Raw genomic sequence first — 115,343 nt, forward strand, 5'->3', positions numbered from 1 at the left:
ATCTGCCCGTTTCGTCAATTCTCCGAGTTGGCAACCTGAACTGAAGCGATCGCAGAACTATTTGGCTGACCTAAAACTTTGCAACGAAACCGCATCGGCAATGTTAAGCACTGAACGTGTAGAAGCCTCAATTCAGGTGATTGCAAACCCACAATGGCACATTGAGGCCAGTGGGGGCGTCTACACCTTCAAAGGGTAGTGATATTTGGTACCCTGCCCTCTTTACGCTCATAATCAAAAACTTTTGCGCCTTACCCTGAAGACACACTCAAATCGCTATCACATCTGATAAGTATCCCTTATCGGGTTTATTGATTTTGCCGTAAAAACCGCGCAAAATAGCGCCCATGACACCACCAGCGCCCTACCTTCCCGCCGCTCCCCCTGCCCTGTCTCAGGCGGATCAAGAGGCGCTCACCGATCTCTACATCCGCGGCACACCGGCCAATACGTTACGGGCCTATGAGCGCGATCTGCTTTATGTGACAGCGTGGAAGACGGCCCGGTTCAAGCTGGCGCTGCGCTGGCCCGAGAGCGAGGCCACAGCGCTCGCCTTCATTCTCGATCACGCCCGCGATCTGAATGACGCACCAGAAACGGATGTGGCGCGCGAAACCGCAGAAGCATTGATTGCTCAGGGATTGCGCAAGTCCCTCGCCTGCCCTGCCCCTTCGACGCTGGACCGGCGCATCGCCTCCTGGCTGGCCTTCCACCGGATGAAAAATCTGCCCTCCCCGTTCGATGCGCCACAGGTGAAACAGGCCCGGGCCAAGGCCCGCCGCGCCGCCGCCCGGCCCCCCGCCCCAAAGTCGCAGCACCCGATCACCCGCGACATCCTCGAGCAAATGCTGGCCACCTGCCGCGGCAGCCGTCGCGATTGCCGCGACCGGGCGATCCTGATGCTGGGTTGGGCTTCTGGTGGTAGACGGCGTTCAGAGATCACCGGATTGATGTTTGAAGACGTCTCGCTGAAGGAGTTCGGCGAGAAAAGCCTGGTTTGGATTTCACTGCTGGAGACCAAGACGACAACCAAAGGTGAAACGCCGCGGCTGGTGCTGAAGGGCCGCGCAGCCCAAGCGCTGAAACATTGGATCGAGGTGGGCGGGATAGAGGATGGCCCCCTGTTCCGACCTGTCTCCAAGGCGGATCGGGCGCTGAAACGCCGGCTCAGCCCGGATGCGATCTACCAGATCGTCAAACATCGGCTGGCACTGGCTGGGCTGCCCGAGGGATTCGCCTCGCCGCATGGGCTGCGCTCGGGTTTTCTGACACAGGCCGCATTGGATGGCGCCCCAATCCAGGCTGCCATGCGCCTCTCACTGCATCGCTCCATGGCCCAGGCGCAGAAATATTACGACGATGTCGATATCGCGGAAAACCCGGCGGCAGATTTGTTGGGTTGAGGAAATACGTCATCAGCTCCATTGGCCCCCTGCCCTTCCCAATTACTTGTCTTGGTGCTCAAGCCGCTATTTCTTTGCGCCAACTACTCGCTGGGAAAAGCTCAACTCGAGGCGGAGCATTCAGAAGGGTTTTGTGCACGCGCCTACTTTTTTGCACGCAGAACTTCATCGGCAATAGTAGCCCGGGAACCGCTTCAGCAAGGTTTACAGCTGTAAACCAATTTGCTCTGATGCAAAGCGTATGTAGTTTGCAGCTTTGTAGAACCCACAATATAAGCGAAAATCCTTGACTTAGGGCAATGAATCACGGCTGTTTGTCTCAAGTGGCGCAAAAATGACCACATTCGTTAATTTGAGGCAACTACATGATTCCCGTGACACCACTTGCGGCAGAACGACCATCAGCTCTCGCCACGGAAATTTCTGAGAGATTAAACTCGGCTATCCGGGAACATCTTCTTGCGGCATTCGCCCCTGACAACACCAAATCATTACGCAACTTTGCAGCCCCAGAAGCGGCCGAACTCTTAGGTGTCTCAGGTCAATTCATGCGTAAGGTCCACGCAGAAGGAACGATTCCGGAACCAAAAGACGTGCGCAGCGGTCGACGTTACTATACCGCGCATGAGCTTTGGGAGGCTCGCGAAACGCTTGAGAAAACTTCTCGCAAAAAGGGGCGCTATATCCCTCGTCGGACTGAAGGAGAGAAACTCCAAGTCTGGCAGTTGATGAACTTCAAAGGTGGGAGCAGCAAGAGCACCACAACAATTCACTTGGCTCATTATTTTGCGCTTCGAGGTTACCGTGTACTGGCCGTTGACCTGGATCCACAAGGCTCGCTTACATCCATGTGCGGCATCAGCCCTGAAATAGAGTTTGACGGGCTGACGATTTACGATGCCATTCGGTATGAAGATCCGGTAGATATGGCGGACGTTGTGCTTCCGACATACTTCCCCGGTCTGTCTGTAGCACCGTCACGGCTTGTTCTTTCCGAATTTGAGACAGAATCTGCCGTTCACTCCAACCCGGACCATCCGTTCTTTACGAGAATACGGAATGCCTTGGCCCAGGTAGAAGGCGATTTTGACCTTGTTCTGATTGATAGCCCACCTCAACTCGGATTCTTGACAATAGCCGGGATGGCCGCCGCCAGTTCATTGCTTGTGCCACTGACACCTTCGATGCTGGACGTGTCTTCTACGGCTCAATTTCTCGAACTCGCTGGTGCTTACATGGCAGTCATTGAAGATGCCGGCGCGACGCTCGAATACGACAACTTCAAATTCCTGGTAACGCGCGACGAGCCGACAGACGTACCGTCTCAACAACTGGCTTCGTTCATGCGAGCACTGTTTCAGGATCGCGTTATGTCAGCTACGGCCCTCAAGAGCACCGCAATCAGTGACGCCACAATGCTCAAACAATCAATTTACGAGGTCGTGCGGTCGGAAATGACACGCGCAACTTATGATCGAGCAAAGAACTCAATGGATGCGATCGGCTCTGAGGTAGAGCAAATGATCCATCAAGCATGGGGACGCAGCTAATGGCTAGAAAATCGCTTCAGGAGATGTCTGGGATCGCAAACACCATCGCGCGCTCTAGCCCCAAGACCATTGACAAAGCCCCAAAACCCAATGCGCCTGCACTTGGCGCGCTTCAGGGCTCCTTAGCCGCAATCAGGGAAATTGACCCTGCTCTGATCGACGATTGGGGGCCAGCCGATAGGCTTGGTGAGTTTACAGCTGTAAACACTGACGAAGAAGACGATAGCTTTGAAAGCTTGATGTCGAGTATCCAAGACGGTGGCCAACAAGTTCCCATTCTTGTCAGAAAATCGAAATCCGACGGTCGATACGAAGCAATTTATGGGAGGAGGAGGCTCAAAGCCTGTCGTGAACTCGGTATTAGAGTCCGCGCCAATGTTCAGGATATCGACGACGCTTCAGCGCTTCTCGCCAAAGGGCTTGAGAATGCTGCGAGGCGCAATCTTTCCTTCTACGAGAAAGCACGTTTCGCCGAGGCGATCCTGACTTCCGGGCATGACTCTGCAACGGTGCGGCAAGTATTGAACCTTTCGAAATCAGGGCTGTCTCACCTGACAAAAGTTACGCAACATGTTCCTGCAAAGATTGGTGACATGATCGGCGCAGCCCCAAAATCAGGCCGCCCAAAATGGACCATGCTTGCAGAACACTTCGTTGCAGGCAAGCTGGCGGGAGATGAAGCGGCAAACCTGCTTGCAACCATTGAGCCATCAATGTCGTCAGATGATCGGCTGGAAATGCTCCTAAAAGCAGCTGCCAAACGTGGTGCACGACAAAGAGAAGGTGCAGCCGAAGTCAGCCCAATTGAAGGAGTTACAATCAGATCCACCAACGGATCACTAACTGTTTCGGTCAAAAGGACCGGAGCTAACGCTGACTTCGCTAGCTGGTTGGACAAAAACATGGCTGAAATCATCAAGCGCTCACACGCTGAGTTTACAGCTGTAAACGCCAAGAAAAAGAACTGAGGACGAGCAGAAAGGAGGAAGGCAAACAAACAAAACCCCCGAAACCGGAGCTTCGAGGGCTGCTGCGCAAAGCGCAATTCTTAGATTAGACACCTAGAATCTAGCAGCACCCGAATCGCCACACAAGAAAAAACGCTCTTGAGCGAACGGGTAATTTTTGTCTGCCGATAGATAATCATGAAAACAGTAGCAGCATTGGCTCCAAATGGAGCAACCTTGTCGGGGACGGCAGGGCAGGGGAGTAGTACACCCAAAAAATGGATACTTCTTCGCGCCGTTGAAGAGGCCAGAGAACCTCTTGGGTTGAAATCCACAACTCTCAATGTCCTGAGAGCCATGATTTCTTTTGTGGGCGGTGATCAGATTACTGCGGACCAAGATGATCATCACATCTGCTTCGCTTCCAACGCGGCGATCGCCAAACGGACGCATGTCAGCGTGCAGACAGTTGAGCGTCATATCTCGACGCTGGTTGAGCTTGGACTTATCCGCCGCGTAATGAGCGCAAACGGTAAGCGATGGGCGCGCCGGGATCGACAGGGCAGGGTGGTCACCGCAACTGGGCTCTCCTTGATGCCCTTGTCTGAACGGCACCCTGAGTTCATCCAGGAAGCCCAGAGGCACGCTGATCGAGTTCTGGAGTTCACTGTACTCCGTGACAAGGTTTCCGCCGCTCTGGCACGCCTTAGGGAACTCGTAGCAAATGACACCGCGGTCTCCGATTTGATGACCACCGTACGCAATGCTCTGCGTCGCAAACCAGATGCGAATGTACTCTGCGAGCTATTGGCAGAAATCTCTGTGGAAATCTCAGAAATAACACAGACAGATACAGAAAAATTGAGGGACAGTGACAATGAAATTGAGGGGCACAAAGAGGACTCTTTGAATCCGGAAGTTAAGAAAGAAAAACTTTCTCAGATTCAGGTTTCTCCAGACCAAATGGAGCGCAGTTTTCCACGGCTATGCTCAGAGCTACGCTTTGCAAAAGATCAGCACCACTGTGATCGGCTTATGGATGATATCGCCGAGTATCTACGGCTTGGCCAAACCTGGTATGCAATGAAATCAACGTTTGGCCCAGCTATTCGCTTCATCGTTCTCGGGTACATCTTTCAGCGTGCTGAGAACATACAATCTCCAGGGGCTTATCTGATTTCACTACTGGCCAAGATTGAAAAGGGAGAACTATCTCCAAGCGCAATGCTGACGCGGACCTCCAATGGTTCGTAGGTTTTTTGAAACAGGAAGAGATTTTCTGTCGTCAGCTTATCCTTCAATCCAATGTTTGGATTGAACGGTTCGGGAAGAAGTGAGCTATAGGATTGACCTCTATGGATCATAAAGTAATAAATAATGAGTTATAGACTGGATTCTTATACCTCACGATGTGGAACTGGCAGAGCCCTGATTGGCCGACATTTCGTTACGATGCCTCAAGACTCGAACCATACGAGCAACAGTTCCTGTTGTCCTCAGGGGAAGTGCTTGGAGCGGTACATTATGTGAACCGGGCAGATCGTGATCAATTGCGTATCGACCTGCTGAGCGAAGAGGCGATGAAAACCAGCGCGATCGAAGGTGAGATGCTGGATCGGCTCAGCGTGCAATCATCCCTGCGCCGACATCTTGGACTGGCTCCCGACAGCTATCCGTCCAAACCGCGCGAGCAGGGCGTTTCCGAAATGATGGTGGACGTTTATTCCAACTATTCAGAACCACTGTCACACGACACCCTGTTTCAGTGGCATGACATGCTTCTGTCCCATGACAGGCATCTGGAATCGATTGGATCATACCGGAGCCATGAGGATGCGATGCAAATCGTCTCAGGCAGGCTAGACCGTCCAACGGTTCATTTCGAAGCGCCACCTTCACGTCAGGTTCCGGCTGAAATGGACCAGTTCGTAACCTGGTTCAACCGGACCGCACCGGGTGGTCCCGAACCATTGCGTGCACTGATCCGGGCAGGATTGAGTCATCTTTATTTCGAGAGCATTCACCCCTTTGAAGACGGCAATGGCCGGTTGGGTAGGGCGCTGGCTGAAAAGTCCCTGGCACAAAACATTGGTCAGCCGAGTCTGATTGCACTTGCTTTCACGATCGAGCGAGAGCGGAAGGCATATTATGATCAGCTTGAACGCCATCAAAAGACGCTGGACGTCACGCCATGGCTCGTTTGGTTTGCCGAGACAGTCCTTACAGCACAGCAGGTGACGCTTGAGCGGGTCGGCTTCTTTATTACCAAGACGCATTTTTACGATCGGTATCGTGATCAGTTTAACGCCCGCCAAAGCAAGGTAGTCGCCCGTTTGTTCAAGGCTGGACAGGACGGGTTCAAAGGGGGGCTCAGCGCCGAGAACTATATCTCTATCACGGGAACGTCGCGCGCCACGGCGACGCGGGATCTGCAGGACCTGGTAGAAAAGGGGGCGCTGAGCCGAACAGGTGAACTCAGATACACCCGCTATTGGTTAAAGTTGGATTGGGAAGGGTAGGGGGGTGAAGTACGACACGAAGGGCGGGAAGCAGACCTTCGCTGCACCGTTCGTCGAGGTCCGCAGAATGGCGATAAGCAGGCGTTGGTTAGGCTCGGAGACGGCTTATGAGGTGCGCCAAGCGTGATGTCAGTGGTAGAACGGCTGGATCCAAGCATTTCAAAACCAAACTTTTTGCACCCTTGTTAATCAAAAGAGATAGGGTGAGGCTTCAAGTGGTGTAGCTGCATTCGGAGGATCGTATTTTGAGCCTCGTCTACCTGTGGGCATTTCTCGTCACGCTTGCGCAGGTGTCTTTAGCCTTCGGAGTCACTGTGCATGCTGTTCTGAGAAAGCGCGATACATGCGCGGCCATTGGCTGGTCAGCCCTTGCTTGGCTTGCGCCGTTTGTTGGCTCGTTGGCGTACATCATACTGGGTGTCAATCGGATCAACCGGGCTGGCACACGGATGGGCCTGTCAGACACCATGCGCCAAATTCCAGGCTTCTCTCTCTCGGAAAGTGAGAGAGTGTTGTTTGAAGAGGCTAATATCCAACTACCTCACTTGGCCGGATTAGCCCGTGCCGGGGAAGCTCTTAGCGCAAAGCCACTCTTGCCGGGAAACACGGTCGATTGCCTGCGAGATGGTGATGAGGCCTTTCCGGAGATGATCGCGGCCATAGATAGTGCCAAATTATCGGTTGGATTGTTGAGCTATATTTTTGACAGCGACCGAGCAGGAGAAGAATTCTTGAATGCGCTCGTCCGCGCCAAGGATCGCGGCGTGGTAGTGCGCGTTCTTATCGACTGCGTTGGCGCGCGCTACAGCAAAGAAAATATGGTTACTCGTTTGGAAGAGGTGGGCATTGAAGCCGCGAGTTTTCTTCCAACAAGCGGGTTCTCCTCACGCCGCTTTTCAAACCTCAGAAATCACAGAAAAATCCTTGTTGTGGATGGCTGCATTGGCTTCACAGGCGGCACCAATATTCGTGAAGCGCATTGCCTGAACCTCGATCCTGAGGCGCCGACACAATGCCTGCACTTCAAATTCGAGGGGCCAGTGGTAAGCCACTTTAAGCAAGTATTCGTTACGGATTGGGCCTTTACCACCGGTGAGCAGTTGAGCGGCCCGGCATGGTTTCCAGAGCTTACCCGCCATGGCACGGTCTGGTCGCGGGGGATTTCGCACGGACCAGACGAGGATTTCGAGACGCTCAGCAAACTCATTTTCGCAGCGCTGTCGGCCGCGCGGGAACGGGTGCGTATCGTCAGCCCATATTTTCTACCGGATTCTCGGCTGATAGAAGCGCTTTCAGTGGCGGCGCTCCGTGGCATCAAGGTCGAAATCTACCTACCATCCAACAACAACGTTAAGGTTGTCGAGTGGGCAGCTATGGGGCAGATCGGGCAAATTTTGGAACATGGTTGCCGGGTTTTTTTCACCAAGCCACCGTTCGATCACACGAAACTCATGCTCGTGGACGACGTTTGGGCTCTTGTTGGAAGCACAATTTGGGATCCCAGAAGCCTGCGATTGAATTTTGAGTTCAATGTTGAATGCTATCATCGAGAACTGTCGGAAGAACTCCATGCCATACTTGACTCAAAAGCACTTGGCGCTCGAGAAATCAGCCTCGAAGAGATCAATGATCTCCCGCTTTTGGCCAAATTGCGCAACGGTTTCGCCCGGCTACTTTCCCCTTACCTGTAGGCAGCCAAACTTGGCCTTACACCCGAACGTCCAAGCGAGCGGTCTGAGAGGTAGTTCTTTTTTGGTATCCGCAACGCCCTTAAAAACTTGACCCAAAATGGATAATGCAGAGGGTTTGTCCGAAATTGAAAGGGAAGGCTGAACGTCCCTTTGTCTATTTTGCGGTGTTGAAAAGTTGCGCCAACAAGCTCGTGTGGCTATCATCTTGATATGGAATTTATTGTGGGTGGCATAGTTACGGTTGTTCTGGTGATTTGGGGCGCGGCCTCATTTTGGCGAGCGCCCTCAAATGACCAAAAAAAGGAAAAAGACAAAAAGTAGCGGCATCGTCTGCAAGCACTTTGAGCACGCCTCATGGGATGCATCATCATCCAATTCACCAAACAAACGTTTTCGCCGACTTTATGGATAGCGTTGCAGCGACGACAGGGTGGACATTGCCCCCTTCCTCAATAAACATTACCCATCGAATACTTGCGACCAGGTCTCCTGATCCAAAAGCGAAACGAGTTGATCACGTGAGTCGATTACCGCGCTTATCGCTCGATCTCTTTCCCGATCCAGTTCACTAAAAATGGCTCTTGTGGATGATGCCGATGCTGATTTGTCCGTGGAACCGAGAATGGCAATGTCCGCAGCACCTTCGACCGCGGCACGGAACCGATCAACGGCAACCTCCAAGTCGCTCACAATTTTCAGAGCCGCGGTCCGGACATCGCTGTCTGCGGGCGAAATAGCCTTATCCAAGTCGGTTCTCAGCGTATTGGGTTCCAGAAATGATGGTGTCAAATCAGACGATCCATCCAACAAGAAAGTGACCGCGGTTATCGTCGCAATTACTGGCATCTCACAACTCCAAACTGGTTCCCGAGGCGACTATGTCTGCCTTTTCGTACAGAATTTCAGCAACTTCTGGCCAGTACTCTTCCGGGATTGCCGCCTGCAATTGCCCCTGCAATACCAGCAGGTTATCGCGTTGCGAACGGCGTTCGGTGTCATATCTGTCTGAAACAGCTACCAACTTGGAACGTTTTACAGAGCGGTTGGCGGACAACCGGTTGAATTCTTCAATAAAGGCCGCGTGCGCCTGGATCATCTGTGTTGAATTCGCCTCAATCTCCCGGGCGACCTGAACCAGATCTGAGCCATCATCAGAAGGTATCCGTTCCAACGCGGCTGTGAGCTCAGAATTTATGTCGCCGATCGAACTACTGCGGTCGAACGGGGCACAACTTGAGATGCAGCAAAGAGAAGCAGCAGCGGCCAGATTGATAAAGTCTCGCCTCGACAGAGAGGCATTGCAGGTAGCTGCCATCGTGTTTCCCCCTGATCTGTGATCCACCTATTTTTAGATCGCGTCCTTTGTTGCCGTGCTCACTGAAGACGGCCCAATCTTCAGAAAACACTCAGGTATTCAATACGTCCGCGAGCTGTGCTGGATAATGAGCCGTGCAATACTGCCCAAATCTTAATCGTTCCACAATGACATTTAAATGTTAGGATGTGAGGCAATGCTTTTCAGACAACTTTATCAATAGGGGGGAAATACGATGGCACCTAATCGGCGCGACTTCATGAAAACTGTTCCAGCAATTGGGGCCGCGTTTGCAGTAAGTCCTACTTTTTTGTCGGAAGAAGCAGCAGCACAAACTACATCGACAGCCGCGCCATTAGAAGGCCACTTTCACCCTAAAGGAAAAGCACCGTCCGAGCACACGCTCAAAATCCTGGCCGAAGCGAAAGAAACACTGCCTTTCTCTGACACTCAGGACTTTGACGAAGTTGCCAAGGGTTTCATTGCCCAAATGCCGGAACCTCAGATCATGGCAGACGCGGGCAATGTCGCCTGGGACCGGGGCGCATTTGATTTCATAGACGAGCAAGACGAGTACGACAGTATCCACCCGTCATTGATGCGTATCAGCAAGCTGAATCAGAACTATGGTCTGTACGAGGTAATACCCGGCATCTATCAGGTGCGCGGGTTTGATTTGTCCGACATCTCATTCGTACGCGGGAAGACGGGTTGGATCGCCATTGACCCACTGGTTTCGGCCGAAACGGCGCGAGCCGCGTGGGAATTGTTCTCGGAACACAAAGGTGAAGGGTTGCCGATTACAGCCGTGATCTATTCTCATTCCCACGGCGATCACTGGGCAGGCGTTCGCGGCATCGTTTCGCAGGAGGACGTCGATTCCGGCAATGTCGAAATCATTGCTCCGCGCGATTTCATGGAACACACAATTTCCGAGAACGTGTTCGCGGGCAACGCAATGAACCGCCGGCTATTTTACCAGTATGGTCTGTTGTTGCCCGTGGCCCCGCATGGGTTCGTCAATCAGGGTCTCGGCAAGCGCGTTTCAGCAGGTGCCACTGGCCTGATCGCGCCAACCCGGATTGTCGAGGACGACATCGAAGAATTCGAGGTCGATGGCGTGCGGATGATCTTCCAAAACACACCCAACACTGAAGCGCCGTCTGAGATGAATACTTACATCCCAGACATGAAGGCCCTGTGGATGGCGGAAAACGTGACAGCCACGTTGCACAACATCTATACATTGCGTGGCGCGCCAGTGCGCGATGCCCTTCGATGGTCAAAGTACATCTCTCGTGCCCTGTTCCTGTTCGGGCAAGAGGCAGACGTCATGTTCGCTTCGCACCATTGGCCGCGTTGGGGCAACGACCGCGTGCAGCAGGTTCTGAGAGATCAGCGCGACCTTTATGCTCATATGAATAACCAGACCCTGCATCTGGCCAATCAGGGCGTGACGATTAACCAGATACATCACCACTATGAGCCGTCACAGGGTTTGCAGCAGACATGGCATACACGTGGCTATCACGGCTCACCTCAGCACAATTCGCGCGGCGTTGTTCAGCGGTTCCTTGGATTCTGGGATTGTAACCCCGCGACCCTGATACCGTTAGAACCAGAAGCTTCAGCTCCGCTCTACGTCGAGATGATGGGCGGCAAAGATCCAATTATGGCCAAGGGTTTGGAACTACACAATGCAGGGCAATATTTCGAAGCGTCCGAGATTCTGAACAAACTGTTCCTGTCGGATCCATCAGATCAGGAAGTAAAAGACTTGTTGGCCGACGTTTACGAACAACTTGGCTACCAGCAAGAGAACCCGGGCCTGCGGAACAGCTTCCTGTCCGGTGCCTATGAACTTCGTTCTGGCATCCCCACCGGTGAAACGGCCGACACGTCCAGCCCAGAAGTGATACGCGCGATGTCGACTGAGCTGTTCCTTGATTTCCTTGCGATCAAAATGGACAGCCGCAAGGCCGAAGGCATCGAGTTTACGATGAACCTCAGCACGCCCGACAATGGTGAGATGTTTGCGATCGAGCTGGCCAAGGCAACACTCACAAATGTCGAAGGTTTCGCCTTCGATGAGCCAGATCTGACTCTGACCTTGAACCGATCCGATCTGGAACTTGTGATGACCGGAGAGGCTGATTTCGAGGACTTGCTGGCCGACGGTCGCGCAACGGCTGACGGTGACGTCAGCGTTCTGATCAAACTCGCTGGAACCATGGTTGAATTCGATCCTCTGTTCGAAGTTCTGCCCGGGACAAGTACCGGCCCAACCGAGGTGGCAGAGGCCGAGCCGTTACAGGCAGTGACTGGTCAGGTCGTTATCGAATGATGTTTTGCGCGGGTCCCATCGGACCCGCGTTACCAACTTTTGCACTCCAATACGATTTTGACGATGTAATCCAAATCACCCGAGGAGACTTCAATGGCTGATCTTGTTGTTCTTTCATTTGATGGTGTCGACAGTGCAGATGCCGTTTTAACAAAACTACGACAACTCAAAAAACAGGAATTGATCGACCTGCTGGATGCCTGCGTCGTTGTGCGGCCCGAAGAGGGCGACATACACATTAAGCAGTCAGTGAACATGACCCGAATTGGCGCCAGTACCGGCCTGAGCACCGGTGCAATAGTGGGTATGTTGGCTGGTATTCTTGTTCTCAACCCACTCGCGGGCATGGCCGTGGGCGGTTTGGCTGGGGCGGCAATGGGCGCGCTTGGCGGATCCCTTTCCGACTACGGCATCAATGATGATTTCATCAAAGATCTGGGCCAGACCATCCAACCAAATTCATCGGCTCTGTTTCTGCTTGTCGCCAAGGCCACACCGGACAAAGTGATAGCCGAGATCGAACAATACGACCCGAAAATACTTCAGACGTCCCTATCGCAGGAACAAGAAGACAAACTTCGCGAAGCGCTCGCTGCTGCGCATAACCAGTAATTTTTTGATAGAGGTCGATGGCCAATCTAAAGTGTAAACGGCCTTTTTCATTCATAGGGCTTTGGTTGGGAGCACTGCAACATGGCAGAAGAATCCGCTAATTGGGACGAAGAAAACACCGGGCGCGTCGCTGACGCGCTCGTAAAGCTTGGTCAGATCGGTTTCTGGGTCCAACTGATTTTTTTGATCATTGTCGTTGTACTGGGCGGCGTTGTGCTTGGCGTTGTCGGAGGCGGCGCAGGCGTTGGCAACGTGCTGTCCTTCTTAGGTTTGATCCTGCCCGCTTTCACTACATTTTGGTGTTGGCATTACCTGTCGTTGGGGCGAAAGCTGAAGGAGACTGGAGATGACCCCTCAGCCGCCCGGCTTCAAAGTCGCGTGTGGATCGGCGTTTGGGTCGGAACGATCGGCGCTGTTCTGACAATTGTTTCATTATTTGGAGCAGCTTTTGCGCTTCTGGTCACAATGCTGGCCAACCCTCAAGTTGGCTTGCAGATATCCGCAGCTGAAACCGGTGCCAGCCCCTACACGATTTCGGCGGTTGATGCAGTCAGCATCATGACTCTACTTTTGACGCTAACCGCTGAGCTGCTTGTTGTAGCGATTTCTTTGCGTATCGTTTTCTTGATCTCTCGTTCTCTGGGAGGAAATGATGTCTGAGTACGCAGTACACCTGCCTTAACGAAACCTTGCGAAATTAAAGAGCATGGCTAAAAGCAGTGCTATGTGCCACCCAAAAACCGCTTAAAAACAACAGAGGCCGGTAGAGCCATACAAACCCCGATCAGAGCAAAAAGCAGGATAGTAGGGATTGCCGGGTAAGACAATTCTGACTGCTCAGCAATGTAAAGAGACAATCCTATATTCCTCGCAATTGTTGCGATGGCAAGGCCCGCTCTTTTCGATCTGACCGGGCCCCCAAGCGTGTAGCCACTCGCTAACGCGACGGCACAAAGTATGACGACCGAAAACGCAGTGGTCCACCCAATTGCAAGTGATTGCCGTAGGTCTGGCAAAAGCGCCAGCGCAGCCAAAAGAGCGGCAAGGAACAAGAGATAAAGTCCCTTGGACACAATCGCCACCACCTTGTTGTGGCGATTTCGCAATCGCGGCACCGCGCGCGCCGATGCCCATCCAAGCACTGCCGGTAGAAAAGTCACCAGCCCGACCTGAGCGGCCACAGTATCCAACGAAACAGGAGTAACCGCGACCTGGGGCAGATGACTAAATAAGAACAGCACAAACGGCGTATAAACCACTGCCAACAGAGCAAGAAGCAACTGCAATGACGCAACATAGTTGAAATCGGCGGCTGCGGCTTCGGACCGGCGCGTTGTGAGAGGCGCTCCGGGCGCGGCGGCCAAAATGGCCAAACCCAGAGCAACCTCAGGACGCACGGGAAGCAAAAAAATTATGACGAGTGTTGCCAAAGGCATCGCGACGAGAACTGAAATCAGGGAACGAAACAAAAGCGAAGTATCGGACAACAGCGCACGAATGCTTCCAACTTCTTGCCGGGTTCCCAGCCCATACATCTGAGCAAAAACGACAACACCTGTAAAAACCAATACGACTTCGGGCATCTATTTGCGTCCTTCTGATCCCAAAGTGCTGGATGACTGATTGCGTTTCGCATCGATCCAAATACGGGACTGTTCCATGGCATCATTAAGTGCCGCCCCGATTTCAGCTTGCTCCTCAAAGACGTTCTCTTGCGACAATCGCTTCAGCAGCCCGGTTCGTTTCAATTGCCCTTGCAACTTGTTGTTCACACCGGTCAAAACCAGCTTGCTGTCGTGATGTTCAAGCTCTTTAGAGTATCGGCTTAGCAATCGAATGATCGTGCTTCCCAAGTCGTCAACGTCACGAAGCACCAATAATACTACTGAATGGCGTCCCGTATCTGCTTCGGGCAACTGAGCTTCAAGAGCCTGCGCCGACGCAAAGAACAGTTCTCCGCGAATGCGAAGAACCGTGATTTCGCCTTCCTCAAGAGCGGTCGCACCCGGCCGCTCTATTGGGAATCCCCCTTCGACCAAGGAGATCTGCCTAACTTCGATTTGGTTAGCGGAGCGCAGAATTTGAAGAACGAAAGAAATTGCGATGCCTAACAGGATTGCAAACTGCAGCGGCAATAACAGCGTTGCCACCAGCGTCGCAGTAAAACCAGCACGGGCCATCGTTCCGGTCCGCCAAATGACAGCAATAGACTTGGGTTGGACATTCTGCACGCCCACCACGAACAAAAGCCCACCCAGACCGGCCATCGGAACAAGTTTGACCATGTCCACGAACAAAAAGACGATCAATACCACTGTTACGCCCGCAAAGATGTTTGACCAGCGCGAACACGCTCCGGCCTGAACACTGACAGCCGTTCCCGACATTGACCCACCTGAAGGGATCGAACCAAACACGCTTGCTGTGAGATTGGCTGCGCCTTGGCCGACGAAATCACGCGAAGTATCTGGAAACCGCCCATCGGGGTTCGGATAGCTTTGACCAACACCGGCGCCCTGTACCAACCCGATCACTGCGATGGCAATGGCGGGCAAGATCAGTTCTGGAAAGTAGCTTAAGTCCGGCAGCATTGGCGTGGGCAAGCTTCGGGGAATGATCGCGACATCTTTCACCAGCACGATCGAGCCGCCTTGAAACAGCGTGGCCAACCCGGTTGTCGCACCCAGAGCAAGGATCAGCGAGAACTTACTTAATCGCGTTTGCTGGATCAGAAAAATAAGGACAATTGTGGCCACACCGATAGTAACCGAAGCGGTATCGAAACTACGCCAGTTCAATGCGGTATCGGAAAGGCGCAACAAATGATTTGGCTGTACGCTCTCGAACCGAGTGATATCTGGAATAGAGCCAAGAATGATCAGAGCTGCAATCCCGGTAATAAATCCTGTCATCACCGAGTTGGATACATATCGGACCAGCCGCCCCATACGCAGCAGCCCAAAAATCAACTGCACTATCCCAATCATCATAACCAGGCCGATCAATGCGCCGATCTTTCTATCGTCCTCAACCCCATACAATGCCTCACCGACGGCGACCGATAGTGCGCCAGTCGTTGATACATTCATAAAAACGGAACTGGTGAAGATTGCGCCGACGGGCATGGCGACCATTAGCGCATAAAGTCCAGCGACAGGGTTTACGGTCGCAAGAACAGCATTGGCCATTCCTTGCGGAACGTTGACGATTGCGAACGTGGCACCTGCGACAAGATCCGAAACCACGTTCCTGCGATCAATCTTCAACCCGTCAAGCATGCGGCCGCGATCCAGTATATTTTGGGTATTTGGCGCGGGAGCACCACATCACTCAGGCACCACACCCTTCAGTTCTTCCGCGTCATAGGGGTCGTGTTCAATAGCTTCTTCATCACTGGCGCGTGTGCCCGGAAAGACTTCGTATTTTGGGTCGAAATCCACCAGCAGACTGGCCAGTGTTTTCAGAATGGAAGGGTCACCCGTGATCTGCGCGGACCCTTCGGCAATGTGTTGTTCAAAACTCTTCTCTCCGGCCAGAGTTTCTTCCAGCTTTGCGCGGTCAATCGCCAGCGTCAGGTCAGCAGTTTCAGCCTGATACCCCTTTGTGTTCGTTAACGTCGCGTTTTCCAGTTCGACAATAAATTCCTCTCCATTATCCGGAGTTCTCAGATTGATCGTAAACCTCAGCCCCTTAGCTTTTTCGCTATCGAGCCGGATTCCGAGGAAGTTCAGAAACAGCTCAGTCGACATGGCGCGCATAACGTCAGGATTGGTTGTTTTGACGGCCTGCCCGGAAGGGATACCGGATCGCAATTCAAAAGCGCCCGCCAAGAATGAGTTGCGAAGCCCAGGGTTTTCCTGCTGATAACCGATTTGCTCGAAGGCATCCGCGAGAAGATCACGAGCGACTTCGTTTTCGGGTTCGGCAAGCGCAACCTTGTTCAGAATTTCAGCAACCATCAAATAGTCACCAGCGTCGTACATTTCGCGGCAATTGGCGACAATTGCCTCGGCCCCGCCCATCATTCGGACGTAAACCGGCGCTGAGTTTTCCGGTGAAGGCGGAATCAGTGTTGCGGGATTACAGTCCCAAAATCCGAGGTATCGCTGGATTACACCACGGCTGTTATGCTCAGGTGAGCCATGGTAACCGCGAGCGTGCCAGTGTTTCTGAAGACCCTCGGGGACTTTGTAGACGTTATGGATTTGGTTGATTGTGACGCCGTTGTTTGCGTGATGAAGAACCTGATTGTTCATATTCGCGTAGATATCGCGCTGCGCCCGCAGCACCTCTTGAATCCTCGCATTTCCCCATCGCGGCCAGTGGTGCGCGGCGAACATAACTTCGGCCTCTTGACCAAATCGGTACAAGGCCTGCGCTATGTACTTTGACCAAACCAACGCGTCGCGTACTGGAGCGCCGCGAAGGGTATAGATATTGTGCAAGCAGTGGGTGACATTTTCGGCCATCCACAAAGCCTTCATGCCGGGAATGTAGGTGTTCATTTCCGACGGCGCCTCAGTATCCGGCGTGTTTTGGAAGACCATCGGAATGCCATCCACCTCGAATTCCTCATAGTCTTTCGAGACGATCCGCGTAGGGGCAATCAGTGTCACAGCGCCACGTGATGCAGCCTGCCCCAGACCCTGTGTGACATAGCCATGTGGATCAACGGGTAGTAGAATACCGTACTGGTAATAAGCCCTGCGATTCATAGCGTTACCAGCATAAACGTTTTCGGACACCGTATTGTCCATGAAGCCAACGGGAGCGATGATTTCAACTTTGCCGGCCGCCACATCTTCTTCCGATATGATACCCTTTATCCCGCCCCAATGATCCACATGATTGTGCGAGTAGATCACAGCGGTAATGGGAAGCTCTCCGCCAATATGTGATCGAAACAGTTCCAACCCGGCGCGTGCGGTTTCCGCTGACACCATCACGTCGAAAACGATCCAACCAGTTTTCCCGCGAACAAAAGACATCTGGGACAGATCGAAACCGCGGATTTGATAAATACCCTCGACGACCTCATATAGTCCGTAGTCCTGGTTCAGCTTTGCCTGACGAAACAGCGACGGGTGAATGCTTTCGTAGCTATCCGCCTCGTCAATGAAATCGAACTGCCCCATGTCCCACGCAACGTTGCCTGCATCCGCCATGATTTTAGGATGCTCCATTTTTGCGATCAGACCGCGTTCGCATTCGTCGAAGTCGCGGGTATCGTCGAAAGGCAAGGCATCGTGTGCGGCCTCCAGAACGGATTTGGTGTGCTGTGACGGAGGATTGCCTTTGGCATGAAAATGTGGCCGTTCGCTGGGCATGATCAAATTGCTCCTGATTGTAATGAGAGATTCCTGAACAGAACCGATCCGTGAAGGTTGGATAGTTTATTCGCTTTGGGTTGCATCACCGCCGACGGGAGCGATCCGGGTCGGGCCCTCTGAACGAGTGAATAGATAGACCATGAACAGGACAAAAAGGATTGCGACAAAGCCTACGACGCCGGCCATACCAAAAAGCGGTGCCCGATGCCGTTCATTCTTGTCGTTTGGATCGGTGTTGTTTGACGACATGTTGATCTTCCCCCCGAATGATCATTGTTTCCAAATCCCCGATTGCACCGCGTGATAGGTCGCACGGACACAACACGTGCCGATGCAAAGACTGGCACTCGGCAACAAAAAGATAATGTTTTCTATATGTAAGAATATCAATATGCTTAGGTTTTGTCGTGAATTTTGTGACGGGTCAGTTAGTCAACAACGTTCCTGGCTCGCGCCGCAAACTTCGCGAAGTTCTTAGCTGAAGCAGGGCGGACTCAAGCCGTACGATTAGGAAGGATTAGGGAAATGGTTCGGTTGCGCGCTTTTATTGCTGGATTGTCCATTCCTTGTTTTCTGCTTGGTCTGATTTTGTTTACGGCGTCACTGACACCGTCCATGATCCCCCGTGGGCCGATGGCGCAAGGCGTTCTTGGTGGCCTGGTCATGTCGCTTGGATACTTGATAGGGAAAGTGATTGGCTTGATCTGGCTTGCAGCCGACCTGCCTGTAATTCCACGTAAGCTGGCTGTTCTGCGTGATGTGTTGCTTACGGGTACAGTACTGACACTCGCGGTCTGGTCGATCACCCTTAACCTTGAGTGGCAGAACGATTTGCGTAGCAAGATGGGGCTTGCAGAGGCCGAAACCCAATACCTGATGACAATGCTACCCATCGCCTTGCTCACATTTTCCGCCGCCTATCTGATCGGCAAATTGATTGAAGGCATGTTTCGATGGACGCGCGCTAAGTTCTATCGCTTCATGCCGCCAAGGCGGGCCAACATCCTCGGCGCTTTAACAGTGTTCACAGTACTGTTTATCGTAACTCGAGATGGCGTTTTCGATCGGGTAGTCGCTACGCTCGACGAAAGTTACGAGGCGGCTCAGGAGCTTTTTGACACCGCGCCACCAAAGCCTGCCAATCCAAACAAAACCGGGTCGTCTGCCTCGCTCATCGATTGGGCGGCTATGGGCAAGCCGGGCCGCGACTTTGTCGAGACCGGGCCGGATGCGGAAGTTATTTCAAAATTTTCTGGCAGACCCGCTTTGGACCCAATAAGGGTTTATGTGGGTCGGGCAAATGCCGACACACCAATGGAGCGGGCGGAATTGGCCTTGGCGGAGCTGAAACGCCTTGGTGCATTTGAACGAAAGATCCTGATTGTTACAAGCCCCACCGGAACCGGTTGGATGGATCCGGGATCGCATGATCCCGTCGAATACATGCACAACGGTGATATAGCGACCGTAAGCGTCCAGTATTCCTATATGCAATCACCACTTGCTTTGGTTCTTGAAACCCGCACTGGCCTGGATCAGGCGACCGCTCTTATGGAAGTTGTGCATGACTATTGGCGAACTCTCCCGAAAGAAGACCGCCCCAGGCTATATGCGCACGGACTAAGCCTCGGGGCCTGGTCGTCGATGTATGCAACCAACCTGTTTCGTCTGGTTGGTGATCCTATCGACGGAGCGTTCTGGGTGGGGCCGCCATTTCCTTCAGACTTTTGGCAGCGTGTGCAGAATTCCCGACAACCGGGCAGCCCTTGGGTTTTGCCTACAATTGGTGATGGTTCGATTGTTCGCTACGCTTCCCACTTCGCGGACGCGTCTAAGGCTGCGGCTGATTGGGGCCAGATGCGAATTGTCTTCTTGCAGTACTCAAGTGATCCGATTGTCTTCTACGATCCGTTTTCCTTCTGGCGTGCTCCTCCATGGATGAAAGAACCGCCCGCGGAAGATGTTTCAGAACACCTTACATTTATACCGGTTGTGACCAAGTTTCAGTTGGCCCTCGATATGGCATTATCTTTCGGGACACCACCTGGACATGGGCATGCCTACTTTGCCGAGGATTACATAGGTCCGTGGGTACAGGTTACTGCACCCGAGAACTGGACTGAAAAAGACACAGAACGCCTCGTTGCTCACTGCGATGTTGGATTCCAGTATGGGTGTGTAAACAATTGACTTCACTTTGCCCCCGAAGTGTCAACTAAAACAACGGCATAAATTAGGGAGTAAACCGTTAATAAGGGAACAGCATTGGAGCGATGATCACCGCGACAGTGCCGGTCAGAATTGTGAGCGGCACACCGAGCTTTAGGAAGTCAGCAAAACTATACCCCCCGGGTGCAACGACCAATGTGACCACAGGTGTTGAGATCGGAGTCGAAAATGACGCGGATGCAGCGATCAGAACACACAGCGCAACTGGGTATGGCGAAATCCCAAGTGCTTCGGCGGCTGAAATAGCAATCGGCGCAACAAGTACCGCAGAGGCAGTATTGGATAGGACTAAGCCCAATAAGGCCGTTAAAACAAAGATCGCCGCCATGACTGCGCGCGGACTGGCTTCTCCGACAAGGTAAAGCAGTTGGTCGACGATTAGGTCCGATCCGCCCGTAGCCTGCAGCGCGTCAGCAAGTGGCAACATCCCGGCGATAAGAACGAGGCTTGGAAGCTTTACGGCGCGATAGGCGTCTTCGGCGGAAAGCGTGCGAAGCAAGACTGCTGCTACCGCGGCCATCAGTACTGCAGTAGTTATTGAGACGAGTTCTGAGACCGTCAGGGCAACCATCGTGGCCATGATGGCAATCGCAGCCCAAAATCCCGTAGCTGCCGGTGGGACGGATGTCCGCTCATTTGGGAACGACAGAAGCACCAACATATCATGCCTTTCAACCGCACGATCCAAGTCTTCCCATGATCCGGCAAGCATAAGGCGATCGCCTGATTGCAAAACTGCAGTGTTGGGGTGTTCGACGGGCTCGCTGTTTCTCACCAGGCCAACTATCTCAATCCCTTTGGTTTCGAACCCGGGTGCATCATGCATTTGTCGACCAATCACATTAGCCTCGGGGTGGATCAATACATCCGCGAGACCCAACTGATCGATCCAAACAGCGCTTGATTTCTGAAAACCCAAAGTTTTGGCAAACAACGCATTGGTTGATAACTCCGCCAGTGCGTCTTGGGCTCCTCGAATGAAAACTATGTCACCCGGTAGCAGTTCCATACCTTCACGAAACATGGCTGCAAGGTACTTTCCTTTGGCGCCAGGCCTCAGTCGAACGAGTATTGCCGTGCCACTTCCCGTCAGCTTGTCAACGTCCTCTGAGAGTACTTTGCCAGTGACCCTGAAAGTCGCGGAATGTACATCCAATCCAAAGGTTTCCCACATACCTGCAAGCGTCGTTCCGGAAATTGCGAACTCCTGTTCATCAGGGGTCGACTTGGTCTTCAACCGGTAGCGGCCCCAAAACAAGACAAACAGGACTGCAACAACCAGAACCGACGCACCGATCAGAAAGAAGGAGAACAAACCGAAAGGCTGGTATCCCTGCGCGACCAACTCATCACTGACGACAAGGTTCGGAGGCGTGGCGATCAGGGTCAGCATGCCACTTATCAACGCGGCATAGGACATCGGCATCAAAAAACGAGCCTTGTCGTTTGCCGTTTCTTGAGCAATTCGCAGAATGACCGGTATGAAAATTGCGACGACGGCTGTTGAGCTCATAACGCTCCCCAGAAGTGCCGTGCTGATCATGATGAGCACCAGCAATCCAGTTTCACCACGACCACCGTGCCGCATGATGGCGTCCCCTACTGCGCGAGCAACGCCGGTTCTATCCAACATTTCGCCCAGCACAAGAAGGCAGGCGACAAGGATTACAACGCTGTTCCCAAAGCCCGATAGGCTCTCCCCAATTGTCAGCGTGCCGCTGAGGGCAAGCGCAAGAACAACTATCAAGGCAACGAAGTCATAGCGAACACGGTTGCTTGCCATCAGCACACCCGCGACGGCAATCAGAGCGAACACAAATCCGGCTTCATTCGTCATTATACTACCCCCTTCAAACGATAGGGCGTCCATCCATGCGTGCAAATTTCAGGTGGTCGCGTCAGCCATATCCACGCCTGCTTCCCGCAGCAGTTCAAACTTCACAGCTGTTGCACTGACCTGTCGATAAAAGGCAATCAGCTGCCGCGTCGGGCCCTGAAGACGTGTCAAACCTACGGTGGCGGCGACGACTGTGCCGACATCCGTATTGCCTTCCAGGACCTGCCAACCGCCCACGACAAGAACCCCCACCGTCCCGGCTCCGTTAATGGCGCTTAGTACAAATTTCGAAGACAGCTTCCAGACGAATATCCGGGAACGGGTATCGTAGATCTCGTCAAATTTGGGAATGATCTCCGCGGCCGAGCGATCAGGGTCAACAAGCCAGTTGGTGGCTTTGCGCAATGTGTGAACCCTGTCTGACACAAGGGAGTTCACGCGCGTCTGAACGAGAAGAACAATAAACACCTGAGGGATAATCATGCCAATTGCAATCAGCCCCAGAGAGGGTTGATTGGCCGCAATATACCCAACAATCACAACAAGGGTTCCGGCTTGTACGATGGGTTCAGACAGAGCGCTACCAGAGAATTTTCCTACTTGTTCCGCTTCGGCCGACACCATTGTTGCTTTGGCACCATAGGCAACTTTCTCGGAACCCCCTGGGTTTTCGCGAGACAGATTGCAAATACGCTTGCGCAGCTTGCGGATCATGTCCTCGCCAAGGACGCTCGAAAGATACCCCAGCACCCATTTCAGCGCGAGACTCAGGGTTATCACCGCGCCCATAGCGGTACCAAGCCACAGCAAGCCTCCGGGGCTTATGTTCTTTTCGGTCAGACCATTCACGATTTCCTTCTGGTAGTTCAGTGGAAACGCCGCCAGGGCGGCAATGGCCAGCGACAGCAAAATGTTGACCACCTGACGATGTCCCGTTGTTCTCAAGATAGATTTGTAAAATTCGATCACTCGCTCCCCCAAAATCCAAGAGCACCTTTGCTTGAAGGTGCGGGTACATTGTTGTGACTGCACCCTAACACTCAATCCAATCTGAATATAAATCTACCTTTTCTTCGGACTAAACGACTACGCTTGAGACGCTCGAATTCAGGAGCAACGATGTGAGTGAAAACATATAGCGGGGAATTGAGAGCGGCCGCTGATGTCCAATCCTGGAGAAGCGGAACTGCACTAAATAGACGAGAGATCTCAAGCACGATTTGTAGGATTGGCCGAATTTCAGGTTGACCAAAATCTGAGATTAGTACGAACGTCGGCTCTTGATCAGCTGCAACGCAGCATGTGATTGTACATTTTGATGTCCGGTTTGGGCAGAACCTACAACATATTCTGAAGCCGTCGGTTAGCTACAGATCGGACAATGCTGTCATACTGTCTCAAGACGGAATTTGAGGAACTTCTCGCCATCGTACTCGATTTGGCCAACCGGCTTTGCACCCAGTCTGCCGAGCGCTCCCAGGTTTTTGCGGGACGGTGGCAACAGAAAGGTCACAAATGGAATGCGGTCGTCCGCCATCGCGAAATCAATTGCCTTCATTGCAATGTGCCGTCCAAGACCGAACGCGCTAGGTTTCAGGACCAACCCGAAGTCCCACTCCTCGCCTTCCTTCTGAAAACCACCCCATCCGACATATTGGCCGTATGCCATAATAGCCCAGTGGCCAAGCTCGTCACGCGCCCAGCATTGCTCTTTTTTGGCCACAAACCCGGCCGCGACCTTTGTATCCCACGCAGACGTCAAAAGCGGCATATGCTCAGCGACCCGAGGGTCGGACATGTGATCTACAATCTCGGCCAGCTCAACTTCGGTGAGCCTTGCGAATGTGATGTCGTTGGTCACGGTCGCCTCCTTTGGCGTCAATTTGCGGCCTTCCCAGATCATGCACAGCACATTTCCGGTCGGGTTGAGGGTGAAGCCCAGATTACCGGGTCTCACCTACTTGGTAACGGTTGCCGGGCAAGCTTCCGTCAGTGCCTTGACTTCTGAACTCGGTTCCAAAGATTGATCATGCCGATGTCAGCTGTGATGACCGAGATCTCCTCATCGGAGTAGTGCTTTCGCAATTCCCGCCGGAGGTCCGACAGATCCCTGTCCCGATCGAGGTATGTCAGCGCTTCGGTCCAGGCGAGGACCGCTTGTTCGGCCGGCGAGAAATGGTCCACCTCGCGCCAGACAACGAGCGTATCCAGCTTTATTTGTGCAACACCTGCTTTGCGTGCTTGGTTGAGATGCATGGCCACACAGTAGGCGCATTGATTGATTTGAGACGCCCGAAGCTCGATCAGCACCGACAGGGCATGATCTAGGCCACGATTGGCCATCAATGCATGGGTGTGGCCGAGGTGGCCGAATATCTCCGATTGGTTTTTCTCGTGCGTGAGCGGAGGATTCGTGTCAGTCATGGATTTTCCATTCTTGGTTGGGGTTATGCGTGGTGCGCAGCACCGGTGTTCAGTGTCGGCTTCCATTGCCAAGCCATGAAAACGATTGCCGACATCGCGATGAGTTGAAGTGCCAGGTGGTAGGCGTCATCCAAATCAATGGGCGCGGGTGGGATCATGGTGGCCGACGTGATCAGTGCTGCGACGAACGTGAGTGGTCGGGCAAAGCGACGTTTCAAGAGCAGTGACAGCGGCACCATTGAAATTGGCACCGAGACAACGATGCCACCGATCAACATCAATTCCGGCGTGATCTCCATGCCGTTGAATTGGCCTGTCATGATGGTTTCGAGGAACCCGGGCATCACGAACTGGTGGAGATCGCGAAAGATGATGTTGAGCAGAATGAACAGCCAAAGGGCCGAGAGTTGGATGTGAGTGTCGACAGATCGCATAGGTGTAGTCTTTCTTTGGTCTGGAGAAGGGAGGACGGCGGCCAGTGACCGCAGGTTTGAACCATCTGGTTTTGGACGCGGTTTGCTCGATAGAAGCTCTATCTTCGCTATCCGGAGAGAACCTGTTGAATGGCAGCCGTTGGACTCAGTGCTGCCCAGATAAGAAGAAGACCAATCGTCCCAAAAATGGCGGCAAAAGCCCGAGACGATGCGGCCGGAGCAAAGGCGAGAATTCCCGCAGCACCAACATTGGACACGATACCCATCAGGACTGCCGCCCAGGGAAACACCCCATCCGCGCTTTGCCAAAGCCCTGCGCCGTAGCCAACGAGCAAGGCTGTAGCGGCCATTCCGTAAAGCCGGAAAAGGGTCGCGGACGCAGCGGAGACGCCGGTCATGGTCTCAAGCCGGTGCCGCGGCAACAGCAAGAACGGCCCCGACACCAGAACAACTGTCACCACGATCTTCGCAGTAAGAATCAACGATATTGCAGACATAAGCTGAAACCCTATTGTGAACTCAGGATGCAAATATAGGAGCTGAAACCGGATGTCAAACCCAGATAGCATGTATCGTCGACAATCCCCCGTCCCCATAGAAAAATGCGGGGCGGCTCTGGCGACCGACATCATGTCAGATCGATGGACAATTCTGATTATGCGCGAGGCATTTTACGGTGTGATGAGGTATGATGACTTCCGCGCGGATATCGGCATACCGCGATCTGTCCTGACGGACCGCCTCAAGCGTCTGGTCGACGCCAAGATGCTCAAGCGTATTCCCTACCGAGAAGGCAATTCTCGAACCAGATACGGATATGCGCTTACAGACATCGGTGTGAGCTTTGGTCTGCCCCTACTTGCTTTGATGGCTTGGGGGGACGCGCACTTTGCGGAACAGGGAAGCGCGATATCGATCATCGATCGGTCAACTGGAAAGAAATTGAAGGTCGCTTTGGTGCCCGAAGAAACGCCTGAAGTCAGTATAAACGGCGTGAAGATTGTTCCGAACTAGGCCGAACGAAGAGAGTTGATCCGTCACAGGGCGAGCCGCACGTGTGAAGTCGTTTCATGCAAGTACGTCTCATCGCGAGGCGGCTACGGCGCACATTCTCAAAGCGTCATTCCACGTGAGTGTCTGCTTTGTCCTGCGAACTGTAGATTAGCCTGCGCAAGGTTTTGCACCGGCGGCGAAGGTCCGCTCTGACGCGTCACACCGCAGCATCCGACATCCAAAACGGACGGCAGGAATGGGCCGCCCCTTAACTGCGCAAGCCAATGTGGAAGTCCATATGCTGCACTGGCTCCGATGGCCGCGAAGAGCCCATGGCAGACATTGTTCAATGTGTTCGACAACCTCACGTTTTACGAAAGTGACAAGTCACCGCGTTGGTACTAAGTTGAGACATAAATATTCAAATATTTGACTGCCCAGTTTCTCAGCTTCACCCAGCGCGAGTTTCATATGTCCAAGTTCAAATTTCCTACCGCCTTTACCATTCTGTTCATACTGATTGCCGTCGTGGCCGCCCTTACGTGGGTTATTCCGGCCGGTGAGTACGACCGTCAGATGAACGAAGCTCTGGGCAGCGAAGCGCCTGTCCCGGGCACCTACCACGAAGTCGAGCCGAACCCCCAAGGACTTACGGCAGTTATCCTTGCCCCGATTGCAGGTATGTACGATCCTGGTCTTCTGGGAAGTTCATCCAGCGCGGCGATTGATGTCGCTTTGTTTGTTTTAGTCATCGGCGGTTTCCTGATGGTTGTCACCAAGACAGGAGCTATCGACGCCGGCATCGGTTGGTTGCTGCACAGGTTGGCAGGGCGGGAAATCCTGATGATCCCAATCCTGATGATCGCCTTTGCCTTTGGCGGGACAAGCTATGGCATGGCCGAAGAATCCCTCGCGTTCTACGCTCTGATCATTCCGGTTTTTATTCGGGCAGGGTACGACTCCTTGACCGGGGTTGCGGTGATCATGCTGGGCGCAGGCATTGGGACCCTGGGCTCAACCTTCAACGCATTTGCGACAGTTGTTGCCTCGCAAGGTGCGGGTATTCCGTTCACGAACGGGATCGTTCTTAGGTTCATTATCCTTGTCCTTTGTCTTGCTGCGGGCATCGCATTTGTCATGCGATACGCATCACGCGTGAAAGCCGACCCGTCATTGTCCGTAGTGGCCGATCAGGCCGAGGAAAACCGGGCGCATTTCCTAAAGGGTTCGGAAGGCGATGATACGTTCCCCGAGATGACCAAGACGCGTTCGATCATTCTGGTTCTTTTCGGGATTACCTTCGCCATCATGATCTATGGTGTTGTCGCGCTGGGGTGGTGGATGGCCGAGATGTCCGGTCTCTTCCTGGTGATGTCCATCATCGTTTGGTGGGTCGGGAAAACGGATGAAGGGTCCAGAATGGACGAAGGGACCTTTGTGGAAACCTTCGTTGATGGCGCGCGCGATTTGCTGGGCGTTGCCCTGATCATTGGCGTCGCGCGCGGTGTTGTCGTCATTATGGACGCGGGCAAAATCACCGACACAATCCTCGCCGGAGCCGAGGGGTTTGTCTCGGGGCTGAGCGAGTTTGCTTTTATCAACGCGATGTTTGGCATTCAGATCTTGATGTCATTCCTGGTGCCGTCCTCGTCAGGGCTGGCCACGCTTTCGATGCCGATCATGGCACCACTGGCAGACTTTGCGGGCGTCGGTCGTGACCTGGTGGTTACAGCGTATCAGTCAGCAAACGGATGGGTGAACCTGTTCAACCCGACATTTGCCGTCGTCATGGGAGGGCTAGCCATTGGTCGTGTGTCATATGACCGGTGGCTGCGCTTTGTTTTCCCGCTGCTCGTAATTCTAGCCGTGATCATCTGCGCCGCACTTACCGTTGGGGCCATAACTGATCCGGGGATCGACGGGCCGGCAACCGAGACTTCAGACACAACATCGAACTGAGCCGTCGCAATGACCGATCGCTCCGCTCCAGAGACGACTTCGACATCGGGTGCCCTAGGGCTGACGGCCTGTATCGCTTTGGTTGTTGGAAACATGATCGGGTCGGGAGTGTTCCTTCTACCAGCGTCACTTGCACCGTTTGGGCCAATCGCAATTGGTGGGTGGATTCTGACTTCGGCAGGGGCGCTTGTTCTCGCGATCATTTTCGGAAGGCTGTCACGCGTCGTTTCGAAACCCGGTGGCCCCTACGCCTATTCGCAAGAAGCATTCGGAGACTTTGCAGGCTTCATTATTGCCTGGGGGTATTGGATCGCGCTTTGGACCGGGAACGCAGCTGTTGCTGTCGCGTTGGTGGGTTATCTGGGGTTCCTGTTTCCAATTATCATCGAAGTGCCAATGTACGGCCTATCGACCGCGTTGGTCGCGATTTGGACGCTTACTTTGGTAAATATCCGAGGCGTTGAAGGGGCCGGTTTGGTTCAGATCGTGACCACCGTGCTCAAACTCGCGCCTCTGATCCTGATTGGCACGTTGGGTATCTTCTGGATCGAAACAGAGAACTTCATCCCGGTTAACCAAAGCGGTACGACGGCCTTTACGGCGATCTCGGCTGCGGCAGCCCTGACGCTCTGGGCCTATTTGGGCCTCGAGTCTGCGACCGTTCCATCTGGCGACGTTATCGAGCCGGAAAAGACCATACCGCGCGCCACGGTCATCGGCGTGATTATCGCGGCCAGCGTTTATATAGCGGTGACCGCCGTTTCGATGGGCGTCATTCCTGCCGAGTTCCTGGCTATTTCTGCCGCACCGCTGGCAGCGGTCGGCGAAGTCATGTTTGGCACCGTTGGCGGTATACTCGTAGCCGTAGGTGCGGTGATATCTACGTTCGGAACTCTGAACGGCTTCACACTGCTCAGTGGCCAGGTCCCCTATGGCGCTGCTTTGGACCGCGTTTTCCCTGCAGCTCTGGGCCGGAAATCCAAATTCGGAACGCCTGCTAACGCTCTGATATTGTCGAACGCCCTGGCCTCCGTTCTGATCATCATGAACTATGCTCAAGGACTGGTCGCCGCATTCAACTTTGTTATTCTACTTGCTGTTGTCGCAAGCCTGTTGCCCTATGCCATCTGTTCCGTGGCCGAGATCATGATCCGGCTAAAAGGTGGGCAAGTCCTGCATGGCCCAGAATTGGCGAAGGTCGTTGTTCTGGGTGCCCTTGGCTTCATATATTCCGTGTGGGCCTTCGTCGGTTCGGGTGCGGAAACCGTTTTGGTTGGCTCTGTCTTGCTGCTTTTGGGCGTTCCCATCCATGTCTGGGTCCGCTGGAGCCAGGCCAATGACGTTGAAGACATTCAAAAAACAGATAGTTCGAAAGGAGAGTTGCCATGAAGCTCGGCGTTCATTCCGAGATCGGAAAGCTCAACAAGGTGATCGTCTCGCGCCCGTCACTGGCGCATGATCGACTGACACCTCGAAACTGCGAAGAGCTTCTGTTCGATGATGTGATCTGGGTCGAACAGGCCCGCAAGGACCACGCTGAATTCTGCTCGCTTATGCGGGAACGCGGGGTCGAGGTTTACGACATTCAGGATCTGCTGGCCCAAGCTATCGCGGACGACCCAGAGGCGCGGGCCTTCATGCTGGACCGCTTGATCACGCCCAATATGGTCGGTCTTGGCTTTTCAGTTGAAATGCGTGCCTGGCTGGATGAGATGGACGCCAAGACCTTGGCACGCCACATGCTGGGTGGAATCATCTTTGCCGATCTGCCCAAAGGTATGATCGACGAACAATTTGGCGACTTGGTATCGCTGGGCGATTTCATCCTACCCGCTGTCCCGAATGCGCAGTTCCAGCGTGACCCGTCTTGTTGGATGTTCAATGGGGTCACGACGAACCCGATGTTCTGGCCGGCTCGCAAGCCGGAAACCCTGATTATGCGCACCGTGTATCGCTTCCATAAGATGTTCAAGAACGCCGAATTCGAGTTCTGGTGGGGCGACAGCGACGACGATTTTGGCCTCGCCTCGGTCGAGGGTGGCGATGTGCAGCCGGTGGGCAACGGCACAGTGTTTATCGGCATGGGCGAGCGCACGACCCGACAGGCCGTGGCACAGGTTTCAGAAGCGCTGTTCCGCAAGGGCGGCGCCGAACGTGTTGTCGCCTGTGCGATGCCCAAGAGCCGTGCAGCCATGCATCTGGATACTGTCTTCACTTGCCTCGACCATGACAAGGTCACCGCATTCTCAGAAGTTGCGGACCAGATCACCTGCATCTCGATCCGTCCGGGTGACCGGGGAGATTTAGATATCCACGTTGAAAAAGGGCACCTGTTCGACGTCTACAAAGAAGCCCTGGGGCTGAACTCGCTGGAAGTCATTTCTACCGGTGGCAATGAATTCCAGGCCGAGCGCGAACAATGGGATGACGGCAATAACGTCGTCGCCCTCTCGCCAGGTGTTGTTGTCGGCTATGCGCGCAACACCTTCACGAACGGAAAGATGCGCGCAGCCGGTGTCGAGGTGATCGAAATCTCGGGTCAGGAACTGGGGCGTGGTCGCGGTGGCGGCCACTGCATGACCTGCCCGATCGACCGCGACCCCGCCTATTGAATTTACCATGGGCGCAGCCCCTGCGCCCTCTGATTTTTGTTAGGGAGAGATAAAATGGCATTCAATCTCAAAGGCCGTAGCTATCTGAAAATTGCCGATTTCAGCCAGCGTGAAATGCTGTATCTGCTGGATCTGGCCCGCGACCTGAAGCGCGCGAAATACGCCCGCGCCGAACAGCCGTCGCTGACCGGCAAGAACATCTGTCTGATCTTCGAAAAAACTTCGACACGCACCCGCTGCGCCTTTGAAGTGGCAGCATACGATCAGGGCGCGAACATCACCTATCTCGATCCGTCGGGCTCACAGATCGGGCACAAGGAGTCGATGAAAGACACCGCCCGTGTTTTGGGACGTATGTTCGACGGGATTGAATTCCGCGGCGCGGGTCAGGACATGGTCGAGACACTGTCAGACTATGCCGGCGTCCCGGTCTATAACGGCCTGACGGACGATTGGCATCCGACCCAGATGCTGGCCGATATGCAGACCATGATCGAGCATGCAGACAAGCCCCGCAAAGACATCGTCTATGCCTATTCGGGTGATTGCCGATCGAACATGGGCAATTCGCTTCTGATGCTGGGCGCCATCATGGGCTGCGACGTTCGGATGATTTCTCCGAAGGAAACACAGCCCCATGACGATGTACGAGAATTGGCGATGGAGCGGGCCGAAAAGACGGGCGCACGTGTGACCATCACGGACGATACGTCTGCGGTCGAAGGCGCGGACTTCATTCATACCGACGTCTGGGTATCAATGGGTGAGCCGAAAGAGGTCTGGGCCGAGCGCATCAAGCTGCTGAGTCCCTATCAGGTCAACATGGATCTGATGAAGAAAACGGGCAACCCGAGCGTCAAGTTCATGCACTGTCTGCCAGCCTTCCACAATCTGGAGACCAAAGTTGGTCAGGACATTCACGAACAGTTTGGCATCACCGAGATGGAAGTGACCGAGGAGGTTTTCGAAAGCGATATGAACATTGCGTTCGAACAAGCAGAAAACCGGATGCACACCATCAAGGCGATCCTCGTCGCAACACTGGGGAGCTGAACCATGGGACGCGTTGTTGTAGCACTTGGCGGCAACGCGCTTCTCAAACGGGGTGAGGCGATGACAGCGGACAATCAGCGCAAGAACGCGAAGATTGCCGCCGAAGCCCTCGCCCCGCTCTGCGAAGCGCACGAAACCGTCATCACTCATGGCAATGGTCCACAGGTCGGGATGCTGGCCCTGCAAGAGATTATGTATACGGATGTCGAGGAGTACCCGCTGGACGTTTTGGTCGGCGAAACGATGGGCATGATCGGCTACATGATCGAGCAGGAGCTTGGGAACATCCTGCCCTTCGAGCATCACATTGCCACCCTTTTGACCATGATCGAGGTCGACCCGAGCGACCCGGCCTTTGACAACCCGACCAAGTTCATCGGGCAGGTATATTCCGAAGCGGACGCCAAGAAAGAGGCGGCCGACAAGGGTTGGACGGTGAAACCGGATGGCGAGTACTGGCGGCGCGTGGTGCCCTCGCCGCGCCCGAAACGTATCTTTCAGGTCGAACCGATCCGTTGGATCCTGGAAAAGGGCGCGACCGTGATCGCTGCTGGCGGAGGCGGCATCCCGACGATGTACGAGGCAGGCGCTGAAAGGAAACTGGTCGGGGTCGAAGCCGTCATCGACAAGGATTTCGCCTCGTGCCTTCTGGCGCAGAACCTTGGCGCAGATTTCTTTGTCATCGCTACAGATGCAGAAGCCGTGTTCCTGAACTGGGGAACGCCTGAACAAACAGGAATTAGATCGATCACTCCGGATTCATTGGATGAGTACGACTTCCCCGCCGGGTCAATGGGCCCCAAGGTTCAGGCGGCACAAGACTTTGTGCGATCCTCGGGCGGTCGTGCGATCATTTGCGCCCTAGCCGATGTTCCTGCAGCCGTTCGCGGTGAAAAAGGTACGACAGTATCGCTAGAGGCGGGCGAAACACAGTTTCACTAGGCCCGAAGAATAGGCTTTGTTGATTGTAATGCCTTCTATGGGACACCGGGGTCGACACTGCGCGCTGCGCGTCACTAGATCGTGCGTATGGGTTATCAGGCCATAAAATTTAACTTCCTCTGACATCCTTGTGGGCGGAATGCTGGCCAGGCACAATGCAGACCCTCTGCCAAGAAGTTGACAACGAATGGGTGCTTCAGGATGTCCATTCTAGCACCTTCAGTGCCGTTCTAAGCAAAGGTAGCGTCAGAGCCATTTCAGTCCGAACATTTCCTTCAGCGCAGACAACAGAAGCGTGGGCAGTGCGGCGATGAAGAACACTCCGAGCAAATGCGACAGAGGCAGGGAAACTGTTCCAAGCACGAAATGTCCAGCGCCGGTATAAATGGCGAGAAGAGACAGCAATATGGAAATGCTCACCGCTCCAAGCAAGGTGCGGTTGCCGAGCGGCGACTTGCGGTAGAGCGTGGAGGTCGTTCGGGCGTCGAAAATATGCCAGATCTGGGCAAAGATCAGTGTCATGAACGCTGCTGTCTGGGCGTGTTCCAAGGAGGCGCCTCGTTCGAGAAACTCCTGGAAGACATAAAAGGTCAGCAGGCCGAGCAGCGTTCCCCGGATCAGGATCCGCTCCTTCATTCCGCCGCCGAACAGATTATCGTCGCGCGGGCGCGGTGGGCGCTGCATCAGGTCGGGTTCCGCTTTCTCGAAGCCGAGTGTCAGAGCCGGTAGCCCATCCGATACAAGATTCACCCAGAGGATCATCAGCGGTGTGATCGGCAGGAGCGGGTCTGCCCCCATCAGTAGGAAGGCGAACAGGATCGTTGAGACCTCGGCCACGTTGGCGGTGAGCGCCTGCCGAATGAATTTCAAAAGATTGTCGAAGATGCGCCGGCCTTCGCGGACTGCCGTCACGATGGTGGAGAAATTGTCATCGAGCAGCACGAGGGCAGCGCTGTCTTTGGCGACCTGCGTGCCGGTGATGCCCATGGCGACACCAATATCCGCCGCTCGCAGAGCGGGCGCGTCGTTGACGCCATCCCCGGTCATTGCCGCCACCTCGCCATTCTCCTGCATGGCATTGACGATGCGCAGCTTGTGCTCCGGGGTCACCCGGGCAAAGACGGCCGCGTGCTGCACCATCTCTTTCAAATCCTGATCGCTCATCTGGTCGAGCTCGACCCCGGTATGAACCGTCTGCGCGTCGCTGGTGCGAATGCCGATCTGTTCCGCAATCGCTTGGGCGGTCACGGCGTGGTCGCCGGTGATCATCACCGTTCGGATGCCGGCCCCGGTTGCCTCCGAAACGGCGATGGGTACTTCGCTGCGCGGCGGGTCCATGATGCCGTGAATGCCAAGCAGTACGATCCGCTGCTCGGGATCGGCATGGTCCAGATCCTCTTCTGCCACCTCCCGATAAGCCACGGCGAGGGTCCGGAGCGCCTTCTCGCCGAAACTGTCGATCACCGCCTCGATCTCTTCCCGCAAAGCCGGGGAGATCTCAAGCGTTTCCCCGGCCATGCGGACATGGCTCGCCCTTGACAGGATCACATCAGGCGCCCCCTTGGCGCCGAGTACAGTGCGCCCATCCGGCAATCGAGCGAAGACAGACATCATCTTGCGCGTTGAATCGAAGGGGAATTGCCGAAGCGCCTCGACCCGCGCTTCTGTCAACTTCTCGCGGGAAATCCCGACCTTGGCCGCGGCCACGACCAGAGCGCCCTCAGTCGGGTTGCCCTGGATCGCCGGGCGCCCGTCAGCCTCGACCATACGCGCATCGTTGCAATAGGCGGAGACGGCCAGCATCTGCCGAAGATCCGTTTCGGCCTCGATCTCGGCCACGCTGCCGTCTTCGGAACGGAACTCGCCATGCGGATCGAACCCCTCGCCGGTCACTTCCCAGTCCTTGCCACCGGCCCAGCATTGCATCACCTGCATTTGGTTCTGCGTGAGCGTGCCGGTCTTGTCTGAACAGATCACCGAGGTCGCGCCGAGCGTTTCTACAGAGGAAAGCCGTCGCGCCAAGGCGTTGCTGGCAATCATGTTTTGTGATCCCAGCGTCAGAACGATGGTGACTACTGTCGGCAGGCCCTCCGGGATCGCCGCGACCGACAGCGAGATTGCCGTGTTCAGCATCTCAGCCGCATCCATTCCATTGACCACGCCAATGCCGATCACGATGGCGACCACGATCAGGGCCGCCATGATCAGCACCTTGGAAAGGCCCTCGATCTTGAGTTGCAGCGGGGTTTTTGGCTCTTTCGCAGAGGACATGAGGGCAGCGATGTGACCGACCTCGGTCTCCATTCCGGTGCCCACGACAATGCCTTCACCAGCGCCGCCAGTGACCTGCGTGCTCATGAAGCCCATATTCAGACGATCGGCCAAAACGACGTCTTCGTCCTCGATCGGATCGGCATGTTTGTCGACCGGTTCGGATTCTCCCGTCAACGCGGCTTCGTCGACCTGCATCCGGCTGGCGGTGACAAAGCGAATGTCGGCGGCCAGAATGTCACCGGCTTTTACTCGCAGAATATCGCCCGGCACGAGATCCGCCGCCGGTACCTCGACGATCTCGCCGCCGCGGCGCACGAAGGCCTGCGGTGCAGACATCTCCCGCAGGGCTGCCAAGGACTGCTCGGCCTTATATTCCTGCCAGAAGGAGATGAAGGCGTTAAAGACGGCGATCGCGAATATCGCAATCGCATCAACCCAATGCCCCGTATAGGCCGAGACAAGAGCACCTGCTATCAGGATGATCAGCAGCGGGCTTGCGAATTGCCGCAGGAGCATCTTCCATGGCGGAACTGTTGCAGTCTCTTCCAAGCGGTTTGTACCGTGTGTTGAAAGCCGCTTGGCCACCTCGTCCGGATTCAATCCCGTCTCAGGGTTCACGCCGAGGTTTTCGGCGACCGCTCTACCGTCCAACACCCAAGGTGCGTTCGCGTTTCCAAGAACCGATGGGGTTGTCTGTGCGAAAGCTGACATTCTCAACTCCGAATGAGCAATTGCGTGACCGGATAAGTCTTGGGGTGCCAGTGCCCATTCTCAGCCAATGAGCCAACCTGCGCAGTTCATTGACGGTTCTCCAATTTGTGATGCGCACGCCTTTATCCAGATACCAGCAGCGACGGAGCTTTGTCATCTGCAAAATCGAGAAAGGTAAGAAAAGCAGATGTTCGCCATTGAATGGAATACGCCCAGCCTAGAGAGACCGCGGTTAGCCGACATTTAGGCTCTTCCTGTCAAGGGCAGCAATGTCCGCAGACTGTGAGTTCAGCCGTCGCTAGATTCTGCACTCGCAGCGAACGGCCGGTTCAGTGAAGCTGCACTGCGGCGTCGAGGATTGCGACGAATGTCTCTTATGGGCCGTTCCGTACAAGGGAGAGTGGTGCGGAGGACCGAGCTTTCGCCGTGGATCGGGACCTTCAGTTCATGCGCGGAGCGCACTTTCGGGTCGACGGACGGTGATCTAATCTCACGACCCGCTTCACCCCAGTTCTTGGCGGCGTTAATCTCCGGTCCGAGCAACATTGAAAGGAGGCGCCCCATGTCCCTCTTCTCCAAACTCTTCGGTGGCGGCGAAGAGTCTGAACCGGAGCCAGTCTTGTACAAAGGGTTCGAGATTTTCCCTGACCTGATGCCCGAGGGCGGCAAATACCGTTTGCTGGCCCGTATCGAAAAGACCATCGACGGAGATCGTAAGACCCATTCGGTGGTCCGGGCGGATGTGTTTGAAAGCCGGGATCAGGCCGAAAGCTTCAGTATCGCCAAGGCGAAGCAGGTAATTGACGAACAGGGCGAACGCCTCTTCAGCTCCGGAATCCAGTAAGTTGATATCCGTTGGGCGATCGGTGGATGCCATGAGTGGCTTCTTGCGCGCCACCCCTGACTTGGTCCAAGCGTGCAAGTCTGACAAAACGGTTTGGATCCGATCCTGAGGATCGGACAGTTTGCCGATGGCCGCATCGGTAAATCAAATGGGACGCTCGGCCGGCGAGTTTTACGTATCCAATCGAATGTATTTATCGAAATTTTCAGAAGTGAATGTGCGGCGGGTAGGTAAAGTCGACATCAAGGCGCATTCAGGTTCTGAATCCTTTTTGAAGAATTCATCTCTCAAAGTCATTGGACAGAAGCTCTGTAGCAAAGGATAGTGATGGCATGGAGCTGAACGCAGCCATACCTGTCCACCTGATCCACGTGGACCCTGACCTCAACATGGCGCGGTTCTATGGGATTGAACTGCAACCGACGCTGTTTGGGGAAGTGTCTGTCCTTCGGACCTGGGGGCGTATTGGCACAACCGGTCAAGCTATGAGGGTGACGTATGATGACGAAGCCCAGGCTAGTGAAGCGCTCCGAAAACTTGAGACACAAAAGCTCCGTCGAGGGTATGTGCCCGTCGGTGGTTAGTATCACCCACCAGTGATCGTAGATCTTTCCTCTCTCAACCCGGTTGAGCGATCTATTCTTTGGCCACCCGGCCAGACTGGACATGATCACCAAGATTTTCCAGCTCGTCCTGACAGGCTTCAGAAATTCCCTCTGGCAAATTGTAAGCTTCAATATCTGCTTCGATCTTTCTCAAGTCAGATTCCAGTCCCATGGATTGGAAAGCATCGACTTCTCGAAGGCGGTAAATCAAACGTTCAATGAGCAAACGATGGGCCAGCATCCGGCCCAGCAGTTCACGAACTACGGGTTCTTGCATGCATCAGTTCTCCTCAATCCGCACAGTAGGCACGATCGGAATTCCGGGGTCAATTGTGGAGCTTAGCTTGAGGGGAACCTGCGAAGATCGGCGCTTGACGTTCTGTTCGAAGCGAGAAAGTGCGATGCGACTTTACCCCCATGCAAATCCCGAGCCAGCCGGCACGTGATCTGCATGGATGGCGAGGTGGACCCGGCTAGATACCGGGAACACCCCAGACTTCGTACACGTTATGCTCGGTATGCCGTGTAGACTAATCGGTCACCGACAATAAGGAATGGCAGCTCGCGGGAGCCGGTGGCGATTTCGCAAACAAGCGCGGCGCCGGCCAGGAAGGCAGTGCGTCTGTCAGGAAACGGCGTGCGCTCTGGTGTTCCGACGCAGTTGGGCATTCCTGGAGGTACATGCTTGAAGGTGATGTTTGCGACCCAGCCGTTGAGGCGCTCGTCGATGTACAGTCCGAGTAGGTTATTACGTGTGACATATGGCGGATCGCTCGCCTCAGGTTGGGGATCTGTCAAGCGACCGGTGGCGTAGAGCGCCCGAAGAACAAAATTCATCACACCGAAATCGTCTCCGGGTTTTTCTGTGTATGGGATCATATCGAAGCCTTTGTTTTTTGTGTTTGATTGAGGGAATGTCTCCCGGTGTGAGAATGACCTGGGAACAAATTGAAAGCGTCAAAGCGGGTTTGTTGAACTTTTTTGAAAAAGTTCGATCAGCCGATCTTTGACTGTCTCATCCGGAGCAAACCTGTCCCGGAGATATTGCCGTAAGTCATTGACTTTGGTACATTCATTCTGCGGGAGGTCCACAAATGAAGCCTGATGAATTGATTGAGAAACTTACGGAACTCCGTCCCGGGTTGAAGGATCACCTCGACCGGAATGCACCCAAGAGAAACCTGGCGCTTGCATTGCGCGCAGCGCGCAAGACAGCCGGGATGACACGAGAGCAGGTGGCAGAACGCTCTGGTTTGTCACCGGCTGACATTGATGGCTTGGAGGCACCATCAGGGCGCTTTCCGGACAGGTCGACCGTGATGCGCTTTATGGACGTGTGCCGATAGTGGTGATCATGTTCAAAGGTAACAGGGCTGTACCCCATGTCTGATTTGGACGCCGATAAATTCGTGGAGAAGATGGCGAAACCGGGGGCGGAAGAGGAAGCTTTCTTTGCAAGACGCCAGGAACTTGGCCTTGGTGTTGGGGTTGACGCAGAAGGAAAGCCTGCCCGGTCGAAAAGCCTCATCTTCATTGACTTCGAGGCCTCGTCCCTGAGCCCGAAGAGCTGGCCGATCGAAGTGGGTATCGCCCAACTCAAAGATCGCCGCGTGGTGGTCGAGAGCAAACTGGTTCGGCCACACGAAACCTGGTCTCTCGACGAATGGTCGGACAAAAGCGCTGCCGTGCACAACATTCCCTTCTCCGAATTGGAGACTGCGATGCCTGCCGATGAGGTTGCGCATTGGCTGATTGAGAGTGTCGGGGACAACATTCTTGTGAGTGATTGTCCCGAGTTCGATCAGCGTTGGCTCGAGCGACTGTTGAGCACAGTCAACGAGTCCGCGAGGCTGGAGATTCAGGACTTCGATCGGATAGCGTGGATTGCGTTTTCGCGGGAAGAGGGCGTTCTCGCGCCTGGTCAAATTGGCCGGGTGTATAAGACCAAGACCAATCGAGGCACGACCCATCGCGCCGGTGCGGATGCAGCCGATTTAGCGTATGCCTTCCGATCCGGACTGCCGAAGACGGCATCGCCGGATTTTCTGGCCCCGATGTCCGAAAAAGATTTGCACGTTTGGGAAGGTGGCGATGAGGAAAACGGAGTATGAGACGCGGTTCGTAGCTTACCATCTCTTGTCGCGTGGAAAGGGTTTGTTAGTCGCTTTCAAAGCGGACGCACTGCTCATGTGACTTTGCTCGCTCGAATGAATGAGTTGCTGGAACATCGAAAGCTCGGAGAAACTGAAACCGCCCCGAGTGCCTATGGAACTTACGATTTTCACTCACATTCAAAGGCACAACTGCGTCACTGACCTGTGCTTTCTGCACGAACTTAAACGGGTGATATTTGTCCCTCGTCGCTCTCATTTGGTCCGCGTGTCTGCGATGGCACCCGGACGAAATGAGCCAATCGAGGTTCAATGAAATCTGGTTGCCTTCCACAAAAGAAGGAAGCCATCATGCCCAACACTCCCGCTTGCGAACGTTTCTCCACTGGTGATCTTGTCGCGTTCGACTTTCCCTTCAGCGATGGCGGCGCGAAGACTCGCGTCTGTCTGATTGTCGCTGAAGATCCCGGTCTGAACGAGGTTGTTGTCGCCTATGGGACAACGAACCTGCATCTCAATCGTGATCGAAGACACGCGGTGATCCTGAATAGTCAATCGGATTGGTCGGCGGCGGGCCTGCATCGGGCAACCCGGTTCCAGGTGGATCGCCGCATTCGCGTTTCAATGGATGATATGCGGTTCAAGCAGAACCGATCCCTGGGAACCGCTAAAGTCGGTCGGTTGTTACCAGGCCGGATTCAGCCACTAATGACATGCTACAGCCGTTTGAAACCCGTTTCTTGCGCTCAGGAGCGACTGGGTATCCATCCGAAACCACAGGTGCACAATGGCCGCCGTTCGTTTCTCGGCCGCCGGTCCTTACGACACAACGCGGGTTCCGCCGCCGCCTGATTTTAGGCTTCTCGGAACGCGGTGGGCATCAAAAGAGCCAACTCAAGTCCTCACTCGGGTGTTCCGGCTAACGCCTGCACACATTCAACAGGAATAAGAAATGAAGAAAAGCAAAGAGACCGAAACAGACGGGTGCGCGCCCAATAATCGTGCGGATGCTGGCGGAGATGAAAGCTATAAGAAAGGAGTAGAAGATCTGATCGAGCGCGACCGACAAATGACCGAGGCGCGTGCAGAAAAACTTCGGATTCTGCACGATATAGTCAAAGACACGTTCGATGCCGTGGTCCTGTTCGGGCAGCACTATAGTGGAAGGCTCGATACGATTTGCTCATTCTCGGTGTTTCACAAGGACCCGGGCACCCGAGCCACCGTGAAGGCCTTCGTGAAGGACGCGCTGCCCCGAATTGGCGTTGCGATTATTTGGGAGGGCAGGGATGTCATGGATATTCCGCTCCGCAAGGATAGGGCGACAGCGCATGAGAAGGTCAGGATGTGGGAAATCCTGAATCCATGCACGCGCCAATTGAATGGCGGAGATACCCGGTGACTTACCTGTTCAACTGCTCGGCTTCGTGTTTTCGGCGAGCTCAACAAAACTGCTGATGTCCTTCACTGTCGGACGGGGACCGTCAGGAAGAAGGCGTTTGCAATGGGCCTCAGATACCCGGCTGTGCTGCTGCTCAGCTGTGGCCCAGACCGGAACATGATAGGCACCGCCCGGAGCATTCGTTTCTGGGCAGCATTCGGAAACCTTGTCAAACGTCCCTGTCAACAACAGCGTGATTGCGTAGGGCAGGCGGGGTGTCAACTCGGGTGTCGATGTCATGGTTTCGCCTTTGACGTTCATCACGGTCAGGGTTTCGAACGTCAGGTAGGCTTGTCCCATCAAGAGCTGGTGGTGGTATAGCTCAGACATTTTCTGAACGGCATCACCGGTGCTGCACAGCAAAGCCTCTTGGGCGTCGTTTTCAAAACCAGCAAGCTTTTTACGGAAGCCACTTGGCAGGTCGTCTGTCTCGATCCGAAGAAACCGCGTGCCATCCCAGACAACAACGGCGTCAAAAACGAAGCGGCTCAATTCGAAGGGCGCATCTGTGAACACGTAGGAGACGGCGCGGATAGATGTGTTGGTGTCCGGCCAGTCGGCAAAGAGCTGCATCAGCCTGGCACGCCATTGCAATTGCTGTGTCCGAACGGATGACGTTTTCGGGAGGCTGTCGTTCGCGTAGCAAAGCGTGGCGTGCCCGCTTTGCGCTTGCGCGATGAGGGTGGTCAGTTTGGTGTCATTGGAAGGCATTTTGGTCCCATATTCATGCGTAACACGCGCCTTCGCACCCAGGAAAACCGGATCCTGTCAGGCTGCTGTGGAGGCAACATGGGAGCATGTTGGAGTTTTGATAAATCGCTGACCCGAAAAGCATGGCCGGCAGGGCAGGGCGGGATGCATCTGGGAAGCCCAGCGGCCCGACTTCAGTCCGTTTCATGATCTGCGATGCCAATTGCATCCACGCGGGGGTCCTGGGTTGTGCTGCGTTATTGCCTTTGGCTTCTTGAAATTTGGGACTGACCACGGAGACCAGAGTTTGGATTCGTGGGAGAGGTCCGAAAAAAATCTCAAACGGCGTTTCTCAAAATTGGACGTCGAATGAACCTTATGAGCGTCCGCGGCATTCCGTGAGATCGTTCCTGGGCGGTCGGCGGGCAATGTCACCTAAACAACAAGAAAGACAAGACTATGGGCAAGAGATACGTCAGCAAGGTTCTTCTGTTTGACGAGCAGGATCTGATGAGTGAGGAGCCAGAGGACTTTCGCCATTTTACCGATCAGGCTTACAGCACCCTCAATAGCGTAGCCGTTGGAGAGGAAATGCAATTCCCGGCATTGCTCGGTGTCTGCTCAGAGCGATACAACCGGTCTTGGCTGTGGAATATCGACATCGAAAGAGGCTGGGTTTCACAAAACAAAAATTGGTCGCAAACTGTTCGGTCAATTGCCCTTTGGCTGGGGAATGTCAACCGCTGCTATCTGGATGACCTTCTGGTTACCAATGACCTCCTGTGCTTTATGTCTCGTGTTTCTGGCCAGATCGCAAACAAACTCGAGTACGGAAACGATTGCTCTGCCATCCTCATGGCGCGGTCTCTGGAAAACTTACCTGCGTCTGGTCTGCCCTGCTTTCGCCCCAAATCGGAGCTCTGTGCAGGAGGCAATGATTGTGCTCATGATATGCGGGCTGAAAACCTCGGACCCGGGCGGCGCGTTATCGTGGAGGTGGCGTTTGAACTGGATGAGATGTGGTAAACCCGCAGTGGCACGGGAAACCTACCGCCAACCAGCCGGCCTTCAAAAAAAATTCCTCACCCCCCCTTGGCAAAAGCCGGCGCCGACCGAACCTTGTAGTGTACTCGGGCGATCAAAGTGATCGCGCGGGTTTAAAAAACGGGGCAGGACCCCAAAAACAATGAGAAAGAGAACCTTTGAGCATGCACTATGTAAATAAAGCAATCTTGCTGGACGAGGCCGACCTGTTCGAGGTCTGTGGGTGCATTCCACAAGACTTTGATGAGCTGGTTGAACTGGCGGATTGCTGTGTGGGCAGCAGGGTCATAAACGATGATCACCCGACCCTGGAAGTGCTTAGTATATGTTCTGAGCGATACGACGAAGTGTGCGTGTTGAACGAGGATTTCAACTCCGAGTGGTTGACAGAAGGCAATGCATGGCGCCAGACCCTGACCGAGCTGTTTCGAGATCTGGGAAGCATCGACCAAAGCGTGACTGCACGTTTCCTGACGTCGCCAGATATTCCGGCTTTGATCTCCGATGTGGTTGAAAACATCAAAGCTGATGTAGAACAACAAAATTTTTTCAAAGCGAAACAACATCTTTTCTCGCTGGAAAACCTGAAGACTGCAGGGTTGCCGTGCTTTCGGAGCGCTGCAACCCTGACATCAGGGGGTGATGATGACGCGCACGATTGCAGGGACAAAAACTATGGCCCTGGAAAGCGCGTCATCGTTGAGGTGGCTTATGTGTGGGGGTAGTACCTTCAAATTGATCATCTCATTCCAAAGAGTTTAATACCCTGATGCGCCAGATGAACCTGATCCGGCGCAATTCCGTTAGAAACTGAAAAACCGACCCTTAAAGCATATTCGCCGTTTGGCATTGCTGCTCTTTTGAGTGAGAGCGGCAACGCCAAAGGCAACTGCTTCTTCAAATTGAAACAAACAACCCCCAACCGCACGTGAGGAGCGGTTGCACTTGGACCTGTGGCATCCCGCCCCAGGCAATCAAGGGAGAACATTATGTTCTATTCCCCAAAGACCGAAACCGGTCTGCTCCAATTCATCGCCAGCGCAGCGGAGGTCGGTCAATGAGCGTTTTCGACGATCCCCTTCATAAGGCGCTTTATACAGCGCTGAACGCTACAGACACCGCCAGGAATGCTGTGTTTGATGTAACTTCGGGTTCCGATTGTCCGGAAGCGCTGCAACCGGTCGCGGAACGTTTCTTCGAAGCTGACGACAGCGATCTGATCGCTGTAAATTTGATAGAAGATGTCGGATTACTGATGACGATGCTGCATGACGCTGCCGCAGCTGAGACGCAACCGGGGTATGTCGCGGACGAGCATTGCATGTCCGGGGGTGGCTACGAGGTCACGCATCTTTCGGATCTGGGCCAGCAATTCGAAAGCGCGCGAGAGGCAGTCGCGGCACTATATTCCGCACTTTATGAAGTGAACCTTCATTTGCGGGCTGATCGTCTGTCCGCGTCACTGCGCGCTTAAACAAGAGGGGCGGCGGTGCCGCCCCTTCCTTGATCCAATTGTACTGTCGGACGTCAGGCGGTTTTTGCCTGTAAGTCATAACGCTGTCCCGACAGAGCCTCGCTGAACTCCCAAGTTTCCATCGCTAGTCGTCAGAACACCGCGGTCCAATATCGCAATGCGGAGAAAGACCGCATTGAGCTCAGTTCGACCGATGCCGCAATGCGCAGGAATGTCTGGTCACAGATTTTGCAAGGACGATGTTGATTAAGCGTTTTGCATGGTTGGATCTTAGGCAGTCTTGGAATTGTACATTTTCGGGCATTGCAGAGCTAAAAACCATCAATACGCAGCACAGCGATTCCGACGAAACCGGGGGAAACACAATCCCACGCGGTACAAGCGAAAGGCTTCAATCATTGATTTCTCTTACAAAAAAATGCCCCCAGACTTGGAGGCGAGAATAAAAGGAGGAGCGATTATTGGGGACGTGTTATTGTGGAACTACAACCAATGTGCCTGACTTCATGGCGTCGATCAGTTTGTTGACTTCATCCACAACGTCCACCGGGACATCTGGGTGGAAGGACCCGATCCGCATGGCCAGTTCATTGCCCATATCCGCCCGGTAGAGTGCACCTTCCAGTTTTCCAGCAGCTGCCAGTTCCAGGTAGGACCGCATGTTGCCTTGGACATCCAAGATTGCGGACTGTAGGATTTCCGGCCATTCGTTGATCGCATCACGATAGATGCCGATGCCATAGACACCTTTTTCCTGAACGGCCTGCATGGATCCCAGCGTCGCACTGTCCATTGTCGGCCAGACGACATCGGCGCCTTGGGAAATTTGGTTCAAGGCAGCTTCTTTGCCTTTGGCGATGTCATCCCAGTCGCCGGTCCAGGTAACCAGAACTCTGACGTCCGGATTGGCCGCTATGGCGCCCGCTTCGTAGCCAGCAACCGTGTCGGTCGTAAACTTGAACTGCTGCGCTGCGATGATGCCGATGGTGCCTGTGTCTGACATGGAGCCTGCAACGTAGCCCATCAGATAAGCTATTTGGCTGAAATAGAAATCCGCGTTGGCAATGTTGTCTTTGGTGCCCAGTCCGTTGTTCACCATGAACATGGTTTCCGGGAAGCGTGCAGCGACACGTTCCACGGCGTCCTGGAATTCTCCGCCGTGACCGATCACAAGGTCATACCCCCGGCGTGCGTAGTCGCTCAGGACTTCGATTTGTTCGGGCTGATGCACGCTTTCGGAAAAAGCAGCTTCAAAGCCGAGCGCTTCACCTGCCTCGGTGAGGCCTTCGAATCCAGCTTGGTTCCAGCCATTGTCAGAAATCGATCCGGGCATAACGATCGCGGCGCGGTCGATCCCGTCAGCAGCCGCAGGCCCTGCCAACATCAGTGTCGCAAGCCCCGCCAATAGTTTGGACTTCAATTGCATTGTTGTTCTCCCATTTTGGATATGTGTTGTTAGGGTGACGGGAGGATCGCGACGTGAAAAACGATGGTTTCTCACGTCACGGCTGAGATTTATCGATGCTCTCGGTCGTAGGGCAATCCGACGCTTGCAGGTGCGCTGGCCTTGGCGGCGAGGACCACGAGTGCGATGAGCGATGCCAGGTAAGGCAAGATCAAGAAGAGCTGATAGGGAATCTCTGGCGAGGTGAATTGCAGTTTGAACTGCACTGCATCACAGAAGCCGAAGAAAAGCGCCGCGCAGATCGCGCCGATGGGCGACCAACGTCCTAAGATGATTGCCGCAAGCGCAATGAAGCCCTTGCCCGCGCTCATGCCTTCTGCGAACACATAGACTTGCGACAAGACCAGATGCACTCCGGCCAGCGCCGCGAGAGAACCACTGACTGCAATTGCGAGATATTGCATGCGAAAGACAGGAACCCCGGCCAAGTCCGCGGCCTTCGGGTTTTCGCCAACGGCGCGCAGGTCCAGACCCTTGTGGGATTTCATCAGCCAGAACCAGGCTGCTATTGCCAATCCGATCAATAGGTAGAACAGCGGATCTTGGGAAAAAAGGGACGGGCCAACCACCGGCAGATCTGACAGGAAGGGAATATCGATCTGCGAGAACCCGTTTACCCGCGCCCCTCCGGCCTGAGCTCCGAATATCTGACGGGACAGAAAAGCTGTGAGTCCGGCCAGCAGCAGGTTGAGCGCGATACCGCCAACCAATTGGTTGATGCGCAACCGGATCGACATATACCCAAGCAGCAGGCCAGAGATCAGGCCGCAAATGATCCCGCATCCGAGCCCGATCACGGCGGAGCCCGTCTCGAAAGAACCAGCAGCAGCGCCAAGCGCTCCGGCGAGAATCTGACCTTCGAGGCCGATGTTGTATAGCCCGCCACGTTCCGCGATCACCCCGCCAAGGGCAGCAAACGCAATTGGCGTACCCAATCGGGCGGTTCCGGCAAGGACGTCGCCCAGCAAAACAAGATCAATCATAGCTTATGCCCCTTTCTTTTGGCGTTGTGTTTGGCGGCGCAGCCGCAGGTTTTTTGCCAGGAGTTTCAGAATGGATTTTGACCTAGTTCGCGGTGTCACGAGGGCGGCAGCGACAAAAACCACTACGAGCCCCTCGACCACTTCGATGACAGAACTGTCGACCCCGACGGCACGTTGCATCGTTCCCGCCCCGGAAGAGAGCCCGGCAAGGAACAGCGCGGTCAAAGGAGCGACAACTGGATTGAGAGCCGCAAGGAAGGCGACGACAATCCCGTCATAGCCGTAGCCATCGCTGAACAGGTGGAACAGGCGGTACTTCAACCCGATCACCTCGATTGCGCCGGCCATACCGGCAAGGCTGCCGCCAATCAACATGGCGCGAATGATGGTCTTTTTCTGGTCCACACCGGCATAGGCCGCAGCGCGCGCATTGCGCCCCACAAGGTCCAGTTGGAAACCCGATGGCGTGAAGCGCAGCCAGAAATACAAGATGATCGTCATGCCCAGCCCGAATACAAAGCCCGCATGGGTATCAGATTGCGGCATCAGAATAGGCAGGCGATAGGCTTCTGAGACTTCCTCCGAATAGGGATATGGCGCGCCTTCAGCCAATAGCGGCCCAGCCACGGCATAGCTGACGATGTGGATCGCAATGAAGTTCATCAACAGCGTGACGATGACCTCATTCGTGTCCCGATAGGCTTTGAGATACGCAGGAATTGCCGCCCAGAGCGCCCCGCCGGCGGCGGCGGCGATAAATATCAGCGGCACGCCCAATAGACCTGGCAGATCGGGGATCGCCAAAGCAAAGACGGCACCGAACAACCCACCAATATAGATCTGCCCCTCGCCACCGATGTTGAACACACCGGCGCGCATCGGAATGATCACAGCCAGCCCGGCTAGAAGCATCGGCGAGGCTTTGACCAAAGTATTGGAGAAACCCCAGTAATTCAGGAAGGATTCCAGAAACAGAATCTTATAGGCCTCAAACGGGTTGTGCCCGTCGAGCAGGATCAGCACGCCGCCAACGCTCAGCGCTAAAAGTAAAGCAATCGCAATCCGGCGTTGCATGGTGAATCTGTTCATTGTACCTCCTCCGGCGCTGCGGTCATCAAGAGCCCGATGTCTTGAAGAGTTGTGTTTTCTGGATCGACAACACCCGTGATCCGACCAAAAGCCATCACGACGACGCGGTCAGAGATGTCGAGCACATGCTCAAGTTCAGTTGAGATATAGAGAACGCCCACGCCGCTTTGGGCGACAGCACGGATCTGGTTCTGAACAAATTCCGTTGCGCCGACATCAAGCCCTTTTGTCGGCTGTACGACGACCAAGAGATTGCGCGCCCGGGCCACTTCACGGGCCAGAACGATTTTTTGCTGATTGCCGCCGGACAAAGCTGAGGCGTTCAATTTCGGGTCTGGGGGCCTAATGTCAAAGGCCGAGACCACGTCGCACGTGATCTCGTGCATCGCGCGCCGGGAAATCAGACCGCCAGACATGAACCTGTCTTCGCCAATGGATCGAAAGGCTATATTTTCTTCGACACTGAGCGACAGGACCAACCCTTCGGCATGGCGGTCCTCGGGCACAAAGCCTATCCCATCTGCAATGCGCGAAGCGATGGAGGCGCTTGATATCTCCGTGTCATTAAGGTGGATGGCGCCGCTGGTTTGTCTTTTGAGGCCGGTGATCACCTCGCTCAACTCCGTCTGGCCATTGCCGTCGATCCCGGCGATTCCGAGAATTTCGCCAGCCTTCACGGAGAGGGACACATCCTGCAGGATTTCCGCGCCGCCTGGATCGATCAGGCAGACATCAGATACAACCAGAGCGTTCGGTGCTGAGCTGGTGTCGTTGCGCGCCTTTTGGGCCTTGGGTGTCTCGACCGTTTCGTAGGTCGACTTTTCTCCCATCATAAGCGCTGACATCTGGGCCATGGGCGTGGTTGCAACCGGAAGAACTCCCTCGACACGCCCATGGCGCATTATCATGACGCGATCGGCAATTTCGCGGATTTCATCGAGCTTGTGACTGATGAAAAAGACGAGGCAGCCGTTGGCGACCAGCTTGCGCACCCCCTTGAGAAACGGAGCGACTTCAGTCGGGGCAAGTACGCTGGTGGGTTCATCCAGGATCAGGATCGATACATCGCGAAACAGCGCCTTAAGGATTTCCACCCTTTGCTTCATGCCCACAGGCATTTCCGTGACGCAGATGTCGAAATCGACGTTAAAGTCAAAGTCGCTGCAAAGCTGCCGAATGCGCGCCCGCGCTTCGGCACCCCTCTTTGTGCTGGGCAAGCCGATGAGAATGTTCTCTTCGGCAGTCATTGCGCCGACCAGGCTGAAATGCTGGTGGATCATGCCGATCCCATGCTCAATAGCTTTTGCTGGGCTGGTCACCGAAACAGGTGTTCCGCCCAGTTTGATTTCGCCGTTATCGGGCTGATACAGACCGATCAAAACGCTTGCGAACGTGGTTTTCCCCGCTCCGTTCTCGCCCAAAATCGCAATGCACTCGCCCTTCGATGCCAGCAGATTGACGTTGTGCAATGCACGAACGGCGCCAAACGACTTGTCGATGCCGGTGACTTTCAAAAATGGATCCAAGACAACCTCCCAACTTTCACGCAAATTCAAGAGAGAATGCCCTGTCTTCTCAAATTAGATGTTTTCACCTCACAGCTGAGAATTTTGCCCACATATGAACTGGCAATCCGGTTAGAGTGGAGTGACGAAATAGCATCGCATCAGGAGAGCAAAACCGCGCGTCATGGCGAAGATACCGTCGTTGAAAAGCATTCAGGCCTTCGAAGCAGCCTGCCGGCATCTGAGTTTCAAGGATGCCGCCGATGAATTATGCGTCACTCCGACTGCCGTTTCCCATCAGATCAAATCGCTGGAGGATCAACTTGGGGTGCCCCTATTTCACCGGCTGACCCGCGCCTTGAAACTGACGGAGGATGGGGCCAACTACGCGCCCCACATCATTGAGGCCTTCAAGCACATCGAAGCCGCCTCGCTCGCGCTGGAGGAAGACGACCTTGCGGGCACATTGACAATCTCAACCACCGGGTCATTTGCCGCCAACTGGCTTAGCCCGCGACTGCGAGCCTTTTACGAGAAATACCCGGAGATTTCGGTAAGGGTTCTGTCAAGCGATCAGCTGGTGGATTTCAAGTCCAGCGATGTGGATGTGGCCATCCGGTATGGCTTTGGCGATTATCCTGACAGCAATGTGGCATGGGTCTTGAATGACTGGGTGGCACCTGTCTGCAGCGTGGAAAAGGCGAAGTCACTGAGTTCCGCCGAAGATCTTCTGAAGTCTCGTCTGATCGAATACCAATGGAGCGGGTTTTCTGATGCGGATCCGAGTTGGGAGCGCTGGATGGACGAGGCTGGCTTGCAGACTGGTGATGTCGAGCCCTATGTCACCTATTCCGAGGAACATATCTGCTTGCTGACGGCAAGCGATGGTCATGGTGTGGCCCTGGTCAGCCTTTTGGCCGCCGCGCGTTTTCTGGAACGTAATATGCTGGTCGCCCCCTTTGACACGGCATTGAAGAACAAGAGCTATTTTCTCGTCTGCCCGGAGACTTACGCCAATCGTGCACGCGTTCGTGTGTTCCGGGAATGGCTATTGGACCAAGCAGATGAGTTTCGCGACAGCGCCGTCGGTCAAAGGTTTTTTGAAGATTAGCGCATCCGCAACGATCTAATCCGTCGCTTGAATTTTTGTCATTTCTAAATTGCCGAGAAGCATGCGTTTCTGAACCCCTAATCAGGAGTTATTGCGCATGCAAAGTTTTGACCCTTCCCAACCCGATGGTTTCAATCAAACACTGGACAGCACAGTTTCTGCCGACGGCGTCCCGGTCATTGCAGTACGGTATACAGTGCCAGCACGTTGCGGTGTCGCAGTACGTTTGACAGCCGGGCAGACTTTGACCATCACCAATCCGACCGGCTGGCAAGTCTGCGATTTCTGGGCGTTCAATGCGGCGGAGCTGCATGAATATTTGTCTATGCCGCATGTGCATACAGATCTTCTGTCTGTTTTCCCAAAGATCGGTGACAGGTTGGTCAGCAATCTTCGCAATCCTCTTCTGACGCTGACCCAAGACACATCGCCGGGTGTTCATGACACAACAATCGCCGCTTGCGATGCCAACCGGTACAAGCAATTGGGCGTCACTGACTACCACGACAATTGCGCCGACAACTTGAGGCAGGCATTGCTTGCTATCGGGAAAAAAGCACCACGTGTGCCAGCGCCCTTCAATCTATGGATGAACGTACCAGTTCACCCTGATGGCAGCCTCGCCTGGGCTGCGCCATTGTCAAAGCCGGGGGATAGCATAACCTTCAAAGCTGAGATGCCAGTCTACGCCGTGATGTCGGCCTGCCCGCAAGATATCACTCCAGTCAACGGGGACGAAGGCGAGCCGAGCGCGCTGGAATTTGTTGTTCATGACGGATGATGGCGGCGACATATTTTCTGCCCGCTGGATCATCGAAGATGCTTTTCACAGTCACAACGATTTCGCTCTTTATGTTCTGGACGGTAGAATAGGTGGCCTAGCACCTCTGGCCGTATTGAAGTCACGTTATCCCAGCGCAAGGGTGCACTCGGACACAAACACGGCGATCCTGCCCGGGTTTGTGAATGCTCATCACCATTGTTATGGGGTGAACCTGATCAACCAAGGGATACGGGATGACCTGTTAGAGCCTTGGATTTTCGCCTCCGCTGGCGCAGCCGACATTGCGCCGCGCCTCGCCACCGAATACGCGGCAATGCGCTTGCTGAAGAATGGGGTGACGGCTGTTGTGGATGCTGGCACCGCGGGTCAGACTGCGGCCATTGCCGAAGCGAAGATAAGGGACAAAATCGCCGTATATAATGGGCTTGGCCTGTCCTGTGCCATCGCGCCGGGCGAGAGATGGCACAACCAGCTTGTGCATCCATATGGGCAAAGCCAGTCGTTTCTGACCACCTTGCCCGAGGTTCTGCGATGCAAACTGCAACGCCAACACGTTGCGCGTACACGTATTGCACCGCAAAGCTTTGTGCGGCTTCTGTCCCGGATGCATGGCGAATACGCGACATCTGAATGCGCTGATGTGTGGTTTGGCCCCACGGCACCGCATTGGACGGGCCGAGAGATCCTTCGCGACATTGCCACGGAGGTTCGCGAAAGCGGCCAGCGCATTCACACCCATGCCGAGGAGTCTCGGCTGCAACACCTGTCGGCTACAGCCTGGAGTTTTCAGGGTGCCATCGCAGAATTGGGCAAAGCTGGCCTGTTCACTGACGGCTTGTCCTTGGCGCATATGGTTTGGGCGGACGAAAAAGATCTGGCGCGAGTGGCCGAGGTGCGCGCGCATATCGTTTGCAATCCCAGCTCCAATTTGCGGTTGCGTTCCGGCATCGCACCCGCGCCATTGATGAAGCGGATGGGCATCAACCTTGCACTGGGGATGGATGGGACCAGTCTGGCAGGCGATGACGATATGTTCGCCGAAATGCGTCTGGCGCAAAGCCTTTATTGGTCAAGTGATCGGGCAAACCCGAGCCTGACCGCGAAGGATGTTTTCGACATGGCCACTTTGGGTGGCGCGCGTTTGATGGGAATGGATCACAGCATCGGAAGCCTGTCCGTAGGCAAACGCGCTGACTTTTTGATCCTGCGCCTGGACCGTCTTGAAGGTCCCTGGTTGGACCCCGGCATTGATCCGGTTGAGCTGTTGGTCAGCTCGGCAAAATCCACGGACATCCAGAGCGTTTTCACCGGCGGACAACTGGCCGTTTCGCACGGCGAGGCCCAAAAAGGCGACGAAAAGATAATTCTTCAAAACATCACCGACGGCATGCAGCGCGCCGCGGATCAAAGGCTGAGCGCCAGTGACTATGCCGCCGTCAAATCCGCATTGCAGCGCTGGTATGACGATTGGTTAACGAACAACGCCCTGCAATTGTGACAGAGGAGCAAAACCATGCAGAAGAAGATAATCTGGCCAAACGGCGCGCGATGCGCCTGTGCGATCACCTTTGATATAGATGCGGACAGCCTTATCCATATCGCAAAGCCGGTCGACGGGCATGATCGCCTGTATCCGATCTCCATGGGGCGCTACGGGCCGACGGTTGCCATCCCTCGGATTCTAGAAACCTACAAACGTCTCGGGCTGAAACAGTCCTTCTTCGCCCCCGGATGGGTCGTGGAGCAATATCCGGATGCTATGCAAGCCATCCTGAAAGATGGTCATGAAATCGGCCATCATGGCTATTTGCACGAAGACCCGACAAACCACAGCGCGTCTGAACAGGCCTATTGGTTTGAACGCGCGCTGGAGTCGCACAAGCGGGTTCTGGGCAATGTGCCAAAAGGCTATCGCGCACCGGTTTACAATGTGACGCAAGCCGTCATCGACCTGCTGAACAAGCATGAATTCGACTACGACAGTTCGCTGATGGCGGATGATGTGCCATATCTCATGCGATCCGGCGGGCGGACTTTGGTCGAACTTCCATCGCATTGGGGGACCGACGACTGGCCGCAATTCGCCCACTACGAGGAGATTGGTTACATGATGCCCGTCGCTGGGCCACGGGCCGGGCTGACCCCATTTTGGGAGGAATTCGAAGCCCAATACGAAGAAGGTGGCTTCTGGATCGGCATCTGGCATCCCTTCCTGACCGGGCGTTTGGCGCGGTGGCGGCAGGTGGAAGACTGGATGGAAACCATCTTGAACAGGGGTGACGTCTGGTTCGCCACTCTCGGAGAGATCGCGCAGCACGTGCGCGCGCAATATGAAGCAGACCGGCAAAGCGTACGGGTTGAAGAACTGCCCTATTACAAGGCTCCGGTCCTGACGACATGAATATCCTTCAACGCGCGCGCGACTTCCTGGATTCGCTCGACGCGCATCGCGAGGTATTCCTTAGCGTTGCGCCAGATAGACTATTGCAGGATGCCCGAGCTGCCGCCGCGCGGCGGGCAGCAGGGAGGCTGCTTGGCCCGTTGGACGGCCAGTTTCTTGCAGTGAAGGCCAATATCGACGTGCAAGGGCTCCGAAGCCATGCAGGATCTTTGGCCATCGATCCTCAACCAGCAGACAATGACGCCCCAATCCTGGCCGGGCTACGTTCTGCGGGCGCGATCATTATGGGTCATGTGAACATGTCGGAGTTCGCCTTCTCGGGGCTCGGAGTTAATCCGCATTTCGGCACCCCTCTGAATGCGTTGGATAGCACACTGGTGCCCGGAGGGTCCTCGAGCGGATCGGCGTCAGCCGTTGCCTTGGGCTTGGCCGACATCGCATTGGGCACAGATACCTCCGGCTCCGTGCGCATTCCGGCCGCCTGTCAGGGCCTAGTGGGGTTTCGCCCAACTATGGGCCGCTATGAAAGCGCCGGGATTTTACCACTGGCGCCTTCTTTGGATACGCCAGGCTCACTCGCTTTTAACGTCAGTCAGATTTGCGCTGTAGATCGCGTTTTGTCGGATTGCAAAGAAACCGGGCACGCCTGCCGTCATATTCTGTGCCTGAGGGAAGACGCCCTGGTGGGATTTACCCCGGAAATCAGGGCTATGTACGAACAGGCCCAGCAGCATTTGTCCGATCATGGCATCAATTTGGAAAGGGTTGATATCCGTAGTTTCACTCGTGTCACGGAGATCTTCCAGACCTATGGAACGCTGGTGAGCGCCGAAGCCTTTCGTCTTCTGCCAAGTTTGGTCGGAGACCAGCAGGCCAGACTGGACCCAAATGTGCAGGATCGCCTTGCTCAGGCGGCTTCAATCCTTGGCACAGATCTGCAAGCATTGCTGGAAATCCGGCGGGCCCTCATCCTGGACTTTGGCAGGGAACTGGCTGGGAAGATGCTGCTTTATCCGACATTGCCGTCGTACCCGCCGTCTGTTCTGGCTGTGACCCGCGATAAAGGGGTCTTTGCAAGCGAAAACGCCCTTATCCTGTCGGTATCGATGAAAGCCGCTTTCCTCAATGCCCCAACAATTTCCGTTCCATTTGGGGACCGGAGACCGGGGGTCAGCCTATCCTTGAGCGGCGGCGCAAACAGGGACGCGGATGTACTTGCGACGGGGTCTTACCTGGGGAAGATTTTTTCAGCGACTAGAGATGGCTGAGGTCAGTTCATTCTATTCAGAATTCTCTTCATTTGTACCTGCACATCACTGGCTTCACCTTTGAATGGTTCATTGCAAACTGACTAGGTGACAAGATGACCACAATCCTGAGAATTGACGCCAGCGTACGCCGCACCGACAACCCCGTTTCGGCTTATAACTCCATTTCCCGCGCTTTGGCGGACAGTTTCGTAGAAGAATGGAAAACGGTTGATCCGGACGTCGAAATTATTCTGCGTGACGTCGGAATGACACCACCAGATTTCATTTCCAACGATTGGATCGCGTCTGTCTTTACAGCAGAAGAAGAACGCACTCCTGAACAGAGCGCTTTGGTCAGCTTGTCTGACACGCTGATTGACGAACTCGACCGCTCCGACATCCTGCTGATTTCGACGCCCATGTACAACTATGGCATGCCCGCAGCCCTGAAGGCTTGGTTTGATCAGATCATTCGGATCAACAAGACATTTACGTTTGATTTGGCGCGCGGCGACTTCCCTCTGGAACCGATCATGTCCGGAAAAACACTGGTGCTGCTGACATCGGCTGGCGAATTCGGCTTTGAGAACGGTGGGATTCGCAATGACTCGGGTCACCTTTCTGCGCATATCAGCACATTGCGCAAGTACCTGGGCGCAGAACGCATGTTCGAAGCTGCGGCCGAGTATCAGGAATTTGCCGATGAGCGTCACAAAGCTTCGGTTGCCTCAGCTCAGGCCCAGGCACGTCATATTGCGCGTGAGCTTGCCTAACCGTTAGCAGACCGGCGACAGGCGATGTCTATGGCCACTAATACAATTCCCGGGGACGCTTCACCGGAGCGTTGCTTGCTCGACTGATCGAAAAACCTGACGCGCATTACTTTTTGTGCGTACCAGTCAGTTTCATGGGCGACGTGCAGGCTGACCTGGACAGCCAAGGCGTTCCCGCCGAGCAGATCCACACCGAAAATTTCGGTTCCGCCGTGTGATCCTTATAGACGAAGATCTGCAATCGGAAATTAGAACGAGAGGAGTAACAATATGCGCGAGTCATATGATGTGATCATTATTGGTGGGGGCAATGCAGGGTTCGGTGTTTCCTCCGTGGCACATGAAGCCGGAAAATCCATTGCCTTTATCGAAGCGCGCGATTTTGGCGGGACCTGCCCCAATCGCGGCTGCACGCCAAAAAAGGTTCTGGTGGCGGCCGCCCATGCAATGCACCAGATCGAACAAGCCCCCATCCATGGGATCGAAGTCAGCAAGCCAAAGCTCAATTGGACGAAACTGATCGTCCGAGAGAAAGACCTAATTGGTTTCATCCCTGAAGCCATGCAGGGGTTGGCCGAAAAACGCGGTGATGTCTTTCGAGGCATCGCGCGTTTTGTCGGGCGGAACGAGGTTGAGGTCGACGGTCACGTTATACATGGCAAGGACATCGTGATCGCAACAGGATCGAAGCCAAGGCCTCTGCCTATTCCCGGCACCGAGCACATGATCACGTCCGACGAAGTTCTTTCCGATGCGACATTGCCGAAAGAAGTTGTCTTCATTGGCGGCGGCGTCATTGCCATGGAGTTCAGTCATGTCTACGCGCGAGCCGGAGTGCAGGTGACAATTCTTGAGGCGTTGCCACAGTTGCTGCCACGTATGGACAGTGACGCCGTATCGGCTCTGCAAGCGGAAACCGAACGCCTGGGCGTAGCGGTCAAAACCGGAGTATCGGTGACGGCAATCGAGAAGACTGCCGACGGGTTGCGCGTTGAATTCGAACATGACGGCAGAAACCAGAGTCTTTTAGCCGAGCGGGTCGTCAACGGCGCAGGCCGCGTCGCCAATATCGACGGGCTTAACCTCGATGCCGCCAGTGTCGGGCATGACGGACTTCGCATTCTGATCGACGATACGATGCGGTCCACCTCCAACTCTTCAGTCTGGGTTGCGGGCGATGCTATCACCAGCTCTGCTCAACTTTCCCCCATCGCAACGTATGAGGGTCAGATTGTCGGCCACAACATCGTGCATGGACCAACTAAAAGGCCGGATTACAGCGTGATCCCCAGCGCCGTCTACACCGTTCCAGCGCTCAGCACCGTGGGCCTGAGTGAAGCCGAAGCGCGGGAAAAAGGTCTCGATGTCTCAGTTACGGTTTCTGATATGTCCGGTTGGTTTTCCACCAAGACCTATGCGGAAACGGCAGCCTGGTCCAAGGTTTTAGTCGACAAGAGTACCGATCAAGTCTTGGGTGTTCATATCCTGGGCCATCACGGTGACGAACTGATTCATCTCTTTGCGATGGCCATGCGTCACGGCATCTCTGCCAGCGATCTCAAGTCCTCGCTATATGCGTTTCCGACTTTCGCTGCGGATATAAAATCCTTGATTTAGAGCAGCTTGATACAAGCGGATCCTTGCCAAAGGAGAGCCGCCATGAACGAAAAAGTTTGTCTGATTACAGGTGTCAGTGACGGAACCGGAGCATCGGTTGCCCGCTGGTTTGCACGGGACGGATACCGTATTGCCTTGCTGGCCCAGAACGCAGTTAAGTCGATGTCATCAGCCATGAACGCCCGCGCGTCGATTACCTGAAAGCCGAAGGTATTGGTAACTCTCAATTGTGCGCCTTGGACAAGACGAAACGCGCGGCCCGTTAAGGCCTTCAGCATAGTAGCCTCTGCCATCAGAACAGCAAAGCGCCGGTTGTTGGCAGGAGGACCGCATATACGCTTGTGGAGGCGGTAATGAACAGGCGATTGCGTTTCGGCCCGCCAAAGCAAACATTCGAGACCTCTTCTGGGACGAAAATCTTGCCCAGCAGCGTGCCATCCGGGTGGTAACAATGGACGCCGTCCTTTGCGCTCGTCCAGATACGGCCTTGGGTATCGAGCCGAAATCCGTCAAAGACGCCTTCTTCGCATTCAGCAAAGACATCCCCGCCTGAGAGCTTGCCGTCTGCACTAAAGGAGAACGCGCGGATATGATGCTCTCCGCTTGCGTAACGCGTGCCACCACTGTCAGCGATATACAGCGTTTGCTCGTCTAGCGAAAATGCAAGTCCATTCGGACAGGCGAAGTCAGTAGTCACTTGTGTGACATTGCCGGTGGCCGGATCGAGACGATACACATGTTCACCGTCAAGCTCTGGGTCTGCCTGAAACCCTTCATAGTCAGACTCTATCCCATAGGCCGGGTCACTGAACCAGATCGTGTCATCTGATCGCACCACAACATCGTTGGGGCTGTTGAACCGCTTTCCCTCGAAATGACTGGCCAGAGTCGTAACCGAACCATCATGCTCAATCCGGGTGACACTGCGCGTCCCATGCTCGCATGCCACGATCCGCCCTTGCCGGTCGAGCGTTGAGCCATTCGTGTAGCATCCGAGGCCTGAGCGGATGTCTCCGACTGCTCCGGTTAGTTCGTCCCAGCGGAGCCGTCGATCATTAGGAATGTCGCTCCAAATCAGGCATCTGAACGCCGGAGAATACACCGGTCCTTCTGTCCATTTACCGCCTGTCCAGATTTGATCGATCGGCTCATCCAGTTTGATGCTGCGTTTAAACCGATCATCACGGATTTCGTAAGTGTCTGTCTTGATCATTGGCAATACCGGCTGGGGTTGCTACAAATTGCATAGCAATATAGGTTGCTACAGAAAGTATAGCAAGTGACTAAGATACCGATACCAGGTCAGCCTGTTCGTGGTTCAAAAAGCGGCGCGCCCATTATGGCTCTGTTCGACCTGCTTGGACGGCACTGGGCTATGGGAGTCCTTTGGACGTTGAGCGAGGCTGGCCCATGCACATTCCGAAAGCTGCAAGAAGAGTGCGAAACAATCTCACCTGCGGCACTCAACACCCGACTGAAAGAGCTTCAAGCGGCGGGATTTGTTCATCGTATTGCCGAAGGATATGCGTCGACTGATCTGGGACAACACCTCTATGATCATCTCTGTCCACTCGGAGACTTCAGTAAGGAATGGGCGAAACACTTACATGCTCGGGAATAGGAGAGCGGACGTTCAGAATCTTAGATTGAAGGTTCGGTTTGTCCGCGCTCCCTACATGAACCAAATGTTCCCTTTAGACACTCAGGTCATCCTTAGATATACACCGGAAGTGCTTGAGTTCGCCCCAGATGCGTTCGGCAGTCTCCTTTTTTGGGGCACTTTGGGTGAGAAAAACCACGGCCTCAGTTCGTGCGTATCGGGCCGCTCGTTTTATCTCGGCGAAGAAAATGCCTGAGCCGGTTCGCGCGGTTGTAGATGCGAAGTCGGCAAGTTTATAGGTTCGTTTGCCGCGTTTCAGGAAAGTGCGTGCCGCTTCCACACTCGAGAAGACCTTCGTCGCACCATCCGTCAAACCTTGGGGTGACAACCGGATCGCGCCGCGAGTAAGCAAGCCGTCAGTTAATGCGGCATCGAGACGGTTTGGTACTAGCTCCTGCCAGAACACCAGCCGGTCCACCGGGATACTCGGGATCGGGATGTTGCAGCCGATGATCACCTTTTTCGGGTATTCCGCCCCTGCCAGACGCAGCCTTTCGATCAGCTGGCGCGTCGACAGCTCTCGGCTTTGCAATTGCAGGCGACGTACGCGTTGATCAGGATGGCACGGCACCAGGACGGCTTTCGGCAAGCCATCAGTCATCTCGTAAGAAACCGGTTCTTCGGGCATGCGCAATTGGCCCATTGAGTCCGGGGTCAGCAGGTTTAACGGGTTCTTGGGTGTGTCTCCCCAGAGCGCACGAGCTTGATCTTCGAGCGCAGAAACCGGGAGTTCTTCCCGCCCGATCACGATGACGGTTGAGCAATTCTGGTAACGATTGGAGCCGAGGGCCCGGCCACCGAACCACAACCAATGCGCGCCGTGCAGCTTGGTGCTCAGCATGAACTCCGAAATTTCCGTTTCGGACATGCCCTCGAATCCATGACCTGCTTCCTCGAAGAAGGCCCGCACAACCTTCCTCGTGGCGCCAACAAGGACGCCAGTGTTTTTGTCGAGGTGATCCATTAGAACCTCCCGCGCGATGATTCGCCGCCAGCTCTCACGCAACCCGGAATTCCTCAGAAGGCTTCCATTGGTCATTCTGCGATCATGCAGCTGTGTCACAAGGGCGTTTGGGCGCAGCGTGACGTCATGAACCTTGCGGATATCGCATTCAAGCGCGGACAGGATGCCGACGTCAGCATCTGCATCGAGAACCAGCATGGGTTCCTTATGCCTGAGTGGCTTTCGACGCAGCACGCGGATGAAGAAAGCGTTGTCCTCGACAATCAGCCTCAAACGCTCAGTAGCGCATAGGCCCGCTGCCTTTGCATCGGCCAGCACCCCCCAAAGCGCAGCGAAGCTGGAAACATGCCGGTGGTTCTGTTCCGCCTTCCCAAGCAATTTGGCCTGATACGCCTCATTTTGCTCGGGAGACAGGTCGGGGCAGGGTGCTTTCCCCATCCATTCCAAGTCACTCAAGCGCAGATACTCCTCGCTGGAGAAGGGCAAAGACAACGGGGATGCATTACCCATCAAAGCCGCAACAACCTGTTTCGCGGCGTCCAGCAAGCTGGCGTGCTGCCCGGCCATTGCGGCGGGGAAATGCATGCGTGTATTTGTAAACGCGGCCGCTGACACATCCTGGATCGACAGGAACTGCTGCCAGAAGGTTTCATCGACGATCCGCAGGTCGCACCTTTCAGCCGGGTCAGGCAGGGATAGATAGCTTGTTGCAAGGAAACGGTATTTCGTCACGTTGCTGAACTGCTTGAGATAGGCACATTCCTCAAAATGTGGGCAGAGCTTTGCGGTCCCATCACTCTCTTCTCGTCGGCAGAAGCTCTGCTGTGCTGAGAGACCAAGGCGGTTGGCCCGCTCCACCAGCTCAGCTCGCGCGCACATGCGTCCCCGCCTATCCGGGTGCGGGGCCGAACGCCCCCGGGTCGCTTGGGCATCCAAACCTAAAGCGCGGGCGTCTGACGCGGCCTCTTCAGCCAACGCGAGGGTTGGCAAATGAAAGGACACATGCTGGTCCGTGCCGCGTTTTTCCTTTTCAGCCAGGAGCATTCTTGCAAGCCTGCTCTTGCCTGCGCCGGGACTGGCGCGACAGACGACTGTCGGGACGTTTGCGTTGTCTTGACCCGGCAGTGCCAAGACCTCGTCCGCAGCTTCCAGGGCTTCCCGCAGATCCAGATCTGCATCTTCCAAAGAGGTGAAATCTGTCACTGGGGCCGGTGCGTCACTGTCGATAGCGCCTTGCCCGGTGAAACGTCCTGTTACGTCTCTCGAAATGCTTCGTTTGGTATCTGTGATGGTCATCGCCGGTCTCCGTGTCGTCGTCGCTGGCGATGACCTGTGTCTGCACCGGAAATCTGGGAAATTGAGGTTTGGTTTGGAAGATTTGGGGCGGACCGGAAATAAGACATCTATTACCGGCGTGACCCAAAAGGTGTCGAACTGGCGGTGGTTCGACCCCAGGCCGATGGCATCGAAATCAGGGAGATCAAGGGCAAAATCTTTCCTTCGGAATTTCCGCCAGGCACCGATTGAACCCAATTCCTCCTCATAAAACAGGAGGTAAAGAATGCAGGCTCCAAAATACTACTCAGTGAATGAAATCGCCGAAATCTTCAGGCGCGATCCGCATACGATCCGGGACTGGATCAATCATGGCTGCCCGACACCGCACGGACCGATCAAACTGCAAGCGGCAAAACTGGGGAAATCCTGGACCATCAAAGACGAATGGCTCGCGATCTTCGAGCTTCGCGTCCGGCCTGACCAGGGAAGGCCGGATCTCGAACTCGAATGACCGGTCGCCAACAACATGACGGAGCCAGGATCATGACCCCTGCACAGGAACTAAAAGCATATCTCAAAACCAGCGGAGAGTCCCAACGGGCGCTTTCGTTGCGCGCAGGGCTGAACGCAAAAGCTGTCTCTGACATCCTGAACATCCCCGGCCTCACGCCGCGCCATACCACGCTCGTGGCGTTGACCGAAGCAACCGGTCGCGATTTTCTGATCCTTGGGAAGGAGCCGCCGCGAACCTATGCCGATCTTATCGCCAACGCACAGGTCAAAGGCGACGCCAGCCTCGTCTCAAAACTGAAATGGCTCTGCCGGAACGCAGGTTGGACACCAGAGCTGAAAGTGGCCTGCAAGCAGGATGTCATCGACTTTTTCGACCGCAACGGGCCATCGAGCGTCAATCTGACAAAAGGCAGTTTCTCAACTTATCGATCCGCATTGGTGAAAGCCGTCGCAGGTGCTCAATCGCGCCAGCGGCGACGCCGGATTGATGATATCGGAGGGATGTATGGGGAAGCGTATAAAGCCATTCAGGCAAGTGACCTCCCGACGTCGTCCAAGGTCGCATCCGGACCGTTCCTGGTTTTCCTGCACGACGCAAATATCGACCCAAGCTCGATTTCCACTGACACCCTGGCTGAATATTACCGCCACCGGGTTGACGTGTCGTCCAAAGGAGAGGCCGGTTGCAAAAAGCATGTTTGCGAGATCTCAACCTTGCTGTGCAAGCTGTCGGCCCATGCAGATTTTTCGGGCTTTGGTTTCGCCGTCGCAGACCATCCATTTGAGGATGTTCGCGACAAGTTCGGTGTCAACGAGGCGTTGATCGCGCCACTGCTGGCAGAATTTGAAAACCGCGTCGCACCTTGGGTGACAGGGAAAATGTCACGCGATGGCCTGCCCCGCTCGGAGTTCATTGCATCCCTTGATGCGCTGGAGGCTCCGGTTTCCGACAAGAAAGCCCGGCTGCGCAATGCCAAGAAAGATCGCCTAAAGAAACCTGGGAAATCAAATCGCAACACTGTGCCCGCGGTGGCTGCGGACGCCGGGTTTCTGATTGGGAAGGACTGCTGGAGTGCGTCGACGCTGGATCGACGCCGTGGCTATGTCAAATCCATGGCCAAGGCCATCATCGCCGCAACGGAGGTTGTTCCCGAGACATTCGAAGAGCTGACCGATCCCGAGTTTCTGGAAGTTGGTGCTGAAGCGCTCGCGGATAGCAACAAGGGCGACTATCCCAGTGACTATGTGGCCAGTGTTCTTAAATCCATGCGCAAGATCGCTGCCGGATACATCTGTCGGTCCTCGGAAGATCTAAAGGACATCGCTGATCTCATCAAACTGCATGATACTGGCATTTCCGGGATCGCACCACGCAACAAAGCGAAACTCCAGCAGTTCACCGAGACCCGGGTCACCGGGACGACCCGGCTTTCGGGATCGATCATCACAGCGGTAAACGATGAGGTTGATCGCCGCCGGAAGGCGCACAAGGCAAAGTGGGGTACCCTGCCGGCAAAGATCGACGTCATGGATGCGGAGTTGATCCGGGACGCGATGGCCGCGCTGGCACATAACATCCTGATGAGCCGGGCCCCTCGTAGCGACAATGTACTGCGCGCAAGGCTGGACTGGATTTCCTGGCATGGCGATGTGGCCCGTCTGACGGTGCCTGCGGCCGAGTTGAAAATGCGCGGGAAAGGGGATGCAGATCTGCCAATCCTGCTTAGCGAAAGCACGAGCCGATTGCTCCGGAAATATTTGGAGGACCTCCGTCCCCGCATCCTTAAACCAGGCGACAAGCAGAACCCGTATCTGTTCCCAAGCCAAGGGAAAGAGGCAATCGACACGCACTACAGCACGCTTCTCAAGCGGGTTACGCGACTTTTGGCGAAGCACGTTGGTGTTCAGATCCACCCTCATCTCTATCGCCATCTGATCGGGTGGATCTGGCTTAAGGATTGTTCGGATCATTTGCCCAAGGTCCAGCGTCTACTGGGGCACAAGAACCTGCAAACTACGCTCGACTACTATGCCGAGCTGGATGAAGACCTGCTGCTGGACGAATGGCAGGAAAAGCTGAGCGAGAAATCCGCCGCAAACTCATCAAAACGCAATATCAAAGGGAGGTTTGCATGACGCTCAACACTCATCTGCGTCTGCTCGCTAATATCCGTGGATCATCTCCCAGCGATCCAGTTCCCGTTCGCTCGGAGCTCTCGGAGCATCTGTCGCAACGGCGGTCGGAAATAGGCGAAACGGCTCTGGCCGAGTTCGCCTATGTTCAGCAAGTGGCCAAGACCAAGTGGGGACCGGAGCGGACCGCGCATTTTGGTCAGGTCTTGCGCCAACATAGAGTGTCGCAGAAACCGCCGCGCAAGAGCGCATGGGCCGAAGCCGAAGCGTTGCTTCAAAAGCTTCCCGAACACTGGCATTCCCACATCGCCGGGCAGATAGTGCTGTCCAAACAGGGAAAACGCGTTTTGGGCCGAACGCTGTGGAGCGCGGCCCACACTTTGAACGTTATCCGCGCTTTGAAGCGATGGGCTGCATTCTGTTCGGCGCATGGGTGTTCAATGGTGCCGACGGGATTTTCTCTGGACGCATTCGGACACCACCTGTTCGCCAATCGGGAAGATGAACCATCAATAACTTCACGCACAGTTGCCGACTATCAGTCGCGCATTCTGTGCGGAATTGGCCTGGTTCAGCCCGGATTTTCTTCCGCGGCCTGTAGCTTTGTCGTTGCGGATTGGCGTAACCGGGCAGACCAGGAGGGCGCGGTGACAAAGACGGGTGCGCAACTCGTCGGCGCCACGGCAATCTGGGATCTCGGGTTCCAGCATATCGAAAACGCGCGATCCTCCCCGATGCGGGGTTCGGACGCTGCCCGGCAGTTCCGAAACGGAATGATCTTGGCCATCGGAACCGCCTTGCCGCAGCGTGCAAGAGCGCTGTCCTGTCTTTCCTTCGACAGCAGTCTTTACCTTCAAGATGACAATACCGTCGGAATCCGCATTCCGGCGTCTATGCTGAAACTGCCTGAAGATCGGAAGCAAGGCGCGCCGTTTGAGCGCAGCCTCCGCAACCCCCGGCTGGCAACGGCTCTGCAGGAATATCGTCAGTCGTTTCGCCCGATCTTCGATGACGGATATGCGGTGTTTCCATCCATCAAATCCCGAAACACCGGCATAAGTGAAAAACAGATCGGCCGATTGACCGGCAACATGACCGAAAAGGCCTTCGGAACCCGCATATCGATTCATCGACTGCGCGACAACGTCGCAACGCAGGCCAGCGAAACCATGACAGCACCTGGCCGTGCGGCCGCCGCGTTGCTTGGTCATAAGTCCCAGTCAACCGTGGCGCGTCACTACGATTATTCGGAGGGCATTCAGGCGGCTGAGGAGTTTGGAGCTCTGCTGTCATCCTATCAAGGAGCGGGGGTTGATCTTGAGCTATGATACGGCCTTCAAAAACGTCGGCGTCCCGCGGTGACATTTTTTGATCGGGCGTGACAAATGAGTGGGGAGACAGAAGCGGGCGGTTGCAACCAGATTCACCAATCCTGGCGTTCGCTGCGGCTCGAGCGAACTGGAAAAACGCGGACTTTGCCGTCTTTCGATCTGGAGCCTTCGCTAAAGCAGCACTTGCTCGCGGTCGCGGCATACTTATTGTTGCGTCGCGGCAAGTGTCACCAATCAGGTCATTCGCAGCCGTTGTATTTGCGTTAACGGGAACCGTACCTTCGCCGCGGCTCGGTCGGACGAGCAAGACGCGGGATATGGCAAGTATTGAAACATTGGTTTTTGCTTCGTGTTTGAACTGATTAGAAACGAGACGCCAATTTTGTGTCTTCTTGCTGTTAAGCTTTTTTGACGAGCATAATCTTGTTTTTCCGATACGGGACTTTACGCTACTGCCGAACCCGATAGCCGGAAGCAATGATCCGGCTAATGAGAAAGGCGACGGCCTGGTGCATATCCTTTTTATCGTTATTGCCGACCGCTGTTTCGTGGGCAGCAGCTGCGTCACGCAGAACTCCCACAATTTCATGTTCGGGCAGGAGCTCACGATCTTTGATTGCAAGCAAAAGCGCTTCACAAATTGAGAGTGCGGCCATTCCAGAGTGGTCTTGCCGGTCAGCCATGGTAGACGTCCTTTTTTAACAGGCGTCCAAGCAAGGAAGCGCCACAATGAATTGCATCATACTGGCATAGATTGCTGTATACTTAACTGATCGAAAGCAGTCTTGGCGTCGGATAGTTTCGCGGGCTGCTCATCGATGAAGGAAGAACACTTGCGCACTATCAAAAACAGTCCACTTACCCGAAAGCTTTCAAACTTCGTCGCTCTGACTGAGGTTGAACTTGCGGCATTGGCACGCCTGCACAAGCGTCGCAGAACCTTTGAAGCCGGACGTGACCTTGTGCATCAAGGGCAATCAGAGCAGGCTGCCTACATTCTGGCCTCGGGCTGGGTTTGTTCCTACAAAACCCAGACTGACGGGTCGCGTCAGATCGTCGATTTCCAAATACCGGGTGACTTTCTGGGCTTGCGAAGCGTTCTGCTGCTCACCTCGGATCACAGCATAGAACCAATCATGGAAATCCAAGCCATTGAAGTAGTAGTGGATGATCTCCTGGAAGCATTTGCGCAAACGCCCCGGCTGGCGACAGCAATTCTTTGGGCGGTCTCTCGAGATGAAGCGATGGTGGTTGAGCACCTGGTCAACATAGGACGGCGAGATGCGGGTGAGCGCATGGCGCATTTTCTATTGGAACTTGGTGTGAGGCTGTCTCAGGTCGGGATGGCAAGCAAGACGGGATACGCCTGCCCACTGACACAATACCACCTTGCCGATGCACTGGGACTGAGTGCCGTACATGTTAATCGTGTCCTACGGCAACTGCGGGAGAAGGGGCTGGTTACTTTTCAATCCGGGCAAGTGGTATTTGATGATTATGAAGGACTGGTGACGTTGGCCGGTTTTGACCCCTCTTATCTGGATCAGGCCGGGCCACTGTTGAAGCAATAAGTTCACCCCTACAGCGATGCCGGGATTTTGATGATCGTTGCCTGTTAGAGACGGAATTCGCTTCGGCAGATTTGGGATTTCTCTGAAAAAGAAGCGCAAGATAAATACAGTCCGATTGCGGTACTGGATTTCCTGCGCTTCTCAATTACTCGTTAAGAACACGCCAGCAAATATCCCGCCAACACACATCACGTTGCCGGAATCCAAACATCGTTGCACTGACGCAGGTTAGTCAATTTTTGGCAGTGTGCCTGATCCTCGGGCACCAAATGCATTTGAGATTCCAATAAAATCTCAGGTCATTGGCCGCCGACTAACATCGATCAGCGCGCGCCTGACATTTGCACATTATTCTAAATTACAACGCCAGTACTACCGCGGCGCTTACGAGCGTGTACCGCGGCAGACTGCGCGGGGAAGATCCAACAAACTAAATGGAGGACAAAGGTGAGCACAAGATCGTCCAGTTCTTTGGTGACGTTTTCAAATCCGTTCTCTTTGTCCGGCTACCCGGATGTACTTTCTGCAGGCGAGTATGAAGTAGTTGTCGAAGAAGAGCTACTGCAGGGCCTGAGTTTCGAAGCCTATCGCAGAACCGGAACCTACCTGACAGTTCGGGGCAAAGGCAGCAAGCCAGGCCGCACGGAAATGCGCCCAATTGACCCAGAAGATTTTGAACTGGCGCTTAAGCACGACCAGACCTTGGCCACATCTAACAATGACAGCGATGCGGCGCTTTCCCCGCAGGAGGAATAGATTATGAACACGCCCGAATGGCTTAAACCCGGAATCTACGGTGCTCTGATCGGCGGGGTTTTCGTAGGCGTCGTTGGATTTTCATGGGGTGGATGGATGACCGGCGGTAGCGCGGACAAGATGGCCAACGCCATGTCCCGCGACAATGTAATCGCTGCGTTGGTTCCGGTCTGCGTCGACATGGCGAGAACTGACGCCCAACGCGCCGAAAAAATAACGACGATCAAAGAGGCTTCTTCTTTCAAGCAGAAGGATGCCGTCATGGCGGCTGGCTGGGCAACGGTGCCGGGATCCCAAACTCCTAACAAAGACCTGGCGCAGGCCTGTATCGAGGGGCTGAACCTGGATGGATCGTAACTCAATCACTCAACATTCGGACAACGCCGTTTGCATCAGGGCAAATCGAAAAAATCAGTACCGGTTTTGCGCTCACTTAATGGCTGCGTTGTTTGTTGTGGTCTTCAGCAGTTTGGCGGGCTCCTTTATCTCATCAAGTCCCGCATCGGCCGAAACAAATTCGATTCCGGATAACGCGCATCCCAAAAAGTATGGCGACGGTTGGAAATGCGATTTGTCCTATCGGTTGAAAGGCGAAGAATGCGTGGCCATTGTCGTGCCGGGAAATGCCTACCCCACAAACAGAACCTATGGCTCAGGGTGGGCATGTATGCATGGCTTTGTTGAAGTTGGCGGCACCTCATGCACTGAAGTGATTGTGCCTGAGGGTGGATATCTCGATCCATCAGGTGAGAGGTGGCGGTGCCTGCGTGGATACACAAGAGTAGACGATAGCTGCCAGAAAATCGTGGTGCCGGATAATGCTTACCTGACGAATAGCACTTATGGATCTGCATGGCGTTGCAACCGTGGCTACGAAAAAGACGGTGAAGCATGCGTGGCAGTAGCGGTGCCGGAAAACGCTTTTCTGAACGCATCAACCAGCGGGCGTCCCTGGACATGCGAGCGTGGGTACTTTGAGCGCGACGGACGGTGCGATGCCGTCTTTGTGCCTGAAAATGCTTTCTACGATGACGCGATCCATGGAGTTGGATGGAAATGCGAACGTGGCTACGAGGCGTCCGGTGATCGCTGCAATGCAATCGAGCTACCGGCAAATGCCCATATCGACCGATCCGGCAATGGGTGGCAATGCCACAAAAACTATCATCGATCAGAAGGGCTGTGTGTTCTGAACCAGTGAGAATTCAGACAGAAAGCCCACTTTCCCAAACTTCACAATTTTTGCCCGTCCTTACCAAGGACGCGCGTTTCACACTCTAAAAAGGAACAAATATGAAACCCGTACCCATTGCGTCGGATGCCAAGCAGTTCGTTGCCAGCGATGCGCAAAAGCTGGCGCCTGAACAAGCAGTTTTTCCAGAGCTTCACCGCAAGACACTCGTGACAGATACACCGTCTGCAATTGTGTATTGCGAAGGAAACTTCGCAAAGATCGATGGCAAGACGGCTAATGGTCTCGTTCGACATTCACAGGCCTATCGCGTTCTTTCGGTGATCGACAGCACGTATGGCGGTTGTGACAGTGGCAAAGTGCTTGATAATATCGCAAATCAGGTTCCCATCTTCGATGATCTTGATGCCGCCGTCGCTAATGAAGCTACGATCCCCGACACTTTTATTTACGGAATGGCGCCGGCCAGCGGCAGAATGTCCCTTGAGGATCGCGAAGTTGTTGTGGATGCGATAACGCTCGGAATGAACATCGTCAGTGGGCTGCATGAATTTCTTAGCGATGACAAGGAGCTCGCCGGATTGGCCAAAATTCACGATGTCACGATACGCGACATTCGCAAGCCGCGGCCAAATCCCGACCTGCGCCTGTTAGATGGCAGTATTGGAGACGTCCAGGCGATCCGCATCGCGGTGTTCGGCACCGATTGTGCAATTGGAAAGCGTACAACCGCGACAATCCTGACAGGCGCACTTAACGCGCATGGGATCAAAACAGTTTTGGTCGGCACCGGCCAAACTGGCTTGATGCAGGGCGCCAAGTATGGTGTCGCGATGGATTCGGTGCCGCCGCAATTTTGTTGTGGCGAACTTGAGCGCGCTGTCGTTGCGGCATCCGAGGGTGAGCACCCGGATGTAATAGTGATCGAGGGCCAGGGCGCGCTAAGCCATCCGGCTTTTTGCACATCAGCCTTCATTCTGCGAGGCAGTCAGCCACATGCAGTTATTCTTCAACACGCGCCTAAACGAAAACGTCGATGTGATTTCCCCAACATGACTATGCCCGCCCCTTGCGATGAAATCACCCTGATCGAGGCATTTGCGAACACAGAGGTAATTGGCATGACGATCAACCATGAAGGAATGAATGATGTTGAGATTTCAAAGGCCATCACAGACTACAACTGCAAATTGTATCTCCCGGTCACTGACGCATTGAACCGACCTCCAAAAAACTTGGTGAATATGGTTCTATCTGCCTTTCCGCGCTTGCAACCCTTACGTGTTACGACGATTGAATGAGCAAGCTGCGTATCGACGTTGATCTGGACAAAATTCGGTACAACACACGGTTCCTGGTCGACCACCTTAGACCCCGCGGAATATCGGTGACAGGTGTGACAAAAGCCGTTTGCGGTCATCCTGAGATTGCGAATGCTATGCTTGAAGGTGGCGTGACAGGGCTGGCGGACGCGCGGATCAGCAATATCATGCGTATGCGCGATGCTGGAATCTCGTGCTCCATATCCTTGATCCGAACGCCCATGCTGAGCCAGGTCGCGCAAGTCCTTGATAACTGCGATGTCAGCTTCAACACTGAGATGGACATTATCGCCAGCCTGGCCATCGAGGCGCTGGGGAAGAACATTACTCACAATATTATCCTGATGGTGGAAATGGGGGATATGCGGGATGGCATCTTGCCTGAACACCTTGAAAGCACTGTGTCTCAAATTCTTAGAATGAAAGGGATTTCTCTGAAGGGGATTGGCGCAAATTTTGCCTGTCTGGGTCATGTGGCACCCTCTGCAGGAGCAATGGAATTGCTTTCGTCGCTTGCCGCCGACACCGAACTTGCAAGTGGACCCGCTCTGGAAACAGTGTCAGGCGGCGGCTCTGCCAGTTTGCCATGGGCGCTTGGCAAGGGGGCGACCGGAAAGATCAACAACCTGCGTCTGGGTGAGGCCATCCTGCTGGGTACCGATCCCGTTTCGGGATACGCGATCGACGGGCTTTACACAGATGTTTTTACGCTTTGGGCGGAAGTGATCGAAACGAAGACCAAATCAAATCCAAATCCCTTGCAAATGAATTATCCTATACCTTCAATGCAGTGTGTGACTTTAGACAGTCCTTCGAATACTCGGTCGATCCTTGCGATCGGACTCCAGGACACTGATGCGGCGGGTCTAATATTCCCTGCTGGCGTCACGTTCGTCGGAGCCACCAGTGATCATATCGTTGTAGAAAACACCAATTGGCTGCTTCGCCCTGGTGGCGAGGTGAAGCTGAGAATGAAGTATAGCGCGCTCTCGCGCGGCATGGCTGCACCCGATGTGGCAAAAGTCTTCCATGGTGATAGCGCTTTGGTTGACTGCAACGCAGCGAACACTGATCGCCCATACTCGAATCGAAAATAGCGCGCCAAGGTGCCGCCGCCTCGGTTCTGCTTCAGCCATCCGTCTTATTCTACGGCTTTACGTAGTAAATGAGGCACCCAATCCCTATATTGGACGTAGCCGCATTCACTTTTCACACCCTATCTGGGCTCGTGGGTGTTGCGGACAATCAAAGGATCAAAATGATGTCTTTCAAAGACCTGACGACCAGAGCGGCTGCCGCACTGAAGGAAAACGATGCGGACGCGCCGAAAAAAGAAGTTACGTCTGAAGCGCCTGACGTCGTCCCCGAAAAACCAAAGCCTAAACCTCAAAACTGATAATACCCTGCCGGGAGTGGGTGGCTTGTTCTTGTCTGTATCTCCGAGCGAGCGGTATCAGCAAAGGAGAATTACCCAAATGAACCAGATAATCAGCAAGACAATCGCAGTCTTTTCCAGGCCGTTTACTTTCCCTGGCTTCGACGAATTACTCCCGGCAGGCGAGTACGACATAGAAACTGAGCTTTCCGCACCACCAGATTATTCGGACCCAGAAGCCTGGAAGGCCTCGGTGTTAATCTGTCTGCATCCACGGAAATCTTACCCCGGTCTGGCGCGTACCTTGACCGTTTCTCTTACTGATTTGGAGAGAGCCCGCGCAAAGGATAAATTGTCTTCAAAGCAGTTGTCGCAGTTCTTGCTCGACCAACTTTTGGCCGATCCCATGGTGCAATTGATTATGGAAGCGGATGGCGTTTCAGAGACTCAACTTCGGCACCTCTACTCGGAGTCGCTCATCTCTGAGGCAGACGACATATAATCAGATCAACGAGCCCTACCGCGAGGATGCGGAAACGGTTCTCGGTATACTTTCGCTGTCCAAGCTGCAGAGAACGAAGGAATGCCGGTTCGTCCTATTAAAACCCCTCGGATTACAGGCCGTCCCATTGGACAGACTGAAATAGGCAGCTCCTTCAATCTCAAGGCTTAGGGCTCGGAACTTTTTTCCAGTCGCTGTATAAACCAAAACAGAAATCGAGGCTAAGAACTGATGGAAGACTCCGACGACGAAGCAGATACGATCATGGCTCGCGCCCACAATGACGTGCCGCAAGAACGCCCGTGTCTTCGTTGCAGAACTCCATTCTGGAGCGAAGGGTTCGGAGAGCGGATTTGTCGACGCTGCAAGGGGTTGAACGCGTGGCGAAATGGCGTATCGGAAAGCCCTGGGTTTGCTCGGCGTCGCTGATGTACTGACATGTAGTGGTTCCGATGTGATCTGACAGTTGGCCGTTTTTCCTGTGGTGTATGCCAGATTAAGTTTGGTTCCGGATCTTTTCCTTCCTGATCTCTTTGCTCTCGATCATGGTCTGGAAGGGTATTCTTCTGCAACACATTTTGCCCTGATGAGTGTGCTCTTGGTTGTAGTGGTGCAGCCATTCTTCCAGATCGGCTTGCAGCGAAATCTGCGCCGCGAGCGCACGCAAAACAATTATGCTATGTCCGAGTTGGACTCTTCCAACACTTTCGCGGCGCGCTGCGCCAACGACTGCTAAGCCGCGGACATAGATCTCATATGTTTGCTCGAGACCTCTGTCGCGACAACGTTTTAGCGCTTCGCCCGTCGCCGCATATCGCCGGAATTTCCGCGAATTCCGCACTCTGTTGAAAAAGGGGGGACATCACCCGCACGGGGTGATCGGTGCCCCTATTCAACAAAATCCGTTGACCGCCGTAACTTCCTCAACGCGCCAGGCCAAGTCGGGGCAAGGTTCAACACCAAAATTTTTTTACGAAGTAAACGATCGGCGGTTTGAAGACGCAGGACAACTCCTCCTGCGGCGACATTCTAACTATCAAAGGCATTCACGAGATGGCGAACTTTGCTGCGAGTGACACAGGCGAGAATGTATTCGAAGCATTTCCAAACTTGCCTGATGAGATGCTTGGGGCTGAGATCGAGTATCTCCGTAGCGTCGTTGCCGAAGGTGCTGCCAAGGGTGAAGAGGGTGGCTCAAGTGATAAATGCACGAACGCTGCGCAAAGCATTCGAACTACAAAGATCCATTTTTCTGATCTGCGGCAGAAATCTCGGCAACCGGACGTCGATACCGATCCAGTGAGGGTCCATCTTTTTCCAGACGTCGGTGCTCAGCCTCTACACCGGCCCGCGCTTCTGAGACCCATTTTGCTCGATCGTTCATTTATCTAACCCGTGTTTGAACTTTCCGTCGCCGTCCATCCCGACTTCGATCCCGCGATGCCGAAGATCGGCGTAGAAAACTATTGCTTCTGAACTCGGACATGCCATCTTTTCAATGAACTCGCCCGCCCATATTCCGTGTTCCTCCTCGGTGAGGTCATCTGGCGACAGTTTGCCCTTGAGCGCTGCTTTCAAGCACTTGCTGACAACGCTGTTCTCTTTGTGCTCCTATGTCATGCCGCTATAATAAATAGAAATAATTTGGTGACGCCTTACGGGCTTGGTGCAACAAGGGAATTATGCGCACGTGCATTTTTGAAGGATAGAGTCAGATGACGGTATTAGAAATCGCACTGAACATCGCAGGTGCCGGCATTACCATCGCCGGGTTCGTCTATGTGCGTCATCTGCTCGAGACCGCTGGACGGGGTCGCATCAAAGATCCTGATCTCATATCCGAGTTCCGCGAAACAGCACCGTATCATTTGCTGAATGAACTGGTGTCTGGCTAAAGAACCTTTTCATCGTTTTGCACCTTCGAGCTCGAGTCTCTCCGGTCTTGGCCGATTGAAGTCGGTCTGGCTTGGCTTGAGCGGCTGTAGGTTTTTGTAAAGACCTGACTGGCTTGCACGCCTGCGAATTGGGATCCATCTGACAGGGGTTCAAGATCCGAAAAGATCCATGATCTACACGGCTCTACCATGCCTATTGCCTGGTTGGCGTGCCGATGTCGTTAGAGAATGGTTGCTGGACATCGATCAGGAAATTACACGGATTTCTGACGCGCCAGAGTTCGATCAACGTTAGCTTGATCGACTCCTCGGGCGATGGGGCCCACGGATCCATGATTTCGAACACACCTGAACAGAAAAGCGCGACCTGCTTATCTGCTAAGGAAGCATCATCAGATACTCTTGTCTCAAGGAGGTAAGGGGGAGGATTTTTTGAACCTCACCCGCGACGGTTCAAAAAATCCTCCCCCTTACCCCTAATTGATTTCTCTCAGGCGAAAGCACAAGGGATAACTTAATGAAAAGAAATGAAAAAAATTGAATGGCTATCCCATTTACAACAGTCGCCTACCATGCCCCCCAATCACAATTTGCCGGATGATCCGTCTGAGATGACCGATCGACTGGATTACGCGTTGGACGCAATGCTCAAGATTGGCGAGATCTTTTCAGAAAGCGAAATCGCCCAAGTGGATGAAGATGTGGATTGCCCGATCTAAAGCTGCCCGTTGACGCTTTTTTGGGTTGGTCGAATTAGGACAACCCCGCCATTGGTCTGATGTTTCTGCGATCCGGATCAGAGGTTCTGTCTGATGATCGGATGACAGGGATAGAGACGCGAACTGATCATTCACCTGACCCCGTTTTTGTGAGGTCCAGTGATTGGTCAGTTCGTTTTCCTATTCCTGCAATCTTCCAGTTGCGCCATCTGCGCGATGTGGCCGCCAGTAAGACCACGTTCAAAAAAGTTGAATTTTTTCCGAAATCGATTTCCGGAAAATCCAAACACACCAACTTTCTTCCTGCAGCAAAGAGCATGTCTTTGCAATCACCCTTAACCACTTGTATACACGGAGTAAATCGATGGGTAACCCAAACACGCCAAAGTTCGTCTTGTTCGATGAGGCACAACTGAACGTCCAATCGGGCGCAACGCTCGATGAAATTACAAGCGCCCTGTATGATCTAATCTATGATGAGATCGCTCCCTATGACGATTTGGGCGATGAATCGATCGAACTCGAATGGATCGCGTCGGAACGTCTCGATACGTCAAAGTATCTGGGCTGGAGTTCGCATTCTGAATCGTCCGAAGAGAACGATGATTGGACAGCTTCGTTCACCAAAATTCTTGCCGATTGCACCAGTCTGCCAGCACCCCTCATAGACGCTTATGTGAAATCAGGCAAAAAAGCCGAAATCGGATATTGGCTGCGACATAACCTGGAGACTGGCGCAAGTTTCCGCCAGGGCCTCAGCAGACCTCACGAAGACACTTTGATGTCACTTGAGCGCGCCCGTGTCCCGGGGTTTGTTCCCAGCAGTTGATACTATGATAGCAGGTCCGAAGATCCATGTGACGCACGTCCGAAGGACTTCGGTGACGGGCGACGAATCCTCGTCGAAATGAAAGTAGATTGGAGTTGGTGAATCCTGACCTCAATTCATCGCCGTAAGTGCGGTATCAGTGGCGCTCCTGAAACCGCCGGCGAGAATGTACTCGGCTGGTTCTTCCTACGCCTCGATACTTTGGAGCTGGGGTCATTCGATCCCGGTTTTACGAGGCCGCCTGAGATAGAAACTTGCGCCGAAACATTGGGCGGCCTGCATGGTGTATATCTCCTAAATATTTAACATAATTTAGCTTATACGTTTTTTAAAGTAGGGGTGGATTCCCAAACGAAGTACAAACTCCGTATCAAAACAGATGTTTGTATGGAGGATCCTGAATGGATATCATGCGATAGCGGCTCAAAACATGTATGAGCGCCGCCGCACCATCCATCGGAAAATGGTCGAGCATCCGGATTTGAAGGAAGCCATCGGAGATCTGCTCAAAGCTGGTTGGTCTCCTGAACAGATTGCAGACCTGATGCGCCTGGAGCACCATCTGATCAGCGTGAGCCATGAGACGATCTACCGTTTTGCATATTCCAAGGATGGTCGTGGCGAGCAGTTCTATCAGCACCTGCCTGAGCATCGCAAACGCCGCCGCCCGCATGAATACCGGCGGCACCATCGCACGCAGATCGTCGACAGGCAGAGCCTGTCACGCAGGCCAGAACGTATCGCGCAGCGGATTGAGTTTGGACATTGGGAGTGCGATCTGATGATGTTACGCAAGGAGTATGGAAAGATCAACGTGACTTCGCTCGTCGAGCGCGTCAGCTGCTATGCTGTCGTCATGATCGTCAATCGAAGCCGATCATGGAAGCATCGATCGGGGGGCTCGCTCCCCTGCCCGCCGATGCCCATCAGTCGATTACCTTCGACCGCGGAACCGAGTTCTCGGCTTGGCAAAGGTTGAAGGATGGTATGGGAGCTGACAGTTGGTTCTGCGATCCGCAGGCTCCCTGGCAGAAGGGTACGGTCGAAAACACCAACAACAGGCTGCGAAGATACCCCCCAAGATCAACCTAACCGACGGCGCTGACAAATCGATATTTGAGGTCGATTTGCCACCGCCTCAATTCAACGTCGCGCAAATGCCTCGGCTACCGCACTCCTGCCGAGGTCTTCGAAAGCAACTTGATGAAATTCAGAACCGGCTGACGTAAAAGGAAAAATCAGAAATTGCGCTTCAACGTGAGTCCACACTCAAAGTTAAAGTGACCCACATCTTCAAAGTAGAAGTGTCACTCTCGCCTGCAATGAGAACAGGCATAGAGTATGGGATGGGTTTTGATGAGCGAGCGCGAGCTGATCAGGGTCGAGGTTTTGAGCCAGCAGAGCCAAGGCCGGATTACTGCCGCGAATACAGCCAATGTCTCGGGATTGAGGCGCAGGCAGGTTCATCGGCTTCTGAAGAAGTTTCAGACAGATGGAACAGCGGCGATCTGACACAAGGAGCGCAGCCGCGCTTCAAACAATCGGATCGATCCGGCGGCACGGGAGTTTACTGTGACGTTCGTCCGGGAAAACTACATCGGCTTCGGGTCGGCCTTTGCTGCTGAGAAGCTTGAGGAAGATCACGGGCTGAAGGTCTCTCGCGAGACACTGCACAAAAGGATGCAGGCAGGCGGAATCTGGCTATCTCGCAAACAGCGCAAGACGCTCCGCCAGCTGCGCTTGTGCCGGGAATGCCTTGGCGAGTTCATCCAAATCGACGGATCTGACCACCGCTGGTTCGAAGACCGCGACACGCCCTAAACGCTACTTATCTTCATCGACGACGCGACCAGCACATTGATGCAGCTTCGGATCGTGAAGTCGGAAAACACCTTCAACTTTTTCGAAGCGCTTGAAGGCTACCTAGCTGGTCACGGACGCCCTGTTGCCTTCTATTCCGACAAACACACCGTGCTTCGGGCGTCGCAGCAAGGTGCAAAGCCGGGCCATGACATGACCCAGTTTGGCCCGGCTTTGAACGAATTGAACATCAAGATTCTCTGCGCCGACAACAGCTAGGCCAAGGGCCGTGTTTGAGCGTGCCAACCGCACGCTCCAAGATCGGCTGGTGAAGGAGTGGCGGCTCGCTGGCATCTCGGGCACGGAAGCCTCAAACGCTTCCCTGCCGGGGTTCATGAAACGTTACAACGCCAGGTTTGCGGCGCTAAGACAATCTGTACCGGGCCGAGCCTGACCGTCTGCGGGACATCCTGTGCTGGCGCGACGCGCGCTATGTCGACCGGAACCTGGTACTGCGCTACGACCTCAAGCGGATCACGCTTGAAGAGAACCATCTCACCTGCGGCCTCGTTGGTAAATATGTGGACAGCTATGAGTTCCAGGACGGCACGCTGGTTTACCCGCAAGAGCGGCATCACAGTGGTCACAAATCATGAATTGAAAATGATCTGCGACCGCCTCAATGCGACGTACAGAAAGTGCCTTGGGTGAAAAAAGCCGGCAGAGGTGTTCCGTGAAAAGATGCTAGAGGAAACGTGATTAGGCCCTACCCTGACAACCAACAGAAAACGCCGTTCAGGTATCGGGCACAAGCAAAGCTAAAATGTCACCCAAAAGCAATTCAGGTTTACCCCCCTGCCCGTTTACGCACCCAGCCCAAGAAGGCGGCGTCGGGCTTGCGCAGACGGGGCGCGCCCGAGCGGACCCAGACGCCGCGCCATTCCGCCTCGAGCCCGTAGACATCCGCCCCCGGCAGCAGGGCGCGTGCGGCCTCGAGCGTTTCGGTGCGCAGGCTGGGCAGTGGCGCGGACGGCTCGATCAGGGCGGCCCGCGGGGCAAAGCGGATCAGGTCGCCCGGCTCTTCGCGCATCTCGTAATCGGGCAGATGGCCCGCCTCGATCATGTCGCGCAGCATCTTGCGGAACACCCGGCGCGGTGAGGCCGAGCCGGATTTCTTCAGCAGCGTGTCCACCGACACCGTCCAGCCCGGCTGACGGCCGCAATGTTTGCGCGCCAGTTCATAGATGCGGCGTTCCAGCGGTTTGCGCAGGCGAAAGTAATCGCGGCTGAGCGTCAGCACCGATTTCGACAGCACCGCCCGGTACAGCCAATCCGACAGGGTGACGGCGACGCTGACCATGCGCCCGCCGCGTGTCTTGCGCACGATCTCCCATTTCTCGATCAGGCCGAACCCGGTGGTGGTCTCCTCCTCGCCAGTGACGATGTTGGTGGTGATGCGGGTGCCGGCCAGCCGCTCGAACGCCTCGCGCAGGCGGCGGTAGGAATCGCCGCTGGTTTCGCGATTGGTCGCCACCAGCAGATCATGTGCCTTCAGCTGTACGGTACGGCTGACCTGCCGCCCGGCATTGATGGCCGCCATCAGCTGGCTGATGCAAAAGATCAGGATGTCCTTGTCATGGATCGTCGCCAGCCCCCGGACCGAGGGGGTCACCGTGATCTGCGCGCCATTATGTTCATATTCCAGAATCCGCCGGTCGGGACGGGTCGCCAGCGAAAAGAGCGGATGCTCCATACTGGCGATGTCATCCTTGGGGATTGCATCGAAGATATCGCAGACGAAAAAATCGCCCTGCTGCCGACGATCGGGCAAAAGCCCCGCCGGTGCGCCTGTAACTGTCCTGCCCATGGCCCTCTTTCGGTGCCTTGTTATCGGTCGGTATCCGACTCGTTTTATTTCGTGGTTTTAGTGACACCCACCGTAGAGTTATCCACAAGCCCGCACAACGATTTTCAATCGGGGGTTCAGAGTCACCTGATCGGGGGTTCAGAGTCGTTTCATCGGGGTTTCAGAGTCACTTGAACCTGTTTGAAATCTCGCAACGCATTAAAATAAAAGGTTAATCTATCACCACGAAGATCAGCTTAACTATGAATAACACAAATCTAACACTATAAAAAAAAACGCAAAGGATCAGATCCTGCGCTATATTGGCCCTGTCATCCCCTTTATTTTCTAAGAAAAATCGCCTTTTGTGCGGCTTTTACTTTCATGTGATGTATTTTTCGCTATCATGGGGAAAACACATCACATCGAGCGGTTTTATCATGGCGAAGGACAGCACTCCCCTGCCCCCTTACTTCAACATCGATCCCGATGCTGCGCTGGCGGATCTGGACTTACCCACAGGCACAGACGGCTTTGCCACTATTGCCGAAGCCTGCACCCGGGGGCGCAGCGATCTGTCCAGCCGGGGTCTGGACGAGGCTGGTCGCAAGGCGTTGCGTCTGTTTTCGACCTGGGAAATCACCCGCTATCTCATCCCCGTCGCACAGGCCCATTTCCGCCGCGTGCTGAAACAGAACCCGGACCTGCCGCAGGGCCAGTCCGAGACCGAAGGCGGCGCCAAGTGGTTCACCCTGGATGAGGTGCTGCGCCTGCGCGCCTTTTTCGGGGCGCAAGGCTCCAAGGCCAAGGACTACCTGCCCTACCGACCCGCAGGCCTGCCGGCCAAGATGGTGGCCGTGGCCAATTTCAAGGGCGGGGTTGGCAAGACCAGCACCGCTGCGCATCTGGCCATGTCGGCGGCGCTGGACGGCTATCGGGTGCTGGTGATTGATCTGGACAGCCAAGGGTCGATGACCTCGATCTTTGGCGGCCGGGTCGAGGATGAATGGCAGACCGCCTTCCCCCTGTTGGCACGTCATTACGGAGAATATCTGCGCATTGAAAACCAGCGCCGTCTGGACCGGGGCGACCCGCCTCAACCGCTGGACGAGTCGCTGAGTGCGGCGCTGAATGTGACGGCGAAGGATCTGATCCAATCCACCCATTGGCCCAATATCGACCTGATCGGGGCGCAGCTGAACCTCTACTGGGCGGAATTCCAGATCCCCGTCTGGCGGATGCAGGCGCGCGGCTGGAAGCTGTGGGATGCGTTGACCGACCGGCTTGAGGCCGATGGAGTGCTGGACAGCTATGATCTGATCTTCATCGACACCCCCCCTGCCCTTGGCTATCTGACCATCAACGGTCTGGCGGCGGCGGATATCCTGCTGGTGCCCATGGGCGCGTCGTTTCTGGAGTTCGACTCCACCGGGCGTTTCTTTGACATGCTGCATTCCACCTTTCAGTCCATCGAAGAGGGCGAAAATACCGCCGCGCGCGCTCTGGGCCGGCCCGAAATGGCCTTTGAATGGGATGCGGTGCGCGCGGTTATCACCCGCTATGACGGGGCGCAGCAGGGCGAACTGGCGGCGCTGATGCAGGCCTATCTGGGCAAGACCCTGTCCCCGCACCGACAGGATTTCACCGCCCTGATCGGGCAGGCCGGGGAGCAGGTCAGCGGCATCTACGAGGCTGATTACCGCAATTTCAACCGGGAAACCTATGCACGGGGCCGCGAGACCTTCGACGCCACTTATGCCGCCTTCAAGCGTCTGTTGCTGGGCGTGTGGCGGCGCGAGGAACTGGCCGCGCAGCAGGCCGCGGAATAATCCCGCTACGAGGAGAGCAAAGATGGCAAAACGCAAGCGATTGACCCCGGCCCAACCGACCTATCTGGACGGGCCCGCCACCGCCCAACGCGCGCCCGAGACTAAGGCGATGTCTTTCAGCGCGGCCCCGATTGCGCAGGTGGCAGGTGAAGCTTCGGCTACGGCAGCATTGCAGGAGGTGGCACAGGAATTGCACAGCGCCCGGGTTGAGGGACGCATGATCGAATTGCTGCCGCTGGACGCAATCGATGACAGGCACCTGGTCCGCGACCGTCTGGAGCAGAACGAAGACGAAATGACGGCCCTGGTGGACAGTCTGCGCGCCCGGGGCCAGCAGATGCCGATCGAAGTGGTTGCCCTGACTGTCCCTGCCGGCGGGCGATCCTACGGTCTGATTTCCGGCTGGCGGCGCCTGACCGCGCTGCGGCGGTTGTTCCGGGAAACGGGAGACCCGAAATTCTCCACCGTTCGCGCCATGATGATCACGCCGGATACGGCCCAGGATGCCTATGTGGCGATGGTCGAGGAAAACGAGATCCGGGTGAACCTGTCGCATTACGAACGTGCCCGGATCGCTGTACGGGCGATGAAAGAAGGGGTGTATTCCACGCAGAAAGCCGCACTTCAGGGTCTGTTTGGCAATGCAACCCGGTCGAAGCGATCCAAGATCGGCACCTTTACTCAACTGGTCGAGGCATTTGATGCAGTGCTGTATTTTCCCTCGGCAATCAGTGAGAAGCTGGGGCTGGCGATGGTTCGTGAGATGGGGCGTGATGCGGGGTATGCTGATGCTCTGAAAACCCGGTTGCAAAACACACCCCGTGACAGTGCCGAGGCGGAGATGCAGATCCTGTCCGATAGCCTCGCCGAGCGGTCGCGGCCCCCTGCCCCGTCAGCCGATCCATCCATTCCAACTCGCCCTCGGTTGCGTCAGGCTTCGCCGGAAACTGCTACAGGAGAACGGATAGTAACCTGCGTAACCTCTGGCATTGAAATGCGCTTTACCTCCGATCAGGGCCATATAGAGCTTGTTGGAGACGGGGTTTCGGAGCGATTGGCCGAGGCGCTGCAGGACTGGTTGCGCTCGCTGTGATCCTTAACAGAGTGTTTCGCGCGCGAAACATTTGAGCCCGGACCTTCAGAGGAGGTTTATTTATGACCACCGCCCCGCATCAACGCCTTGTGGCCGTGGTCGTGACCCATAATCGCCTGGACAAGCTGAGGCCGACATTGCGGCGCCTGTTGACGTCTAAACCGTCGCATCTGCACGCCATCGTGGTGGTGGACAACGCATCAACCGACGACACGGCAAGCTGGCTGAGTACAGTGCAGGACACTCGGGTGGGAGTGATCACAAACGATCAGAATCTGGGAGGTGCAGGTGGATTTGAGATAGGGATGCGTCATGCCACCGCTCGGTTCGACCCAGATTGGCTGGTGCTCATGGATGACGATGCTCGCCCCCTGCCCGATGCCATGGCCCAATTTCACGCACAGCCCCGTCCGGAGGATACTGCCTATGCCGCTGCGGTGTATTTTCCCGATGGTCGCATTTGCGAGATGAACCGACCTTCGGTCAATCCATGTTGGAACGCCCGCCTGTTTCTGCGTTCCTTGCTCCGGGGGCGTGACGGCTATCACATACCGCGTGCAGCGTATCATGCCGACGCCCCCTACCCTATTGATCTGACCTCATTTGTAGGTCTGTTTTTGTCCCGTAGGATCATCGCCGAAACCGGCTATCCCGACCCCGGACTGTTCCTCTACGGCGATGACGTGATCTATACGCTGACCCTGCGTCGGCGAGGGCTGAAGATCCTGTTCGATCCCGCGCTGCGCTTTGAACATGATTTCAGCACTTTTCAGGATCAAGGGTCCCAGATCATACGACCCATTTGGAAGATCTATTATCTCTGCCGCAACCGACTGCTGATGTATCGCAAGGCGGCACCGGTCCTATTCTGGCCTCTTCTGCCTGTGATGGCGTTGAAATGGGGTGTAGCCTTCAGGCATTACGGGGCGCATAAAGCCCTTTATCTGCGCTTGCTGCGCCGGGCTCTGCGAGATGCAGTCCTACGGAACACGGACCTCAGTTATGAAGACGTTCTGACACTGGCTGGAGGTACCATCACTGGTTCAGGATATCCCGGTGATAGCGACCCAGCAGAATCAGACCCATCAGCAGAGTCGACAGGCTAACAAGCATAACGAAGACCTCGCTGATATATTGCGGGTGATAGGTGGGATATATTCCTTCCCGCATCAGGCCGGTGATATGGATCAGCGGATTGAACCACAACACGTTCTGGACGCTCTGCGGCATATCCTCGTAGATGTAGAAAATGCCGGAGACCAGAAACAGTGGGCGTGTCGCGATTGACCAGATCAGGTCATAGGTCGGGAAGAGACCTCCAATGGCGCAATTCAGAGTGCCGATGCCCAGCCCAAGCAAAGCGGCCAACCCCAGCGCCTCGGCAATAGGTCCGATTTCAAGAACGGCCCGGCTGTCGACAGTGGCCAGAATCCCGGTCAGCAGGATATATGTGACCAGCAGACCGGTCAGAAGATTAAGGATGAACCGGGCCAGGATGGCGTCCACCCATGTCACGACGGGATACATCAGTAGGGGTCTTGAAAAGCTGATCGCCCTGGCCACTGTCAGTGACAGACTCTGATACAGGTTGAAGGCCAGATAGGCCGAGGCATAAAATAGCAGAAAACTGTTGCCCAACGACGGATTGCGCATCAGCAGCGAAAAACCAAAGCTGAGGATGATGATAACACCTAAAGGCTCAACCACAGCCCAGATATAACCACCGGGGTTGCGTCCGTAGCGGGTCGACATCTCTCGCAGGATCAAAGCTGTGATCGTGCGTGGGCCGATCCAGCGGTGGGTTGTACCGCTCCCTGGCTGCATAGCATGAGATCCTGTGTCTAAGGGGGTCGGCATATGCGCATCATCTCGTTTTGGTCTGTGCGTGCCGGTCCGATTATGTAAGAATCAATCATGGAATTCAAATGCCTTCGGGGCGGAACAGGGCGCGCATGACAGAAAAATCAGAGGCGGACAAACCGACGGTCAAGGTTGTGGACGGTGCCCCCAAGAAAGCTGGCGCTCCGAATACACAAAGGGCGCAAAAACAAGCTGCGGCCGCTAGGCAGCCGCAGCTGGCGGCCGTGCCCAACAGAGGGCAGGGCGCAAAATCTGGGCAGGGCAAGCCAGCCAGCCAACAAGGCGGCAAGCAAGGTGGTCCCGGACGCCAGAGCCGGCCCGCCGGACAAGGGGGCGATCAGCGGAAAGGGCAGCGGTCAAAGCAAGGCCAGCAGCAGGGCGGCAAACCGGTACCGCCGCCCGCACCAACCGTCACGGTGCAGCCATTGGCGCAACCTGCCAGCATGAAACGCCGCCACTGGGGGCTGTTGCTGAGCTTTGTGCTGATCGTGATGTTGCCTTTGGGCGGGCTGGCTTATTACCTGTGGACACAGGCCGAGGATCAATATTCCTCGACCGCTGCGTTCACCGTGCGATCAGAGGAGGGCGGATCGGCCTCGGAACTCCTGGGGGGACTGGCGCAGTTCGCTAATTCCGGTACGGGTGTCGACAGTGATATCCTGTACGAATTCATCCAAAGCCAGGAAATTGTAGAGGCTATTGAAGGCAAGCTGGCCCTGCGTGCGCACTACGAAACCCACTGGCCGAAGGACTGGATGTTCTCGATCTGGCCGAACGCTACGCTCGAGGATTTGGTCTGGTTCTGGCAGCGTATCGTGCGGATTTCCTATGATCAGTCGACGGGGCTGATTGAGATCAGGGTGCTGGCCTTTGATCCCGACTATGCACAAGGCGTGGCACAGCAGATTGTGAAGGAAAGTCAGGACCGGATCAATGCGCTGAACATACAGGCGCGTGAAGACGCCATGCGCTATGCACGTGAGGACCTGGAAGAGGCCGTCGCGCAACTCAAGACCGCGCGCGAAGCCCTGACCAGTTTTCGCACCCGGACCCGCATCGTCGATCCCGAGGCCGACATTCAGGGCCGTATGGGAGTGATGAACAACTTGCAGCAGGCTCTGGCCGAAGCGTTGATCGAATTTGACCTTCTCAGTGAAACCGTATCCAGCACAGACCCTCGGCTGACCAATGCACAGCGCCGCATTGACGTGATCCGCGAGCGTATTGCAGCAGAACGTCAGAACTTCGCATCGGACAGCACCGAACTGGGTGCGGTGGGCGAGGATTACCCCTCGTTAATCGCCGAATATGAGAGCCTCAGTGTCGATCGCCAGTTCGCGGAAGAGACCTATCGCGTGGCGCTGACGGCGTTGGACGTGGCGCGGGACAATGCCGCCCGCCAAAGCCGGTATCTGGCCACCTATATCCGACCGACCATGGCGCAAAGCTCGGAGTTTCCGCGACGCTATATTCTGATGGGGTTGGCTATGGTGTTCCTGCTGATGCTGTGGTCGATTCTTGCGCTGATTTATTACAGCATCCGGGATCGGGGCTGAGGGCAGGAGCCTGCAATGATCCGCTTTGAGAACCTGACCAAAAGCTTCCGCGTGCGAGGTGAGCGCCGGGTTGTCATAGACAACCTCACCGCCACTCTGCCCACCGGAAAGTCGCTGGCGCTGCTGGGGCGCAATGGGGCGGGAAAGTCGACCCTGCTGCGGCTGCTGGCAGGCACGATGCGCCCTGATAACGGCCAGATCATCAGCGATGGGCGGATTTCCTGGCCCGTGGGGTTTGGCGGATCGTTTCACGGCGACCTGACCGGCGCACAGAATGTCAGTTTCATCGCGCGTATCTACGGGGTCGATACCGACAGCCTGATGGCCTTCGTCGAGGATTTTGCCGAGCTGGGAAAATACTTTCACATGCCGGTGCGCAGCTATTCCAGCGGTATGCGATCGCGGCTGACCTTTGGGGCCTCGATGGGTATCCGGTTCGATACTTATCTGGTGGATGAGGTAACTGCGGTGGGCGATGCTGCATTTCGCCGCAAAAGCAGAGCGGTCTTTGCCGAACGTATGCGCCATTCCAGTGCCATTCTGGTCAGTCACGAACTGGGCCAGCTGCGCCAGTTCTGTGATGCCGGGATCGTTCTGTCAGAGGGTAGGATTTCCTATTTCGACGATTTGGAAGAGGCCATTGCGCTGCATCTGGAATTGTTGCAATGAAATAGAGTTATCTAAAGTTTTAGTGCCAAAATACGGACCCTAACAAAGTATGGAATCTTCTTCCGAGCCGCAGCGTTTTCTGATTATTGGCCTGCCACGCAGCGGCACTACCTATCTGATGACCTTGCTGAACGCGCATCGCGATATTTTGTGTGCTGGAGAGCAGTTTAATCCTTACGCGATCATAGGTGCAGAGGGTAAATCTGACGAATTTACCGAAATAGTTCAGAGAGATGCCGATCCAAGGGCGCATTCGGATGCGTTTTTTGATGCGCATGCCGAGAGCGGAAACAAATGTGTAGGGTACAAGCTGATGATAGGCCACAATATTCGCATGCTGCGCTATCTGCCTGACCTTGCGGATTACAAGCTGATCTATGTACACCGAGAAAACAAGCTGGCGCAGATGGCTTCTCTAATCAAGGCAAGCCGGTCGAAACGCTGGGCGCAATCTCAGGTGGATGAGCATGTCGAGGAAAAGATCGCTGCGGGACCTCTTCAGATTAGCCATAAGTGGCATGAATTCGCCACGTTTGACTTCCTGTTCACACAGTGGTTTCGCACATTACCACAGGAAAAAATGAAGCTCGAATATCGCCAGATGTTCGAAGATGGGTTTGAAGAACGCCTGTGTGACTTTCTCGGTGTCGAATATGATCCTGAGATGAAAAGCCCGCTGGTCAAGCAAGGTGCAAATTCTATACTGGAGCGGTTTGAAAAGCCGGGACCGATTCAAGCCTATTTCAGGAAATTGAGGCGCGGGAAGTGGTTGAATAAAGAGATCTGATATTCCTTTGTATTTGGATTGATATGCGCATTCTTTTTTACAACTGGGTCGATTACCTGGACGATGAAACGCGCGGGGGTGGCGTCTCGGTCTATTTGCGCAACCTGATGACCGAATTACAGGCGCAGCCGGATGTTACTCCGGTATTTTTGTCCTCGGGGATTTCGTATAATCTGATCTCGCGCACACCCCGATGGGAACAGGTGCGCCACGGGACGGATGAGAACCGTGAGAACCGGTATGAAATTGTCAATTCCGGGGTGTTGTCACCGTCACACCACTCGTTCGGCGCCCCTGAGCAGGTGTCGCACCCACCGACCCGCGATGCGTTTTTCGACTTTGTCGAAGAAACCGGCCCCTATGACGTGATCCATTTCCACAATTTGGAGGGTCTGCCGGCGGATGTGCTTGAGATCAAGGCGCGCTATCCGGATACCAAGGTGATCCTGTCACTGCATAACTACTATCCGGTTTGCCCTCAGGTGAACCTTTGGCATCAGGAAATGCGCGCTTGTACGGATTTTCAGGCCGGGGCCAAATGCATGTATTGTCTGGTGCACAAGCATGACGAGCGGCTGGTGCGTATCGCCAACGCGGTGGCGTATCGGTTGAAATGCGCAGGTGTACGACCGGGCTCGCGCGGGTTTGACCTATTGTTCAGGAACATGTTGCGTATCGTACACCGGACAAGCCGGGCATTCGGGCGGCTGAGGCGCCGTTCCAGATCAGGATCAGCGCAGCCTGTCACCTCTGCTGTTGCCGCAAGTTTCGCAGCGCGACGCCAGTCCTTTGTCTACCAGATCAATGCGGGATGTGATTTGGTGTTGTGCGTGTCTGAACGCGTGCGCGAAATTGCACAAGGCTATGGAATCTCTCCCGGGATATTGCGTACCAGCTATATTGGCACGCAGCAGGCGGTTCTGTTCTCGGAAACCGAGCCGGCAAAGGCTCTGCCAAAGGCAAAAACGGCTCTGACATTGGGTTTTCTGGGCTATATGCGCCGGGACAAGGGGTTCTTTTTCCTGTTGGATGCGCTTGAGGCGCTGCCATTGGAACTGGCCGTGAAGGTTCGGTTGGTGGTTGCCGCGCGTTCGGGCGAGGCTGAGGCGATGCGCCGTTTGGAATTGCTGAAGGTGCGGTTAGGCGGGGTAGCACATCTGGATGGCTACAGCCATGACGGGTTGGATGATCTGCTGCGCGATGTGGATGTGGGGGTGATCCCCGTGTTGTGGGAGGATAACCTTCCGCAGGTCGCGATTGAGATGCATGCCCGCCATATCCCGTTGTTGACCAGTGACATGGGCGGGGCACAGGAGTTGGCAGGTGATACGGATATGGTATTTGCCGCCGGTGACATCGACAGCTTTACCGACCGCATCCGGGCGTTACTGGCAGGCAAGGTTGATATGCAGCGCTATTGGCAGAAAGCACAGGCGCCGCAGACGATGACAGGGCATCTGGATGAACTGAACAGGCTCTATAAGGGCCAAGACGTGGTTGAACCGTTCAGACCCGCCATCACCCCAACCGCGCTTTGACAAAGTCGCTGTCGGTCCATGGTACCGACAGCTCTGCATCATAGATGCGGTCGCGCCCTTCCGAGATCAGTGCCAGATATTTGCGGTATTCCTCAGCATTGTTGAAATGCTGGCGACGGGCCACCTCGGTCTGCGCCTTGCGACGGAAATCGGCATTGTATTTGAAATGTCCAAACAACAGCTCCCGCTCAGCAAGCGTTGTTCCTGCCACATAGTGCAACCCCGCCGACAATCGCATGAAGGGCGAGTATTTCAACAGCGCATTTTTTTGCGCCACAAACAGTTCCCGGCGAGACCCGGGGATCAGGCGGTGGCGCAGCGCCGACGTCCATGTCGGTGCGTTGGAGTAGGGGCCTCGCCCGAACGAGTCGAGCTGGAAAGGATCGCGATCGGTGAAACCGGCCTCGGCAAATGGGTCGCCGCTGGCAAAGCCAGCTTCTTCCAGAGGTCCTTTCGGATACATGTCGAGCATGAATATGCGTACACTATCGGCTGCATCAAATTCCGGACGGCGCAACAGATCGGGCAGGGTTTCCTGCTGTGGCAGTTGCCAGGTCAGCAGCTCATCCGCATCGGCAACCAATGACCAACGCCCAAGGCGGAAATGCCCCATCAGAGCCTGCTGCCAGGCCACACCGTATTGCGATCTGCTGTAATCCGTGTCGACCGAGAACAGCGCCACATCGGGCTGGTCTGCCAGATATTCCAATGTGCCGTCATCCGAGCAGTTGTCGGCGATCAGAAAGCTCTCGACCCCCAGCTTGCGGTAATGGTCCAGGAAATGTGGCAGCATGAACATTTCGTTGCGCATGGCTGCGACCACAGCCACTGGCGCTTCGTGTGCGGCGAACAGACGGCTGCTATCCGTTACCATCTCAAGCGCATTGGTCTGTTCGCCCAGTTTGGCGCGCTGATAGCTGGGCCATATCTTTTTGGGAAACAGACCCGGTGCATCCAGTCGGCTGTTTGCATCGGCTTGTGTGGCTGAATCGTCCAGATGCACCAGCTTGACCGGTGCGGTCTGGCTGGCGTCGAACCCGTTCAGCCAGCGCGACACTGCGATGCCCCCGGGCTGAGCCCGGCGGCGGACCGAAATGTGGTAATCCTCGTTCGCGGGTGAGATGCCGCCCAAGGCCAGCAGGTCGCCCACCAGCTTGTCTTCCATGAAAGACACCTGAATCAGAGCCTGACCTGTTGCGCTTGCGGCAGTGTCCAGCAGTGCACTCATGGCGTGCCGGCTGAGCGCATAGCCCGACCCGCCATCGCAGTAGGTTGAAGGCTCGGGCGATTTGTCGAATTCAAGCCGCCCGCGTTCCGAAGTGGATTTGGCGCAGTGCCAGGCCCGGTCCATCTGACCAGGCACCCGGGTCAAAGTGCGACCGTAATAGTCGAATTTCCGGTAGCTGAGCGAGTGGAAATACTCCTCGGGGTTGAGAAAGCAATCATCGTCGATCTTCAGCATATGGGCGAAGGGTGTGTTGTCATGTACCCAGCGGATCGTGGCCAGCGTTTTTTGCGGCAATCCTTCATAATCGTCGGGGGCATCCAGATGCAGGACATCGCCATCCAGGGTGCCGTCCCCATCGCCAGTGACAATCAAGTAGGGCACCCCAAGTGCGGCGAGACGGCTCAGCCACCCATCGCGGAGGGCCTGGACGCGGCGGCCGAGATTGGCGCGGCAGGAGGTGACCATGACAACCGTGTCGAAAAGCGGATTGACCGGGCCGCGCAGGGGGTTTGGAACCCGCACTGCAGGCGGGGTTTTGGTTTCGAGTGCCTTCAGGTTGGTTGCTGCACCAGTCTTGCCTGCGACAGCGCGGCTGCGAAGGGCCTGCAGAGGCTGTGCCAGAGCGGGTGTCCTGAGCGGATCAGCGGGGTCAGCTTCGGCGCTTTTTGCCCTTTTTAGAGCCTGTTTCAACCATTCGGTCAGGATTGTTTTGGTCGCCGCTGCCCCCCCGATATCGATCAGCCCATTCAGCAACCCCAGAGCGGCACCCAGACCGATCCACTTGTCCACCGCGTCGGTCAACCGGTCGAGATCAGCGAGCAGGGCGCGCCAGTCGTCTTGTGGATCGATCCCATTGCGGGTCGCTTTGAGCAGGTCGTCAGCGCGGTGGCTGACAGAGCATTGCAGTGCGTAATGGGGCGCACGGTCAACCATATCAGGTAGGCTGGCACGTCTTGAGCGAACGAGTTCCTCAAGAGCGGGTTCCGTCGGAGCGCTGTCTGGGGCCGCCATATGGCGCATCGCGGCTTCAGCCGTGTCGAGCCCCGCATGCAGCAGTGCCGATACGGTCGGAGCTTCTGGGCCAGGCAGACCGGCCGGGCCGAACATGTCCCGCCGGATACGTCCGCAATCGGGGCAGCCAAACCGTTCGAACAACGCCAGTGCATCCGCCTTTGCCGCAGGTGTTGTGTCCAGGTCGTACAGAACTGCGAAGGCGTCCTGAGCGATGGCCATGCGTGGTGACAGCGCGACATCGCGCTCAGCAATCCGGTCCCAGAACTGAGGAGACATTCCAAAGGTCTTAAGTAAGGTCGCTTCAATCCATTGATATTGGCGCGGATATAGGCGTGGGCCATCCGCGATCAGTGCAACAGCAGTTTCTGTCAGCTGTGTGCAATAAGTTCGCTGCCAGTAATCTCCGTTGCGCCGTTCGAAGAATTTCAAGAAGGCGGTGATAATCTCGTCCCTCGCAGCATTGTTGACCCTTGGGTCGTTCAATGCAGAGCGGACTGTCCAGGCCAGAGGAGGCGTCATGATCCATCGCCCTGGCCGTTCCACCAATTGCCTCAAGATCACGCAAAGCCGCGAGATGCGAAGATCCCTTAGGAGATAGGGTAGCAAACCGGAATTGAACCAGCTGTTATCCTGGGTTGGTGCGATCGACTTAACACCGTTGGCCTGGGCATGCGCATAAAGCAGATCAAAGGCATCACGCTGACAAAAAAGCTCAGACAGCGCGATATAGAACGAGGGCTGCATTTCACCCAGCGTTGGAGTCAGCTCGTCCAGGATCGCAAGCAAGGATTCTGGCGTTTCATCCTTGTGTAGAGCCTGTGCAACGCGCGCCAGCGCATTTTGAAGGATGGTTCGTTCGGGCTGTGTTGTTTCGGGTGCATCTGGTGCTTCCGGCACGTCGAGGAACTGCTCAAGACCCAACCCGTTGGCCAGTTTCATCAGCTGGCTGCGCAGCGGCGGGTCAAGCTTGGCCGTGATGCCAGAAAACCGGGCGTGCTCGATGATCTGGGTCGCCAGAACCGGGTCGCCAGCAAGGTCGCCACTTGTCAGCGCCGTCTGCGTCTGCTCGACAAGATCGGATCGGTGTAGATTGTGCTGAGCCAGCACCGCGTCCTTGTGCATGATCTGCAGCGATAACGCATCGTTCTCGGTGCGCCCCTGCCAGATCCGACCGGGCAGGACCGATCGCAGAATTGTGGCCGAATCTTTGGTCGACACGATGAGTTTAGGGGCGGGATGGACGCCGTCGATCTCCAGACGCAGATCTTCGGGTTGATAATGCCCGTCCAGACGTCCGCGCAGGTCCAACCGCGGGGAAAGGGTCAGGCCGGTGCCGTCAACGCCTTTGTAATCCATGTGGATGGTACTGGCCTGAATACCGCCCTGATAGTCGATGAAGGCAATGTCCCCCAGATTGGGGAAGCGTTGCCGCCCTATCATGGAACCAAAGCTGAAAACCTTTTTCCCATTGATCCATACGCTGACCCGCGGAGGAGCAAAACGAATCTCGATGTCATTATCTTTGGCATTCAGAGCAATCGGGCGTTGCTGTTCACGCGCCCAGTCCTCGGGGGTCTTCCCACGCCGGTTGCAGACCGCAAGCGCTGCGTCAGCGCGCAAGGACAGGTGAAACAGGATATTACTGCGCTCTGCGTCAAAGAAAGAAATATTTGCAAAGGAGTGCCGGGCAAAGTCGGCGCGATAAGACAGGCTAGAAAAACGCGTTGTGGAAAAAACCAACATTCCGGAGGTGACCTGAAGCAAGGGGGTTGTGGGCTGTTAGCCCGGCTGACGGGATGGATGCAACCAGAATTAGAGCGTTCCGCTGCGTTGACCCACCAACCTAGGTATAGGGGGATTGAAATAAGGGTCCAGCGGACCGATCAATTGATGCCAACCCCGGGTTCGCGCTGCCCGGATTGCCTCGAACCGAAAGCGGCTGCGAGCGGCGGAGGACAGGTCTGAAAAGTTCCAGACCTCCCACAAAGCCCTTGCGTAGAGCCTTCTTGGCCAATCAGCAGGCAGGTTGGCGCGTATCTCGGTGGACCAGGACGCGGCGGCCGCCTCGATCGCCTGGGCCAGGGCTTCGGGTGTGTCGGCGGCGGTCCAGAGTCGCCGGCACTCAGGGGCTTCGGCGCTCTCTGCTCCGGGCCACGCGAAATAGAGCGCCCGGTGCGTGGCCAGCGCGGCACCAATGCCGATTTGCCAGTCGGCCCGGGGGCCCGTGCCAAAAGACAGATTGTGCTCGGTCAGAAAGTCGCGGCGAAAGATTTTTGCCGTTGGATGACAATGCAGCGCAAGCGCCCGATCTGCGTCGAAGCGCAGAAGACTGGTTTCGACAGGCTCCGGTTCCAGCAATGTCATGTCATGAAAGCCTCGGTGCACGGGGCTTGTCTGGGTCAGGCCGATGCGAAACTGAGATACACCAAAATCCGCGTTTTCACGCAGCATAGTATCTGTCCAATGGGCAAGCGCGGCTGGTTTCAACCTGTCACCGGCATCGGCGAACACCACCATTGCACCCCGAGCCTGTTTAAGTCCCGTGTTGCGCGCAGGCCCCGGTCCGGGGTGTTCGCTGGTCAGCGCACGAGCGTCCATAAGCCCCAGGCGTTCTGTACATACCACTGCCTGGCGGGTTGTGGCAGGATTATCGGCGATGATCAGGGTTTCGAAACCTCTCTGGGTTTGCTTGGCAAGTGCGTGCAGTGTCACATGTAGTGCTTCTTCCTGTCCGTCCCATGGGACAACCACGCTGAGCGGGCAGGTACCATCCAGTTCCAGCCGCCAGCTAGGAGGCAGCTCAGGGCCGGGCAGGGGGGGCAGGTCTCTTGCGTGCAGCCAATCCCGCACAGCGGAAATGAATTGAGCCCTGCGCGTGGGATTACGCAGCGCGGTGCTACGTTCATGAAACAGCCGGTGGGCCAATCTGGACAGCGCAGGCTGACGCCCGGGCTTTTCAGAGCCTGCCATGATCTCTGACAGCGTGTCGAGCACTGTCAATTGTTCGAACACCCGTTCGGAATCGGTGGCGGTAATCTGTTCCGGTCGCCCCCGAGTCTGCAGATATAGCGGTTGCGGCAGGTGCAAAATCGCTTGTGTTCGCGCAGCAGCTCGCAGAAAAAACGCGTGATCCTCGAACCAGGTTCCCACGTCAAAGCGCAATCCTTCGATGAGGTCGCGACGATACAGCTTGTTCCAGGCAGACGGAAAATGCCTGATCGCGTCTTCCCAACTGTCCAGGGGCCAGATTTGTGGTTCGGCACCTTTTTCCAATACCGGTTTGTCATGGATGGCCGAGTGGGCGTCGCTGTGGCCATCGGAATGTATGTTACGCAGCCCGCACGCGACCCATTCGGCATTGCTGTTTGTCAGCGCGGCATGCATCTGCCCCAGGAATTGGGGGTCATATCGGTCGTCACCGTCGAGAAACGCGATGAACCTGCCACGCGCAACATCCAGCCCTGTATTACGCGCACCAGACAGCCCAAGATTGTTTTGCCGGATCACGCGGAAGCGCGGGTCGTCACCGATTGCTTCACGCAACCGGGTCGGGCTTTCATCGGTCGAGCTATCATCGACGACAATCGCTTCGAAATCCGTAAAGCGCTGATTGCGCAGACTGGTCAGGCAAGCACCAATATGATCCTGCACATTATGGACTGGTACGATGACGGAGACTTGTGGAGGTGCCATAAGGGGTCAACAGGGCGTCCGAAGCCGGATCAGGTGCTGCACAACAGGTTAGGAATTTCTCCGAGCCGCTGTTCTATCTGATCGATCCCCTTGAACTGGCTATATTTCTCACGCGTTTTCTGATTGCCTCCGGTTTGGATCATTTTGCGAATTTCTGTGATCTGGTCCAGCGTTAGCCGAAGCCCGAGTCCCGAGAAAACCCGCTCTAGGCTAATTTGCGTTGTGGCCCGGTCCGTTGCGTAGAGCTCTTCGAAGGCAATGCTAGTCGGGGTGACACCAGAGTCCTTCAGCGCCGTCCAGGCGCGGTTTAGATATGTATTGGCTTTTGTTTCGTGGCGGATGGCGTCATTGGCGCTTAACGGCGTAACCATGGCCGCGGACATATCCCGACCTTCCGCTGCCCGCGCTTGTTTGGGCCCCCAAATAGCTGTTCTGCGAGCATATTCGCGAGACAGGATACGTTCTAGCAGGTTGTGCCGGTACAAAAATATGTGGTTGTAGCCATGGGCAACGGTACTTTCGACCAGAATGTCGTTGAGTATCCGTGGAACCAGTTCGACACAATGTTTGAAATTGGCTTGGCTGGCGCAAACTTCCCCAATTGCTTGCTGTAGGGCGGCTTCATTTTTTGTACGTTTCCAAGCCTCCTGCAGATGGCCATACACCCGGCCAGGATTAAAGAGTTCGTCCTGCAGCCTTGGGCGGTCCGACATTCTGTTGAGGCATGTATTGAAATTTGTACCGCCGGTTCGTTGCAATGTCCAAATGACAAAAGGAACCTGTAGTCTGGGGAGTGTCATCTTGGTTTATACTCTGACTTATTTCTGCGGCTAGAAGCGTGACAATATTGATGTGGGATTGGCAATGCCCGGGTGGGTTGCTTCATAATTTTCTCTATAGCGTATTCATCCGGGTATGATTCGTCTGCATAACGATCTTTGTTCCGCAGATTGGTGTTCGTGCCCAGACCAGAACCTTCCGGTTCAGATACCGTCCTGTTCGGGCTTTGTACTAACCGGGTCAGCTTTGGTCGGTTTTTTACCGCTCCAACTTTCCTGTGCGTGCTGCAAGGGTTTCGAAAAGATGTTGGCCACCATGTCGGCATCATAGTCATGTCCGAGGAAGCTAAAAAGATCTTCGATCCGTGAATGATCTGAGATGTAGTCGTCGTAGTGCATCAGGATGGTGCGGTCGGACGATGCATCATAGCGGGCAAAACGCCTGTTACAGGCTCTGATCTTGGCTTTGATTGTTTGCGGGTCCTGTTGGGCGAACCAGCCCGATTTGGCCACGTTGTTCACATTACGCGTATTGAAGACAATTTGGGCGCCCGGGAAACTTTCCAGCAGGAAATCCATATAAGATGTGAACTGACCCATATCCATTATGTTCGGCGTGTGCCTAATTTCTTTGAAGCCCAGTCGTTTTGCACCATCCTCCGGGCGCAACACATATGTCACGAAGGCGTCAAGCAGAGCGCGGCGAAACTTGAGCGGCTGCAATTCTCTTGCCCCGTACCAAGGTTCGTCTGGGTTCAGAGCTTTTCTTTTGCGCCCAAGTCTCTTGGTCTCGTTGATGGTGTGAAGGGCCTGATAAAGGTGGTACAGCGCGTTGTAGTTTTCGCCCCGGACCTGAACGCCATCTAAAGAGTTCAGCAGGCTCTGCAGTAGGGTCGACCCGGAGCGGCCGTAGGTTATGATGAAGATATAGCTATAATCTTTGAAGGTCATGCGATCTTGGCGGTCAGGAAACTGAGTGGTTTGGGCTGTAAATTATGGCATCTAAAAGAATTTTTCCAGTATTTGAGATGCCAAGGACGGTTCGAGTGCGCAGGGATCACAGCGGAGGGACTGCAAAAGCCGGTATAGGGGCTCCTTCTGACGCATGGGTCAGGAACATCTGAGCGGTATCCAGCGCCTCGCGGATTGTCACGTCCATGTCCAGATAGCGATAGGTACCCAGTCGCCCTACAAAGGTGACGCCTGGGGTCTGCTCGGCCAGCTCCACGTAATCGGCCAGTAACGCTTTTTCCTCGACCAGTCGGATCGGGTAATAGGGAATGTCGTCGGGGCCGCAGGCGCGCGAAAACTCTCGATAGCAGACGGTGCCGTCGTGGTTTTCCCAAGGGCTGAAATGCTTGTGTTCGGTGATCCGGGTCCAGGAGGTGTCGCGGTCGCCGTAATTCATCACCGCACAGCCCTGATAGTCGCCCTGATCGCTGAACCGTTCGAAATCCAGCGTGCGGTAGCCCAACCGCCCCAGCCGGTAGTCAAAATAGCCATCCAACGGACCGGACCAGAAGACGTGGTCGAATTCGGCCCCATCCCCTGGCGCGAATAGCGTTTCCAGATGCACGGTTATCTTTGGATGATCCAGAATACGTTCGATCATTGGGGTGTAGCCGTCTTCGGGCATCCCTTGGAAGCGGTGAAAAAAGTAGTTGTCGTCGTAATTGAACCGCAGCGGCAGGCGCTTGAGGATCGAGGCGGGTAATTCAGTCGGTGAACACCCCCACTGCTTTTCCGTGTAGCCCCGGAAGAACGCCTCATAGAGGCGGGGCCCGACGAAGCGCAGCGCCTGATCCTCGAAGGTTTGTGGGTCGGTGATCGAGGTGTCGGCCTGCTCTTCAATGAAGGCGCGGGCCTCGTCCGGGCGCAGGGTGCGGCCGTAGAACTGGTTGATTGTATGCAGGTTGACTGGCAGCGAATAGACCGCTTCCTGAGAGGTGGTCATAACCCGGTGTTTATAGGGTCGGAAACGGGTAAAGGTGTTGACATAATCCCAGACCTCTGCGTCGTCGGTATGGAAGATATGCGGACCGTAGACATGGACCAGCACTCCGGTGTCATCATCACGTTCGGTGTGGCAATTGCCGCCGACATGCACGCGCCCGTCAACGATGGTGATTTGGTGTCCCTGCTCGGCCAAGCGGCGCCCGATCACTGCCCCGGAAAGGCCGGCCCCGACGATGAGAATTTTCATGATTATGACCGTTTTTTGCTTAAAAGAACCGGGCCTACCCAAAGTTTTGCAGACCGATCCTGAGATTGCAACACGGGAGTTGAGCCGGTCGCCTTGGCGCATGAACACTGGTCCCACAGGGCGGGGACAGAACCAGCGCTCTTCAGTTACATCCTCCACGCTCGTCAGGGCTACGCTGGTTGCGGTCCGGGCCTAAGGGTGGCCTGGTCTGTCATCATCTGCGTATAGAGGTACTGCAAAAGGGCTGGGGCTGCGGCTGTTCAATATACCTGTGGGGGGGTATGAAACAGACAGTGGAAACGAACGGGGTTGGTTTGAAATGCTGATTGGGTTTGACAAACGTTTTGTGTTTGTTGCCAGCACAAAGACGGCCTCGACGTCATTGGAACAGGTCCTGAGGCCTCATACCGATATTGTTCGGGCCGGAACCGCGCAACGCAAGCATATCGAATTGCGCGATATCTTCCCGACTTACGATTTTCTGTTTTCGCAACCGGGTTACCGGCCAGAGAGCTTTTTCAAGTTTGGCGTGATGCGCGACCCGCTGGACTGGATCCGGTCGTGGTATCGGTATCGGCTGGGCAACAAGGTTGAAAGCCCACTGCCCGAGGGCATGAGTTTTGCCGAGTTCTGGGCCCGGAAGGACTGGAATATCCTGAAGGGCGATGGGAGCAAGAACCTTCAACGTGACGTGTTTGTAGCTCATGACGGCCAGGTTCTGGCAGATGTGATCATCCCCTATGACCGTCTGGATGGCATGTTCAGAGATATCTGCACCGCGTTTGGTATTCCCCGGGAACTGCCGCGTGTGAATGTCAGTCGCATTCAGGAGACGGAACAATTGCCCTCTGGGCTGGAGGCTGAAATCCGGGATTTCTATGCCGAAGATTACAAGCTGTACGCTGAACTGGATACGATCAATGCCGAGGGCATGTCGCGACTGCGTTCGGGGCAGGGCATGTTCCGACCCGTTGATGGGCACACAGGGAGCGTATTTTCAGCGGAGGCAGCGGAACGGCATGTGTTTATCTTCAGCTACTGCTCTGAGGCGGGGGCTGCGGTGCAAAACGCGCTGAATGATCAGCCCGGGTACTGCATTCGGGGTGAAAACAACGACACGGCCTTGCATCTGATGCGCGCGCAGAGGGCTGTTGCGACTGGCCCGCGTTATTGCGCGGAGCAGGTACGCCCCTGGGATTACGGGAGTGCCTTGGCCCAGGTTTTCGCGGAAAAAGTTCTAAACCCGCCTGAAGGAACACGGGTTGCGGGATGCCTGTCCACGCTGACGCCTGATCAAACCGTCATCCTGAATCGCTATGTGACTTTCCTGTCCGAGCATTGCGACAATGCGCAAGTCCTGTTCGTGACGCGCCGACATTCGGATGTCGTGGGGGATAATCAGAAGAATCCTAATAATCTGAAAATAATAGATAAATTTTATCAGAACTATCAGGCCGCGCATCCCAAATGGTGCCACGTAATTGATTATGACCCTAGGGTATTGGATTCAAAGAGCTGGCATGAATTGATGGCCTTTCTTAACAAGAGTTGAGAGGGCGGTTTCGTTTCTCATATGATCCGAGATGATAGCCACGTGACACCTGATCCATATTTGTTGGCAGTGTCCGGCAGGTTTAGGTATCCGGTACTGGATGGTGTTTAGGGAATGAATCAGATTTAGGGACTGGTGTCGATCCCACTATGGGGATGGAAATCCCGTTCTGATGAAACGCTAACAGCAATCTTGTCTTCCACTAAAGCAAATGGCTTACAGATGTAAATTTCGAGATCAGTCCAGATAAAAAATATCTGGACTGATCTCAGAGCGTCGTACTTTAAGATTATTTGAGGAAGCCGGAATCGCAACAATGAGTAACTAGCCTCAAAACCCAGATTCCAGTATACAAGCAATTCGTGTTTTGTGTGTTCTCGTTGAGTACGGCCGAGGGGTGGAGCTCGTGACGCGTGATAAGGTAAACTTTGGGAATCTAGATTCTAATGTCGATTTTTTGCGTAAGACCAAGCTCTTAGAGACGCCTAACCGCATTCTCGAAATCGGTTGCGGGCGCTGCCAGTTAATGCGCAAATTGAAGCAAGACGGGCATGAGGTGATCGCAATTGATGTCGATCAGGAGCATGTAGACGCGGCCCCCGCTGGGTTTGATGTGCGTTTGGCAGACGGCAGTAATTTACCGTTTCCGGACAAAAGCTTTGATCGAGTGCTGAGTTTCGATGTCATTGAGCACATTCCTGACACTGACGCACATCTTAGAGAGGTGCGCCGGGTGTTGAAGTCCGGGGGGTATTACCTTTTGCAAACCCCGAATAAGTGGACCAATATTCCCTTCGAGATGGTACGCTGGTCAACTACATACGGAGTGCGGCGTACGTTTGATTTTCTGAAACCACCGCAACATTGTTCGTTGCACAGCTATCGTCAACTGAAACGCCGTACAACCGCTAATGGTTTTTCGATTGAATTCTATGACGTTCCCGTAGTTAACGACTATTTCAACGAAAAAATTAGGAAATATCTTGGGGGAATAGGCGTCGCGGCGTTGAAGATAGCAAACCCGGATAAGTTACCGATTTCGATGCGTACAAATTTTTATGCGAAGTTGACGCTCATTGCCGAGTGAATGTGTCGCCCGAAATTTGGAAACCTGGTGGGCAGTACATCGGTAGCTCCTATTGCTGTCGGCTCAGAAGATGAAGTCTCCTTCGACGAGTGATCCTTCCGCCACGCCCAGCAAGGTGAGGGTGTTGCCCAGGCCGTCGCTGATCACAGCGTCGGACCCGCCCGACAGGTGGGTGCTTTGCAGATCGGCGAAATCGGTGATGGCTGCCACGCCGCTCAGGTCGATCCGGTCCCCGGCACCGAAGTCGAGCACCTGATCCACACCATTTGAGAAGACAAATGTGTCATTGTCGCTGCCGCCGCGCAGGGTGTCGTTACCCGTGCCGCCATCCAGTCTGTCCGCGCCGGAGCCCGCTGACAGGCTGTCATTGCCAGACCCGCCGCGCAGCACGTCATTGTCCGCACCGCCAAACAGCGTGTCGTTGTTGCCACCGCCCCAAAGCTCGTCATTGCCGTCGCTGCCAAGCAGGTTGTCATTCCCGGTGCCGCCGAACATCGTGTCGTCGCCGGCCTCTCCGAACAACCGGTCGCTACCGCCGCTGCCACCGAGATTGTCGTTGCCCTCGCGGCCATAGACCGTGTCGTCGCCATTGCCCGCAAACAGCCGGTCATTGCCTTCACCCCCATCGACGAAGTCATTGCCCGCACCGCCATAGGCCACGTCATTGCCCACTTCGCCAAGAATGTGGTCATTACCCGCACCGCCACCCAGCGTGTCGGCGCCATTACCGCCTTCCAGCGTGTCAAAACCATCGCTGGCAAAAATCCGGTCCAACCCATCGCCACCTAGTAGAGAGTCTGACCCACCGCCGCCACGCAGCGTGTCGGCCCCGGCGCCGCCTTCCAGCGTGTCGCGGCCCGCGTCGCCCTGCAGAACGTCCCGACCGTTGCCTCCGTCGATGAAATCATCGCCGCTGCGGCCGATGATGCTGTCCAGCCCATCCCCGCCGAGTAGAGTGTCATTGCCGTTCTCTCCGCCTTCGATCGTATCTTTGCCACCCTGTCCTTCGATCCAGTTGTTCTGACCGTTCTTGCCGGTCAGCGTGTCGCCACGATCGCGCGAGCCACGCACCTCTTCGAAATTGCTGATCTCGTGGGTGAAGGCCTCGCCGCGCCAGGTGCCGGTGGCAACGCCGGTTTCCAGGTTCACGTTCACCGCCTCAACGCCGGTCCGGTCATAGCGGATCAGGTCGAACCCGTCGCCGCCATCAGCGGTGTCGTTGCCCGCCATCAGGATGACCCGGTCACGTCCGTCACTGCCGATCACATTGTCGTCGAACATGGTGGTGCGCAGGCTGGTCAGGTTCTCGACCCCATTGATCGTATCCTCACCTCCATAACCGTCCTCGCTGACAATGCCTGTGGAAAGATCCACATTGACGCCATTCAAGACATCAGAGCGCCGGTAATCCAGACGAACATGAGCATCGCCTGGATTGATGTTGAACGTGTCGTTACCGCCTTCGCCTATAACTGCGATGAATGAGTCCGCATTGGAGCCTGAAGTGATGTTGATGACATCGTCGTGGAAGGTGCCGCTGACATCAAGACCCCAGTCATTGAGCGCGTTGGATATGTTGATGATCTGGGTCGTGCCATTGACGCCCTTGTCGACCGAGGCGCTGTTGGTGGCCCCGTTCACCGTGATGGTCACACCTGCATCCAGATCCCAGTGTTCCAGCCCGACGCCGGCACTGGAGCCTAGATCTGAAAGATCAATGGTGTCGTTTCCAGCTCCGGCGACAACGGCATCGTAACCCTCAAAGTTGGTGCCAGGGTTCAGTGAGTCATCGCCGTCACCACCGCGCAACCGGTCTTCTCCATCACCACCCAGTAACGTGTCATTGCCTTCTTCGCCGTAAAGCGTGTCATCGCCACCGCCGCCGCTGATGCTGTCATCGCCACCACGGCCTTCGATATACTCACCCACGGCGTTGTTGCCGATGATCGTGTCGTCGCCATCGCGTGAGCCGCGCACTTCTTCGAAGTTGCTGATCGTGTGGTTGAAAGCCTCGCCGCGCCAAGTGCCGGTGGCTGTCCCGGTCTGCAGGTTGACGTTCACCGCTTCGACCTGGCTCCGGTCATAGCGGATCAGGTCGAACCCGTCGCCGCCATCGGCTGTGTCATTGCCTGCCATCAGGATGACACGATCACGTCCGTCACCGCCGATGACACTGTCATCCAGCATCGTGGTGCGGAGTTCCGACAGGTTTTCGACACCGTTGATTGTGTCTTGATCACCGTATCCGTCATTGCTGACAAGGCCGGTGTTGAGATTGACATTAACACCGCTGGTAACGTCGGATTGGCGATAGTTGAGCCTTACAAAACCGTCACCGGCAAAGAAGTTGAACGTGTCGTCTCCTTCGCGGCCTGTCACCCCCAGAAACGTGTCTTCATCATTGACCGGGGTAATGTTGAAGATGTCGTTGTGGGCGCTGCCAAAGACGGAAAGCCCCCACGTAAAGGTATTTCCCACATTGATAATCTGGGTTGTACCATTGGCACCCTTGTCAACTGAGGCCGTGTTTGTCTGACCATTTATCGTGACTGTCACGCCCGCATCCAGATCCCACTGTCCAAGACCCACAGAAGTAGTGCTGTCTACGTCCGAAAAATCGACAGTGTCCTGACCTGATCCGGGAACGACCTCGTCATAGCCATCGTCATTGGTGCCTGGATTCAGCGAGTCATTGCCATCCCCGCCGCGCAGCGTGTCACTGCCATCCAAACCTAGGATTGTATCGTTTCCAGCCCCTCCATCAAATTCGTTGTCCCCATCGTCACCAATGATCAGATCATTTTCGGTGCTAGAGCCGCTAAGTGAGTTCAGCGCGATATCCTTGTTCGGGCCAAACGGACTGGAGGCGGGGGGGATATCAAAAGCGTCCAAAGCGTTGTTGAGGAAATTATTGAAGTCTGCCAGCGTATTGAAGGTGGGCAGCGCGTCACCGCCCAGCAGAAAGATGTTCTGCGTGTCGACCGTGCCATAAGGCGGCACGTTGGCGTCGAATTCTTCGAGTATCAGTATGGTTGACACCCGTGAGACATTGCCCGCGTCAGTCCAATTGAGTTGAAAGATCGAGGTGTCGGGCTCGTCATTGACTTCCTGAAACAATTGGCCATCAACCCGGACATTGTTGAGTTGTAGGTTGACTTCAACATAGAGATCATCTGGTGCAGAATCGCCAGGGGCCAATGGTAGGACGCTATAACTGAAAGAGGTTTCGCCGTCAGGCACGACCAACTCGAGGGTTGTGCTAGATTTCACCCCTACGTCTGCGTCGACATCGTTGTCGTAATAAACACTAAAACCGTTGAGCGTATAGGTTGTCATTCGGAAGGCCCCTCGAGATATTTTTTGCTATGACCGCCCCCAAAATTAGGGCACTGATTTTAATTCACTTTATGTCTAAAAAATATAGACATATGGTCTACTATTCCCCACGTGGGAAATAAAAGCAGGGGGTCCTTAACAGGTCAATCAAAATGACACCTTATTGAGTCATGATTTGCGAGTGCTGTAACAGATCGCATGCAACACAAAGCCCGGACGCATGGCCCGGGCTTTCTTGTGCTTAGAAATTATCTGCTGTGTGGATCAGAAGATGAAGTCCCCGGCATCCAGCGCACCTTCCCCCACGCCAAGCAGGGTCAGGGTGTTACCCAACCCGTCGCTGATAACCGCTTCAGACTCGCCAGACAGGTGGCTGGATTGCAGGTCGCTGAAACTGGTAATCTCATCTACGTTGCTCAAGTCGATCCGGTCACCCGCGCCAAAATCAATCACCTGATCAATGCCGTCCGAGAAGACAAATATATCGCTGTCGGCCCCGCCGCGCAGGGTGTCGTTGCCGTTGTCGCCGTTCAGCGTATCGTTTCCAGACCCGCCATATAACAAATCGTTGCCGGCGCCCCCCGACATCACGTCCTGTCCCGCGCCGCCCCCGGCAGTGTCATCGCCGCCGCCGCCGTAAATTCGGTCATTGCCGCCCAACCCCCACAGTGCGTCCCGACCGCCACCCCCGCGGATCTCATCGTTACCGTCATCGCCATGCGCTGTGTCATTGCCGGCACCGCCCCAAATTCGGTCATTGCCATCGCCGCCTCGAATACGGTCGTTGTTGCCGCCGCCGCCAATCTGGTCACTATCGCTGCCGCCGAGGATCGTATCGTTTCCGTTCCCACCCCAAATCGTATCTTGTCCGGCATTTCCTGTCAGCGCGTCATTTCCACCCCGTCCAGTCAGAGTGTCATCGCCGCTGTCGCCGGTCAGTGTGTTCGCTCCGCCATCCCCTGTAAGTTCCAGATCCTCTGGGGGGAGGGGAGGTAGAGGGGAGGGCAAGGGAGGTTCGTTACCGGTATCGTCGTTACCGCCGCCGCTGTCGTCATTGTCGATCTGCAGCGGTGCACTGGTGCGGGCAAAGTTCTGGGTGACCATCACCGCTTCATATGTTCTACCGCTGCTGGTAGTATAGTCGTCGATCTCAATGCCGATGCCGATCACTTCGAAATTCGGGTTGAGGATATTGGCGCGGTGGCCGGAACTGTTCATCAGAGATTGGTGCAGGTTGGCCACGTCATCTTCGAACCCGGCTGCGCCGCGCTCGCTTTGCCAGGCGATGTTCTCGCCCCAGGTCCAACTCCCGGAAAAAACAAACCCAGCGTCGCGCATCCGATCGCCGGGGTCCGAGCCGTCCAGCCCGGTATGCGAGAAGAAATCTTCCTCCAGCATATATTCGCTGTAATCCTCTGCCGCATCGTTGAGACGTAGTTCAAGCTGAAGAGGGTTATAGCCGCGGGAGGTGCGTTCTGCGTTGATCAGCTCCAGCATCAAGCGTTCGAGTGAGTTTGCCTGTGACATTCCAATGCTCCTGTGCCTGCCGAGGGGATGGCACGGGTTGCACATTCGGTGCAATCGGCCTGACACAGCTTGGAAGTATCCCGCTCATATTGGGCACAATCTTGGCGGGAATTTGCCGCTGACAAGGCGGTGCGTGCTTTATGGCAAGGGCCAAGCAGCTTTCAAAAGTCGATGTAAAAGGATGCAAAAAGAAACCCCCCTATCAAATAGGGGGGCTTGATTGTAACTGGATTGTTAAACGTCAATCACTTGTAGTCGTGGTGGTCGTTGTGCTGCTGTCTCCATCGCCACCGCCAGCGGCAATGGCGATGCCCGCAACCACTATGACACCTCCGACAATCGCAGCTGTGGAGACGGTCGTTCCTGCTAAGGCACCTGCTGTGCCCGTGCCTTGTGTGACGACACCCGCTTCGGGGACGGTTTGTGCGGTCGCAACATTTGCCATGGCCAATATGGCGATAAGAGAACTTGCTATTACCTTTTTCATAATCACAGAAACCTCTGTCGATGGAACTCCCAAGCAGTTTAGTCGAAGGCACGGCCTTTTTCAACGTAACCGTAAAAGTTTGAGACAAGCAGGGTGTTTTGCTGCCACGCTAAGCCTAGCGTGTAAGCCGTCGTAAGCGCAGGTAGCCGATATGGGGGCCTGCCCATTGCCGGGACTGCCATACCAGACCGGCAGACTCATCCACCCAAAAGTCGTTGACCACCACGCCATCGCCACCCTGGCAGCGCTGTTGTAGATGCCGTGTGTTGTGCCTGTGTTCAACGATTTCGATCACTTGCGGCCCGAGATCGATCAGATCACAGTCCAGCGCCAGTTGCACCTGTCGGTTGTCCAGGGAATGAATCATCTGAACATGAGTGCCACTCGACGCAGGACCGGGCCGGTTGCCCACCACCCGCACCGTGCTGGACAGAAGATCGCCACGCATACCGCGGGTTTCGATCAGAACGCCGTTGCGGGTGGCCAATGTCACATCATCGTCGCTGCGCCAGACAATGATCCGCCCCGGAGACCGGTCTGTCCGTTGGGCATTGACGTAAAGGTAGGCTAGCAGATCGGCGCGCTCGCGCGTGATCTCCATGAAAGACCCGTCAAGTACGTCCAAATCCGCCCGGCGCAAGGGTGGGCGCTCGGTGGGCGGGGCGGCCCTGCTTTCTGCAATGACCTCTCGACCGGCCTCGATGATTTCCAGTTCCAGCGGTTGCTGCTCTGTACCACCGGAGCAGCCGGTCAGGATTAGCAGAGCCAGGGTGAATATTTTGAGCTGTGTCATTGCCAGAACCTCGGCCAGGCATCGCTGAGCGCCTTCTGATGGGCATTGCGGACCTCCCCGTAAAGCCGCCCGGGCACAAAGACCCGCGCCCCGCCGTCACGCTGGATCGGGCGGATGGTCAGGCCGACCTGCCGCTTGTTGGGTTTGCCCAGGAACCAGTTCAGCGGCATGCTGAAGCGGATACCCTTGTCGAATGAACCTTCGCCGAACTCTTCGGATGACACATTGGTCAGGGTGAAGAAGCCGCCGACCGACCAGCCATTGTTGAACACACGGTCAATGGCGAAGGTGGCACCGTAATCTCCCGCCAGATACCGCCCGGCATCAATCTGCCCGTGAAAGCCGTTGTTGAAATCCATATAGGCCGAGGCATGGCCGGTCACGATCCGGTAATCCTGAAATCCGAACAGCTGATCAAAGTCGCGTTTGATCGCATAGTTGACCTCGGCCCCCAGTCCCAACTGGCTGTCGACTGGTTTCCACAGCAATTCGGTCGACAGACCGCCATACCCGTATTCGAAATAGCCGCCTGTGACTCGCGCATAGAGGTTGTCGCCAGGGCGCCAGTATTTCGCCGCGTAGAAATTGTTGATCGTGGTGTCGAACTGCGCGTATTCCAGTTGATCGGTGCGCACCGGGGGCAGTTCCGACGACGATGCGGTGCCGTCCTTGACGTTCCCGGCCAGACGTTGGCGCAACGTGCCCGAGAGCACCCAGCCCGGGGCAGGTCGATACGTCGCGCTCAGATCCAGTCCGACATCGATAAGGATCGGTCTGTCCGGGTCAAAATAGGCCGGTGCGAAATAGGGGGCCAGCGCCCAGCTGAATGAGGGATAGATATCCGTGAACACAGCCGTGTCAGACAGGCTGGGTGCGTCGCTGAACCCGGTCACCGCCAGCATGGCGTCCACCGCGTTGGGGTCAAATTCCAGCGCCTCCAGATCCGACCGGCGGATTGTTGTGGTCGACAGCCCCATTTCGCGTGAAGTGGGGATCAGATGAAATATCTCGACCGAAGGGGGCATCGTGCTCGCCATGGCCCGCGCCGCCCTGCCAATCGCGGCGGCATTGGGTAGGTAACGCGTGTTGCGGAACCGTATCTCGGCCGAATGTGCCGAAACATCCAGAGATTCCAGGATCAAACCGTCCTCGGCCAGCACAGGATTAATCCGGTCGCGCAGGGTCAGGGCCGAAGCCTGGCTTTGGGCCCAGCTGGTATCCCAGGCCTCGGGATTTTGAGCCCGGTTGGGTCGCAGCAGCACCGGCTGCGGGGCGGGTTGGCGCATCAGGGTAACGGGGTATTTCGGGTTCAGCTGAATCTGCGCGTTAATCCCGAAGGAGGATCCGTAAAGATAATAGGCCCCCAGCCGGGTGCGTGGTGTGGCTTGGTATTCGACACCGAAATTGAGCGAGGATTTCCGCTCGAACACATCCGAGGACTCGGTTTCGAGCGCATATGCATCCGAAGAATACTCGGCCTTGAATCCCAGTTTGTCATTGACCTGCCATTCAATGCCACCAAAGGGGGCAAACGGGCCGCGGAACCATTGATCGAACGACAGCTCGCCCCCAAGGCTGTCATTGCCGTCGAAAACCGGGCGCTCGCCGGTTGAGCCGACTGATCCGTATGACCCCAGTCTTCCCCATCCCAGCCCGGCGGTGAGCTTGAGCCGGCCGGGGTTGTGCGATGCCCCAAGGGCGGGAATTTCGAAGCTTTTGGTGGCAACGATGTACTCGCCTGAATAAAGGCCGGTGCCTGCGAGGTCCTGCAGGCCCAAAGTGAGTCCGGGAAAGTTATCACGCTCTTGCAGCAGGCGGAAGCGCACGTCGAAACCGCGATCATAGTAGGTGGAAAAACCGAAAAGGTTTAAATCCTGAATGCCAGAATAGCGAAAGCTAGCGGACATCCAGGGTGTTGGCTGGAATGTCAGCGTGAACCGGGTCTGGCCTGCGAAATTCGAGATGCCGGTAGTGAACTGTCCTTCGGGCAACATTTCAGCGGTGGGCATGTCGACCAGGCCGGGCGAGCCATAAAAATTCAAAGAGGGAGTTGGTGGGGCAACGAATTCAGGTCCCGCAGGTTCGGTCTCCTGCGCCTGCGCGTCGATTGCCAGAAGGGGGGCCACCAGAGCGAAGCCGCACCATATTCTGTGGCTTCGATTCACAAGGAAGCTCAACATACCCAGGTTACACTCATAGGGAAAATCTGCCTGTATTTTTTGTTATTAATATAAGGAATATAGAGCACACGCGCCTGTGAGAATCAATGAATCTTAGATGGCTGGGGGTCGTCTCAGGTTTTTAAAAAAACTTCATGGTTGAGTGGAATTTCAACCACTCAACGAGGTTTTCAGCTTCGGCTTGCATAAAATATGCGATTTTTCTCAACGAGCATAAGGCAGTAGAGATTATAAGTCTCAGATTGGGTGCTCGCTTGCCGGGCTTTTGGGCGTTTGCTATTCTGTTTCGGCATTTTTGAAGAAAATTTATTCAGTAATTGGTTTCGGGGGTAGTCGGGGGACATGTCTGCAGTTGATTGCAATGTGCAGGAATATGATAGCCGGGTGAAGATGGCGATGCGACTGGCGGCGTCGGCAGATGTCAATGCCGCTTGTATCGGAATTATGGACTGGCGACGGCGCAAACTGGTCGGCGGTTGGGTCGGGATGAGGCGCGCGGGCGATGAACTGAGCGCGACAGAGGTGACAAACCTCGTCTCCAAGGCTTTGAGCACTTTTTTGTCGTGCAAGCAGCCTGATCCCGCATTGGGCGGGTCTGATCGGGAGCCGGGCCTAGCAAAAGAGGCGGATACCTGGCTTCAATCCAAACGATATCTGATCGGAATGGGAGAACAGGTTGGCCATCTTGCTCCGGTGGTGGCACTGGTCAATACACCTTCCGTGGCCGTACCAAGCGGATTGCTGAGGCTGGCGCGGATTGGCCTGACCTATGCCGACCAGATCCTTCGCGACTATTCCGGGACCCGGCGTGAGCGTTTGAGGGCCGCGCGCAGCGGTATCCCCGAAACCATATTGCACAGCCTGTCCTTTGGGTTTGTGGTCACTGATGCCAACGGGGTTGTTGGGTATATGACCGAGCAAACCCGGGAGTGGCTTGGAGACAGCAAAGAGCTGTGCCTAGCCGGAGACAGGTTGGCCGCGCGGATGCCGCAGAATCAGAAGATTCTGCAAAACGCATTGGCGGCGGCCACCGGAGATGAGGGCAAGTTGACGGTGGTACAACTTGATGTGTCAGACGGGTTGCCGCAAACCATCAGTGTGCTGCCTCTGGGGGCATCCTCCGGTCTAGCGCTGGTGGTGTTCAGGCATGTGCACAGTGATGGTGCTCTGCGTGACGGGTTGTTGGAAACCATGGGTCTGACCGTGGCTGAACAACGTCTGGCACGGCAGTTGTTGGCGGGAAAATCTCTGGCGGATGCGGCTGCGGAAAACAATCTGACGATTTCAACTGCGCGCAGCTATCTCAAACGGATTTTTGCCAAGACGGGCATCAACCGACAAAGCCAGTTCATTAAACTGTATCACACGCTGATGCCGCCTCTGCTGGTCGGAACCCAGGCTCCCGTGGAAGAACCGCACATCGATCCGGGATTATAATTTGATCCGGGCGCAGAATCTGTCTATGTGACCAAAAGCCAGATCGGGCGCGATCATAAGCACCACCAGATCATCGGGTCGGGCTGTATCCAGCATCCGCGCCACCAGCGCATCCGTGTCGGTGTCGGTTAGGATCTGATCGGCGCTGGCCCCTTGCTCCATCAAGGTTTTACGCGACAGTTGCCGCATCTCTTCTTCGGGGTTGTCGCCGGTGAAATAGGCATATTTGCGCAGGCTTCCGGGGCTGGGTAGCATCGCGATCCGGTCAAAGGCCGACAGCAGATACGGGGCGCAGCTGATCAGCTTTTGCGGCCCGGCATTGCCCATGATTTGTATTGCCGCCAACCGTCGCCCGGTGACGGGCAGATCCTGCACGACCCGGCACAGTTCGGCCACGCCGGTCTCGTTATGGGCATAATCGACCAGCAGGGAAAACGGCAGGCCGTCGATCATGTTGTAGCGGCCCGGGCTCATGCTGCGGCTGTTTTTAAACCCCGACAGGGCACGGCGGATCACATCGCCGGGCAGGTTCTGCGCTTCCGCCAGAGCAATGGCAAACATTGCGTTCTGTGTGTTGAAACGCAGCAGCCCGTTCAGCGTGGCGGGAATGTCCGCAACCGGCATGACCGGGATGCGCTGTGATCCACGCGCCATGATGATCCAGTCTGTATCGTCCTGAGGGGCGATAAAGATACCGTCGCCGCCCTGATCCAGATGTGCGGCCAAGGCCGGAGCCTCGGCATACTGGGCCACTAGGATGCGGCGTGGCGCTTTGACAATCTCCAGCGCCTGCAGGCACAGCGGGTCTTCGGCATTGACTACCACCGCATGATATGCTCGTGCGATCACGCTGGCTTTGAGCCGCGCCATATCTTCAAGCGTCTCGACCCCGTTCTGCCCCAGATGATCCTTCTGCACATTCAGCAAGGCCGCCACATCATAGCGATCACAGGCTTGACCAAAGCGGATCAGCCCAAGGCGCGGCATTTCGAGAACGGCGGCTTCAACTGCGGGATCGCCGAACAGCAACTCGGTACCGGGTAGCCCGCTGAGGTTCTGCGTGTCCACCTTGTCTGGCCCGATCCACGTCCCGGCGGTGGTGCAGACACCGGCGATTTTCCCGGTGCTCTGCCAGATATGGTGCAGCATCATCGCGGTGGTGCTTTTACCATTGGTGCCGGTGATCGCAGCGGTTGGAATCCGGGAAGGGCGGTCGCGGAACAGTGTTTCCAAAATCTCGCCGTTGATGTCCCGGTCAGGCGTGCTCAGCCAATGAGGTCGGAACCCCGGCTGGGCGTTGATCTCGCAGATCGCGCCGCCACCCTCACGGTAGCTGACCGAAATATTGGGGCAGATGAAATCGACCCCCGCTATGTCCAGACCGACCAGCCGCGCGGCGCGCAGCGCAGCATTCCGGTTGTCAGGGTGCACCTTGTTGGTCACGTCAACGGCAGTGCCGCCGGTGCTGATATTCGCGGTCCGGCGCAGGGGCACGAACCGGCCCGCCTCGGGGATGCTGTCCGGCGTCAGCCCCGCATCCGTCAGGCAGGCCAGCGCTTCGTTGTCGCGGGAAATTCTGATCAGCGGGCTGCGCGGGTCGCTGCCGCGCCGGGGATCGGCATTGAGCTGATCCAGCAGTGTGTTCACGGTTTGCCACCCATCCCCTGTGATGCCACCGGGGATGCGCTTTGCGGCCATCATCATCTGTCCATTTACCACCAGCAAGCGGTGATCTTCCCCGGGGATGAGGGCTTCGATCACCACGCCTTGATCCTGCAACCTCGTCGCGACGGCAAAAGCCTTACCCAGTTCCGTGTCCGAGGTGATCCCGACATGCACCCCGCGCCCTTGATCCAGAGCCACTGGTTTCAGCACCACGGGCCAACCGAGATCGGCCGCTGCAGCGCGAGCCTGATCCAGTGTGCGCACGAACCGCTGCTGTGTCACTGGCAGCGCCGCGCGTGCTAGGCGCTGTATGCAGAAATACTTGTCGCGCGACAGCTTTTCGGCCAGTGACCCGGTGTGGTCGGTAAACGCGCCGCGGAGCCTGCGCGCATGGGCGCCCCAACCGACCTGCACAGTCTGCTGGTTCAGGACTGTCACCGGCATGTCTCGTGCCATCGCAGCGCGGGCAAAACGCATCGAATTAGGGGACAGGCCAACGGATTGCTCCCGCTCTAGGAAACCGGACAGGTGCCGCTGCGCTTCGGTGCGAAGGTCTTGCCCGCCCGATGCCAGCGCTGTCAGCGTGGTAATCATTAAATCCGTTGCGTCACGCAAAAGCTGCTGGCGTTGCCAGGGCAAGGCCAGCCGGATGTGATCCGGGGTCTGGTTCAAAACCTGTGCCTGGCACACCGGTGCCCGGGCCCATAGCTGCAATGCCACGATCAACGCCGCCGACAGATCCGCCAGCGCCGCTGTGCTGCGCCCGCCAACCAGCAGTGGGTTCACCCAATCCGGCCCCAAGATGTCTGGGGCAGAACCGGTTGGGGACAATTGGGCCAATCCGTCCAATTGCCCAAGACGCGTCAATACCAGATCGGGAACCGGAGTGACGATATCCAGATCAAGCAGGGCTGTTTTGCTCGCGATGTCATGTTTACAGCCGTGAAAGAAACTCAGCGACCGGATCTGAAAACATGGCTGCATATGTGTGCACTCCACTACCTGTGCTTCAAGCTTTATCAATTTTTGCTGGTTGCCGGGATCGAACCACCTGAAGGATCGCCAACGTGAGTTTCATTGATGGATTTGTGCCACAAATGGTCGGAGCTTCCGGAAACGAAACACGGTATCCTTCGGAATTGTTTCCCTTGGTCAAGGATTTATGTAGCTCTTCGGCCCCAGTGATTTAAATTTTGTCAAAATTTAGGCGAGAATATTGACGAGCGGCGTAGTCTTATTTCTAATCTTCAAGACGCTTGGAACCACGAGCGTTTATGAAGATGAAATACCCGGGGGACGACGCTATTTCCGGCAGGCGAGACGCAGAATTCACCTGCCGGAAATACAAAATTAAACAGATTAAAAGGCTTAACTGTCTTGGGCTGCTGAAATTCATTACAACGCAGTCTCTCTGCGGAGGACCGGCTTTCTGAAAGCTCCCTGAGTTCTGCACCCTGCTTACCGCGGGTTAGGTTTTGTGAGTACGAGTATATAGGTAAGAGGAAACAACTGTGACCTACAGCTATGAGGAATATGAGTGGACGGCTTTTAAAGAAGCCGATCTTCTGGATCAGGGTGACAATGGTTGGACCATTGGATGTGGCGACACATTCATCATGCCTGGAAGCGCAACCGTTTGCCTGTCTACGAAGGACAACGACTCTTTTCTATCCGGCGATACCCGTTGCAATGAAAATGCCAACGACCGTAGCGGCCAAAAAGCATATGTCGATGGCGAAGCGGTCGGCGGGCAAATGTACGCCGAAAGCTACCATGTCTTGCAGGGGTCGGATGGTCAGACCTATTACATGATCGAAATCGAGATCGAGGGTCACAATGCGCCCGGCAGGGGGGATGACTATTTCACTTTCTACGGTGATGTGCCTCCGGAAGGCACTGAACTGACCGTTGTGCAGACCTGCAATGTCTGGGGTAACTGGGTTGACTACAAATGCCTGGGTGCCGGTGACAAAATGGAAACGGGGTCGATCTCAGGCACTGTTTTCTGCGATCAGGAATGCGATGGGATCAACGGTGAGATCAAGGTGATCCCCGGCTGCGATTACACGTTCGAAGCCGAAGACATGTACAGCAACGGGTTCAAGGTGGTCGAGGGTTCTCAAGCCTCGGGCGGAGAGCTGGTAAAGCTGTACTGCGCCGGCGGCTACGGCGCGCTTTGTACCACGTTTGAAGGTAAATCCGGCGTATACGACGTGAAAATCCGGGTTCAGGACGAAGACGACGGGCAAAGCGTCATCAAGCTGAAAGTGGGTGGAGAGTTTGTCGAGGCCATCCGTCTTGATGCCGATAGCGATGGCGCCGGATGGAACCATGCTGGCTTTTCGACCTATGTGATCAAGGATGTCGCAATCCAGAACGGGGAAGATGTGACCATCAAGGCTCGTGGTGACGGCAAGGAGTTTGTCCGCATCGACAATATCGTCCTCGAAGGTCAGGATCAGCGCGAGGTTGTCTCGGAGCCGACGAAAGAAGGCGTCACGATCAAATTGCTGGATATGGATGGAAATGTCGTCGCGACAACCCAGACCGATGCAGATGGCAATTATCGTTTCGATGACGTGCCCGCCGGTGACTACAAGATCATGGGTGTCGCCCCTGATGGAACAGAATTCACCATTCAAGACGCAGGCAGCGACGACAGCATCGACTCGGATGTCGATGCAAACGGTATGTCCGGCGTTGTTACTGTAACTGGCGACAGCGAAACCGATATCGATCTGGGTATCTGCGAAAAGCCCGAGCCCGGGTCGTTGTCGGGTCGCTATTTCTGCGATACGGATGGGGACAGCATCGATAACAACAACGGGGACGAACCAGGCATTGCCGGGGTTCTGGTCACCTTGCTGGATGCGGCTGGCAACCCGACTGGTGCGACTACCGTGACGGATGCAAACGGGAACTACGCGTTCACCGGACTTGAGCCGGGCACATATGGAGTCAGGTTCACTGACCCCGACGATGTTCTGGTTGGTAAGGAGTTGGTCGCGCCTAATGTAGGTAATGACGATACATCGGATAGCGATGCGATCGGCGATTCCACTTCGTCGGTCATTGAAGGTATCGAAGTCGTCTCCAATGCCGACACCGGTGACAATGACGCTGGTGTCCGCAACTCCGACCCGATGACAGCCGAACTGGGCGATACCGTTTGGCTAGACACGTTTGGCGACGGCATCCTCAATGACGAAGCCCTTGATCCGTTCTTCTCAGGTGCCGAGCAAGGCGTACAAGGTGTGACCGTACATCTGCTTGCATCAGATGGTTCCGTACTGGATCAGCAGGTTACTGATGCAGGCGGTAAATACCTGTTCACCGGCCTTGCGGCTGGTGATTACAAGGTTGGATTTGTTCTGCCGGCAGGCTTCGCCTTTACCGCGGCCAACCAGGGTGCCGACGATGCGCGGGATTCCGACGCAGTGACCATGGCGGGTGACCCGGACTATGCAATGACGCAAGTGGTGACATTGGCCGAGGGTGAATCCAACCTGACGCTTGACGCCGGTTTGCTGCGCTGTGGGTTGATCGAGGGTACCAGCCAGTCTGACGAAAACTCGCCCGTTGGCGGCTTCGATCTGCTGGTCGGCTGCGAAGGAAGCGACACGATCATCGGACGCTCGGGTGAGGATACGCTGATCGGCAATGGTGGCGACGATACCCTGAACGGTGACAGCTATGACGACCTTCTGGAAGGTGGTGAGGGCGCAGACGACCTAAATGGAGGGTCGGAAAATGACACCCTCATCGGTGGGGCCGGCGACGACGATATCAACGGCGATGGCGAGGTTGATACCGCAGTCTTCGGTGGAAACTACGCTGACGCAACGATCGAGATCGTGAACCTGTTCACTGGCGAGTTGATGATCAATTCTGTCGATGGTCTGGACCGGGTGCGTAATGTCGAGTTCCTGCAGTTCGATGATATGACTGTAGCGGTTGATGTGATCCTGCCGGGCGGAACGGGCGATGCAGTGGCGGCCCCGCTGCCTGGCGGTTCGGTCAATATCGATGTTTTGGCCAATGACATCGAGTTGTCAGAAGGGACCTTGTCAGTGGCGCAGGTCAATGACGGCGGGTTCGGTTCTGTTGTCGTCGAGGCCGATGGCACTGTGACCTATTCGGCGGGCATGGATTTCAATGGGTTTGATTTTTTCACCTATACGGTGACCAACGGCGCGGGCTTCGTCAAAACTGTTGAGGTCCAGGTAGGGGACGTGCCGACGCTTGATCCTGCCGATCCTAGTGTGAGCGTTCTGGTCGAGGTGCCGGGCGAAAATGGGACCTCTTATGATGGGACCAGTGGTAGTGACAACATATTGGGCACACGCGGCGAGGATGTGATCAATGGCAGAGGCGGCGATGATGTAGTCGAAGGCGGCCGCGGCGATGACAATCTGCGTGGCGCTTCGGGCAACGACATGCTGCTCGGTGGTGAAGGCGATGACACTATAAACGCGGATGGTCAGGGCGATATCGCACTTGGAGGCATTGGCGACGATGTGTTGAACGGTCAGTTCGACGATGACATCCTGTTCGGCGGTGCCGGAAATGATTTCGTCCGCGGCTTGCAAGGATCTGACTTTGTCTCGGGTGGTGCCGGTGATGATCGCTTCCAGAGCCCAAATGATGGCGCCGACACGATCCTTGGTGGTGCAGGTAGAGATGAGTTCGTTTGGTCCGAGGCCACCGATGCTGGCGAACGCGATTTCCTTGACGGTGAAAGCGGTGTCGACACGCTCGAGATTATGTTGAACGGTGCCGATGCAGTTGCGGTTCAGGCCGAAATCGATGCTTACTTGGCAATCGTCAATGCCAATGCACCTGCGCCGGGCAGCATCAATGACGGCAGTGTGCTGACGGATACGTTCAGCTTTACAACCATTGATCTAGATATCCGCAATATCGAGGACATTCAGCTCCTCTGATCTGCCTCAAAGGTTCCGTTCCATTCTAAGATCCG

At 55.3% G+C, this 115,343-nt stretch carries 99 protein-coding genes and 3 pseudogenes; 62 read left to right on the forward strand and 40 right to left on the reverse strand.

Annotated features, from left to right (window positions below; genetic code table 11):
• The 7 genes from ACR0JF_RS18340 to ACR0JF_RS18370 all read left to right on the forward strand — a co-directional run.
• The coding region (locus tag ACR0JF_RS18340) for a hypothetical protein (RefSeq protein ID WP_480669602.1) at positions 1 to 199 on the forward strand (199 nt) is incomplete at its 5' end.
• A 148-nt stretch (positions 200 to 347) separates the two neighbouring features.
• Entirely contained in the window at positions 348 to 1,403 is a 1,056-nt protein-coding gene (locus ACR0JF_RS18345) for a tyrosine-type recombinase/integrase (protein ID WP_170662834.1), read from the forward strand.
• Positions 1,404 to 1,768: 365 nt separating this feature from the next.
• Positions 1,769 to 2,953: a plasmid partitioning protein RepA gene (repA, locus tag ACR0JF_RS18350; protein ID WP_170380597.1), complete on the forward strand. Its 1,185-nt coding sequence runs from the start codon at positions 1,769 to 1,771 to the stop codon at positions 2,951 to 2,953.
• Entirely contained in the window at positions 2,953 to 3,921 is a 969-nt protein-coding gene (gene repB, locus ACR0JF_RS18355; RefSeq protein ID WP_170662836.1) for a plasmid partitioning protein RepB, read from the forward strand. The genes repA and repB overlap by 1 nt, the downstream gene beginning before the upstream one ends.
• Positions 3,922 to 4,098: 177 nt before the next feature.
• A complete protein-coding gene (locus ACR0JF_RS18360; protein ID WP_170380599.1) occupies positions 4,099 to 5,154 on the forward strand; it encodes a helix-turn-helix domain-containing protein in 1,056 nt (351 codons plus the stop codon).
• Between the two features lie 155 nt (positions 5,155 to 5,309).
• Complete coding sequence (locus ACR0JF_RS18365; protein ID WP_170662838.1) at positions 5,310 to 6,419, forward strand: Fic family protein; 1,110 nt, start codon at positions 5,310 to 5,312, stop codon at positions 6,417 to 6,419.
• A 245-nt stretch (positions 6,420 to 6,664) separates the two neighbouring features.
• Positions 6,665 to 8,110: a phospholipase D-like domain-containing protein gene (locus ACR0JF_RS18370; protein ID WP_170662840.1), complete on the forward strand. Its 1,446-nt coding sequence runs from the start codon at positions 6,665 to 6,667 to the stop codon at positions 8,108 to 8,110.
• Positions 8,111 to 8,569: 459 nt separating this feature from the next.
• Here the strand turns inward: ACR0JF_RS18370 and ACR0JF_RS18375 are convergent, their stop codons facing one another.
• Positions 8,570 to 8,956 (reverse strand): hypothetical protein, encoded by a 387-nt coding sequence (locus ACR0JF_RS18375; RefSeq protein ID WP_170662842.1) that lies wholly within the window; start codon positions 8,954 to 8,956, stop codon positions 8,570 to 8,572.
• 1 nt (position 8,957) lies between these two features.
• Entirely contained in the window at positions 8,958 to 9,425 is a 468-nt protein-coding gene (locus ACR0JF_RS18380) for a hypothetical protein (protein WP_170662844.1), read from the reverse strand.
• 259 nt (positions 9,426 to 9,684) lie between these two features.
• Between ACR0JF_RS18380 and ACR0JF_RS18385 the strand changes: the two genes are divergently transcribed.
• The 3 genes from ACR0JF_RS18385 to ACR0JF_RS18395 all read left to right on the forward strand — a co-directional run bounded on the left by ACR0JF_RS18385 (position 9,685) and on the right by ACR0JF_RS18395 (position 13,041).
• On the forward strand, positions 9,685 to 11,769 hold the full coding sequence (locus ACR0JF_RS18385; protein WP_480669603.1) for an alkyl/aryl-sulfatase: 2,085 nt from the start codon (positions 9,685 to 9,687) through the stop codon (positions 11,767 to 11,769).
• Between the two features lie 93 nt (positions 11,770 to 11,862).
• Positions 11,863 to 12,381 (forward strand): DUF1269 domain-containing protein, encoded by a 519-nt coding sequence (locus ACR0JF_RS18390; RefSeq protein WP_170662848.1) that lies wholly within the window; start codon positions 11,863 to 11,865, stop codon positions 12,379 to 12,381.
• 81 nt (positions 12,382 to 12,462) lie between these two features.
• Positions 12,463 to 13,041 (forward strand): DUF3611 family protein, encoded by a 579-nt coding sequence (locus tag ACR0JF_RS18395; RefSeq protein WP_170662850.1) that lies wholly within the window; start codon positions 12,463 to 12,465, stop codon positions 13,039 to 13,041.
• A 62-nt stretch (positions 13,042 to 13,103) separates the two neighbouring features.
• Here ACR0JF_RS18395 and ACR0JF_RS18400 read toward each other — a convergent pair whose 3' ends face one another.
• The 4 genes from ACR0JF_RS18400 to ACR0JF_RS18415 all read right to left on the reverse strand — a co-directional run bounded on the left by ACR0JF_RS18400 (position 13,104) and on the right by ACR0JF_RS18415 (position 17,960).
• Positions 13,104 to 13,964, reverse strand: a complete 861-nt coding sequence (locus tag ACR0JF_RS18400; protein ID WP_170662851.1) for a hypothetical protein — start codon at positions 13,962 to 13,964, stop codon at positions 13,104 to 13,106.
• Positions 13,965 to 15,659 (reverse strand): SulP family inorganic anion transporter, encoded by a 1,695-nt coding sequence (locus ACR0JF_RS18405; protein ID WP_170662852.1) that lies wholly within the window; start codon positions 15,657 to 15,659, stop codon positions 13,965 to 13,967.
• Positions 15,660 to 15,707: 48 nt separating this feature from the next.
• The gene (locus ACR0JF_RS18410) at positions 15,708 to 17,708 is read right to left on the reverse strand and encodes an alkyl/aryl-sulfatase (RefSeq protein WP_480669604.1); all 2,001 of its coding nucleotides are present in this window, start codon (positions 17,706 to 17,708) and stop codon (positions 15,708 to 15,710) included.
• 66 nt (positions 17,709 to 17,774) lie between these two features.
• On the reverse strand, positions 17,775 to 17,960 hold the full coding sequence (locus ACR0JF_RS18415) for a hypothetical protein (protein ID WP_058284053.1): 186 nt from the start codon (positions 17,958 to 17,960) through the stop codon (positions 17,775 to 17,777).
• Between the two features lie 276 nt (positions 17,961 to 18,236).
• Between ACR0JF_RS18415 and ACR0JF_RS18420 the strand changes: the two genes are divergently transcribed.
• On the forward strand, positions 18,237 to 19,901 hold the full coding sequence (locus ACR0JF_RS18420; RefSeq protein ID WP_170662853.1) for an alpha/beta-hydrolase family protein: 1,665 nt from the start codon (positions 18,237 to 18,239) through the stop codon (positions 19,899 to 19,901).
• 58 nt (positions 19,902 to 19,959) lie between these two features.
• Here the strand turns inward: ACR0JF_RS18420 and ACR0JF_RS18425 are convergent, their stop codons facing one another.
• From ACR0JF_RS18425 to ACR0JF_RS18450, 6 genes are all read right to left on the reverse strand, one after another.
• Positions 19,960 to 21,777, reverse strand: coding sequence for an SLC13 family permease (locus ACR0JF_RS18425; RefSeq protein WP_170662854.1), 1,818 nt, complete (start codon positions 21,775 to 21,777; stop codon positions 19,960 to 19,962).
• A gap of 48 nt (positions 21,778 to 21,825) precedes the next feature.
• A complete protein-coding gene (locus ACR0JF_RS18430) occupies positions 21,826 to 22,809 on the reverse strand; it encodes an ABC transporter ATP-binding protein (RefSeq protein ID WP_480669605.1) in 984 nt (327 codons plus the stop codon).
• Positions 22,810 to 23,164: 355 nt separating this feature from the next.
• A complete protein-coding gene (locus ACR0JF_RS18435; RefSeq protein ID WP_480669606.1) occupies positions 23,165 to 23,638 on the reverse strand; it encodes a GNAT family N-acetyltransferase in 474 nt (157 codons plus the stop codon).
• Positions 23,639 to 23,766: 128 nt separating this feature from the next.
• Entirely contained in the window at positions 23,767 to 24,201 is a 435-nt protein-coding gene (locus tag ACR0JF_RS18440; protein WP_170662855.1) for a carboxymuconolactone decarboxylase family protein, read from the reverse strand.
• Positions 24,202 to 24,224: 23 nt separating this feature from the next.
• A complete protein-coding gene (locus tag ACR0JF_RS18445) occupies positions 24,225 to 24,635 on the reverse strand; it encodes a DUF6326 family protein (protein WP_170662856.1) in 411 nt (136 codons plus the stop codon).
• 107 nt (positions 24,636 to 24,742) lie between these two features.
• Positions 24,743 to 25,132: a hypothetical protein gene (locus ACR0JF_RS18450; protein WP_170662858.1), complete on the reverse strand. Its 390-nt coding sequence runs from the start codon at positions 25,130 to 25,132 to the stop codon at positions 24,743 to 24,745.
• Positions 25,133 to 25,265: 133 nt separating this feature from the next.
• Here ACR0JF_RS18450 and ACR0JF_RS18455 point away from each other — a divergent pair, with 133 nt between their 5' ends.
• From ACR0JF_RS18455 to arcC, 6 genes are all read left to right on the forward strand, one after another.
• Positions 25,266 to 25,649, forward strand: coding sequence for a winged helix-turn-helix transcriptional regulator (locus ACR0JF_RS18455; RefSeq protein ID WP_480669607.1), 384 nt, complete (start codon positions 25,266 to 25,268; stop codon positions 25,647 to 25,649).
• 450 nt (positions 25,650 to 26,099) lie between these two features.
• Positions 26,100 to 27,587: a YfcC family protein gene (locus ACR0JF_RS18460; RefSeq protein WP_170423403.1), complete on the forward strand. Its 1,488-nt coding sequence runs from the start codon at positions 26,100 to 26,102 to the stop codon at positions 27,585 to 27,587.
• 9 nt (positions 27,588 to 27,596) lie between these two features.
• Complete coding sequence (locus ACR0JF_RS18465; RefSeq protein ID WP_170662860.1) at positions 27,597 to 28,976, forward strand: amino acid permease; 1,380 nt, start codon at positions 27,597 to 27,599, stop codon at positions 28,974 to 28,976.
• Entirely contained in the window at positions 28,973 to 30,199 is a 1,227-nt protein-coding gene (locus ACR0JF_RS18470) for an arginine deiminase (protein WP_170471693.1), read from the forward strand. Before ACR0JF_RS18465 ends, ACR0JF_RS18470 begins: the two co-directional genes overlap by 4 nt.
• Positions 30,200 to 30,253: 54 nt before the next feature.
• Positions 30,254 to 31,252 carry an ornithine carbamoyltransferase gene (argF, locus tag ACR0JF_RS18475; protein ID WP_170640571.1) on the forward strand — a complete coding sequence of 333 codons (999 nt, stop codon included), beginning with the start codon at positions 30,254 to 30,256 and terminating at the stop codon, positions 31,250 to 31,252.
• Positions 31,253 to 31,255: 3 nt separating this feature from the next.
• Complete coding sequence (gene arcC / locus ACR0JF_RS18480) at positions 31,256 to 32,194, forward strand: carbamate kinase (RefSeq protein ID WP_170555729.1); 939 nt, start codon at positions 31,256 to 31,258, stop codon at positions 32,192 to 32,194.
• 246 nt (positions 32,195 to 32,440) lie between these two features.
• Here arcC and ACR0JF_RS18485 read toward each other — a convergent pair whose 3' ends face one another.
• Positions 32,441 to 35,179, reverse strand: coding sequence for a cation-translocating P-type ATPase (locus tag ACR0JF_RS18485; protein ID WP_170662862.1), 2,739 nt, complete (start codon positions 35,177 to 35,179; stop codon positions 32,441 to 32,443).
• Positions 35,180 to 35,741: 562 nt separating this feature from the next.
• Between ACR0JF_RS18485 and ACR0JF_RS18490 the strand changes: the two genes are divergently transcribed.
• Both ACR0JF_RS18490 and ACR0JF_RS18495 read left to right on the forward strand, forming a co-directional pair.
• Positions 35,742 to 36,023 carry an HlyU family transcriptional regulator gene (locus tag ACR0JF_RS18490; RefSeq protein ID WP_050605642.1) on the forward strand — a complete coding sequence of 94 codons (282 nt, stop codon included), beginning with the start codon at positions 35,742 to 35,744 and terminating at the stop codon, positions 36,021 to 36,023.
• Positions 36,024 to 36,355: 332 nt separating this feature from the next.
• Positions 36,356 to 36,607, forward strand: a complete 252-nt coding sequence (locus ACR0JF_RS18495) for a WGR domain-containing protein (RefSeq protein WP_170662864.1) — start codon at positions 36,356 to 36,358, stop codon at positions 36,605 to 36,607.
• A 52-nt stretch (positions 36,608 to 36,659) separates the two neighbouring features.
• Here the strand turns inward: ACR0JF_RS18495 and ACR0JF_RS18500 are convergent, their stop codons facing one another.
• Positions 36,660 to 36,905 carry a hypothetical protein gene (locus ACR0JF_RS18500; RefSeq protein WP_170662866.1) on the reverse strand — a complete coding sequence of 82 codons (246 nt, stop codon included), beginning with the start codon at positions 36,903 to 36,905 and terminating at the stop codon, positions 36,660 to 36,662.
• A 230-nt stretch (positions 36,906 to 37,135) separates the two neighbouring features.
• On the reverse strand, positions 37,136 to 37,507 hold the full coding sequence (locus ACR0JF_RS18505) for a hypothetical protein (protein WP_170662868.1): 372 nt from the start codon (positions 37,505 to 37,507) through the stop codon (positions 37,136 to 37,138).
• Positions 37,508 to 37,722: 215 nt separating this feature from the next.
• Here ACR0JF_RS18505 and ACR0JF_RS18510 point away from each other — a divergent pair, with 215 nt between their 5' ends.
• The 4 genes from ACR0JF_RS18510 to ACR0JF_RS18525 all read left to right on the forward strand — a co-directional run bounded on the left by ACR0JF_RS18510 (position 37,723) and on the right by ACR0JF_RS18525 (position 40,141).
• Complete coding sequence (locus ACR0JF_RS18510) at positions 37,723 to 37,974, forward strand: helix-turn-helix domain-containing protein (RefSeq protein WP_170662870.1); 252 nt, start codon at positions 37,723 to 37,725, stop codon at positions 37,972 to 37,974.
• A gap of 36 nt (positions 37,975 to 38,010) precedes the next feature.
• The gene (locus ACR0JF_RS18515) at positions 38,011 to 38,739 is read left to right on the forward strand and encodes an exonuclease domain-containing protein (protein ID WP_170662872.1); all 729 of its coding nucleotides are present in this window, start codon (positions 38,011 to 38,013) and stop codon (positions 38,737 to 38,739) included.
• A gap of 351 nt (positions 38,740 to 39,090) precedes the next feature.
• Positions 39,091 to 39,591, forward strand: coding sequence for a hypothetical protein (locus tag ACR0JF_RS18520; RefSeq protein WP_480669608.1), 501 nt, complete (start codon positions 39,091 to 39,093; stop codon positions 39,589 to 39,591).
• A 100-nt stretch (positions 39,592 to 39,691) separates the two neighbouring features.
• Positions 39,692 to 40,141, forward strand: a complete 450-nt coding sequence (locus ACR0JF_RS18525; RefSeq protein WP_170662875.1) for a hypothetical protein — start codon at positions 39,692 to 39,694, stop codon at positions 40,139 to 40,141.
• Positions 40,142 to 40,150: 9 nt separating this feature from the next.
• Here ACR0JF_RS18525 and ACR0JF_RS18530 read toward each other — a convergent pair whose 3' ends face one another.
• Positions 40,151 to 40,891, reverse strand: coding sequence for a hypothetical protein (locus ACR0JF_RS18530; RefSeq protein WP_170662877.1), 741 nt, complete (start codon positions 40,889 to 40,891; stop codon positions 40,151 to 40,153).
• Positions 40,892 to 41,329: 438 nt separating this feature from the next.
• On the opposite strand from ACR0JF_RS18530, the gene ACR0JF_RS18535 reads away from it, so the two are divergent.
• Positions 41,330 to 41,896: a hypothetical protein gene (locus ACR0JF_RS18535; RefSeq protein ID WP_170662879.1), complete on the forward strand. Its 567-nt coding sequence runs from the start codon at positions 41,330 to 41,332 to the stop codon at positions 41,894 to 41,896.
• 182 nt (positions 41,897 to 42,078) lie between these two features.
• Entirely contained in the window at positions 42,079 to 42,639 is a 561-nt protein-coding gene (locus tag ACR0JF_RS18540) for a hypothetical protein (RefSeq protein ID WP_480669609.1), read from the forward strand.
• 14 nt (positions 42,640 to 42,653) lie between these two features.
• Here ACR0JF_RS18540 and ACR0JF_RS18545 read toward each other — a convergent pair whose 3' ends face one another.
• Complete coding sequence (locus ACR0JF_RS18545) at positions 42,654 to 42,902, reverse strand: hypothetical protein (RefSeq protein WP_170662882.1); 249 nt, start codon at positions 42,900 to 42,902, stop codon at positions 42,654 to 42,656.
• Between the two features lie 69 nt (positions 42,903 to 42,971).
• On the opposite strand from ACR0JF_RS18545, the gene ACR0JF_RS18550 reads away from it, so the two are divergent.
• Positions 42,972 to 43,388, forward strand: coding sequence for a hypothetical protein (locus ACR0JF_RS18550; RefSeq protein WP_170662884.1), 417 nt, complete (start codon positions 42,972 to 42,974; stop codon positions 43,386 to 43,388).
• A gap of 472 nt (positions 43,389 to 43,860) precedes the next feature.
• On the opposite strand, the gene ACR0JF_RS18555 is transcribed toward ACR0JF_RS18550, so the two are convergent.
• The 4 genes from ACR0JF_RS18555 to ACR0JF_RS18570 form a co-directional block, all read right to left on the reverse strand.
• A complete protein-coding gene (locus ACR0JF_RS18555) occupies positions 43,861 to 44,814 on the reverse strand; it encodes a BMP family protein (RefSeq protein ID WP_170662886.1) in 954 nt (317 codons plus the stop codon).
• An 89-nt stretch (positions 44,815 to 44,903) separates the two neighbouring features.
• Positions 44,904 to 45,836 carry an ABC transporter permease gene (locus ACR0JF_RS18560; RefSeq protein WP_170662888.1) on the reverse strand — a complete coding sequence of 311 codons (933 nt, stop codon included), beginning with the start codon at positions 45,834 to 45,836 and terminating at the stop codon, positions 44,904 to 44,906.
• Positions 45,837 to 45,839: 3 nt separating this feature from the next.
• Complete coding sequence (locus ACR0JF_RS18565) at positions 45,840 to 46,925, reverse strand: ABC transporter permease (protein ID WP_170662890.1); 1,086 nt, start codon at positions 46,923 to 46,925, stop codon at positions 45,840 to 45,842.
• Positions 46,922 to 48,451, reverse strand: a complete 1,530-nt coding sequence (locus ACR0JF_RS18570) for an ABC transporter ATP-binding protein (RefSeq protein ID WP_170662892.1) — start codon at positions 48,449 to 48,451, stop codon at positions 46,922 to 46,924. Before ACR0JF_RS18570 ends, ACR0JF_RS18565 begins: the two co-directional genes overlap by 4 nt.
• Before the next feature lie 163 nt (positions 48,452 to 48,614).
• Between ACR0JF_RS18570 and gcvA the strand changes: the two genes are divergently transcribed.
• The 8 genes from gcvA to ACR0JF_RS18610 all read left to right on the forward strand — a co-directional run bounded on the left by gcvA (position 48,615) and on the right by ACR0JF_RS18610 (position 56,567).
• Positions 48,615 to 49,541 (forward strand): transcriptional regulator GcvA, encoded by a 927-nt coding sequence (gcvA, locus tag ACR0JF_RS18575; RefSeq protein WP_170662894.1) that lies wholly within the window; start codon positions 48,615 to 48,617, stop codon positions 49,539 to 49,541.
• Positions 49,542 to 49,737: 196 nt separating this feature from the next.
• Complete coding sequence (locus tag ACR0JF_RS18580; RefSeq protein WP_480669663.1) at positions 49,738 to 50,322, forward strand: DUF1989 domain-containing protein; 585 nt, start codon at positions 49,738 to 49,740, stop codon at positions 50,320 to 50,322.
• Positions 50,312 to 51,823, forward strand: a complete 1,512-nt coding sequence (locus ACR0JF_RS18585; protein WP_170662898.1) for an amidohydrolase family protein — start codon at positions 50,312 to 50,314, stop codon at positions 51,821 to 51,823. The genes ACR0JF_RS18580 and ACR0JF_RS18585 overlap by 11 nt, the downstream gene beginning before the upstream one ends.
• Positions 51,824 to 51,838: 15 nt before the next feature.
• Complete coding sequence (locus ACR0JF_RS18590) at positions 51,839 to 52,726, forward strand: polysaccharide deacetylase family protein (protein WP_170662900.1); 888 nt, start codon at positions 51,839 to 51,841, stop codon at positions 52,724 to 52,726.
• Positions 52,723 to 53,994 (forward strand): amidase family protein, encoded by a 1,272-nt coding sequence (locus ACR0JF_RS18595; protein WP_170662902.1) that lies wholly within the window; start codon positions 52,723 to 52,725, stop codon positions 53,992 to 53,994. Before ACR0JF_RS18590 ends, ACR0JF_RS18595 begins: the two co-directional genes overlap by 4 nt.
• A gap of 95 nt (positions 53,995 to 54,089) precedes the next feature.
• The gene (locus ACR0JF_RS18600) at positions 54,090 to 54,749 is read left to right on the forward strand and encodes an NAD(P)H-dependent oxidoreductase (RefSeq protein ID WP_170662904.1); all 660 of its coding nucleotides are present in this window, start codon (positions 54,090 to 54,092) and stop codon (positions 54,747 to 54,749) included.
• A 270-nt stretch (positions 54,750 to 55,019) separates the two neighbouring features.
• Entirely contained in the window at positions 55,020 to 56,366 is a 1,347-nt protein-coding gene (locus tag ACR0JF_RS18605) for a dihydrolipoyl dehydrogenase family protein (RefSeq protein WP_170662906.1), read from the forward strand.
• 42 nt (positions 56,367 to 56,408) lie between these two features.
• Positions 56,409 to 56,567: a hypothetical protein gene (locus ACR0JF_RS18610; RefSeq protein ID WP_480669610.1), complete on the forward strand. Its 159-nt coding sequence runs from the start codon at positions 56,409 to 56,411 to the stop codon at positions 56,565 to 56,567.
• A 91-nt stretch (positions 56,568 to 56,658) separates the two neighbouring features.
• Here ACR0JF_RS18610 and ACR0JF_RS18615 read toward each other — a convergent pair whose 3' ends face one another.
• Positions 56,659 to 57,579, reverse strand: coding sequence for an SMP-30/gluconolactonase/LRE family protein (locus ACR0JF_RS18615; RefSeq protein ID WP_170662910.1), 921 nt, complete (start codon positions 57,577 to 57,579; stop codon positions 56,659 to 56,661).
• Positions 57,580 to 57,705: 126 nt separating this feature from the next.
• Between ACR0JF_RS18615 and ACR0JF_RS18620 the strand changes: the two genes are divergently transcribed.
• Complete coding sequence (locus ACR0JF_RS18620; RefSeq protein ID WP_170662912.1) at positions 57,706 to 57,987, forward strand: winged helix-turn-helix transcriptional regulator; 282 nt, start codon at positions 57,706 to 57,708, stop codon at positions 57,985 to 57,987.
• 73 nt (positions 57,988 to 58,060) lie between these two features.
• On the opposite strand, the gene ACR0JF_RS18625 is transcribed toward ACR0JF_RS18620, so the two are convergent.
• Complete coding sequence (locus ACR0JF_RS18625; protein WP_170662914.1) at positions 58,061 to 60,286, reverse strand: hypothetical protein; 2,226 nt, start codon at positions 60,284 to 60,286, stop codon at positions 58,061 to 58,063.
• Between the two features lie 265 nt (positions 60,287 to 60,551).
• On the opposite strand from ACR0JF_RS18625, the gene ACR0JF_RS18630 reads away from it, so the two are divergent.
• From ACR0JF_RS18630 to ACR0JF_RS18640, 3 genes are read left to right on the forward strand one after another with little or no spacing between them, the layout of a single operon-like run.
• Complete coding sequence (locus ACR0JF_RS18630) at positions 60,552 to 60,779, forward strand: helix-turn-helix domain-containing protein (RefSeq protein WP_170662916.1); 228 nt, start codon at positions 60,552 to 60,554, stop codon at positions 60,777 to 60,779.
• Positions 60,780 to 60,811: 32 nt separating this feature from the next.
• On the forward strand, positions 60,812 to 62,917 hold the full coding sequence (locus tag ACR0JF_RS18635; RefSeq protein WP_170662919.1) for a tyrosine-type recombinase/integrase: 2,106 nt from the start codon (positions 60,812 to 60,814) through the stop codon (positions 62,915 to 62,917).
• Positions 62,914 to 64,242, forward strand: coding sequence for a site-specific integrase (locus ACR0JF_RS18640; protein ID WP_170662920.1), 1,329 nt, complete (start codon positions 62,914 to 62,916; stop codon positions 64,240 to 64,242). Before ACR0JF_RS18635 ends, ACR0JF_RS18640 begins: the two co-directional genes overlap by 4 nt.
• Positions 64,243 to 64,694: 452 nt before the next feature.
• Here the strand turns inward: ACR0JF_RS18640 and ACR0JF_RS18645 are convergent, their stop codons facing one another.
• Positions 64,695 to 64,928: a hypothetical protein gene (locus tag ACR0JF_RS18645; protein WP_170662922.1), complete on the reverse strand. Its 234-nt coding sequence runs from the start codon at positions 64,926 to 64,928 to the stop codon at positions 64,695 to 64,697.
• Positions 64,929 to 65,063: 135 nt separating this feature from the next.
• Here ACR0JF_RS18645 and ACR0JF_RS18650 point away from each other — a divergent pair, with 135 nt between their 5' ends.
• From ACR0JF_RS18650 to ACR0JF_RS18685, 8 genes are all read left to right on the forward strand, one after another.
• The gene (locus tag ACR0JF_RS18650) at positions 65,064 to 65,816 is read left to right on the forward strand and encodes a Crp/Fnr family transcriptional regulator (protein ID WP_170662924.1); all 753 of its coding nucleotides are present in this window, start codon (positions 65,064 to 65,066) and stop codon (positions 65,814 to 65,816) included.
• A gap of 447 nt (positions 65,817 to 66,263) precedes the next feature.
• Entirely contained in the window at positions 66,264 to 66,572 is a 309-nt protein-coding gene (locus tag ACR0JF_RS18655; RefSeq protein ID WP_170662926.1) for a hypothetical protein, read from the forward strand.
• A gap of 3 nt (positions 66,573 to 66,575) precedes the next feature.
• Entirely contained in the window at positions 66,576 to 66,929 is a 354-nt protein-coding gene (locus tag ACR0JF_RS18660) for a hypothetical protein (RefSeq protein ID WP_170329075.1), read from the forward strand.
• Positions 66,919 to 67,773: a hypothetical protein gene (locus ACR0JF_RS18665; RefSeq protein ID WP_170356897.1), complete on the forward strand. Its 855-nt coding sequence runs from the start codon at positions 66,919 to 66,921 to the stop codon at positions 67,771 to 67,773. The genes ACR0JF_RS18660 and ACR0JF_RS18665 overlap by 11 nt, the downstream gene beginning before the upstream one ends.
• A gap of 92 nt (positions 67,774 to 67,865) precedes the next feature.
• Positions 67,866 to 69,065, forward strand: coding sequence for a DUF1611 domain-containing protein (locus tag ACR0JF_RS18670; RefSeq protein WP_170662928.1), 1,200 nt, complete (start codon positions 67,866 to 67,868; stop codon positions 69,063 to 69,065).
• On the forward strand, positions 69,062 to 70,183 hold the full coding sequence (locus ACR0JF_RS18675; RefSeq protein WP_170641636.1) for an alanine/ornithine racemase family PLP-dependent enzyme: 1,122 nt from the start codon (positions 69,062 to 69,064) through the stop codon (positions 70,181 to 70,183). The genes ACR0JF_RS18670 and ACR0JF_RS18675 overlap by 4 nt, the downstream gene beginning before the upstream one ends.
• Before the next feature lie 164 nt (positions 70,184 to 70,347).
• On the forward strand, positions 70,348 to 70,482 hold the full coding sequence (locus ACR0JF_RS18680; RefSeq protein WP_256367863.1) for a hypothetical protein: 135 nt from the start codon (positions 70,348 to 70,350) through the stop codon (positions 70,480 to 70,482).
• 79 nt (positions 70,483 to 70,561) lie between these two features.
• Positions 70,562 to 70,963, forward strand: a complete 402-nt coding sequence (locus ACR0JF_RS18685; protein ID WP_170466897.1) for a hypothetical protein — start codon at positions 70,562 to 70,564, stop codon at positions 70,961 to 70,963.
• Between the two features lie 496 nt (positions 70,964 to 71,459).
• Here ACR0JF_RS18685 and ACR0JF_RS18690 read toward each other — a convergent pair.
• From ACR0JF_RS18690 to ACR0JF_RS18700, 3 genes and pseudogenes are all read right to left on the reverse strand, one after another.
• Positions 71,460 to 71,606: pseudogene (locus ACR0JF_RS18690) on the reverse strand (IS481 family transposase); the annotation flags it as partial.
• Positions 71,607 to 72,197: 591 nt separating this feature from the next.
• On the reverse strand, positions 72,198 to 72,347 hold the full coding sequence (locus ACR0JF_RS18695) for a hypothetical protein (protein WP_480669611.1): 150 nt from the start codon (positions 72,345 to 72,347) through the stop codon (positions 72,198 to 72,200).
• Entirely contained in the window at positions 72,344 to 72,541 is a 198-nt protein-coding gene (locus tag ACR0JF_RS18700; RefSeq protein ID WP_170662934.1) for a hypothetical protein, read from the reverse strand. Before ACR0JF_RS18700 ends, ACR0JF_RS18695 begins: the two co-directional genes overlap by 4 nt.
• 137 nt (positions 72,542 to 72,678) lie before the next feature.
• Between ACR0JF_RS18700 and ACR0JF_RS18705 the strand changes: the two genes are divergently transcribed.
• The 5 genes and pseudogenes from ACR0JF_RS18705 to ACR0JF_RS18725 all read left to right on the forward strand — a co-directional run.
• On the forward strand, positions 72,679 to 72,858 hold the full coding sequence (locus ACR0JF_RS18705; RefSeq protein ID WP_170662936.1) for a hypothetical protein: 180 nt from the start codon (positions 72,679 to 72,681) through the stop codon (positions 72,856 to 72,858).
• Between the two features lie 572 nt (positions 72,859 to 73,430).
• Positions 73,431 to 73,577, forward strand: coding sequence for a hypothetical protein (locus tag ACR0JF_RS18710; protein WP_170662938.1), 147 nt, complete (start codon positions 73,431 to 73,433; stop codon positions 73,575 to 73,577).
• Positions 73,578 to 73,941: 364 nt separating this feature from the next.
• Positions 73,942 to 74,406, forward strand: a complete 465-nt coding sequence (locus ACR0JF_RS18715; RefSeq protein WP_480669612.1) for a hypothetical protein — start codon at positions 73,942 to 73,944, stop codon at positions 74,404 to 74,406.
• A 430-nt stretch (positions 74,407 to 74,836) separates the two neighbouring features.
• Positions 74,837 to 75,498, forward strand: a pseudogene (locus ACR0JF_RS18720) (IS30 family transposase).
• 249 nt (positions 75,499 to 75,747) lie between these two features.
• Positions 75,748 to 76,814 (forward strand): annotated as a pseudogene (locus ACR0JF_RS18725) (ISNCY family transposase); the annotation flags it as partial.
• Positions 76,815 to 77,053: 239 nt separating this feature from the next.
• Here ACR0JF_RS18725 and ACR0JF_RS18730 read toward each other — a convergent pair.
• Positions 77,054 to 78,073, reverse strand: a complete 1,020-nt coding sequence (locus ACR0JF_RS18730; RefSeq protein ID WP_480669613.1) for a replication initiator protein A — start codon at positions 78,071 to 78,073, stop codon at positions 77,054 to 77,056.
• Between the two features lie 419 nt (positions 78,074 to 78,492).
• Here ACR0JF_RS18730 and ACR0JF_RS18735 point away from each other — a divergent pair, with 419 nt between their 5' ends.
• From ACR0JF_RS18735 to ACR0JF_RS18745, 3 genes are all read left to right on the forward strand, one after another.
• A complete protein-coding gene (locus ACR0JF_RS18735; protein ID WP_480669614.1) occupies positions 78,493 to 79,881 on the forward strand; it encodes an AAA family ATPase in 1,389 nt (462 codons plus the stop codon).
• A 22-nt stretch (positions 79,882 to 79,903) separates the two neighbouring features.
• Positions 79,904 to 80,974 (forward strand): ParB/RepB/Spo0J family partition protein, encoded by a 1,071-nt coding sequence (locus tag ACR0JF_RS18740; protein ID WP_480669615.1) that lies wholly within the window; start codon positions 79,904 to 79,906, stop codon positions 80,972 to 80,974.
• Between the two features lie 62 nt (positions 80,975 to 81,036).
• Positions 81,037 to 82,080 carry a glycosyltransferase gene (locus ACR0JF_RS18745; RefSeq protein WP_480669616.1) on the forward strand — a complete coding sequence of 348 codons (1,044 nt, stop codon included), beginning with the start codon at positions 81,037 to 81,039 and terminating at the stop codon, positions 82,078 to 82,080.
• Here ACR0JF_RS18745 and ACR0JF_RS18750 read toward each other — a convergent pair.
• Entirely contained in the window at positions 82,010 to 82,798 is a 789-nt protein-coding gene (locus ACR0JF_RS18750) for an ABC transporter permease (protein ID WP_480669617.1), read from the reverse strand. The two genes, ACR0JF_RS18745 and ACR0JF_RS18750, sit on opposite strands and share 71 nt — an antisense overlap.
• Before the next feature lie 128 nt (positions 82,799 to 82,926).
• Here ACR0JF_RS18750 and ACR0JF_RS18755 point away from each other — a divergent pair, with 128 nt between their 5' ends.
• From ACR0JF_RS18755 to ACR0JF_RS18770, 4 genes are read left to right on the forward strand one after another with little or no spacing between them, the layout of a single operon-like run.
• A complete protein-coding gene (locus ACR0JF_RS18755) occupies positions 82,927 to 84,390 on the forward strand; it encodes a KpsE/RkpR family capsule polysaccharide export protein (protein WP_480669618.1) in 1,464 nt (487 codons plus the stop codon).
• 15 nt (positions 84,391 to 84,405) lie between these two features.
• Positions 84,406 to 85,059: an ABC transporter ATP-binding protein gene (locus tag ACR0JF_RS18760; RefSeq protein ID WP_480669619.1), complete on the forward strand. Its 654-nt coding sequence runs from the start codon at positions 84,406 to 84,408 to the stop codon at positions 85,057 to 85,059.
• Between the two features lie 49 nt (positions 85,060 to 85,108).
• Positions 85,109 to 85,846, forward strand: coding sequence for a sulfotransferase (locus ACR0JF_RS18765; protein ID WP_480669620.1), 738 nt, complete (start codon positions 85,109 to 85,111; stop codon positions 85,844 to 85,846).
• Between the two features lie 23 nt (positions 85,847 to 85,869).
• On the forward strand, positions 85,870 to 87,384 hold the full coding sequence (locus ACR0JF_RS18770) for a glycosyltransferase (protein WP_480669621.1): 1,515 nt from the start codon (positions 85,870 to 85,872) through the stop codon (positions 87,382 to 87,384).
• On the opposite strand, the gene ACR0JF_RS18775 is transcribed toward ACR0JF_RS18770, so the two are convergent.
• From ACR0JF_RS18775 to glf, 5 genes are all read right to left on the reverse strand, one after another.
• The gene (locus ACR0JF_RS18775; RefSeq protein ID WP_480669664.1) at positions 87,365 to 90,370 is read right to left on the reverse strand and encodes a glycosyltransferase family 2 protein; all 3,006 of its coding nucleotides are present in this window, start codon (positions 90,368 to 90,370) and stop codon (positions 87,365 to 87,367) included. The genes ACR0JF_RS18770 and ACR0JF_RS18775 overlap by 20 nt on opposite strands.
• 1,068 nt (positions 90,371 to 91,438) lie before the next feature.
• Positions 91,439 to 93,319: a glycosyltransferase family 2 protein gene (locus tag ACR0JF_RS18780; RefSeq protein WP_480669622.1), complete on the reverse strand. Its 1,881-nt coding sequence runs from the start codon at positions 93,317 to 93,319 to the stop codon at positions 91,439 to 91,441.
• Between the two features lie 29 nt (positions 93,320 to 93,348).
• Positions 93,349 to 94,119, reverse strand: a complete 771-nt coding sequence (locus ACR0JF_RS18785) for a hypothetical protein (RefSeq protein WP_480669623.1) — start codon at positions 94,117 to 94,119, stop codon at positions 93,349 to 93,351.
• 183 nt (positions 94,120 to 94,302) lie between these two features.
• Positions 94,303 to 95,049, reverse strand: coding sequence for a sulfotransferase (locus tag ACR0JF_RS18790; RefSeq protein WP_480669624.1), 747 nt, complete (start codon positions 95,047 to 95,049; stop codon positions 94,303 to 94,305).
• 106 nt (positions 95,050 to 95,155) lie between these two features.
• Positions 95,156 to 96,301 carry a UDP-galactopyranose mutase gene (gene glf / locus ACR0JF_RS18795; RefSeq protein ID WP_480669625.1) on the reverse strand — a complete coding sequence of 382 codons (1,146 nt, stop codon included), beginning with the start codon at positions 96,299 to 96,301 and terminating at the stop codon, positions 95,156 to 95,158.
• A 319-nt stretch (positions 96,302 to 96,620) separates the two neighbouring features.
• On the opposite strand from glf, the gene ACR0JF_RS18800 reads away from it, so the two are divergent.
• Positions 96,621 to 97,853: a hypothetical protein gene (locus ACR0JF_RS18800; protein ID WP_480669626.1), complete on the forward strand. Its 1,233-nt coding sequence runs from the start codon at positions 96,621 to 96,623 to the stop codon at positions 97,851 to 97,853.
• A 406-nt stretch (positions 97,854 to 98,259) separates the two neighbouring features.
• Positions 98,260 to 98,940: a class I SAM-dependent methyltransferase gene (locus ACR0JF_RS18805; RefSeq protein ID WP_480669627.1), complete on the forward strand. Its 681-nt coding sequence runs from the start codon at positions 98,260 to 98,262 to the stop codon at positions 98,938 to 98,940.
• Between the two features lie 63 nt (positions 98,941 to 99,003).
• Here the strand turns inward: ACR0JF_RS18805 and ACR0JF_RS18810 are convergent, their stop codons facing one another.
• The 5 genes from ACR0JF_RS18810 to ACR0JF_RS18830 form a co-directional block, all read right to left on the reverse strand.
• Positions 99,004 to 102,276, reverse strand: coding sequence for a hypothetical protein (locus ACR0JF_RS18810; protein ID WP_480669628.1), 3,273 nt, complete (start codon positions 102,274 to 102,276; stop codon positions 99,004 to 99,006).
• A 264-nt stretch (positions 102,277 to 102,540) separates the two neighbouring features.
• Positions 102,541 to 103,803: a CAP domain-containing protein gene (locus ACR0JF_RS18815; protein WP_480669629.1), complete on the reverse strand. Its 1,263-nt coding sequence runs from the start codon at positions 103,801 to 103,803 to the stop codon at positions 102,541 to 102,543.
• Positions 103,804 to 104,044: 241 nt separating this feature from the next.
• Entirely contained in the window at positions 104,045 to 104,290 is a 246-nt protein-coding gene (locus tag ACR0JF_RS18820) for a hypothetical protein (RefSeq protein WP_480669630.1), read from the reverse strand.
• A gap of 115 nt (positions 104,291 to 104,405) precedes the next feature.
• Complete coding sequence (locus ACR0JF_RS18825; protein WP_480669631.1) at positions 104,406 to 105,083, reverse strand: YjbF family lipoprotein; 678 nt, start codon at positions 105,081 to 105,083, stop codon at positions 104,406 to 104,408.
• A complete protein-coding gene (locus tag ACR0JF_RS18830; protein WP_480669632.1) occupies positions 105,080 to 107,209 on the reverse strand; it encodes a YjbH domain-containing protein in 2,130 nt (709 codons plus the stop codon). The genes ACR0JF_RS18825 and ACR0JF_RS18830 overlap by 4 nt, the downstream gene beginning before the upstream one ends.
• Positions 107,210 to 107,605: 396 nt before the next feature.
• Here ACR0JF_RS18830 and ACR0JF_RS18835 point away from each other — a divergent pair, with 396 nt between their 5' ends.
• Entirely contained in the window at positions 107,606 to 108,700 is a 1,095-nt protein-coding gene (locus ACR0JF_RS18835; protein ID WP_480669633.1) for a helix-turn-helix transcriptional regulator, read from the forward strand.
• Here ACR0JF_RS18835 and ACR0JF_RS18840 read toward each other — a convergent pair.
• Complete coding sequence (locus tag ACR0JF_RS18840; protein WP_480669634.1) at positions 108,695 to 111,349, reverse strand: Mur ligase family protein; 2,655 nt, start codon at positions 111,347 to 111,349, stop codon at positions 108,695 to 108,697. The two genes, ACR0JF_RS18835 and ACR0JF_RS18840, sit on opposite strands and share 6 nt — an antisense overlap.
• 527 nt (positions 111,350 to 111,876) lie before the next feature.
• Between ACR0JF_RS18840 and ACR0JF_RS18845 the strand changes: the two genes are divergently transcribed.
• On the forward strand, positions 111,877 to 115,308 hold the full coding sequence (locus ACR0JF_RS18845) for an SdrD B-like domain-containing protein (protein WP_480669635.1): 3,432 nt from the start codon (positions 111,877 to 111,879) through the stop codon (positions 115,306 to 115,308).
• Positions 115,309 to 115,343 lie beyond the last annotated feature (35 nt).

The sequence above is a fragment of the Ruegeria sp. BG11 genome, from assembly GCF_056538565.1.

What these genes read in the sequence shown, in the direction of transcription:
- ACR0JF_RS18345 (WP_170662834.1), top strand. Translation starts at nt 348, where the DNA reads ATGACACCACCAGCGCCCTACCTTCCCGCCGCTCCCCCTGCCCTGTCT.
- repA (WP_170380597.1), top strand. Translation starts at nt 1,769, where the DNA reads ATGATTCCCGTGACACCACTTGCGGCAGAACGACCATCAGCTCTCGCC.
- repB (WP_170662836.1), top strand. Translation starts at nt 2,953, where the DNA reads ATGGCTAGAAAATCGCTTCAGGAGATGTCTGGGATCGCAAACACCATC.
- ACR0JF_RS18360 (WP_170380599.1), top strand. Translation starts at nt 4,099, where the DNA reads ATGAAAACAGTAGCAGCATTGGCTCCAAATGGAGCAACCTTGTCGGGG.
- ACR0JF_RS18365 (WP_170662838.1), top strand. Translation starts at nt 5,310, where the DNA reads ATGTGGAACTGGCAGAGCCCTGATTGGCCGACATTTCGTTACGATGCC.
- ACR0JF_RS18375 (WP_170662842.1), bottom strand. Translation starts at nt 8,956, where the DNA reads ATGCCAGTAATTGCGACGATAACCGCGGTCACTTTCTTGTTGGATGGA.
- ACR0JF_RS18380 (WP_170662844.1), bottom strand. Translation starts at nt 9,425, where the DNA reads ATGGCAGCTACCTGCAATGCCTCTCTGTCGAGGCGAGACTTTATCAAT.
- ACR0JF_RS18385 (WP_480669603.1), top strand. Translation starts at nt 9,685, where the DNA reads ATGAAAACTGTTCCAGCAATTGGGGCCGCGTTTGCAGTAAGTCCTACT.
- ACR0JF_RS18390 (WP_170662848.1), top strand. Translation starts at nt 11,863, where the DNA reads ATGGCTGATCTTGTTGTTCTTTCATTTGATGGTGTCGACAGTGCAGAT.
- ACR0JF_RS18395 (WP_170662850.1), top strand. Translation starts at nt 12,463, where the DNA reads ATGGCAGAAGAATCCGCTAATTGGGACGAAGAAAACACCGGGCGCGTC.
- ACR0JF_RS18400 (WP_170662851.1), bottom strand. Translation starts at nt 13,964, where the DNA reads ATGCCCGAAGTCGTATTGGTTTTTACAGGTGTTGTCGTTTTTGCTCAG.
- ACR0JF_RS18405 (WP_170662852.1), bottom strand. Translation starts at nt 15,659, where the DNA reads ATGCTTGACGGGTTGAAGATTGATCGCAGGAACGTGGTTTCGGATCTT.
- ACR0JF_RS18410 (WP_480669604.1), bottom strand. Translation starts at nt 17,708, where the DNA reads ATGCCCAGCGAACGGCCACATTTTCATGCCAAAGGCAATCCTCCGTCA.
- ACR0JF_RS18415 (WP_058284053.1), bottom strand. Translation starts at nt 17,960, where the DNA reads ATGTCGTCAAACAACACCGATCCAAACGACAAGAATGAACGGCATCGG.
- ACR0JF_RS18420 (WP_170662853.1), top strand. Translation starts at nt 18,237, where the DNA reads ATGGTTCGGTTGCGCGCTTTTATTGCTGGATTGTCCATTCCTTGTTTT.
- ACR0JF_RS18425 (WP_170662854.1), bottom strand. Translation starts at nt 21,777, where the DNA reads ATGACGAATGAAGCCGGATTTGTGTTCGCTCTGATTGCCGTCGCGGGT.
- ACR0JF_RS18440 (WP_170662855.1), bottom strand. Translation starts at nt 24,201, where the DNA reads ATGACTGACACGAATCCTCCGCTCACGCACGAGAAAAACCAATCGGAG.
- ACR0JF_RS18445 (WP_170662856.1), bottom strand. Translation starts at nt 24,635, where the DNA reads ATGCGATCTGTCGACACTCACATCCAACTCTCGGCCCTTTGGCTGTTC.
- ACR0JF_RS18450 (WP_170662858.1), bottom strand. Translation starts at nt 25,132, where the DNA reads ATGTCTGCAATATCGTTGATTCTTACTGCGAAGATCGTGGTGACAGTT.
- ACR0JF_RS18455 (WP_480669607.1), top strand. Translation starts at nt 25,266, where the DNA reads ATGTCAGATCGATGGACAATTCTGATTATGCGCGAGGCATTTTACGGT.
- ACR0JF_RS18460 (WP_170423403.1), top strand. Translation starts at nt 26,100, where the DNA reads ATGTCCAAGTTCAAATTTCCTACCGCCTTTACCATTCTGTTCATACTG.
- ACR0JF_RS18465 (WP_170662860.1), top strand. Translation starts at nt 27,597, where the DNA reads ATGACCGATCGCTCCGCTCCAGAGACGACTTCGACATCGGGTGCCCTA.
- ACR0JF_RS18470 (WP_170471693.1), top strand. Translation starts at nt 28,973, where the DNA reads ATGAAGCTCGGCGTTCATTCCGAGATCGGAAAGCTCAACAAGGTGATC.
- argF (WP_170640571.1), top strand. Translation starts at nt 30,254, where the DNA reads ATGGCATTCAATCTCAAAGGCCGTAGCTATCTGAAAATTGCCGATTTC.
- arcC (WP_170555729.1), top strand. Translation starts at nt 31,256, where the DNA reads ATGGGACGCGTTGTTGTAGCACTTGGCGGCAACGCGCTTCTCAAACGG.
- ACR0JF_RS18485 (WP_170662862.1), bottom strand. Translation starts at nt 35,179, where the DNA reads ATGTCAGCTTTCGCACAGACAACCCCATCGGTTCTTGGAAACGCGAAC.
- ACR0JF_RS18490 (WP_050605642.1), top strand. Translation starts at nt 35,742, where the DNA reads ATGTCCCTCTTCTCCAAACTCTTCGGTGGCGGCGAAGAGTCTGAACCG.
- ACR0JF_RS18495 (WP_170662864.1), top strand. Translation starts at nt 36,356, where the DNA reads ATGGAGCTGAACGCAGCCATACCTGTCCACCTGATCCACGTGGACCCT.
- ACR0JF_RS18500 (WP_170662866.1), bottom strand. Translation starts at nt 36,905, where the DNA reads ATGCAAGAACCCGTAGTTCGTGAACTGCTGGGCCGGATGCTGGCCCAT.
- ACR0JF_RS18505 (WP_170662868.1), bottom strand. Translation starts at nt 37,507, where the DNA reads ATGATCCCATACACAGAAAAACCCGGAGACGATTTCGGTGTGATGAAT.
- ACR0JF_RS18510 (WP_170662870.1), top strand. Translation starts at nt 37,723, where the DNA reads ATGAAGCCTGATGAATTGATTGAGAAACTTACGGAACTCCGTCCCGGG.
- ACR0JF_RS18515 (WP_170662872.1), top strand. Translation starts at nt 38,011, where the DNA reads ATGTCTGATTTGGACGCCGATAAATTCGTGGAGAAGATGGCGAAACCG.
- ACR0JF_RS18520 (WP_480669608.1), top strand. Translation starts at nt 39,091, where the DNA reads ATGCCCAACACTCCCGCTTGCGAACGTTTCTCCACTGGTGATCTTGTC.
- ACR0JF_RS18525 (WP_170662875.1), top strand. Translation starts at nt 39,692, where the DNA reads ATGAAGAAAAGCAAAGAGACCGAAACAGACGGGTGCGCGCCCAATAAT.
- ACR0JF_RS18530 (WP_170662877.1), bottom strand. Translation starts at nt 40,891, where the DNA reads ATGCCTTCCAATGACACCAAACTGACCACCCTCATCGCGCAAGCGCAA.
- ACR0JF_RS18535 (WP_170662879.1), top strand. Translation starts at nt 41,330, where the DNA reads ATGGGCAAGAGATACGTCAGCAAGGTTCTTCTGTTTGACGAGCAGGAT.
- ACR0JF_RS18540 (WP_480669609.1), top strand. Translation starts at nt 42,079, where the DNA reads ATGCACTATGTAAATAAAGCAATCTTGCTGGACGAGGCCGACCTGTTC.
- ACR0JF_RS18545 (WP_170662882.1), bottom strand. Translation starts at nt 42,902, where the DNA reads ATGTTCTCCCTTGATTGCCTGGGGCGGGATGCCACAGGTCCAAGTGCA.
- ACR0JF_RS18550 (WP_170662884.1), top strand. Translation starts at nt 42,972, where the DNA reads ATGAGCGTTTTCGACGATCCCCTTCATAAGGCGCTTTATACAGCGCTG.
- ACR0JF_RS18555 (WP_170662886.1), bottom strand. Translation starts at nt 44,814, where the DNA reads ATGCAATTGAAGTCCAAACTATTGGCGGGGCTTGCGACACTGATGTTG.
- ACR0JF_RS18560 (WP_170662888.1), bottom strand. Translation starts at nt 45,836, where the DNA reads ATGATTGATCTTGTTTTGCTGGGCGACGTCCTTGCCGGAACCGCCCGA.
- ACR0JF_RS18565 (WP_170662890.1), bottom strand. Translation starts at nt 46,925, where the DNA reads ATGAACAGATTCACCATGCAACGCCGGATTGCGATTGCTTTACTTTTA.
- gcvA (WP_170662894.1), top strand. Translation starts at nt 48,615, where the DNA reads ATGGCGAAGATACCGTCGTTGAAAAGCATTCAGGCCTTCGAAGCAGCC.
- ACR0JF_RS18585 (WP_170662898.1), top strand. Translation starts at nt 50,312, where the DNA reads ATGACGGATGATGGCGGCGACATATTTTCTGCCCGCTGGATCATCGAA.
- ACR0JF_RS18590 (WP_170662900.1), top strand. Translation starts at nt 51,839, where the DNA reads ATGCAGAAGAAGATAATCTGGCCAAACGGCGCGCGATGCGCCTGTGCG.
- ACR0JF_RS18595 (WP_170662902.1), top strand. Translation starts at nt 52,723, where the DNA reads ATGAATATCCTTCAACGCGCGCGCGACTTCCTGGATTCGCTCGACGCG.
- ACR0JF_RS18600 (WP_170662904.1), top strand. Translation starts at nt 54,090, where the DNA reads ATGACCACAATCCTGAGAATTGACGCCAGCGTACGCCGCACCGACAAC.
- ACR0JF_RS18605 (WP_170662906.1), top strand. Translation starts at nt 55,020, where the DNA reads ATGCGCGAGTCATATGATGTGATCATTATTGGTGGGGGCAATGCAGGG.
- ACR0JF_RS18610 (WP_480669610.1), top strand. Translation starts at nt 56,409, where the DNA reads ATGAACGAAAAAGTTTGTCTGATTACAGGTGTCAGTGACGGAACCGGA.
- ACR0JF_RS18615 (WP_170662910.1), bottom strand. Translation starts at nt 57,579, where the DNA reads ATGATCAAGACAGACACTTACGAAATCCGTGATGATCGGTTTAAACGC.
- ACR0JF_RS18620 (WP_170662912.1), top strand. Translation starts at nt 57,706, where the DNA reads ATGGCTCTGTTCGACCTGCTTGGACGGCACTGGGCTATGGGAGTCCTT.
- ACR0JF_RS18625 (WP_170662914.1), bottom strand. Translation starts at nt 60,286, where the DNA reads ATGACCATCACAGATACCAAACGAAGCATTTCGAGAGACGTAACAGGA.
- ACR0JF_RS18630 (WP_170662916.1), top strand. Translation starts at nt 60,552, where the DNA reads ATGCAGGCTCCAAAATACTACTCAGTGAATGAAATCGCCGAAATCTTC.
- ACR0JF_RS18635 (WP_170662919.1), top strand. Translation starts at nt 60,812, where the DNA reads ATGACCCCTGCACAGGAACTAAAAGCATATCTCAAAACCAGCGGAGAG.
- ACR0JF_RS18640 (WP_170662920.1), top strand. Translation starts at nt 62,914, where the DNA reads ATGACGCTCAACACTCATCTGCGTCTGCTCGCTAATATCCGTGGATCA.
- ACR0JF_RS18645 (WP_170662922.1), bottom strand. Translation starts at nt 64,928, where the DNA reads ATGGCTGACCGGCAAGACCACTCTGGAATGGCCGCACTCTCAATTTGT.
- ACR0JF_RS18650 (WP_170662924.1), top strand. Translation starts at nt 65,064, where the DNA reads ATGAAGGAAGAACACTTGCGCACTATCAAAAACAGTCCACTTACCCGA.
- ACR0JF_RS18660 (WP_170329075.1), top strand. Translation starts at nt 66,576, where the DNA reads ATGAACACGCCCGAATGGCTTAAACCCGGAATCTACGGTGCTCTGATC.
- ACR0JF_RS18665 (WP_170356897.1), top strand. Translation starts at nt 66,919, where the DNA reads ATGGATCGTAACTCAATCACTCAACATTCGGACAACGCCGTTTGCATC.
- ACR0JF_RS18670 (WP_170662928.1), top strand. Translation starts at nt 67,866, where the DNA reads ATGAAACCCGTACCCATTGCGTCGGATGCCAAGCAGTTCGTTGCCAGC.
- ACR0JF_RS18675 (WP_170641636.1), top strand. Translation starts at nt 69,062, where the DNA reads ATGAGCAAGCTGCGTATCGACGTTGATCTGGACAAAATTCGGTACAAC.
- ACR0JF_RS18680 (WP_256367863.1), top strand. Translation starts at nt 70,348, where the DNA reads ATGTCTTTCAAAGACCTGACGACCAGAGCGGCTGCCGCACTGAAGGAA.
- ACR0JF_RS18685 (WP_170466897.1), top strand. Translation starts at nt 70,562, where the DNA reads ATGAACCAGATAATCAGCAAGACAATCGCAGTCTTTTCCAGGCCGTTT.
- ACR0JF_RS18695 (WP_480669611.1), bottom strand. Translation starts at nt 72,347, where the DNA reads ATGAACGATCGAGCAAAATGGGTCTCAGAAGCGCGGGCCGGTGTAGAG.
- ACR0JF_RS18705 (WP_170662936.1), top strand. Translation starts at nt 72,679, where the DNA reads ATGACGGTATTAGAAATCGCACTGAACATCGCAGGTGCCGGCATTACC.
- ACR0JF_RS18710 (WP_170662938.1), top strand. Translation starts at nt 73,431, where the DNA reads ATGCCCCCCAATCACAATTTGCCGGATGATCCGTCTGAGATGACCGAT.
- ACR0JF_RS18715 (WP_480669612.1), top strand. Translation starts at nt 73,942, where the DNA reads ATGGGTAACCCAAACACGCCAAAGTTCGTCTTGTTCGATGAGGCACAA.
- ACR0JF_RS18730 (WP_480669613.1), bottom strand. Translation starts at nt 78,073, where the DNA reads ATGGGCAGGACAGTTACAGGCGCACCGGCGGGGCTTTTGCCCGATCGT.
- ACR0JF_RS18735 (WP_480669614.1), top strand. Translation starts at nt 78,493, where the DNA reads ATGGCGAAGGACAGCACTCCCCTGCCCCCTTACTTCAACATCGATCCC.
- ACR0JF_RS18740 (WP_480669615.1), top strand. Translation starts at nt 79,904, where the DNA reads ATGGCAAAACGCAAGCGATTGACCCCGGCCCAACCGACCTATCTGGAC.
- ACR0JF_RS18745 (WP_480669616.1), top strand. Translation starts at nt 81,037, where the DNA reads ATGACCACCGCCCCGCATCAACGCCTTGTGGCCGTGGTCGTGACCCAT.
- ACR0JF_RS18750 (WP_480669617.1), bottom strand. Translation starts at nt 82,798, where the DNA reads ATGCAGCCAGGGAGCGGTACAACCCACCGCTGGATCGGCCCACGCACG.
- ACR0JF_RS18755 (WP_480669618.1), top strand. Translation starts at nt 82,927, where the DNA reads ATGACAGAAAAATCAGAGGCGGACAAACCGACGGTCAAGGTTGTGGAC.
- ACR0JF_RS18760 (WP_480669619.1), top strand. Translation starts at nt 84,406, where the DNA reads ATGATCCGCTTTGAGAACCTGACCAAAAGCTTCCGCGTGCGAGGTGAG.
- ACR0JF_RS18765 (WP_480669620.1), top strand. Translation starts at nt 85,109, where the DNA reads ATGGAATCTTCTTCCGAGCCGCAGCGTTTTCTGATTATTGGCCTGCCA.
- ACR0JF_RS18770 (WP_480669621.1), top strand. Translation starts at nt 85,870, where the DNA reads ATGCGCATTCTTTTTTACAACTGGGTCGATTACCTGGACGATGAAACG.
- ACR0JF_RS18775 (WP_480669664.1), bottom strand. Translation starts at nt 90,370, where the DNA reads ATGCAGCCCTCGTTCTATATCGCGCTGTCTGAGCTTTTTTGTCAGCGT.
- ACR0JF_RS18780 (WP_480669622.1), bottom strand. Translation starts at nt 93,319, where the DNA reads ATGGCACCTCCACAAGTCTCCGTCATCGTACCAGTCCATAATGTGCAG.
- ACR0JF_RS18785 (WP_480669623.1), bottom strand. Translation starts at nt 94,119, where the DNA reads ATGACACTCCCCAGACTACAGGTTCCTTTTGTCATTTGGACATTGCAA.
- ACR0JF_RS18790 (WP_480669624.1), bottom strand. Translation starts at nt 95,049, where the DNA reads ATGACCTTCAAAGATTATAGCTATATCTTCATCATAACCTACGGCCGC.
- glf (WP_480669625.1), bottom strand. Translation starts at nt 96,301, where the DNA reads ATGAAAATTCTCATCGTCGGGGCCGGCCTTTCCGGGGCAGTGATCGGG.
- ACR0JF_RS18800 (WP_480669626.1), top strand. Translation starts at nt 96,621, where the DNA reads ATGCTGATTGGGTTTGACAAACGTTTTGTGTTTGTTGCCAGCACAAAG.
- ACR0JF_RS18810 (WP_480669628.1), bottom strand. Translation starts at nt 102,276, where the DNA reads ATGACAACCTATACGCTCAACGGTTTTAGTGTTTATTACGACAACGAT.
- ACR0JF_RS18815 (WP_480669629.1), bottom strand. Translation starts at nt 103,803, where the DNA reads ATGTCACAGGCAAACTCACTCGAACGCTTGATGCTGGAGCTGATCAAC.
- ACR0JF_RS18820 (WP_480669630.1), bottom strand. Translation starts at nt 104,290, where the DNA reads ATGAAAAAGGTAATAGCAAGTTCTCTTATCGCCATATTGGCCATGGCA.
- ACR0JF_RS18825 (WP_480669631.1), bottom strand. Translation starts at nt 105,083, where the DNA reads ATGACACAGCTCAAAATATTCACCCTGGCTCTGCTAATCCTGACCGGC.
- ACR0JF_RS18835 (WP_480669633.1), top strand. Translation starts at nt 107,606, where the DNA reads ATGTCTGCAGTTGATTGCAATGTGCAGGAATATGATAGCCGGGTGAAG.
- ACR0JF_RS18840 (WP_480669634.1), bottom strand. Translation starts at nt 111,349, where the DNA reads ATGCAGCCATGTTTTCAGATCCGGTCGCTGAGTTTCTTTCACGGCTGT.